Source organism: Bacillus sp. LB7 (assembly GCF_030449715.1).
In the GTDB taxonomy this organism is placed as follows: Bacteria; Bacillota; Bacilli; order Bacillales; family Bacillaceae; genus Bacillus; species Bacillus paralicheniformis.
Genome location: NZ_JASGCA010000013.1, coordinates 1 through 102,276, shown reverse-complemented (window position 1 = coordinate 102,276; position 102,276 = coordinate 1). Strand labels below are relative to the sequence as shown.

Here is a 102,276-nt window from a genome sequence, read left to right as displayed (position 1 = left end):
ACATGAATATGTATACGATGAATATTACGATGCTTATATTTGCCCTGACGATCATGTTCTGACATATCGCACAACTAACCGTGAAGGCTATCGTATTTATGCCTCAGATCCAAACCGATGTAAACACTGTCCTTTTCTGAAGCAATGTACGGAAAGCCGAAATCATCGAAAGATGATTCAACGGCATCTCTGGCAGGATCATTTAGATGAAGCTGATCATCTTCGCCACACGGATGAGAATAGGCGAATCTATGCTAAACGCAAAGAAACCATCGAACGGGTTTTTGCGGATTTAAAACACAAGCATGGCCTGCGCTGGACAACCCTACGGGGTAAGAAAAAATTGTCCATGCAGGCGATGCTTGTTTTCGCTGCCATGAATCTCAAAAAGCTGGCGAATTGGACTTGGAAAGGTCCTCATCGCCAGCTTTTTCGTCGGAAAAATAGAACAAAATGGACAAAAATAGGTCGGATCATAGAAATCCGACCTATTTTGTCAACGGTCTGAGGCATCCGAATAAACGGATGCCATTCTTTATTTCTCATCTTCCCTGTCACTTTTATTCCGTATCCGCTCAATCACCTCATGCAGTCCCTCTGGTTTATAAAATTCCACCGGAGAGCTGCCTTTTTCAAAGGAAATCGTCTCGGCTTCTATCAGCGCGACGTAGCGGCCGTTTACCTTGGCAAGGTGGATCGAGTCGCCGAATTCGGCCAGCAGTCCTTTAATCTCGGTTTCTCCCAGCTTCATTTTCAGCTCTGCCTCAGGCATGTGCTCAACGATCTGGGCGGATGCTTCGATGACTTGATGGGTGTCGAGGCGTTCCTGAATCTCCCGCTTTTCGCTCGCTTCCCAGATTTCGAGGTCGTGTTCAAACTGCTGGAGTTCTTCACTTTTGTCTTCAAATGCTTCGTACACATGCTCCTGCACCATGTTCATCACTTGGGACTTCATGATTTCCGGCATCGACTCGCCGTACTCGACGAATTTTAAGAAGTCTTCAAAGTAGCGGGCGTGCGAGGCCTGGTGGATTTTCACTTCGCTTTCCTCTGTCATGCCCTCTTCAGGCATATGCGGATACTGAATCGATTTCATGTTTTTCGTCGTGATCGCCATTTCGACCTTGCGGATCAACGATGATTCATCGGCGATCGAAGCGACCTTCGGTTCAAAGTCGCACTTCATGACAAAGACAAATGTATCATCGAAGTATTTGCGCGGTACGGCTGTCGCCACTAAAAAAACGCCTCCCCTGACGGCGCTCGTGTCGAGGTATGTGCGGACGAACTGTTCGCTCAGTTCATTGAATTCTTCCTTTGTCTCCGCCAGTTTTGTTTTGTGAAACAGATTGTAGTTCGGATTAGAATCAAGCTCATGCCCCGGCTCTGTGATGAAGCGGCCGATTTTCGTCGGCACCTGCTCTGATTTCGGGTGGCGTTCGGCTTTCCGCTTGACGATTTTTTTCAATTCCCCGTCTAAGAAATCCTTCAGCTCGCTGGTTTCAAATTCCTCTTTATCCAGCGTCTGAAAATGTTTATATTGCTTGTTGGCCTGCTCATCCTTGCCGTCGACCTGAATGACGTAAAAAGAAATATAGCGAATTTCAAATTCCATGACATGTTCACCCGTTTTCCTTGTTGTTTCAGTTCTTCAAGTATAGGTAAATGCCTGGAATCCGTCAATTTGCACCTTTATACGATATACTTGGTCAATTATAATACATCTTCCCGGTCAATTTTTCGGATCGACCAAAACGCAATAACAATCCCGATTACTGCCAATGAAACAGGAATATAAATAATAGAAGCAATTGAGAATCCAGGATTTTGCTGGCCGATCAGCGAGGTCAAAATACAGGATGTCACAATGGTGGCAGGAACTGATTGTTTGCGCATTCCAAAGTATAATGGAATAAAACTCAGTCCTGTCGAGGAAGCAGCATAAATGAGCATACTGCCAATCTCATTTCCTATAGCTTGCATTGTCAGTTTTTCCGGGCTGAATTGATAGACATCATTGAGCTGCGAGAAAATAACTGCAACAATCAATTCGGACACGATCATTGTCAAAAAGGTCAATCCGCCGGTGAGCAGCAGTTTTGCCGCGATCAGTTTTTTTCGGCTGACCGGATATGTAAACATGACCGTGATGGTTCTGTTTTTATACTCCCCGATGATCAGTTTGGCAATCAGCACGCCTGCAAAGACAATAAACACAGACCTCACAAAAGTTCCAAGAAGCAGCAGCGTGGATCCCGCGTCAGCCATCGCCATTTGGCCTTGAGTAAGGTTTTTTTCCTCCGACCCGATCAGGCATAAAAAACCGAGTATGCATAGATTTGCGATCACTGCACCTTTGTAATACCACCCCAGTTTCGTTTTTTTAAACTCCAATTTAATTAAATTCAGCATTGAACTTCAACTCCGTTAACATACATCTATTTTTTCGATCCGCCTTACTGCCAAAAAGGAAAAAAACAGACCGACAGCGGCCAAAGATAAAGGAATATAAACAATTGAAGAAATGGAAAAGCCCGGGCTTGTGGAACTGATCAGCATGCTGATCACGACAGACGAAATGATCGTTGCCGCAGTGGAGTGCTTCCGCATTCCGAAAAAGATGGGTACTAAACTCGTTCCTGCGGCGCCAAAAGCAAAAACAATCATTTTCAGAGCCTGCTGAGAAACCATATGAGCTGTTAATTCGCCGGGGATGACCCCATAGATTGAGTTCAGCAGAAAAAAACCAGCGGCAACGCATGCATTTGATATCAATATCGTAATGAAAGTGAGCCCGCCTGCGATCAGAAGTTTAGCGGCCAGCAGTTTTTTTCGGTTGATCGGGTACGTAAACATCACAAGTATTGTCTTGTTTTTAAACTCTGAAATCACCAATTTTGAGATCAATACAGCGCCGAAAACAATAAAAACCGCGCTGACGAAAGTGCCGATTACAAGAAATGTTTCATCAATCGTTTGGAACGTATCCTTGCCTTCTGTGAAGGTCACCATCCACAGAAAACCGAGAATGATCAAATTGGCTAAGACGGCTCCGCGTACATACCAGCCAAGCTTCATCTTTCTCATTTCGATTCTCATTAAATTCAGCAAGTTTCTCCGCCTCCTTACGCGCTGGCCGCATTGCCGTTGATTAAGCTGAGGAAGTAGTCCTCAAGCGAAGTATGATTTTTATTCATAGATTCAATTTCCACATCACTCAAGATCAAAGCTTTAGAAATAGCTGCTTGAGAAGCTTCCGCATCATAAATTCGGATCGTTTGCTCATTTAGTATTTTAAAATTAGCAATTTGAAGCTCATGTTCAAGCACAAAGCAAGCCTGCAATTGATTTGGCGTCACGAGTTCAATGTACTCTGTGTTCCGGCCTCTTACGCTTTCCATCGATACTTCTTCAACAAGCCTGCCGTCCCGAATCACTCCGATTGTGTCAGCGATTTGCTCTACTTCGTTCAGGATGTGGCTTGAGATGAGCAATGTCATTCCATATTCTTTGCTCAATACTTGGAATAAGTTTCTGATTTCTTTAATCCCGATGGGATCAAGCCCATTAATCGGTTCATCTAAGATAAGCAAGTCGGGTTTGGTAAGAATGGCACGCGCGATTCCAAGCCGCTGCTTCATACCAAGCGAGAATGTTTTGACAGGTTTGCTGTCGATATTTTTTAAATTCACCATGTCCAGCACTTCTTGAATCTTGGCTTTATTGTGATATCCCATATACTCACAGTGAAGATTTAAATTTTCATTGGCTGTCAGATTTTCATAAAAAATCGGGTATTCGATCATGCTGCCTACTTTGCCGAGAATTTCGAATGATCGATTTGTCAGCTTATGCCCGAGGATATTGATTTCGCCGCTTGTCGGTTTTATGAGGCTCGTCAGCATCTTCATGACGGTCGTTTTACCGGCTCCGTTCGGGCCGAGAAAACCGTATATTTCTCCCTTTCGTATATGCATGCTTACATTTGACACAACCTCTTGACCTTTGAATGTCTTGGTAAGCCCGCTTGTTTGTACGATGTAAGTCAACTCTGTCTCCCCTTTCCTGTCTCTGCTATGTGTCTATTGTAGCGATGGACGCTGTCTTTTTTATTTCTTATTTCTTAAGAAATTCTTACGTTTGCTAATAGGTCATTCGTTTTAGCGTAATGGAAAACGCCGTCCGTTCATACGGCTTGCTTTGGAGAGAGATGTCCCCTCCCATTTTCTCAATGAGCCTTTTTGTAATTGTTAAGCCGAGCCCGCTTCCCTGGAACGCTTTATTTCTCGATTCCTCAAGGGTGTACAGCCTTTCGAACACCCGCTGCTGATCATACTCGCCAATCCCTTTCCCACGGTCCCATACCGTAATGACAATCTGCGTGTCATCATATGTAAGGGACAATCCGATCAGCTTTCCATCTGCACCATATTGAATCGCGTTTGATAAAAGGTTTTGCAGAACCCGGTCAAGCGCTTCTTCATTTCCATGTGCATAAACCGGGGTATCCGGGATGTCGATGACAGCTTTAAAACCTTTTGCCTGAACGGCGTCATAGTGTTGGAGAATGTTTTTTCGGCATATTTCGTTGATATGTATTTTCGTGAGCAGTATTTGCTTATCTTCTGACTCAAGTTTGGCCAAGTCGAAGAAAGAATTAATCAGCTGAATGATTTCGCCTGTTTTTTGATAAAGCTTTTCCAGCAGCCTTTCACGCTCTTCTTCCGCCATGTCCGAGTCATTTTGAATCGCCTCGATATATCCGAGCACAACGGTCAGCGGGGTTTTCAGATCATGAGACATATTGGTCAGCATTCGTTTCATTGACTGCTCCGTTTTTGCAAAACGGGCTGTTATGCGCTGACGCTCCTCAACAAACAGGTTCATTTGCACGAGCAGATCCCGCAGTACTTTATCATCCGTTCCTAATAAAATTTGCTCAGCCGCCTGCTCATTTAGCATCACACTGAGCTTTTCCGTAATGTACTTCAAGTTTTGGTCCCGCTGTTTTTTCATTTTATATTGAACGATATTGAGAGACGCCAAAATCATCAGCATGCCAATCCATAACATTATCATCCTAAAACTCTCCTAATTTATAACCGATGCCCCAAAGCGTTTTAATATATTGCGGGGAGGAAGGATCATCCTCTATCTTTTCTCTCAAGCGCCTCATATGGACGTTAATAATATTTTGATCGCCAAAATAATCCTCATTCCAAACCGAACGATAGATTTGTTCTTTTGTGAATACTTTTTTAGGGTTTGTCACAAACAAGGTCAGCATCTTCCATTCCGTCGATGTCAGCTGAAGCGGTTCATCATTTTTTTGTACGGATACATTTTCTATATCAATCGTAAGCTCGTGAACACGTACTAGTTTTTGATTTGCCGGCTCACTGGCGGAATACTGCGTTGCGCGCCGAATGGCGGCTTTTATTCTTGCGGTCAGTTCGATCATCGAAAACGGCTTGGCAATATAATCATCCGCACCAAAGCCCAGCCCCAGCGCTTTATCGACATCCCCGTCTTTTGCAGAAATCATTAAAACCGGAACCTTGCTCTGTTCACGGATCAATTTCAGAAAATCCATCCCGTTCAGTTTAGGAAGCATGATGTCGAGCAGAATCACATCATAATTGCCCTGCTGAAACAAGCGAACGCCCTCTTCTCCGTCAAAAGCAAGCACGACCTCAAATCCTTCTTTTGTTAAATAATGATCGACCATTTCACTGATCGAATGATCATCTTCAATAAGCAATATGCGCTGCATCTTGTTCACCCATCCTTTTCAACATAAAAACACACGTGCAATTACACTCATTGTAATTGAAAAACGTGTGTTTTTTACAAAAATTAATTGATATTTCTAATTGAATCCTCTTATATCAGATCTTTTGACCGATACCAATCTACTTTCTCACTAACACGGATCAAGTCACAGGCGCGGGGTTGAACAAACACATGTCATCTTTTATTGATCAAGGGGCTTATTCTTTTTATAGTGAAGCGTTACGTTTTGCTTCCGCAAAGTTTCAATGATGTCATGATAACTGTTTGCAAACTGCTCGTTGTCTGATTTCATCCGGGTGATGACGGTTTTTCGGCTTTCACTTTTGTGATCCAATTCTTCTTTAATTTTCGTGATCATCATGCCTTTTTGCCCTTCGATTTCGCTTTTTAGCATTTTATCAAATTCTTTCAGTTCTTTTAAAACGCTTTTCAGCGGAGCGTTCAGCCGGGCCGCTGTATTCTTTGCTGAAATACTGCTTAAAAACATATATGTCGCTGAAACTGTTTCAGTTTCCTCCAATAACGGTTTTACCATCTTAATCTCCCTCCCCTATGCCTTAAAATCAAACAACGCCGAAATTTGCTCATCTTCATCGAACAATTTTTCAATGCTGGTGCGAATGCTTTTTACAAATTTCTTTTTGCTGGAGGTTTGTTTTTTTAATTCGCTGATGACGCCGTCGCACTGAGGAAGCGGGGCCGTGTGGTACGAGTCGTGGACGACGATTTTATTCAGCTTTCCGTTTGATCCGGCGAAGCCTGAGGCAAGCTTGAACTGAATGTCGAATTGGTAGCGGGAAGGATTGGCTTCCATGTCATGAATGGCTTTTGTCAACTCAGATTTTTTAGTTGCGAAATGATCGTGGATTTCATGGTGGAAAACACGTTGGTAGCGTTCAATTTCAGCCTCAATCTTTGAAATGGCGGCCATACCCGCCTGGTAAATCCTGATGGCAGATGACAGGTTTACCTTTATCTCTTTTCCGTCCTTGCCTTTCTTAGAAAAATAGATGTCTCCTCCTTTGTAGCTGATGCCTTTCTTTTTGGATAGGGCGTTGAGAAGCGGGGTGATGCTGTGGCCTTCGCCAATAAGATTGAGAAGGTCTTTTGTGTCTTGATCCAGTTTGCCCAAGGCTTCTTCCAATGCTTTATAAGTTGAATAAAATTCGATTAAATTTTTCATTAATGATTGAGAGAGTTGTCTATTATTTAGAGTAAATATGACAGTCTTCCAGTCGACAAGAAATTTGATCTTTTCATATAAAACGTCCAGCCTGCCAGTCAGTCGCTCTACTTCGGCAATGTCTTTTTGGATAGTCTTCTTTTTCGCTTCATCAATATAACCGTTTGCTTCAAGCTGATTGAGAACAGGGCCGCTGTAGGCCTTAACTTTCGCAAAAAATTCTTTGAACTCTGGCAGCTTTTTATCAAGTGCACCCACCATATTCAAGAGGCGGGCCGGATGTTTCAAGCAATATGCTATTTGCTGAGCTGTACCCTCTTCATTCATGATTCCGTTTAAAAAATCCATATCTACGCCGATTGCTTCCATAGCAAAACCCTGAATGCCGCCCTTTCGATAATCAGCCGCATATTTTTGAAAGTACCCTTTCAGTTTGCTCACATCTTCATCAGGAATATGATCAATGACACTTCGGAATCCTTTTATATCCGGGTGTGTGTTCGTCATCTTCACATCGCCGAATGTAATAAAGTCGGCCTTCCCGCTGACACCGTAGAGCGGATCGTCACTGGAAATGCGCTGGGTGATGTTGGCTGTAACGCCTTTGTCGTTGTAGTATTTGATGATGGCTTTTTTTAGATCATTTTTAGGAATTTCACTGATTTTTATTGTGTTGAATTTTCTTTTAAGGTAATTAGTAAGTTTATAGTCTGCTTTTAAAATATGATCAACACTGATTTGAGCTCCATTCACTCCATAAACTTCATCAAATTCACCATCAATCAACTGAACTAGCACTTGGTTATTATTTGCAAGAGAATGTCCCATTGCATAAGTGTTTAGACTTTTTACATCTTGTGTTTTTTTCTTTGTTTCTATGGTAAATTCCTTAGTTGCTTTGTATTGACTATCATCCATGCCCAGAAAAAGACCTAAAAAATTATATCCCCAGTCCTCATTATCAGCACTCCCCTGAGAAATTATTTGAAGCTGATTGGTGCCATGATTTTTATCTTGAATATATATCGCAGTCCCATCATAGCCTGAGCTTTTAACAGAAGAATCTTTATTCTGTAAAATCTCCTTTGAGGTATAAATTTCTATATCTTTGGGAAGTTCTTTATTTGTTTCTTCTTTATAGATTCTGCGTACATCAGCGACAAAGTCCTTTTTAGCTTTTTTTACTTCATCTGCATTTTCAGATGCAAATCTTTCTTTATAGCTGTATTCTAAATTTATTAAACGCAGTTTCACATTCTCATTCTCAAATAAATTTTTATTTCTCATTTTTCTCCCCTTCTGTACTGAAGGTGATTGAATTAACAAGTTTTTTTGCAGTTTTTCTCGCTGTTTCTTCTGAGAGTGAACATGGTTGATCTTCTTTATGGCATGCAAATGTAAAGTTATATTCAACACCTAAGTATTCCTTTTCTGTAGACTTTACATAACCAAAATAACTATATGAAAAATTGTATTTTCGATCTATATCATCAAAAACCTCTTTCATATGAGCAAAATATATATCTTTTCCAGACTGATCGATTTTTTCGTATTCTCCTTTGTATCCATTCTGTTCACTAATAATTTCAAGCATTGTTTTGGGTTTATTAACATATGATTGTTGAGAATAATACTTAACTTGAGCATTAAGAACAATATTTGATTTTTTATCGTAGCTATTAAAGGCGACGCTCTCTATGTTCTTTCCGTTATTTGAGGATAGCTCTGCTTCATACTCCCCATCCTCCGGAAACAACATCGTAAACCCTTTCAGTTTAGACTCAAGCAAATAATAGCCGGGCTCGACTTCCTTTGTTGATGCCATGTATTCTCTTGTTTTCTCATCCTGGAACGCCGGAACCTGCGGGAGGTCTTTCGGGTCCATATCTTTCGGCTTCACCGCTTCTTCTTGATTGCCGTTCTTGCCGTTTTGGCTGTCGTTCATACTGCATCCTCCTGTAAAGATTAGTATTATAGAAAAACACAATATCATCATCTTTTTCATTTTATTAAACCTCCAAGGGCTTTTAAGTTAAGCTGCAAGCACTTCATTTTAATGCGAATGACATGCTTGAAAATGATACTTTTTTATGTTACATCATGGAATAAATTAGATAAATAGGAAATAAGAATCACCTACCCTGCAAATCGTATGCCATCCCTCTGAAAAAACAGGCAGTATGGTTGATGCGCCAAGATTCCGAAAGGTACTGCGGTTTAGTTTACCAAAGAGGAAATATGAAAAAAGAACCACTTCTTACTTCTTGTTTCAATTAAAAAAGCACCTATATCAAGGTGCTTTTCGATCAAGTCACAGGCGCGGGGTTGAATAAACACAAGTCATTGGAGAGTCCCCAATGTTCCGCCCATGTTTTCCTTCCGCTTGCGACGGCAAGGATCGTCTTGAAAATTTCCCAGCCGACTTCTTCTATTGAAGCTTCACCTGTTGCGATCCGTCCAGCGTTAACGTCGATTAAATCGCGCCAATCTTCTGATAATGATTGCCGGGTTGCCACTTTCATAACCGGAGCCATTTCAAGGCCGTACGGCGTTCCCCTTCCGGTTGTAAATACTTGCAAATGCATGCCCGAAGCCAATTGCAGGGTGCCGCATACGAAATCGCTTGCAGGTGTCGCTGCAAAAGTGAGTCCCTTCTGTACAGCCCTTTCACCAGGCGCGAGTACGGCATTGATCGGGCTGCTTCCCGATTTCGCGATCGATCCGAGCGATTTCTCGACAACGTTTGCCAGCCCGCCCTTTTTGTTCCCTGGCGACGGATTGGCGCTTCGGTCTGATTCGCCTCTTTCCAGATAGCGGTCATACCAAGCCATTTCCCGAATCAAGGCGCGGCCGACTTCTTCATTGACAGCGCGCGGTGTTAGGAGATGAACGGCATCGCGAACTTCGGTGACTTCCGAAAATAAAACCGTCGCCCCTGCCCGGACGAGTAAGTCAGCCGCATATCCCGCCGCGGGGTTTGCGGTCACCCCTGAGAAAGCGTCGCTGCCACCGCACTGAAGGCCGATCACCAGGTCTGAAGCGGGACATGTCGTCCGCTTCCGTTCATTCAGCCTTTTTAAGCGCTCTTCGGCCATTTCCATAATCGATTGTATCATTTGCTGAAACCCTTGCCGTTCCTGCAATGAAAGAATGTTTTCAGCGTCTCCTTCCGGCTCTATCCTCGTCGGAAGGAGCTTCTCGCAGCCGAGTCCGATCACCATCGCTTCACCGCCGAAATTAGGGTGCCTGGCGATATTTTGAATCGTTCGGATCGGGATTTTGGCTTCCGGCGCATTAATCGCCACACCGCAGCCGTACTGATGATTTAATGCAGCGACACCGTCAACGTTCGGATATTTTGGGAGCAGTTCCTCTTTAATTCGTTTAACTGCGTAATCGAGAACGCCTGCGACGCATTGCACGCTTGTCATGATGCCCAGCACATTTCTCGTGCCGACGCTCCCGTCTTCATTCCGGTACCCTTCAAATGTGTACCCTTCAAGAGGGGGAGCGGGTTTTGGAACTTTGTTGGCGATGGGCAGTTCATCGAGCGGCGGAGCTTCCGGAAGCATGATATGCGACTCGGAAATCCACCCGCCTTTTTCGATTGGTTTGACGGCATAGCCGATAACTTCACCGTAGCGAATAACGGCTCCGCCCTGTGTAATGTTCGTTAAAGCCACTTTATGACCTTGAGGAATGCGCTCCTGCAGTTTAAGCCCGCAAGGAAACACCGTCCCTTTCGGCAGTCCGCCGGCATTTGCGATGATGGCGGCATTGTCTTTTTCGTTCACCTTAATGTACAACGGGGTTTCAGTTTGATTGACAAGCATAAGGATTGATCAACTCCCCTTTTCGATCAGCGCCTTTCCGCAGCCCTTCTCCCGCCGCGGTACATGTTAGAAAGCGCTGTCAAACAATTTAATGATTGTTTTTTTCATCACGAAGACCATTCAGTATTTTGTCACGTACAAATTTTAAATGCTCATACATATGGTGATAGGCTTGGTATGGGTTCCTTTGTTGAAGGGCTTTCAAAATATTCGTATGATATTCGACAGTCCGGTCCCTTTCCCTGTATGGAATCTGGCTGTCGATTTTCGCATGTGTGATCAAGAGTGATTGAATCATGCCTTCAAGCACCGGGTTGTTCGCACTCAAAGCAATGATCCGGTGAAATTCTTTATCCGCTTCTCCATAATGATTATCCGTGCTGTTTGCAATGATATCGATCGTTTCCTGCAGCCTTTCGAGCTGACTGTCATTGATCTTTTCTGCGGCGATCGTGACAAGCCCGAGTTCCAGCGCCATCCTCGCTTCAATAATGGCCGGCAAATTATCGACCGCCAAAGCCAGCATGACAGAAAACGGCTGGATGCCGATTTTATCATTAAAATACGTGCCGTCCCGGGTTTTTCTTTTAATAATTCCGAGCGTTTCGAGTGATATTAAAGCTTCGCGGAGAACGGGTCTGCTGACATTCAGCTTTTCCATGAGCTCGATCTCCGTCGGCAGTTTGTCCCCCGGTTTCAATTGGCCGCTTGATAATAAATGGACGATTCGTTCTACAACCTGTTTTGCCAATGTCTTGCGATTGACTGATTCAACCTGCAATGTTTCCATATCTTCTTCCACGACTGTGGGCCCCCTTTCAGTTGTTCATATTGTAAGACAAAATAACGCGTATGACAATGTCGGCTAGGGGCCTCTCAAACCGCTGTTTCCGCAATTATCGAACAAGACAAGGGCGTTTAGGGTCGAAACGCCAATTTTCAATTAAAAACTGCATGGCAACGGCATCATTCCGCTCGCCTGCTGTCATTTTCTCATACAGTTCATTTGCTTTTTCCACCTGTTCCATGTCGATTTCAATGCCGAGCCCCGGCTGATCAGGAACTTGGACATAGCCGTCAGCGATTGAAAAAGGCTGTTTTGTGAGGCGCTGTCCATCCTGCCATATCCAATGCGTATCAATCACCGTGATGTCGCCGGGAGCTGCTGCGGCAACGTGGGTGAACATGGACAGTGAGACGTCAAAATGGTTATTGGAGTGAGAACCCCACGTCAGCCCCCATTCATGGCACATTTGAGCAACGCGGACAGATCCCTGCATCGTCCAGAAATGCAGATCTGCCAGCGGTATATCAACTGCGTGCAGTTGTATCGCGTGCCCCATTTGCCGCCAGTCTGCCGCAATCATATTCGTCGCTGTCGGAATACCTGTCGCACGGCGGAATTCGGCCATGATTTCCCGACCCGAGTATCCGGCTTCCGCTCCGCAAGGGTCTTCCGCGTAGGCGAGCACATCCCGTTTTCCCTTACAAAGTGCAATCGCTTCTTCCAATGACCACGCGCCATTCGGGTCAAGGGTGATTCTCGCCTCGGGAAACCGCTTTGCCAAAGCGGATGCCGCCTCGATTTCTTCTTCTCCCGAAAGGACGTCGCCTTTTAATTTAAAATCGTGAAAACCGTATCGTTCTTGAGCTGCTTCAGCAAGACGGACGATCGCCCCGGGTGTCAACGCTTCTTCGCGGCGGAGGCGGAACCAGTCGTCACTTGCCTCTTGCTCACTCATATAGGGAAGCGTGGTCCGCTTTCGGTCGCCGATGTAAAACAAATAGCCGAGCATCTTTACTTTTTCCCGCTGCTGGCCTTCCCCCAAGAGCGCCGCCACGGGGACGCCGAGAAATTTTCCGAGCAAATCGAGCAAAGCCGCTTCCAATGCTGTCACTGCGTGTATCATCGTCCGCTGGTCAAAGGTCTGCACCCCGCGCCCTCCGGCATCCCGGTCTTTAAAACGACGCCTGACAGACTGCAAAATCGATTGAACAGCGCCAAGCGGCTGACCGATGACAAGCGGCTTCACCTGCTCCAGCGTCTGGCGGATCCGTTCGCCGCCCGGGACTTCGCCAACACCGAGAGCGCCTGATGAATCTTTTAAAATCACGATATTCCGTGTGAAAAAGGGGCCGTGAGCTCCGCTCAAATTCAAAAGCATGCTGTCGCACCCTGCCACGGGTATAACCCGCATGTCGGCAATGGAAGGTGTTTGCGATGCTTTCTCCTCTTTTTCATGCTGATGGATGTTTGTATTCATATCGATTGAGCCTCCTCCCTTTTATTAAAGCGCTTACATTTCATATGGATAAAGTGGTGTCCGCAGGATCATCCTCTTTCTGCAGTTCGATTCGCTTGATCGGCCCGACGAGAAACAGATAGCTTAATACCGCGGCAATCGCGTTGGCTCCGACAAACACAAGCGCTCCATTAAATGAACCTGTCGCATTCACGATATATCCGATGATGATCGGCGTCGTGATGGACGCAATATTTCCAAAGGTGTTGAAGATGCCGCCGCTCAAGCCGGCACACTCCTTTGGCGAGGTATCTGACACAACCGCCCAGCCCAGCGCGCCGAATCCTTTTCCGAAAAAGGCAAGCGACATGATGGAAACGACCAGCCAGGAGGAATCTGCATAGTTGCATATGATCATCGAGCAGGACATCAGCATGCCGAAGATGATCGGCGTTTTTCTGGCAACCGTTATCGAGCAGCCCTTTTTCAAAAGGAAGTCTGACACGAACCCGCCCAGCAATCCTCCTAAAAATCCGCAGATTGCAGGAAGCGATGCGACAAAACCCGCTTCAAGGATCGACATGCCGCGTGCCTGAACGAGATAGACCGGAAACCAGGTCAGAAAGAAATAGGTCAACGTTGTGATGCAGTATTGGGCGATATACACCCCGAGCAACATCCGGCTTCTTAAAAGCTGCTTAATGTAAGGCCATTGCGACTCCTTTTCCTTCTTTTCCGCGTTCTTTCCCTCATCAATCGAGACAAGCGCGCCGCCTTCTTCGATGTACGCCAGTTCGGCGGCATTGATTCTCGGGTGTTTTTTTGGTTCGTAAATCGTTTTCAGCCAAATAAACGACATCGCGATCCCCAGAGCACCCATAATGACAAAAACCGTATGCCAGCTGAATGAGTGGGCGAGCCACCCCATCAGCGGTGAAAAAATGACAAGTGCAAAGTACTGCGCCGAGTTGAAGATTGCCGATGCTGTTCCGCGTTCAGAGCTTGGAAACCAGGAAGCCACCACCCGTCCGTTGCCCGGAAAGGACGGCGCTTCTGACAGACCGACGAGAAACCGGAGCGCAAATAAAAGGATAACGGCCGTTCCCGCGGCGAAAAAGCCAAGCGTACGTAAACAATGACCAAAAGAAGATGCTGGCGGCGATGATGATTTTCGACCCAAAGCGGTCGAGCAGCCAGCCTCCGGGAATTTGGCCGACAACATACGCCCAGCCAAATGCGGAAAAGACATACCCCATCGCCACTGAACTCAGCCCAAGCTCATGCTGCACAGAATCGCCGACGATCGAGAGTGTCGCACGGTCGGCATAATTAATGGATGTAACGAGAAACAGCATAGACACGACAAACCAGCGGACAGAACTTCTTTTCCCCGCGGTATGGGGGGAGGCTGCACGATTTTTTTTCATAGCATCTTCTCCTTTATTCGTTTGTACCGAAACGATTGATTTACGGTTTGACAAATACGGTTTTCACGGCTGTAAAAAATTCTTTTGCTGCCTCCCCTTGTTCCCGTGAATGCGAGCTCGATTGTTTAACGCCTCCGAACGGCGCCTGCAGTTCGACACCGGCGCTTTCGGCGTTGACGCGAATGAGCCCCGCTTCGATTTCATCTATGAATGACAGCATTCGGCCGATGTTTCGCGTAAAAATCGAGGCGCTCAGGCCAAATTTGACGTCATTGGCCGTCTCCAAAGCTTCCTCAAGTGTATCCGCCTTGATTAAAGCGATGACCGGTCCGAAAATTTCTTCTTGGGCAATCGTCATGGCGGAAGTGACGTTGTCAAAAATGGCCGGCCTGATATAATAGCCGTTTTCGTATTTTCCATCTGCCAGCCTCTCGCCGCCGAAAATGAGGTCCGCGCCTTCTTGCTTTCCTTTTTCAATATAGGAGAGGCAGTTGTCAAGCTGCTGTTTGTTCGCAATCGGTCCCATCCAGACATCTTCTTTTAAGCTGTCGCCGATTGTAATTTCTTTTGTTTGTTGAAGCAGCTTTTCTTTAAACCGGTTATAAACACCGTTTAAGACGATGACGCGGCTTGTCGCCGTACACTTTTGACCCGTCGACCGGAACGCGCCGCTGATGACCGCTTCAACCGCAATATCAAGGTCGGCGTCATCTGCAATGATCACCGGGTTTTTGCCTCCCATCTCAAGCTGGTACTTCGCCCCTCGTTCAAACGCCGTCCGGCCGATGATTTTTCCGGTTTGGTTCGACCCTGTAAATGTAATTCCGTTCACATCCGGGTGTTCGGCAAGCCTTTGGCCGGCCGATGATCCCGGTCCTGTCACCGCATTGACCACGCCTGACGGAATCCCTGCTTCTTCAAAGCACGAGATAATTTTAAGGCAGGTGACTGCGGTTTCCGTAGCCGGCTTGATGACGACCGTGTTTCCATAGATGAGGGCAGGCGCCATTTTCCAAATCGGGATGGCAACGGGAAAATTCCACGGCGAGATGACGCCGACGACGCCGAGCGGCACCCTGTCGGTGTACATGAAAGCGGATGTGTCGGTCGAGGGAATCACATCGCCCGTTTTCCGCATCCCCTCTCCGGCATAGTATTTGAGAATCGCGATTCCCCGCGCTGTTTCTCCTTTTGCTTCAGGCAGTGTTTTCCCCATTTCACGCGTCGCACACTCGGCAATTTCATCGAGGCGCTGTTCCATGATATCAGCAGCCTTGTAAAGAAATTGACCGCGCTCCGCTCCCGACAGCTTTCTCCACGCCTTTTTGGCCTGCTTGGCCGCTTCAACCGCCCGGTCTACATCCGCAATCGAAGATTTTTGCACAAGCCCGACGATATCCCTTGTATCTGCCGGGTTCAAGCTCTGTTCCATCCCGCCCGATTCAGCCTTCACCCAGCGGCCGTTGATAAAGTTAAAATACGTTTTATTTTCAGCTGCAACAGACATCTTCAAATTCCTCCTTTTGTTTATAGGGCAGCGGTCGTTTTCGGATAACGCGCCATCGCGTTTTTCAGAATGTTTTCGAGCTGCCGGCAATGTTCTTTTTCAACCGGAACGATCGGCGGTCTCGCCGTGTTTTTCACATGAAGGCCCATGATTTCCATACCGGCTTTGATCAAAGACACGGCATAGCCCTTCCGAAGTTTGCGGATCTCGTTAATCGGCATGATGACATGCTCATAAATTTCTTTGACAAGCTGGTCGTTGCCGTTTAATAATGCCTCATAAAACATCCTTGAAATATGGGGAATATAATTGGATATCGCCGACGAATACGATGTAAAGCCAATCGGAGCATAGGCCGGCATCGTGACTTCAGCCATCGGCATTCCGTTGAGCCAGCCCAGCCTGTCTCCTATCGTATACGACAAACTGATATTCAACGCCATATCCCCTATGCCGTCTTTGAGTCCGACAAGCTGCTCGAGATCGGTCAGCCGCTGAATCTGTTCAAGCGTCAAAACCGCATTGTCTCGCTGATAAATGATGGCGTTTAAATCCGTGCTTTCAATGATTGTTTTCGTATACTGATAGAGGCCTTCCTGCTCTCCGTGTATCAAGTACGGCGGGAGAATCAGATAGCCGTCGGCCCCTTTTTCCTCGGAAATCCGCGCCCATTCCAAAGCGGTGCTCAAGTTGCCGCCCACTCCTGTGTAAACAGGCACCTTCCCGCCCGCCGCCGAGACGGCAATTTCGACCATTTGTTCATATTCCTTTGCGCTGAGAGACTGAAATTCTCCTGAGCCGCAAGCGATAAAAACCGCCTCAAGCCCTTCATCCAATAAAAAGCGGATGTTTTCGTAAAGTGCTTCTTCCTCCAGTTTTCCTTCCCTGTTGAAGGGTGCCACCGGGAAACCTAATATGCCTTCCGGCGCCTTCCGTAATTGACTCATCTCCGTCATCCCCCTGTCGTTCATTTCCTGAGAAAGCGTTATCATTCAGTTGAAATGCGATGTTTCTGTTTTAGAAAATCCCCCCATTCATCTTTTTGTTTAATTGTAAGACAAATAAACAAATTGTCAATATCATTATTTTCTGATTTTTTTCATCTCAAGCAAAAAAAAAGACTGAAGACACGGTCCGTCTTCAGCCTTGGGCCTCAGCCCCTTGTTGCGCAGCAGTTTTTTTTTCGGTAAATAAATGCCGATAAAGAGATGCTTAATTCGTATAATACAAGCAGCGGGACGATCACCAACACATCCGAGATAAAATCGGGCGGCGTGATCACAACTGATACGACGATCAGCGCAAAATAAGAAATTTTTCTCATTTTACTGAGCTTGGCCGGATTTAAAATCCCGAGGCTCGTTAAAAACATTACGATGAGGGGCATTTCAAACAAAAACCCGAATGGCAGTGTCAGGTTTATCATAAAGCGAAAATAATGCTCCGCGGTAAACATCGTTTGAAAATGGCCGGCGGATAATCCGATCAAAAACTGAAGAACGAGCGGAAAGAGCACAACATAACCGAATACAATCCCCAAAATAAAAAAAGTGAACAGCCCCGGAATATAAAATAATGCCGTCCTCCGTTCGCGGTCGGTCAGCGCAGGCACCACAAACCGCCATGTCTGAAAAGCGGCCACCGGTATGGTGGCTGCGACCGCCAGCACCCCCGCAATCATCATATAAACCCAAAGAATATCCCCCGGCCCCAGTACAGCAAGCTTTTCATCAAGGTCTCTGATCAGCCAGTCATAGATGTCCTGAACAAACAAAAAGCCGGTGATGAGAAACAGAATAAACGTAAGAAGCGTTTTAATGATTCGCTGGCGCAGCTCTTCAAGATGGGCAATCAAATGTGTTTCCCTTTTTTTCACCTTCGCCTTCCTCCCCTTCGCATGCTAAACAGAAAAAAGAACAGACGGGTTCACCCGCCCGCTCTATTGATCATCTATCTTGCCGATGAATCGCTTTGCTTTTTCACATCAGTCTCTTGTCCGATCTCATTGTCATCGGCAGATACTAAAGACTTTGTCGCGCTTTTGAATTCGGTCAGCGTTTTTCCAAAAGCCCGGCCGATTTCCGGAAGCTTTGAAGGCCCGAAAATGATCAGCGCAATCACCAGAACCAGGATGAGACCCGGAATACCGATATTTGAAAGCATTTTGCTGTCATCCTTTCATTGATTACTGGGTTACTTTTTTCCCCTTTTGCTTCTCTTGCTTCTGATGGGCTCTTGTATGTGCGAGGAAACGGTCTTCTTCGACTTCGTTTGACTTTTTCACGCCTCCAGGCACAATGTTGGAAGCGGTCCGTTTCAGCCCTGTGTAGTCTTTATGATAAACATAGGAAGCTCTTGTCGAAATCGCGGCACCCGGTTCTGTCACATATGGGACGACGCGGTAATCTGTCCGCCATTCTTCCGGTGTGACCGTACAGCGCACATAGCCGCGGTAATCATTGAAAAACTTGATATGAGGATTGTTCGATAAAATCTTATCCGTATCCGCTCTTTTATCAGCGCCGTTTCCTCCCGATGTAATCGACGTCCCGACAAATTCCACGCCGAAGATGTCCGATTTCGGATTGTCAAAATCTACGAGCAGATGATTTGCCCAGCTGGCATGCACATCACCGGTGAGGACGACGATGTTGTTCAGTTTTTGAGATTTGATAAAGTCGATCACCCGCTTGCGCTGAGCGGGATATCCGTCCCACGAATCCATGCTGTAAATCGGCGCCGCGCTTGTCCCAAAGTTCCATTGCGCAAAGAAAATCTGCTGTGCGATGATGTTCCATTGCGCCCCGGAACGACTAAGATTGTCAAACAGCCAAGCCTCCTGTTCGGCTCCAAGCAGCGTCCGCTTCGGATCATTCGATTCATCAGAAGGGGGCTTATTGCCATCTCCGTTGGCTTGGTCATCGCGATACTGACGGGTATCCAGTACGCTAATGTCCGCCAGATTGCCGTAGGAAAAATTCCGGTACAATTGCATATCAGGACCGTTCGGCAGGGATTTGCGGCGGAGCGGCATATGCTCGTAATAAGCTTGGTATGCGGCGGCGCGCCGTTTAATAAACGCTTCTACTGACTGGCCTTTTTCAGGGATGACATTCGCGTAGTTGTTCTCCACTTCATGATCGTCCCATGTGACAACCCACGGGAAGGCGGCATGCGCGGCTTTCAAGTTTGCATCTGAACGGTATTGGGCATGGCGGTTTCGGTAATCGAGCAGCGACATGATTTCAGGACCGCTGTGTGTTCTGACATTGCCTGTTTTTGAAACATATTCATTCGGACCGTACTCATAAATATAGTCGCCGAGATGAAACACAAGATCGAGCTTTTCCTTCGCCATATGCTGATAGGCGGTATAATAGCCGTGTTCGTACTGCTGGCATGAAGCAAAAGCAAATGTGAATGTAGCAACATCTGCCCCTGCCGCCGGAAGCGTCTTTGTCTTGCCGACAGGGCTCAGCTGGTTGCCGCATTTAAAACGGTAATAGTACACATGATTCGGTTTCAGTCCGGATACCTCGGCATGTACCGAATGTGCAAGGTGCGGTGTCGCTTTTTCGGTTCCCCGTTTGACGATACGGCGGAAGCGTTCGTCTTCTGCGAGCTCCCATTTCACGGATACAGCTTCATTTGGCATCCCGCCCCCGTTTAGCGGATCGGGTGCCAGCCTTGTCCACAATACGACGCTGTCAGAAAGCGGATCTCCCGATGCAACGCCAAGTGTAAACGGATATTCGGAGAATGTCGGTGCTGCATTGACTTCCATTGCCCCCATCGATTGCGCGATTGCAAGTCCGAGCGAAAGCCCGGCTATTTTGCCTGCCCCTTGAATAAAACGGCGGCGGTCAAACGTATTGTCCTTGAGGCTTTCCTCGCTCAGCTTTTTCATCCATTCCTCCAGCGGTCCTTCATGTGTCATTCGTATTACCCCTCTCTATACAAATGATTGATCGGGTTCTATTATAGGGAGAGTTTATTAACCAACTGTAAAGTATTGTAAATGAAAGAAGGGACGCGATAGATGGATCATCAAGTCGCACCGCCAATAGATGTGTCGAATTTTGTCACAATCCAACCCATTCGCCTATGATTTCGACAAAAACTCGGTCCTTTCCCGCAGACCGATTTTCCCGTTTTTCTTCACATGATCTTTAAAGAGAGAAAACAAAAAAAGCCCACACCATTGCCGGATAATGATATGGGCTTGTTCACCAAGTGACTTTATGTAAGATGATGTTTTGATTGAATTCATCGCAATGTTTTATTTGCTGTTCTTGTTTAAGGCTTTGATTACCACCTTTGTTGCTTCTTCAATAAGCTTATCATCATACTTGGCATCCTTTTTATCCCTGCTGGATAATACCGCAAGAACGACAGGATCTCCTTTTGGCGGCCAAATGATGGAAATGTCATTCCGGGTTCCATATGATCCCGCTCCAGTTTTATCAGCCACTTCCCAACCGTCCGGCACACCGGCGCGGATTAAGGCATCTCCAGTGGTATTTCGTTTCATCCAATCGATTAAAAGCTCGCGTTTCTCACTTGGAAGTTTATCTTCAAGAGCAAAAGCTCAAAGGCTTGTGGCAAGTGCTCTTGCTGTACTGGTATCCTGAGTTTCACCCGGATTCACTTCATTTAACGCCGGTTCGAATCGTTCGGGATTTGTAACCTCATCACCAATCTTCCTCAGTTCCTTTTTCAAACTTTCAGGTCCGCCAATTTGTTTAAGAATCAGATTCTGTGCGGTATTGTCACTGTATCGAAGCGAAGCATCCGCAAGCTCTTTAAGCGTCATTCCCGTATCAACGTGCTTTTCGGTAATCGGGTTGTAGTTTACAAGATCATCACGTGTATATGTTATTCTCTGGTTCAGATCTTCTATTGATTTCTGTTGTAAAAGCACCCCTACAGTTAAAGCCTTAATCGTCGAAGCAAAAGCAAAACGCTCATCCGGCTGATACGCTACCGTCCGGTTGGTACCTGTATCTAATGCAAAGATGCCGAGTTTTGCATCAAATTGTTCCTCAAGTTTTGCAAAATCATCTTTCATCTCCGTCTTTTCATTCTTCTCGGCAGGTTGCGAGGCATTCGATTGATTGTTAGCGCATCCTGCAAGCGCCACGCAAGAGAAAAGCAACACTGCTGCAGCCTTTTTCAGTTTTAAAGTACTGAACGATAATTTCATCAAAATCGTCTCCCTTCGATTGAATATTTGATTGACCGTAACCAGCGGCGCCCATTACACCTAAAACATAGACAAATGAAGCAGTCTTTCCGCCATGCCTGCTGTGTGATGGCTTGAATGAACACAAAAGAATCATTGGTACGTACGATCTTTCAGCCGACTCAAACATCAAATCTTACAAATGTAGTCTTTGAAAGTATTACACATGTAAGATTTAAATGCAACCGTTTTTTCGGAAGGAATAAAAATCGAAAAGGTCGCGGAATGATGACTTCATTTCCACCGGTGACAAATGAACGGACGGGAAGTGATGAAATGAAAAATGCAGAAACAGCATGTTCACTCCAGCTCAATTGACTTCTTAAAATGGCAAACCTATAATGAGAGTATTACATTTGTAAGTATAGGATGATTAAAATGAAAAAAATACCTCAAATCTCTGATGCGGAATTAGAAGTGATGAAAGTCATCTGGAAGCATTCTTCGATCAATACCAATGAGGTGATTAAAGAGTTATCCAAAACCAGTGAATGGAGCCCTAAAACCATCCAAACGATGCTGCTGCGCCTCATTAAAAAAGGAGCATTAAACCACCATAAAGAAGGACGGGTTTTCGTTTACACACCAAATATAGACAAAAGTGATTATATAGAGGTTAAGAGTCACAGTTTTTTAAACCGGTTTTACAATGGCACTCTCAATTCGATGGTATTAAACTTTTTGGAGAATGATCAGCTGTCAGGTGAAGAAATTAATGAGTTGTATCAAATATTAGAAGAACATAAGAACAGAAAGAAGGAATGAAATGGGCAGTTCTTTCTTTATTCCCTTTTTGGTTAGTCAAATTCTATTGTCTCTGTTTTTTTCTATCATCATACTCATTAAAAAACTGCTCAAAGCTCAAATCACTGTAGGCACCCACTATTATATTAGCGCGATTTCTCTTTTGGCATTGATCGCTCCTTTTATCCCCTTTCATTTTCTAAAAAGCCATCATTTTGCCTGGATTCTGAATTTAGGAGGAGCCCAATCGGCATTGTCCCAAACCCACTCCACAGATAAGACGACAGAAGCAATCGGCCAACATGTAAACTGGGTGCAGGACTTTTCGATGTCGATTGAACAATCGTCTTTCAAAATGATAGATTCAGCCTTTTTCGCGGTTTGGATATTGGGTATTGCTGTTATGCTTACAGCTACTCTTTATAGCAATCTAAAAATCGGCAAAATAAAAAAGAGCCTGCAAATTGTTAACAGCAAAGAGCTATTAACCCTTTTTCACACATGTAAAAAGGAAATGCGCTTTCACCAAAAAGTCATTTTGGCTCGTTCCCCATTGATAAAATCCCCCATTACATTTGGGGTCATTCGTCCATATATTATCTTGCCAAAAGATATTTCAATGTTTTCTGCCGACGAAATGAAATGTGTTTTGCTTCATGAACTGTACCATTGCAAACGAAAAGATATGCTCATCAACTATTTTCTTTGCCTGTTGAAAATCGTCTATTGGTTTAATCCTCTTGTGTGGTATTTATCAAAGGAAGCGAAAACGGAGATGGAGATTTCTTGCGACTTTGCCGTATTAAAAACGCTTGATAAAAAATTGCACATCAAATATGTCGAGGTGATTTTAAAATTCACTTCACTTAAGCAAAGAACATCGTCTTTGTTAGCCGCTTCTGAATTCAGCAGCTCATACAAACATATCAAAAGACGGATTGTTACAGTTGTCAACTTCCAGACGGCATCACCTTTGCTAAAGGCGAAAAGCGCCTTAGTGTTCACTCTTGTTCTTGGAGCCATATTAGCCGGTACTCCTTCTGTGTCTATATTGGCCATGCAAAAAGAAACGCGCTTTTTACCCGGCACCAATGTAGAATACGAAGATTACAGCACCTTTTTTGATAAATTCTCAGCCTCAGGTGGCTTTGTCCTGTTGGATTCTAATAGGAAAAAGTATACAATATACAATAGGAAAGAAAGCACCTCCAGATTCGCACCTGCTTCCACCTACAAGGTGTTTAGCGCATTGCTCGCACTGGAATCCGGAATCATCACGAAGAACGACTCTCACATGACTTGGGACGGGACTCAATATCCGTATAAAGAATGGAATCAAGATCAGGATTTATTCTCTGCGATGAGCAGCTCCGCAACATGGTATTTTCAAAAACTGGACCGGCAAATTGGGGAGGATCATTTACGTCATTATCTCAAATCCGTACATTATGGAAATGAGGATTTTTCAGACCCGGCTGATTATTGGCTGGATGGCTCTCTTCAAATTTCTCCACTTGAACAGGTCAATATATTAAAAAAGTTTTATGATAACGAATTTGATTTTAAACAGTCTAATATACAAACTGTGAAAGATTCGATACGTTTAGAAGAATCAAATGGCAGGGTTTTATCCGGTAAAACCGGAACCTCGGTTATCAACGGGGAACTCCATGCCGGTTGGTTTATCGGGTATGTAGAAGCTGCCAATAATACTTTTTTCTTTGCTGTTCATATTCAAGGTGAAAAACAGGCTGCCGGAAGCTCTGCCGCCGAAATTGCACTTTCCATTTTAGATCAAAAAGGAATTTACCCCTCCGTTTCCCGATAACAGTATACATTTTATTCTATGAACATAAATGATGCGCAGGTCGATAAATGGTCCTTTCACCTTCCTAAATAAAACGGAACTTGGAGGCAAGAACATGGAAACCCTTTATACAGAAAGATTGACTTTGAGAAAAATGGAATTGGAGGATGCAGATGTCCTCTGTCAATACTGGTCAGATCCGGAAGTCACAAAATATATGAATATCACACCTTTTACAGATGTCTCACAAGCGCGGGACATGATCCAAATGATCAATGATTTAAGCCTTGAAGGGCAGGCAAACCGCTTTTCGATCATTGTGAAAGAATCGAATGAAGTCATCGGGACGTGCGGCTTTAATATGATCGACCAGGAAAACGGCAGAGCTGAAATCGGCTATGACTTAGGGAGAAATCATTGGGGAAAAGGCTTTGCTTCCGAAGCTGTTCAAAAGCTGATCGATTACGGCTTTACAAGCTTGAACCTCAACCGGATCGAAGCGAAGGTAGAGCCCGAAAACACGCCTTCAATCAAACTCCTCAACTCGTTATCTTTTCAAAAGGAAGGACTGTTAAGAGATTACGAGAAAGCGAAAGGAAGACTGATTGACGTATACATGTTTTCGCTGCTGAAAAGAGAATACGCTGGGTAACCGGCATGCAGAAGAGCTTCCTCTAAGGTGAGGAAGCTCTTTTCAGCCCCTTTTTCCGGCGCTTTCGCTCAACCGCTTGGCTTCCAAAAAGAAAACCTGAATGAATTTCTTCGTGTTGACGCGGGCGGACGGCAAGGCGGCGGTAGAGTCTTTCTGCAGCTCTTTCATTTTTTTGCTGATGACGGTAAAGTCAAAAAAACGGGATGCATAGCTTTCAAACCGCGGATTTGAAAAGTCTGTTAAACCGAGTGATGCAAAATGGTTTAGCGAATGGCTGACCGCCCGCCGTATCCGCTGCTCGGACGCTTTAATCTCCCTGTTGATCTCTACGGGCGAAGCAGCCGGCCCGAGCTTTTGCTCGGCAACCTGATGAAAAATCTGTTTGAGCGGCGGAAAGTCCTTTTCATATAATGAGGTCTGTTCATCATCAAACAAATACTGAAGGATGGCGAGTAAATCCTGGGACCCGCTCTCCCCGACAATTCCGAGTTCAGAAAGGAGAAATTCGCCCGTTTCCTGAATGCTTTTTTCCCTAAAGCCGTTTTTTCGTCCGCCGCCGAGACTCACAAGCCGGTTCAGCGAAGATTGTATGTCATGGATCGACTTTTCCAGCTCGATACGCTCCTTGACTTTTTGAATGACGTTCAAGATTTCAATTCGGTTAATCGGTTTATGTATATAATATTCAATCCCCAAAGAATAGGCTTCACCGATCATTTCCTTCGATTCCACCTGGGAAATCATGATGATCTTTCCTGAGAAAGCGCCATGCAAATGACGAACTGTCTCAATTCCGTCGCGGAGCGGCATTAAAAGATCGACAAATAAAATATCAATTTGCTGCAAATTCAGGACGTGGCCTTCCAAATCGCAGCCGTCTTCCGCTTCTCCGGCCACTTCTCCCAAATCTTCGTCTTCAATGATTTGTTTTAAAATCGATCGCACAGCACGGTCATCATCTGCAATAAAAAAACGCACAGGCCTTCACCCTTTCTGAATCAATTGTTGGACCGGAAGTCTGATCGCAAACACAACACCGCTCGCATCACTCCGAAATCGAATGCTCCCCCCGAGCTCCTCGACAGTTTCCTTCACATAAGACAAACCGATTCCGGTTGAAGGGGTTCCGAATTCATCATATTTTGACGTGTATCCCGGCTCAAACACCACATCCCCGACTTTCTCAGGAATGCCCGGGCCGTCATCTTCCACGCGGCATTCCAGCATATCATCGGCGCGCCTATAGAGGCTGAGGCGGATGGAACCCTGTTTTTGAATCGCTTCCACCGCATTCGCCATAATATTATTAATCACGGATAATACGGTATACACGTGGTATTTCGGATGTTCTCCGCCTATCGAATAGTGAAAGTCAATGTCTTTTTCGAGCGATTCGGCATACTTTCGATTAATGCCGGTCACAAGCCGGACCAGATCTTCCGCCGCCATGTAGTCTCTGAAGCTTTCTTTCGAAATTAGTTTTGAAAGTCCGGCGAAAATGCGCTGGTTGTCTTTTTTGACCTCGTGGATTTCACCGGCGAGGCGCAGCACTTTCTGGCTGATCTGCCGGACGGAGGAATTGTTATCGCTCTGTCTATTTAAGAGCCTGTACAGCTGATAGGATTCGTTCGTAATCTCTTCAGTATTCTTCAACGTCTTTTTCAAATGAACGGTTTCTTCATATAAGTTTGAAACGATCATCAGCATGTGCTCATTTTGTTCGCGGATTTGCTTTTCCCGCGATTGCGTTTCATACAGCTTCATGACATTAAAAAAGCTCAGCACAATAAAGCTGTGGGAAAAAGCAATCGCCATCATGTCGCGGATCTTTCCCGGAGTGACGGTAGATTCGAACATCATATATTGAACGGCCAGTTCGGCTCCATCGGCAATCAGTTCGATTCCGAAGCCGATAAACCCGATGTAGAGCGGGCGAAATTGAAATCGTTTCACTTTTGCCAAGTAGAATAGAAACGCATATGTGAAATAAAAGAAAAAAGTCGGATAATGGTGATAAAAGGATGACAACCAATCGATCTGCCCTGGGCCGAATGCATCAAGCAGCACCCGAAATCCGACGACGGCCGCTCCCGTTAAAAAGCCGGACAGCACAGCCGGGACATTCCGCAGCAGCAGCAAAAGAAAGAAAAAAGTCGGAACGCCGAAGCTGACCCGAAAGGTCTCGTTCAACGGATAAAACTTCAGCTCTCCTGCGAGCGGCACCGTTAACATCATCACTGTTAAGATATAGCCGTCTTTCTTTACAAGCCGGGCTGCCTTTTTCATCACGCTTCCCCAATTTCCACCCATCATGCTGATCCTCCATTACAAACGTGTTGCTTTATTTTGACTTTAATCGCACGTTTTCCGCAACTCCCATTTTACCCACAGTCGATTTGATTTTTAAATCAATTGGCTTATTTTTTAAATATTTTTGTCGCTTTTTGTAGGTTTATGTAGGTTCCATTATAAATTGAATGTATATTTTCTCTATTTGAAAACGCTTATATTTTCCCGCAACTTACTCCCTTGTGCAACCCAAACCCCTTTTTCCCAGGAAAGAACAGGCTTTAAAACAACTTGTGCGGCGCAGGCTTATACCCCTTTGCCTTCTGCCGCCATGCCCAATTCACCGCTTTTTAGAGCCTCGTATTTTTTCAGCAAACCTGCAAGCTTTAACAGGTCAGATTGGAGGAATTTCGATGAATGAAGTATTGGAAGAACGCAATGACGCCCGCTTCTGGCAATCCCGCCTTGAAGATTTGGTCGAACATTACCGTCCTTTTTCCGCAAGCGGACGCAACGCCGAATACATTCCCGCTTTAGGAAAAATCGACTCTAACCAGCTCGGCATCTGTGTGATCGGTTCTGATCAAACGGTGATCAAAGCAGGAAATTGGGACGTATCATTCACACTCCAGAGCATCTCAAAGGTGATCAGCTTTATCGCAGCGTGTTTGACGAAAGGGATTTCTTACGTATTAGACCGTGTTGATGTAGAACCGACGGGAGACGCGTTCAATTCAATCATCCGCCTTGAAATGCACAAGCCGGGAAAGCCGTTTAACCCGATGATCAACGCCGGAGCGCTGACCGTTGCGTCGATCCTTCCAGGTGAATCGGCACTGGAAAAAATGGCGTCGCTTCATGAAGTCATTGAAAAAATGATTGGAAAACGGCTTGAAATCAATGAGGAAGTATTTTGGTCAGAGTGGCAAACCGCCCATCGGAACAGAGCATTAGCCCATTATTTAAAGGAAACCGGCTTCCTCGAAGCAGACGTCGAAGAAACGCTTGAAGTCTATTTGAAGCAATGCTCCATGGAAGGAAGCACTGAAGACATCGCCTTGATCGGCATGATTCTCGCAAATGACGGATATCACCCTCTCCGCCAAGAGCAAGTGATCCCGAAGGATGTCGCCAGGCTGACAAAAGCTTTAATGCTGACATGCGGAATGTACAATGCTTCAGGAAAATTCGCGGCCTTTGTCGGCATTCCGGCAAAAAGCGGCGTCTCCGGCGGAATCATGTGCGCGGTGCCTGCCAGCATGAAAAGAGAACAGCCTTTTCGGCATGGATGCGGCATCGGCATCTACGGTCCTGCGATTGATGATTACGGCAACAGCATGACGGGCGGAATGCTGTTAAAACATATAGCCCGTGAATGGGATCTCAGTATTTTTTAAAATCACAAAAAAAGAGGTGAAAGCATGCAGCAATTCCTTCAAGAAGTCATTGTTGTCACAAATGACTTTCTTTGGTCAAAACTATTGATTATTATGCTTCTGGCTTCGGGACTGTTTTTTACTTTTAAATCGAAGTTCTTTCAAGTTCGCTTGCTGAAAGACATGTTCCGGGTTTTAAAGGAAGGAGCGCCCGACAAAAACGGAATCTCACCTTTTCAAGCTTTTTGCATCAGCATGGCCGCGAGAGTAGGCACAGGAAATATTACGGGGATTGCGATCGCCATTGCCTTGGGCGGACCCGGCGCTATCTTTTGGATGTGGATCATCGCCATTATCGGTTCGGCGTCAAGCTTTGTCGAAAGCACGCTGGCGCAAATTTATAAAATAAAGGATAAAGACGGCTTCCGCGGCGGCCCTGCTTACTATATGGAAAAAGGTTTGAAAAAACGCTGGATGGGTGCGCTGTTTGCCGTCTTGATCACATTGTCCTTCGGAATCGTGTTTAACGCGGTCCAGTCCAATACGATAACGGTCGCTTTTGAAAACTCATTCGGCACAGACCGTCTTACACTGGGAATTATCATTACGATTGCTTTCGGTATCATTACCTTCGGCGGTATCAAACGGATCGCCAAGCTGTCCGAATATATTGTCGTATTTCTCGCCGTCTTATATATCGGCGTCGCCGTTTTTGTCATGCTGATGAACATTACGAAACTGCCGGACGTCATCTCTTTGATTGTCGGTCATGCGTTTGGCCTTGAACAAGCGGCAGGCGGAGCCATCGGCGCGGCGCTGATGAACGGAATCAAACGCGGCCTCTTCTCGAATGAAGCCGGGATGGGCAGCGCGCCGAATGCCGCAGCCGCAGCGACAACGAGCCATCCTGTCAAACAGGGCCTTGTCCAGGCTTTAGGGGTCTTTACGAGCACTTTGGTGATTTGTTCAAGCACGGCTTTTATCATATTGTTTTCCGATGCGTATCAAGAACCGGGGCTGAGCGGAATCGAGTTGACGCAAGCATCGCTCAGCACGCACATCGGAGCATGGGCCTCAGGCTTTCTCGCCATTATGGTGTTCCTGTTTTCTTTTAGCACCTTAATCGGAAACTACTACTATGGAGAGACGAATATCGAATTTCTGCACACGAACAAAGCATGGCTCTTCATTTACAGAATCTGTGTGCTTGCGATGGTTATCTTCGGATCGGTATCAAAAGTCCAGCTTGTGTGGGACCTCGCCGATTTGTTCATGGGCTTGATGGTCATCGTCAACTTAATCGCGATTTTCCTGCTGTCAAAAGTGGCATTTGCCGCCTTGAAAGACTATGTGAAACAGCGAAAAGCGGGCAAAGATCCGGTCTTTTATAAAGATGTTCTTGAAAACCATGAAGGCGTCGAATGCTGGGAACGCTCCGGCACCGAACAAAAAGCCGAAAGCAAAAATGCGATATAACACAAGCCGCCGGGTACGGCGGCTTTCAGATTGTTGACAAAATCGCAAAACAGCTTTTTGTTTTGCGATTTTGTCATTCCTTCAGCGTGATTGAAAACCCTTGCAGTCTAGGAAGGTCGAGCATCGGAGCGGAGCGAATGTTGTAATTCGTGAGCACCGACGCGCAGACCTGACAACGAATGCGAGGGTTTGTCGACACGCTGAAGCCGCCGGGTACGGCGGCTTTTTCGTTTATTTTATAAAACGTTTTTCCTCTTGTATCCATCATGTCTCCGAAGATTTACTTAACCTGCTTTGGCAGAAACGGGGTTCAGACATGAATATGAAAAGAAGCCGTATCCGCCGGCTTGCGCTGACGTTCGCAGCGATGGCGGCGGGGCTTGCTTCAAGAAAGACGGCCGATATGCTGCCGGACATCGTGAATGCCTATTTAGGGGATGCGCTGTGGGCGCTGATGATTTTCTTCGGCGCAGGCTTTCTGTTCAAAAACGCGAAGACAGCTTCAGTGGCGCTGATTGCGCTCGCGTTTTGTTTTTTAATCGAATGCAGCCAGCTGTATCACGCTCCTTGGATTGATGCTATCAGAGCCGTTCCGCTCGGCGGACTCATTCTCGGTTACGGATTTTTGTGGAGCGATTTATTGGCTTATGTGCTCGGCATTTCCGCAGGCGCCGCGGGCGAAATGCTGTTCCGTAAACGAATAAGACAGCCGTAACGCTGTCTTTAAAGGAATATTTACGCACTTTGATTTTGAGTCTTTTTACAGTTTAAAACAAACATAGCAAGTCCGATAATAAGAAAGATGGGTCCAATGAGTAAAGCACGGTACAGGCCGTTATTTCCTGTATTCGGCAGCGGGTTGCCTCCTGTTTTTTTTGACATGTCCAATGTCTCTATCCTTTTTGGCAGGAGGAGCTGCGGTATTTGTCTCTTCCTTATGATTTTCTACCGCATGCTTTACGATTTGCCCATCTTTTTTGAGTTTCAAATTCGAACGTCTCTTCATTTAAAATAGATCACTTCGGGGCAATCATTTCCGTGTGTTTGTCAAAGCGAACGATCCCGTTTTCATCGGGTTTTCTCCTTACAATTTCTGCGCAATTTTTCGCTATGACTGTGGCAATAATAAAAAACCGGCAGCAGAAGAGAAGCATTTCAGATGCACCGCTAATATTATTCGTTAAGCTGTATGATAACGGTTACTAATGCAGCCAACATCAAAAGAATGATAATGGCGAAATAAGTCCAAAGGATGGCAGTAAAGGGGTTGAGCGGCCTTGTTGTACTCTCATTCCACTTTACGTTTTTACGGTTATTGGATTTGAGCTGTGCCAGCTGAAATATATTTAAAAACACAGATATAACTAATGCAACTGCCAGAGATAGATTCAAAGTTTCAACCTCCCTTAAAATAGAGCTAGCCAAGGCAAACTGACCATGAATTTCCTCTGTTTCTTCAGAGCTGAAAATCGTCTTGAAAACCTATTCCATTGCTTTATTAGCCGTTATCTCCCCATATCCTCTTTTTTAGTTTCAGACCGCCGTCCATAAATATTATCCCGTTTTTTAGACAGACTACCTGAATAAAGGAGGCAGGTCATATGAAATTAAGCAACAAACTCATCCTTGGATTAACGGTTTCGTCACTGGCCGGGAAGTTTCTTGAAAAGCTGCTGATCCAAGACAATGTCAGCCCCAATATTACCGCGTCATTTAATCAAGAAGCAGATATTCCGGATATTGATGCGTCCTCATACATCCATCATTTCGCCTCGGTCATCGGCAGTGTGGTCATCGGGCGCAACGTCTTCATCGGGCCTTTCTCTTCGATCAGAGGAGACACAGGATTAAAAATCTTCATCAGTCATGATTGCAATATCCAGGACGGTGTTGTTTTGCACGGTATGAAAAACTATGAATACAACAACCCTGTTACTGAACATTCCGTTTTTAAAGATCGTGAATCGTACTCCATTTACATAGGCGAGAAAGTATCACTCGCCCCGCAATGTCAAATTCACGGCCCCGTACGAATTGACAACAATGTTTTTGTCGGAATGCAGAGCCTTGTTTTTGATGCCTATATCCAAGAGAATACGGTGATCGAACCGGGAGCAAAAGTAATCGGTGTTACAATTCCCCCAAAACGGTTTGTTTCGGCGGGTCGTGTGATTTCAAACCAGGAGGATGCCAACCGGCTTCCTGAAATAACCGATTCTTATCCATATCATGACCTCAACTCGAAAATGACGGCCGTCAACCTTGAATTGGCAAAAGGCTATAAAAAGGAAGAAAGAAAATGGAAACTGTGAAAGAAATTTTGGTTGTCTACGGGCGAATCTTCACCATCCTCCCGCTTTTATTAATTGTCACACTGTTTATGGGAAAACGCTCAATCGGGGAAATGCCTGTGTTTGATTTTTTAATCATTATTACATTGGGGGCTGTCGTCGGAGCGGACATAGCCGATCCGAGGATTGAACATTTGCATACCGCCGCTGCGGTGGCTGCGATTGCCCTATTGCAAAGACTCGCTTCAAAAATCATGATCAAAAACAGAACACTCGGACGTCTGATTACATTTGAACCGACCATCGTCATCAAAAACGGAACGTTTATCGTCGGAAATTTGAAACGAATCAGATATTCGGTGGATAATATTCTGCAAATGCTTCGGGAAAAAGACGTTTTCAATGTCAGCGATGTAGAAATGGCGTTTGTAGAGGCGAATGGAAATTTAACGGTATATAAAAAGCCAAATAAAATGGAAGTCACGGCTGAAGATATGGGAATTCAAAAAAGCAGCGGCGAATTTTCATATCCGGTCATCGTTGACGGGAAAGTGTACACATCTGTCCTTCACCAATTGAATGTAACGGAAAGCTGGCTCAAAAACCAGCTGAAAAAGAAAGGGCTTGAACGAATGGATGAAATCTTTTTCGCTTCGGTTAATCAAAACCATGAACTGCATGTTTCGCTCGATAATGAAACGACGAAAATTGAGCCGGAGCTTTTGCATTAAAAGCTCCGGCTGATTTTTTTCATCGGCCGTCTTCGGGACAGAAATCGTTGTGAATCATGTAATATTCGAACACCTGCTGCAGCCACGCTTCCTCTTCTTTTGTAAAAGGTGAAGAAAACTTCTCTGCCAGCTGCTGTGATTCGATTGTCTCCATCTGTCCTAAAGCCGACAGAACGTCCTCCCCGATAAATTCCAAACTCGTCTTCATATACCGGTCCGCCATTTCCTGCACCTCGGGGTCATCAACCGGTTTTCCCATGAGCCGCTTGGCTTCTTTAGATAAACGAATATACTCTTGATCCAATTTGGCCATCTCATCTTCTGATTTGCCGAATACATCATCGGCAAAACGTTTGGACACCTGCTGTTCAAGCCATATGCGCTGCTCCTTCTCAGTCTGGATGCTGTTCAGCAGGCTCATGAAAACAGAACTGTCGATTTCCTCTTCCTCCTCCAGAAGACCGATTGTCCTGTTTATCGCTTTCAGCCCTGTTTCAATATGCTCCTTTTTCTCCTCCAGCGCCTTTTTCTGCTTCTGCAGCGCCTCAATCAGACCGGCATCGAAGCATGCATCCTTCATGAAAGCGCGAATTTGTTCAAGACTGTACCCCAGAAACTTAAAACATGTGATTTTCTGCAAATCTCTCGCATCTCTGTCTGTGTAGAAACGGCGGCCTGTTCCCGGCTGTTTTTCAGGCTTTAACAGGCCGATTTCATCGTAATAATGGAGCGTCCGAACGGATGTCCCTGTCATTTCTGAAAAAACACCGATTGAATAATACCCATCTTTCTCCATGAAATCCCCTCCAACTGACGATTTATATCCATCATAAAGCCTCACGCTGCTGGAGGTGCAAGCTTATTTTTCGCAGATTCGAGATTTCCCCCAAAAGGTACGGAACAATCAACTCCAGTTTTTAATCCGGCGGAGTCTCCTCGATCAAGTTCTGCAAGTCTCTTTTCACATTCCCAGCATCCGTTCCGATCACAATCTGGATATGATGCCGGTCAATTTTGATCACACCGTGCGCTCCTAATTGCTTTAATTGCGCTTCATCCGCCAAGGACGTGTCTTTTAATTTCAGTCGCAAACGGGTTATACAGTTTTCGCAAGTCACGACATTCTCACGGCCGCCGATATGCTTAAGAATGCCTGCGGCCATCGACTGATGCAGCCGGTTTCCTTCAGGCGTTTCCTGTTCCCTTCCGATCACCGGAATGTTTCGCTTTATAATCACAAAGTAAAACGTAACATAATAGAGAGCAAAAAAGGCAAGGCCGACCGGTATGATCCATAATCCGCCGTCTGATAAATTAAGGTTCAGCAAATAATCGATGGCGCCCGCTCCCCATGAGAAGCCGTGACGAATCCCCAGCAAACAGAGCACCGCTCCGGCAAGCCCCGTATAGACCGAGTGAAGAAAGTACAATAAAGGCGAAGTAAATAAAAACGTGAATTCAACCAGTTCCGTAATCCCGGTGATCAGCGATGTGGCTGCTCCGGAAGACATGAGCGCTTTCGTTTCCTTTTTTCTCGTTCTGGACGCATGCGCGATTGCCAAAGCGATCGCCGGAATGCCGAACATCATCGTGATAAAAAAGCCGCCGAGAAAGTAGCCGGCTGTCGGGTCTCCATTCAAAAACCGCGTAATTTCCCCTGTCACCGCTTCTCCGGATGCCGTCTCATAGCGCCCAAGCCCAAAATAAATATACGTATTCATGACATGGTGAAGGCCGAACGGCAGCAAAAACCGATTCAGAAATCCGAACACAAACACCCCGAAAGCGCCAAGATCTACAAGCGACTGGCTAAAAGTGTCGATCGCCGCTTCTGCATAAGGCCAGACGATCGAAAAAAAGCCGGCCACCGGAATCGTCACCAATACGATCATTGTAATCGGAAACTTCTCTCCGCCAAAAAAAGAAAACATGCTTGGCAGTTTCGTATGTTGAAACCGGTTATAAATGAAAGCCGCCATCAGGCCGGCGAGCACCCCGCCAAAGACGCTCATATCAAGGTCGGGATTCAAGATGCCGAGCCCCTCTTTTAATACGGTAATCGCCAAATATCCTGTCAGCGCAGGAATCCCTTTATCTTTTGAACGGGCAAAGCCCATGGCGATGCCGATCGCGATCAGGACCTCCATATTGTTCAATATTATGCCTGACGCTTGAAAAAGCGGTATATTCAGCATATCTTCCGCAGAAAGCCGCAGCAGGAGGCCGGCGATCGGAAGAACGGTAATCGGAATCAGCAAAGACTTTCCCAGCAGCTGAAGAATATGTTTCATTCCGGCATTCTCCTTATGTCAAATTCCTAAATGATACGAGCTGAACATCGGCAAGCTTATTCAAACGGATGACAACGTCCGGATCGGTTAAAAATTCAAGTTCATCGACTCTCGGATAAGTATAAGAAGAGTTCGTCAAAAGCTCCTTATCGAGGTATGCCGGGTGGGTCATGACCTCCACGGTATCATGCTCTTCAAATAGTTCAGAGACGGCTTCTTCGTCCTTTAAAGCCGCTTCGAGGACAGGTGAAAAAGAGTCTGTTGTTTTCACTCCTTTTTCCGTGATCACGGTACTCTCCATATTGCGCCTGACAGGCAGACGATACTCTTGGGCGAGCGTCAAAAATGCGTCTGAGATGCCCGGGGAAGCGTTGATGTGATGGTGGCTGTCCAAATGATCGGGTTCCAAGCCCATGTTGATGCATGTTTCAATCTGCGCTTTCCACTCGCGGTATACTTCATCAGCATCAATTGTAAAAGCACCTTGATAAAATGCGAGATTGCGAAAATTCCCCTTTGCATCGACGATCGTCCTGTGGTCAGACAAAAGCGGCCTGCCGCAGGTCAGCACCAAATGTACGCCGATTCCGAGTCCGGGCGATTCGCGAGCCAGCCGGGCCGCATGACCTGCGCCAGGCATATTTGTCATGAACGTCGCTGATGTTAAAATCCCCAGCTTATAAGCATCAATAATTCCGTAGTTCACGCCTCTTGAATATCCAAAATCATCAGCATTGATAATCAGTTTTTTCATCCAGCCAATACCCCTTATCAGTCTTTTTTAAAAAATATGCGAAGACGGACCGTTTTACCATAAATAGAAAACGACAAAAGTGACTAGTAAAAATTAATTTTTGGTAGATTGACAAAAGCTACTGAAGTCTTTTAAACTATTTTTCATATATTTTTAAAAACTCTAAAAAAGGAGGCCGGGGTCTCGAACGACAGATCCTCAACAATGAGATGACAAATCCGATCCAATCGATTTTAGAACAATTTCCTATCATCACACTTGACGGCGCGATGGCCACCGAGCTTGAACGATACGGCTGTGATTTGAATGACAGCCTGTGGTCTGCGAAAATGCTCATCGAAAACCCAGAGCTTATCAAACAAGTGCATCTCGATTATTTCCGTGCGGGCGCCGATTGCGCGATTACAGCCAGCTATCAGTCGACGGTTGAGGGTTTCACAAAACGCGGCCTCAGTGAACAAGAAGCGCTCCACCTCATCCGGGAGTCTGTACGTCTTGCTGTAGAAGCACGCGATGAATTTTGGGCGGTGCCGGAAAACCGCGAAGGCCGGCCCAAACCGTTTGTAGCCGCTTCAGTAGGCCCTTACGGCGCTTTTTTAGCGGATGGTTCCGAATATCGTGGGGATTATGACGTCACAGAAGACGAATTGGCCGATTTTCACAGGCGGCGAATGGGCGCTTTAATCGATGCAGGCGCCGATATTTTGGCCTGTGAGACAATACCGTGCCTTTCAGAAGCAAAAGCAATCGTTCGCTTATTGAAAGAATTCCCTGACACACATGCGTGGATCAGTTTCAGCGCTAAAGACGGACGTCATATCAGCGACGGCACGAAAGCCGGCGAATGCGCGAAATGGCTCGATCAGCATGACCAGGTTGCGGCAGTAGGCGTAAACTGTACGCGGCTGGAGCATGTCTCTTCGCTCATCGGCGACATCAAAAAGCATACTGCTAAACCGATTATCGTCTATCCGAATTCCGGTGAACAGTATGATCCGGAGACAAAAACATGGCATGGTGCGGCATGCAAAGCTTCCTTCGGAGAAAGCGCCCGCAGCTGGTATAACCAAGGGGCACAGCTGATCGGCGGCTGCTGCAGAACAACACCTGAAGACATAAAAGCCGTCGCCGACTGGGCGAGAAAGCTGGAGGTATGATGGAACAGTCAAACAGCAATCGTCAGAACTTTCAAAGAAAAATGCAAACGAGACACCTGATCATGCTCTCCTTGGGAGGCGTTATCGGCACGGGCCTTTTCTTAAGTTCCGGTTATACGATCTCACAGGCGGGTCCTGCCGGAACGATTTTAGCCTACTTAGTCGGGGCTCTGATCGTCTACCTTGTCATGCTCTGCCTCGGCGAACTATCGGTCGCCATGCCTGTCACCGGATCGTTTCATATGTACGCCTCCAAATTCATCGGGCCGGGCACCGGATTCACCGTCGCCTGGCTTTACTGGCTGACCTGGGCTGTCGCGCTGGGTTCGGAATTTACCGCTGCCGGGTTATTAATGCAGCGCTGGTTCCCCGATACTTCGGTGTGGATGTGGAGCGCGATTTTCGCTGTACTGATTTTCGTGTTCAACGCTGTCTCAGTGAGATTTTTTGCCGAATCCGAATTTTGGTTTTCGAGCATTAAAGTGCTTGCCATTATATTGTTTATTATTTTAGGGGGAGCGGCGATATTCGGCATTATCCCGATACAAAATACAGACTCGGCACCGCTTCTTTCAAATTTTGCAGGAGAAGGCGGGCTCTTTCCGAACGGTTTCCTTCCAATTTTTATGGCGATGCTCTCCGTGAATTTTGCGTTTTCGGGTACGGAGCTGATCGGGATTGCCGCCGGAGAAAGCGCCGAACCGGAAAAGAACATTCCAAAAGCGATCAAGACAACACTCTGGAGACTGGTGCTCTTCTTCATCGGAACGATTTTCGTGCTCTCATGCCTCATTCCTGTCAACGAAGCCGGTGTGATCAAAAGCCCGTTTGTCGTCGTTTTTGACCGTATCGGTGTTCCATACGCGGCCGACATTATGAATTTTGTGATATTGACGGCTCTGCTTTCCGCGGCCAATTCAGGCTTGTATGCTTGCTCCCGGATGCTCTGGTCACTGTCAAAAGAAAAAACGTTACACCCCGTTTTTCAAAAGCTGACTTCACGGGGAATCCCGTTGAACGCGCTGATTTTCAGTATGATCGGCGGCATTCTGTCGCTGCTCTCCAGCGTTTTTGCGCCTGATTCCGTCTATATCGTTCTTGTGTCGATTTCAGGCTTTGCCGTTGTTGCCGTCTGGATGAGCATTGCAGCCTCGCAGTTCATGTTCCGCAGACGCTTTTTGGCTGAAGGAAACACCGCAGACGGCTTAAAATACCGGACACCGCTTTATCCGGCAGTACCGATTGCCGCTTTTCTACTATGTCTGGCATCCTGCATTGGCATTGCCTTTGATCCGAACCAAAGAATCGCCCTTTTTTGCGGCGTGCCATTTATGGCGTTATGCTATATCATCTACTATGCAAGAAACCGAAAGAATAGCGGAAATCCGTCTGAGCCCGTTAAAGAAGCAAGTTTTCATGTTTCGTTTTCTGAATACGAGGAAAAGAAAAACTAAAATCTCGTATAAAGGAGCGAATTGTTATGGAACATGTGAAAGCCCTTGCCATCAAAGGCATCATGACGATTGTGATTCTGTATCTTATTCTCGGGCTCGGGTTTAATTTCAGTTTTGAAAACACCCTCTTCATCACGATTGTTCTTGGCGCGGTATCCTATTTGCTGGGTGATTTGTTTATTTTGCCGAAGACCAATAACATCACGGCCACTTTAGCCGATTTAGGCGTCGCTTTTCTTGTCGTTTGGCTGATGGCTCTTGCGATGGGAACGGCTGCAAGCACCGCTGCATTGGCCGCGTTTTTTGCAGCAGCGCTATGGCAATCGGAGAATACATTTTCCATTTTTACTTGATGAATAAAGGCCTTGGCTCGCCCAACCGCAGAATGGAAACGAGAACGGAATAATATATAAAAAAAGCGTCCAGCAAACTGGACGTTTTTTAATCAAGAATAGAAATTTTCCCAATACGGCCGCACTCTTCTGCAAACCAGATCGATTGGGCTGGTCCGGCCGCTATCCCGTGCGGTTCAGAATCGGCCGTCGGGATTGGATATTCCGTAATATCTCCGTTGACTGTAATGCGGCCGATTTGACCCGCACCCCATTCCGTAAACCACAGGGTACCGTCACCGCCGGGGGTAATCGCGTGCGGTCGGGCATTGGCTGTCGGAAGCGGGTATTCGCTGATCTTACCTGAGACCGTTATTCGCCCAATTTGATTTCCGTTTATTTCTGTAAACCACAAAGCTCCGTCCGGGCCAGCAGTGATTCCAACCGGTCCGGATTGTTCTCCAGGAAGCGGATACTCGCTGATGTCTCCATCTGCCGTTATTCGTCCGATGGAACAGCTTTGATTTTGTGTAAACCAGAGGGCATCGTCTGCTCCCCTTGTAATAAATGACGGGAAGGCTCCCAATTTGGGCAGTTTATATTCCGTTATTTCGCCTGAAGATGACAGCCTGCCGATTTGATGTGCGGCCATATCGGTATACCATATGGCATCGTCACAGCCTACGGTGATCCCAAACGGGGCAGTACCTGGAGGAAGGGCATACTCGGTTATTTCCCCTTGAGGCGTCATTTTTCCGATTTTCCCCGCTTTATACTCCGTAAACCATAGCTCACCGCCAATCCCGGAAGTGATAATCGAGGCGCCTGCGCTCTTCGTCGGAATCGTATATTCGGTGAAACCCCCGGACTCTGTGAGCATACCGATCCGGTTTCCCTTTTGTTCAGTAAACCAAATGCGCCCGTTTGCACATACAGCGATCCCGTACGGACCCGATTCGGGGTCGGGAACGTGATATTCAGACATGCGAATCTGCATGAGCGATCCTCCCTTTATTCCATTTTCCTTGAGCATCTGATCTTTCAGAACGCTCCCAGGCTTTTCTCATTTTCATGTTACCTCAGGCAGAGCAGGCAGTGAAACAGAAAGTTCCATTAAATATAAACTGTACAGGCATGCTCTCGTATCATAAGATTGCCCCAAAGCATAAACTTATTTTTCTATATATGGTTCAATAAGGAATCATCTGCCGGATCTTATCATTTTGAAATATATTCATATTATCGCCCTATCAATTCATTGGCGACGGCATACTTTGGTGTATAAAGGCAACCGCTGTCTCAGGGCGGACCAAAACCAAGAAAGAAGTGGATGTGTTCTGCATGTTTGAAGATGAGAGACTGAATCGCTTGATTTACCTTTATACCCCTCTTTTTGCGAAAGATTTTCCTATTATTCTGTTCTGGATTCCAAAAAGCGGCTGCACGACGCTGAATCGCTGGTTCTTTTTCCAAAACGGGCTGCTTGAAGATGTTGGCCGAAGATGCGCGGGGGAGGTTCATCACTACAGAAATACGATCTATACGCAGCAGCCGGATTATGTGAAGGATCTTCTGGCAGAATTAAGAGAGGGAAAAAAGGACACTTACAAGCTTGTGCGCAACCCTTTCCGGAGAGCAGTCAGTTCCTTTCTGGCGGCGATTTGCTCCCCGAATTTTATCTGTCTGTTCAACAGTGACATGAATACAGGGCTGTCTTTCACCCAATTCTTGCATCATTTAAAAGATTTGGGGCCGGATATCAGCGCCATTGACCGGCACCTTGGTCTTCAGTATCTCGAAGGAGAAGAAGAGTTTGTCACCAATTATATTTACCTCGAGCAATTCAGCGCGCAAATCAGAGAGATTGAAAACAAATACAAATTATTGAAATCTCCGATAACCCAGCTGTCGAAATCACCGCACCATCTTTCCGATACTATGCTTAAAAAAGGAAAGTTCGCGGACACCGTATTCACCATGTCAACCTTCGACTGGGTGTTACCGACTTTTGAGAGCTTTTACAATGACGAAGCAAAAGAGTTGGTGCAGGAGATTTTTGCGAAGGACTTCGAAGTCTACGGCTTTGATTCGAAGCATATCAAGTAAACTGGAACTCGGCCATCACATTACGATCTCCTTTCAATTCGATTACATTTTGGAAAATTGATTCCAAATGGTTTCTTTTTCAGAGACGATCGTTTAGAATGCCCACTAAAGGTCATTTTAAGAATCACTTCTGTTTGAAGAAAGGAGATATATTATGAAAAAAGGCATATCATCTCTCATGATCGGATTATTGGCTGTCGTGTTGGGCGCCTGCGCTTCAAATCATGATGATCAGCAATCCCAGACAAAAGATCAAGCGAAAACAGCCCAAAGCGGGCAGCAGGATCAAGAAAAGCAAATGAAAGCCATGCAGAAAAAACTTGATCAGCAAAAGGTCGATGAAACAAAAACAGTGGCTGTCGTTAACGATGAAAAGATCACAGGCAAGGACTATAACAGCGTATTATCAACCGCACAAATGCAGTATCAGCAAACAGGACAGGATCCGACTTCAAAAGATGCGGCACAGCAAATCAAAAAGCAGGCGATCGACAGCCTTGTCGGACAGGCTTTAATTACCCAAGAAGCGGACAAAAAAGGCTACAAAGCATCTGAGAAAGAAATTGAAAAACAGCTGGACGAAAGCAAAAAGCAGTATAAAAACGATCAAGATTTTGAGGAAGCGGTCAGAAAAGCCGGCTTAAACATGAACACGCTGAAAAGCGACATTGCCGACAGTATCAAAACAGAAAAATATATTGACAAAGAACTGCCGGCAGATCAGGTCACAGACAAAGAAATCAAAGATTACTATGATCAATTTGCCGCACAGCAAAAAGACAGCGGACAGAAAAACACACCTGCGTTTGACGACGTCAAGAAGCAAATCCAAGACATGCTCAAACAGCAAAAAAGACAGGAAAAACTCGGACAGCAGGTTGAAAAACTGAAAAAAAGCGCCGATGTGAAAGTGGAAATTTAACAAAGTCAGCCATCCTGTAACGGATGGCTGACTTCGTTTTATTTATCAATATCTTTTTTGGACAGATGGCCGTCTTTGATCACAGTCTCATTGATATTGCCTTTTGTAACGGCATACGGCTCAAGTAAAATCGCCGGTACTTTGGCTTTGCCGTTTTCTACGGTTGTATCGGTTTGAATCGCTTCGCCTTTCGCCACTTGAACAGCCATTTCAGCGCCTTTTTTGGCGAGCGCGGGAATCGGTTTATAAACGGTCATCGTCTGGGTACCGTTCACAATTCTTTGGACGCCTTGAAGTTCCGCATCCTGTCCGGACACCGGAATTTTTCCGGCCAGGCCCGCCTCCTGCAGCGCCTCGATCACCCCGCCAGCCGTACCGTCATTGGCGGCGATGACGGCGTCGATATCCTTCGTCTTGTTCAATGCTTTTTTCATGTTCTTTTTCGCTTCTTCAGGAAGCCAGTCTTTCGTATATTCGTCAAGCACGACCTTGACTTTCCCCTGCTGCTTCAACTGTTCGAGCACTTTCATGGCGCCGTTTCGGAATAAGACCGCATTGTTGTCAAGAGACGACCCGCCGATATATACGAAGTTCCCTTTCTTCGCTTTTTTTACAATCGCTTCCGCCTGCAGTTCCCCGACCTTTTCGTTATCAAATGAAACGTAATAATCAACATCCGCGTTTCGAATCAGCCGGTCATACGAAATCACTTTTACACCGGCGCTGTGCGCCTTTTTCACGATTTCCGCCGCAGCATCCGCATTTGCCGGTACAACGACAAGCACGTCGACCCCTTCGCTGATCAAGAGCTCGGCCTGCTGAATCTGAACTTCTTTATTTCCGTTAGCGGCAAGCGTCTTGACTTCTCCGCCGAGGTTATTGACTTCTTTCTCGAACGCCTCTTTATCTTTGTACCAGCGCTCTTCCTTCAGCGTATCGATGGCAAAACCGACGTACAATTTGTCGGAGTCGGCAATCAGCTTTACTTTTTCTTCACGGTTGGCGCTTTTTTCAGCAGAATTGAATGAACACCCGGCAACAGCTGCGAGGAGACTAAACAGCGCAAGTGCCAACAACCCTCTTTTCACATATATCGACAACATTAAAACCCCCCATTCTGTTTAGAGTTTAAACCGCTTGATCATCACATTCATTCGTTCAACCATCTCTCCCAGAAGCCTTGCGCTTTCGTCCATCTTTTCAATCGAACCGCTTTGTTCATGCACGGACGCTGATATTTCTTCAGAACCGGCCGCGCTTTCTTCGGAAATCGCCGCAATATGCTCGACCGAGCCGTTAATCTCCTCACTTGAACGTCTGAAATGCGATAATGCCTCCGAAATGTCCGACACACGGTCAGTCATGTCCGTCACTTTATCTTTAATCTCTGAAAAATACCGGCCGGAAGTCTCAATCTGGGTTTTGCCTTTATGAACTTCGGAAAAACCGGTTTTTAAATCACCGGCCATGGAAGATGTTTCGGTTTGAATCGCCGTGACGATTTCGGTGATGCTGCCGACAGAGCTTTTCACTTCTTCGGCCAGTCTTTTCACCTCGCCGGCTACTACGGCAAACCCTTTTCCGGCGTCGCCGGCCCTTGCCGCTTCTATGGACGCGTTTAAGGCGAGCAAATTCGTTTGTTCGGCCATACCTGTTATCATTTCTACAAGCTTGTGGATCGACTGTGTCTGTTCCTCCAGAACACTGACTTTTTCTACGGATGCCTCCATTACATGATTGATGACATTCATTTGCTGCAATGACTGAGCCATCTGTTTGTCGCCGTCGACAGACACGTGAAGCACTTCTTTTGAAAACCGGGCCAGCGTTTCGCCGCTTTCATGAGCGTGCTGAATCTGCCCGGTGAGCTCCTGTGTCTGCTCAGAAATATTGGCCGCTTCATTTGCCTGATTCGTGGCGCCGTTTGCCAATTCTTCAACAGTGACAGTGACCTGTTCGCTTCCTTCTTTAACATCAGCCGAGACGCTCGTAAACGTGAGACATTGCTTATCGACTTCGGCTGCGATCCCGGATACTTCGACGATCATCTCACGCAGGCTTCCGCCCATATGATTCACCGCTTGCGAAAGCTGCCCGATTTCATCTTTTCCTTTGTAATCAAGGGCTTCAAAATTCAAATGACCCTTTGCAATTTCTTCGCTTGCTGCCACAACTCGCTTCAGATTTTTCTTGATCTGCCGGCTGACAATGATCAGGAGTCCTGCTGACACAATCGCCGAAATCAAGATTGAGACGCCTAAAATATAAATGGTTTTCGTCATATTGGATTGGGCTTGTCCAATCGAGTCAACATTGGATTTGACAGCGTTTTCTTTCAGATTTTCGCCTAACGTCATCGTCTCCTCTTTGAGCTTGTTCGCTTTTTTCTGAAGGGTTAAAAATTTCTCAGTGTTGATTTGCTGCACATTTGGGACAATTTCGCTGAAAAAGTACTCATCCAGTGAATGATTGTTTTCAATAATTTGATCAAACATGTCAAGCTGCTCATCTGAATGCAGCTCTTTTTTCAGCTTTTTGGCCGTATCGGCAAATTCCTGGCTGTACTTCATATAATCGGTCAATTTTTCATCCTGGGCATTTATGATGTACTCCGGAATGTGCAAATATTTATTTTGATATAGGGACATCAGCTTTGCCGACTGAACAGCCGTTTCATTTTTCGATTTCGTATCCTGAACCGTCTGGCTCGTATCATGTAACAGACCATATGTAATCAAAACGGATGTTAAAAACGCTGTTAACATCACACAGAAAATAATGCCGTATTTGCCGCCGATTGTGATATTGTTCCATCTCGGGCTTTTCACATTGCTCCCCCTTCTTTCAAGCAAAGTATTTTTTATTTATATCGGCAGCGGATGAAATTTTTTTACAAAAATATAGTGATAAAGACCCTGTTTACAAAAAAATAAAATACGCCTTTGAATAGTGCAAAGGCGTATAAACCCGGGTTTATTCGAGCGACTCTATAGCCGCCATCACATCAGCTTCATGAAAAGATCCCATCAAACATAAAGATTCATCCGGACGCACGGCATGGGCGGCGATGGTCCGTTTTGCCTCTTCAACGTTTTCTAAAATGCCTAAATCGCTAAGTCTTCTCGGAAAACCGAGCCCTTCATAAAAGGGAACGAGTTCGGCGATTTCATCTGTCCGCCCTTCTAAAGCAAGCTGCACGAGTATTCCGTAGGCTACCTTTTGGCCGTGCAGCACACGATGGGTTTCGGGGATGAACGTTAAGCCGTTGTGAATGGCATGGGCTCCGGCCATTCTGCCATAGCGGCCCGCATATCCGCCTACTGTGCCAGCCAGCGCGATGACCGCTTCGAGGACATTTGCGAAAGATGAGGAGGATTCGCCTTTTTCAAGACTTTCTATGGCTTTCAGGCTTTCTGTCAACAAAATATCCCGAATATAGACAGACTGCCTCAGCCCTGTCTGAACCATGATGGAAAGCGAATCGGCCGTATTTCTGATGATCGCTTCGGCCTCATACCATTTCGCAAGCGTATCACCGATACCGCTTTTCACATAAGCGACCGGCGAAGAGAGGATAAGCAGCGGATCGACCAGCGTCAAATAGCTGGAGCGCTTATGATATTGAACGCCCGAAAAGTTGCCGTCATCATCATAGATGACGCTTAACGGCGTGCTTGCCGCGCATGTTCCCGGGATCGTCGGAATCGTCATGACTTCAATGTCCAACAAATCGGCGGCTGCCTTCGCCGTATCTAAGACGGTTCCCCCGCCTATCCCAATGATGACATCTGCCGATTCTGCTTCTTCTGCTGCTTTTTTAATCTTATTTAGGGAACTGCAGCCCGTATGCTGAACGACTTTCCAATTGTTTGGAGGCGTCGTATAACTCGTAAAAGCTTTAAACGATTTGACTCCAGTAATGATGACGGGACGTTCGAATGCATTCGCAAATGACGGCAGTTCTTTTGCGATCCCCTCTCTGCAAACGTATTGGTTCGGACCGCTTCTGACAATATCTTCAGGCTGCATATTTCCCCACTCCTTCTATTATTTTCTAAAATTTATCATCTCACTTTCTAACAAGATGTCAAACGATATCACAAACCGCTCACCGGTTTCTTTCTCCTTTAAGCAAGACTCTCTTCCTTCCCATTCAAGCTCAAACAGCTGTTCCAAATGAAATATTCCGTGCGGAAAGCTTCCGGTATACAAAGCGGACGCGGCTGCAGCGGCTGTCTGTGCGGTAATGAATGATTCATTTTCGCCGAACAGCGCGATGCCTGTCCCGGCGCTCCGGCCGTTTTTCAACCCTTCAGCATCCACCTTTACCGCGTATTGCGCCGATCCGATGTTGAGCGCCCCCAGCAGACGGACCGCCAGATTTCGAATTCCCTTATTGTTTAAGAGCTTGACTGCGCCGATTTTTTGCATGGCGGCAATCAGCACGGTGGCGGGCCTTGAATCAAAACAAAGCCGAGTAGAAACAGAAGGGACGGCTAATGTGCCTGGCAATGTCACCTGATCTGAAAAAGGAAACCGGTACGCTGTCCGGCGCCCCAATCGTCCGCCGAAGTTTGTCCGCCGGCCGTCTGTAAAACTGCTGACTTCCATCAAGCGTCCATTTTCTTTCACATCATACACCGTATTCAGATGGTCAACTGTCCACTCGATCGCCGCTTTTCCGTGGCTGTCACCTAAACCGAGCATGATCGCAATATCAATCCGGCTCGTTTCATCGAGAGCTTGGGCGGCTTTCTGCGCAAGTAAATTGGTAAGCCCCGGAGCCAGGCCGACGCTTAATAGTCCTGTGCCGCGGCATGCTTCGTCATTCAGCTGTTCAAGCTGCGCCAAAAATGAACCGTTCGCCGTAATGTCGATATAATCCGCGCCGTTCGCCAGACAAGCCTCTGCCAACTCAGTGTTTTCCTGATCGATGCACACGATCACCAGCTTTGTCGTCTTGAGCCAATCCCACTCAGCCGGTGCATCTCTGCTGAAACGCATCGGCTTCACTTGGCCGCCCGTTTTCTGACTAAAACGCTCGGCGCGATCCAAGTTTCTTCCGGCAGCGTACACACGGCCCGGATATTTTTCTCCGAGCCTCCGGCAGATTTGGGCGCCGACATGACCGTACCCGCCGATCACGACAATATGTTTCTTCATTGTTTGCCGCCTCCCTTCACAGCAAACCAGCCGTCGATTACATAAGCGCTGAAAAATCTCGTTACGTTTGTAAAGCCTGCTTTGCCGAGCAGATCCTCCACCTCTGAAGCCGGCACCGGATGAGAGCGGCTGCCGATTGAAGCGGAAAAGCTCTCCCATCCCTGTTCAGAAATCCCGCCTGCAAGCATATGCTCCTTCCAGGCACACATCTGCCACTTGAATGTCTCTGACGTCATGTCGCCTTGAATGGCCGCCATGAAAAACGGAGCGCCATCCGCCAATCGTGAGGCGATCTGCTGCAAAAATTCAAGCTTATGGCGGACAAAGTGAAGCACAAGCATGCATGTCGCAGCATCATATTGAAATCCGCACTCAAGCTGCTGTACTTCTCCTTCAATTAGATCGGCTTGAAGCTGAATTCCGGCGAGCTCCAGCCTTTTTCTCGCCAAACCGAGCATGCTGGCAGACGGATCGACTCCTGTAAATGACCAATTCGGGTGCCTTTTTGCAAGCGTCACGAGCTCCTGCCCGCCCCCGGCCCCGACGACCATCACATTAGCCGCATCTTCAGAAATCCGGACCGTCAACAAGCGATCCATCATATCGTAGAGCATTTCATAGCACGGGATTTTTAAAGGGATTTTTTTTTCGTATTGATAGACATCAGGATGATTCCAGTCCATGTTCATGACAAGCCGTTCTCCTTTTAGTAAAATTAATTAAGAATTGTTCTCAATTATAAAGGAGTTTCAGCAAACCACCATCCCTTAAACTTGGGATTTTTAAAGAGGAGGACCGCCATGAACCGGCCGTTAAAAGACATACTGAACGAACTGCAGCGCACATCCCGTTCTTCGCCCCAATATATCGAAGCCATGCTGTCTGCATTAAAACAGGCGATCCCGTTTGACGCATCATGCTGCACAGCTGTAGACCCCAAGACCTTACTGTCCATCGGAGCCGTCACAGACGATCAAATTGAAGCGATCCATCCGCAATTATTCGAGCTTGAGTACACGGAGGAGGATGTGAATCAATTTGCAGCCTTAATTCAGACACGGCAGACAGCGGCTATATTAAGCGAATCGGTCAAAGGAGACTTCCGGCAAAGCAAGCGCTACAGCAACATTCTTGGGCCGGCAGGCTATGAAGATGAATTGCGCGCCGTTCTGCTCAGCAAGGGGGAGTGCTGGGGATACCTTACCCTGCTGAGGAAAAGAGGACAGCCGCTGTTTACAGAAAAGGTTGCTTCACTCGCACCGCTTATCGGCCGACACCTTCAGCAATTCAGACACCATCTGTCAAAAAAAGACGTGTTTCACATGAAACATGTCGGAGGCATTCTGATTTTGTCGGAAGACCTGCAGCCCTTGTCATGCAACCGAGCGGCCCTCCATTGGCTGAACATCTTGCGCGGCTGGGAAAGCATCGGCAGCGATGCCGTGCCGAGACCTGTCCGGGCAGTCTGCACGCGGGCAGCGGCCGAAACTGCCGATCCGGCAAAAACGGTCATCTCGATTCCGGGCCATTCCTGCCTATCCATTAAAGCGAGCCGTTTAGACGGCTTTGGCCCGTCAGGCCAGATCGCCGTTTCATTCGAGCCTGCCTCACCGGCAGAAACCATACCGCTGATAGCAGAAGCCTACAGCCTGTCCGACCGGGAAAAAGACATCGTTTACCGGGTCATCCGCGGACTTTCAACAAAAGCCATCGGAGACGAATTGCATATATCGGCTTACACCGTTCAAGACCACTTGAAATCGATTTTTTTGAAGACGGGCGCAGGAAACCGGAGGGAGCTGATGTGGAAGCTGCTTGATGATGTGCTGGAGTGAGAATAAGGCAGGTGGAAAACTGTTCTCACGTCCGATTCCGCAGACAAGCAACGAAGTGTTTTTCACTATGTCTTGTCTTGGAGGAATGAAAACCAGCAAATTCAAGAGGACTTAACTTTTTCTTCATTCCACCCCGTCCTGTTCATTTAACAGCTCGTCCAAACGCGCCACAGCATCCTGTTTTTCAAACGTGCTGAACCATAGGTCGTCATACGAATCCAAAATGCGGTAATGGTGAGAAATCAAGTTTTGCTGAAGGCGGAACTCTCCTTTTTTCTCAAAGTCCCGCCACCACACTTTTCCGCCAAGCGTCTTCCCTTTTGGTCTGTCGATGCTTCGATGAGCGACAGTTTCCACCACCTCGAGGGGCTCATCCCCGAGCACGGCCTGCAGCACTTCACTGTTCCGAAAAAGCGCGCATACCGCGACAACATGCGCCCACCCCGCTGCCGACCTGCCCTTTTCAATTTGCACGAGCGTTTTCTTCGACATCCCGAGCACGTTCGCCATTTTCTCCTGTGTATAGCCGCTTTCCGCACGGATTAATCTTAATTTAGAAGAAATAAGTTCGGTTATGTATTCTTTATCCATGGAGGAACCTCCAACGTTCTTTTTAGTGTAATATTACACTAAAAAGAACGTTGGATCAATTTTTATGACCCTGTAGTTGCTGTCAGTATAACCCTCTCCTTATGATCTTCACCATTCTGATTCCATTCCACGACAGCTTCAAATTGCTCATTCTTTTCAGGGGCATCACCCAGCCAGACAACATTGTCTGTATCAGAATGCGCTGCGCTTTCCTCTTGTTCATCCTGTTCGTAATGAACCATCTCTTTTCCATTCACAAAAAATACGACTCTCTTTAACTCCGCATCTTCACTCGTTTTCTTCGAAACATAGCCATTCCAATATTGCTCTTCCCTTTCTTTAGAATAAGAGACTTCCCATTCCCCGTTTGAAGTCACTCCACTCAGCTTGTTATGTTCAAAAAACAGACAGTAAATCGTGATGCCGATGCCCAGTATCATCGTGAAGGCAATTGATGCAATCCATTTCTTTTTCACTTTGGGTACCTCTTTTTTTCTTCCATTGTATCCTTTTTTTCATTAAGCAACATCATACAAGAAATCTCCCATAAACATGATAAACTTAAACATCATCACACCAAGGAGGCCCGACATGCGAAATGAAACCCGCACGCTTTTTCTGGACCCTGATCTGAATGTTGAAGCCTACCGCTTTAAAGGCATTATGCAGAAGTTTCCGAATCACTTTCACGAGTATTTTGTGATTGGTTTTATCGAGAAGGGGCAGCGCTATTTGCTTTGCAAGGGAGAAGAATACATCATTAATCAGGGCGATCTCGTGCTTTTCAATCCTTATGACACGCACAGTTGCGAGCAGATTGACGGAAAGGCGCTCGATTATCGCTGCATAAATGTGATGTCTGATGTTATGAGAAGATTTGTGAAGGAGATCACCGGGACCGACAGCCTCCCATATTTCACGGAAAATGTCTTGTTCCGTCATGAGCTGAACGCCAGCTTGAAGGAGCTTCACATTCAAATATTGCAGAAAGAAAAAGCCTTGAAAAAAGAGGAGCTTTTCCTCAACCTTCTCGAGGAGTTGATTCGAACGTATTCTGATGTCGCGTTTCTCGAAAATGCGCCTGAACCGTCCGACGAAGTCAAAGCGGTGTGCGGTTATTTGGAATCCCATTACCAGGAAAACATTACGCTTGAACATTTAAGCAAGCTGACAGGCTGGAGCAAGTATCACCTCCTGCGGTCGTTTACGAAGCAGAAAGGAATTTCTCCCTACAGCTACTTGGAAACCGTCCGTATCAATCATGCGAAAAAGCTGTTGGAAGAAGGCGTAAAACCAATCGATGCCGCTTTCCAAACAGGCTTCAGCGATCAGAGCCATATGACGAAATTTTTCAAGCGGCAGGTCGGGCTGACGCCGAAACAATATATGAAAATCTTTGAATATGACAGGCAGGAGATCAAAGGATGAAGACAAGACGCGAAACCGCCGGACACCTCGCAGCTGTCATCACGATCATCATCTGGGGTACCACTTTTGTCTCGACAAAGGTGCTGCTCGAGGATTTTGCGCCCGTAGATATATTGTTTTACCGGTTTCTCATCGGATTGATCGTACTGATTATGGTGCATCCGCATGTGCTGACATTCCGGAGCTGGAGGAAAGAAGCGCTGTTTGCGGGAGCAGGCTTATGCGGGGTGACGCTTTATTTTCTGTTGGAAAACATCGCGCTTACCCTTACCTACGCCTCAAACGCCGGCATGATCGTCGCGGTTATTCCGATGATCACCGCGGTATTGGCGCATTTTTTCCTTTCGGGCGAAAGGCTGGAGCCCCGCTTCTTCATTGGATTCGCCGCCGCTTTTACAGGACTTGCGCTCATTTTCTTTAACGGACAAATCATGCTCAAGCTGAATCCGCTCGGCGACATTCTTGCTGCTGCCTCCGCATTCGTCTGGGCGGCATATGCGATTTTGATGAAAAAAATCAGCACATTCGGTTATCATACAATCCAATGCACACAGCGGATCTTTCTGTACGGCTTGCTATTCATGGTTCCCGCTCTGTTTCTGTTTGATTTCCGCTTCGACGCAAGCCCTTTCGCCTCCCCCGCCAATTGGCTGAATATCCTGTTCTTAGGTGCGGGCGCATCTGCGCTTTGCTTTGTGACATGGAACTGGTCGGTCGGTGTGCTTGGGGCGGTAAAAACGAGCGCTTATATCTATATGGTACCCGTCATCACCATTGCCGCATCCGTCGTCATTCTGCAAGAAAAACTGACATGGGTTGCTTTTTGCGGAGGAGCGCTCACATTGGCCGGTCTTTATATTTCTGAAACAAAACCAAAACCGCAGCTGAAGGAGGAACAAATTTGATAGAAGAAACAAAATGCGCACTGATCATCGATGAAAGCCTGCCGCTCGGGTTAATTGCCAATACAGCTGCAATCCTGGGGGCTGCACTCGGCAAAAACAAACCCGGCCTGCTCGGAGAAAATGTGACGGACGGCTCGGGAATCGACCATTTGGGTATCGTCAAACTTCCAATCCCCATTTTAAAAGGCAACGCCGAGCTGCTTCATCAATTAAGACAAAAGTTGTTGACCGACGAATTCAACGATATTCTGACGGTCGATTTCACCGATGTCGCACAAGGCATTCATACATATGAAGCATATATTGAAACATTTCAAAGCACCGCAGCTTCCGATTACCGCTATTTTGGAATCGGCGTTTGCGGCGACAAGAAAAAAGTCGCGCGGCTGACAGGAAGCTTGGGGCTGTTGAGATAAATGAGATACGGAAATTGACTTCGCTAGTGAAGGAGTCAATTTCCGTATTTTTTTATGTCATACGTTTGCCACCTAATAGTGAAAGCATAATGAAAGGAAGAGGGATCATAAATGGATGAAATGGTGTTGAAAACGCAGGAATGGCTAAACAAAACCTACAGCGGGAAACACGGTTACAACAAGGTGGAAGAGAACGGAATACCGAATTGGAAGACGATTTACGGTTTAACGAGAGCATTGCAGATCGAGCTCGGAATCGCGGAGCCCGCTGATAATTTCGGACCGGCAACAGAGAGTAAGTTTATTCCGCTCAAACGACAGGCCAAAAATGAAAAGCCGACAAACCTCAATTACATTCTCCAAGGCGCTTTTTGGGTGAAAGGAAACGGGTTTAATCCCGGCGGATTAACAGGTCAATTCTTTGAAGGTACAGAGGAAGCCGTGAAAAAGTTTCAAAAAGCAGCGGGCCTGGCCAAACAAGATGGTGTTGTCACAGCACAGATCATGAAAGCATTGCTGAACATGAGCGCTTTTACATTGGTTTCAAACGGCGATACGAAAATCCGTCAAATTCAGCAAAATCTAAATCGGGATTACAACAATTATTTCGGACTAATGCCTTGTGACGGCGTTTATTCCCGAGAGACAAATAAGGCGCTCATTTATGCCTTGCAAAAAGAAGAAGGTATGAGTACAAGTGTGGCTAACGGCTTTTTTGGACCAGGTACAACAAGCAAATGCCCGACACTCTCACCCGGAGACTCCCGAACTAAGCTCGTGCTGATCCTTCAATACGCACTATATTGCAATGGCTATCCTTCTGGTGAATTTGACGGCATCTACGATGCTGAAGTAAAATCTGCCGTCTCACGTTTCCAAAGTTTCATGTGTTTGCCGGTAACAGGAATCGCCAATATGGCAACGATTAAAGCATTATTGGCAAGCTCCGGCGATACTTCACGTGCTGCGGCGGCATGCGATACTGCCACAATCTTAACATCGGATACTGCGAAAACTTTACGGATCAACGGATATAAAGTGGTCGGCAGATATTTGACTGGCAATGTGCGGACAAGCAGCGGGCTTAAATCAAAAGCGATGACTCCTGCCGAGCTTTCAATCATCTTTAATGAAGGTTTGAGAGTGTTTCCGATTTACCAAGACGGCGGCTATGAATCCTCGTATTTTGTAGAAAATCAAGGAACAACAGATGCGTATGCCGCAGTCAACGCAGCGCAAGGATTAGGCTTCCCATCAGGCACAACCATTTATTTTGCCGTTGATTTCGATGCGTATGATTATGAAGTAACAAATAAAATCATCCCGTATTTTAATGAAATCAGAGCAGCGTTTGACAAAATGCAAAGCATTCCGAATACCCCTAAATATAAAATCGGTGTATATGGCCCAAGAAACATTTGTATCAGAACAGCAGAAGCCGGATTAACGGAATACAGCTTCGTCGCCGACATGTCGACCGGCTTCAGCGGCAACCTCGGCTACACAATGCCCCAAAACTGGGCCTTTGACCAATTCTATGAATATTCAATCGGCACAGGCAGCGGCGCCATCGGCATTGATAAAGACGCTTATTCTGGCAGGGACAAAGGAACATCTAGTGTCACCCCGTCGTCCGATCCGGTCTATGACGCACGAGTAAGAACGTTGAGAAATATTTTAGCGAATATCCCGGCATTGAGCAGTATTTCTGAACTATTTACAACAATGTTTATTTTTGATAAAACTGAAACAGTTTACGAGTCTCTATACTTAGATATTACATTATCTACCTCACTGAGATTTAAAAAGCCAAGTGAAACATCACCGGGCACACTACAAGTTAAAAACGGAAAGGTCGGAGCATCCATTACCGAAGTATTAGGAAACTCAAAAACATCATTGAGTTCTTCACAAATTCATTCGTATGATGAGCTTTTAAAGAATATCGGCTTGTCGGTTCGTAACGGATATATCATGGTAAACGTTTCACCTTCTGTTGAATCTTTGGACCTTTCATTAACAATATTCAGCGATGAAATTCCGGTAGTCGATGGTACAAAAACTGAAATGTCGGCTACAATTACCTTTAAAATTAAGAATTTATATGTCTCACCTAGCAAACCAGTTGCAACTCCTGAAGAAGCGTTACCATTCGATTGGGAAACAATTGGGGTTACAGTTGGAGGAATTATCATCACAGCTGCGGTGGGTGTAGCAGCTGTTGTCATAGTGGGAAGTGCAGCACCTGAAATCGCTATTGGCACGGCAGTGTCCGCTGTGTTATTTGCAATATTTGGTGAAACGACTGATTAATTTGTTTATTTAATGAAAGCTGCATAAATAAATAATATAATGTATTTATGCAGCTTTTCCAAATCTTTAATATATAGAGTATCGTGGAGGTATCAACATTGAACACAGACAAACAAGTATTCATTGAAACGCAAAAAACAGCCAAAACCCTTAAAACTTACCGCGATAAGAGTGACGAAGAGTTATTAGCCTTTCTCGCTAAACAAGATTCATTAACCTTAAATCAACTGAAAGTCTATTACTCAGATCCTTCATTTGCGCTTCATTATTTCATCAGTGCAGCATTTTTCAGTATAATATTGGCTACCTTCATAACTGCAATTCTTTCTGGTCAAGCAGCTTCGATATTCCCTTTCGTTTCCGGGATCTCCATTCTAATATTAGCTGTCATATTTGCGGGGTGTATTTTTTGGGTGCTTAAACAGCTTGTCACTTTGAAAAAAAAGCCGATTCAATTTATTACACACTTTTCCAAGAAAGCCGAGTTTGCACGTAACGTAAAAATGATTGATAATGTTTTACAACAAAAATACAAAAAGGCATTGAAAAATATACCGCACCAATAAAATTCTCATGTTTTTTATGAAGTAGGAGTGACAATCCAATGATAAAAGAAAAACAATTATTTCAAAAAGCTGAACAAACAGCCAAGCTCCTTGAGTCTCACAAAAGTGACGAAGAGCTGCTTACATACCTTGCAAATCAAGATTCTGTTACATTAAATCAGCTAAAAATCTATTTTTCAAATCCAAGTTTTACATTAACGTATTTTATTAAGGGCATTTTTTTTAGCAGTATGACTGCAGTCATTATGGCGGCCTTTTTATCTGGTCAAGTCTCGTCCTTCAACCATGGTCTTTCAAGGCTATTTTCATTCTTCTTCATGTTCTATCTGATCTTCTCTTTTCTTTGGATCGTCAAGATGCTGATCTCCTCGCGAAAAGGACCAGTACAAACAATCCTGCATTTCCAAAAAAGAGCGGAATATTCCAGAATCACGGGTATGATTGATTTTATTTTAGATGAACGTTTTAAAAAAGAACTCAATTAGAAAGCAGAGGGACATTCACCTCCGCTTTGATTCTCTATCAATCTAATAAAAAAGAAGGGCAGATGACATGCAAACAGACAAACAATTATTCAAAGAAACAAAACAAACGGCTGAAACTCTATTGTTATCAAAAGCTGAAAACGATGAAGAGCTGATGGCATAGCTCGAAAAACAAGATTTATCCGCGTTAAACCGTTTGAAAGTTTATTTTTCGGATCCAACGCTAAAAATCAGCCACGTGATCAAAGCTTCGCTTTACAGCTCCTTCACCGCCAGCATTATAACTGCTATATTTTCTGGTCAAGTCGTTTCCATTTCATATGACATCGAGCATAATTTTTTTCCTTTGATATTAACAATATTACTTTTAGCCAGCTCCATCTGGGTGTTCGGCACGATCACTAAATCGCAAAGAAACAAAGACCAAAACTTCTTACACTTTAGAAAAAAATCGAACCATACAAAAATTATTGGAATGATTGACTTCGTTTTGGAAAACAAATATAAAAATATTTCAAATTAAAAAAGGCATCCCTAAAGATGCTTTTTTTATGCTTACTCACCACTCGACAAATTCTGTCTTCTCTCCTGCTCCGCAATGATTTCATTGTCCTCGGCGTTGTCTCTCGTCACTTTCTGCGTCAAAATCGCGCCGACCGCCACTAAAATCATCACAGCTATGTAATAGCCTTTTTCATTGAGCTGCAGGTTGTCGGCATTGTAAAGGCCGATACCGAACAAAAAGACTCCCGCGAAAAATGTGAAATATGACATAACCGTAAAGGCCGTTGTGTTTCTTCTTCTGTATTTCTGCATCTTAATACCTCCTAAAGAATAAAACTATTATACTTGATTCACGTCTCCAGAAGAAGAATGTTCTTCCTTTTTGCTCACAATTTAGTAAATATGTCACACCGTGATAAAAAAGGCCCACAAAATAAAAAAACCGGGATTGACTCCCGATTTTTAATGTTTTTCTTCGCCTAAAACAGCTTCTGCAATATTGACGGCATGGTCGCCGATCCTTTCCAGATTGCTGGTGATATCGACGAAGATCACGCCGGCTTGTCCGCTGCATAATCCGTCGTTTAAGCGAAGAATGTGCTTTTTGCGAAGCTTGCGTTCCATTTTATCGATTTGATTTTCTTTTTCGACTACACGTCTTGCGGCATCTTCGTTATTTTCTCCAAGAGCTGTGATAGACTCCTTAACGGTGGAAATGGTCAGATCAAGCATTTCTGTTAAGTCAGCCATTGCCGCTTCGGAAATTTTCACCCTGTTGGATTGCTGGTACTCGCCAAGCTCAACCAAGTTTTCAAAGTGATCGCCGATTCTTTCAATGTCTCTGACTGTGTCCATTAACATATGATGTTCTTCAGATTCTTGTTCAGAAAGCGTAGTGGCTGACAGTTCGATCAAGTAATCGGTAATCTTTCTGTCCAAATTGTTGATCGCATCTTCTATTTGAAAAGCGCTTTGCGCATGTTTTGCCTGTTTTGTATTAAAAAACTCTTTTGTTTCCTCAAGTCCCTTTACCGCAAATTCACCCATACGCAGTACTTCTTCTTTGGCCTGTCCCAGGGCAATTGAAGGCGACTGCTGAATGAACAGCGGGTCCAGATGTGTTGCTTTATAGTCCACAACCGAATCTTTGCCCGGAATCAGCTTCGTAACGATCAAAGCCAATATCCCGACAAACGGAAGCTGAATCAGCGTATTCGACGTATTAAAGATACCGTGGGCAAACGCAATCACCATCTTAGGGTCCAGCCCTAAAGAGGATTGAAGCATTAAAATCAAACTTGTGAACGGCTTCAGCAAGATCAGGAAGATTGCTGTTCCAATCAGGTTAAACAATACGTGAACGGCCGCAGCCCGTCTCGCTGCGACGGAGGCGCCAAGAGATGCCAGTACGGCGGTAATCGTCGTACCGATATTGTCTCCGAATAATACAGGAAGAGCGCCGTTAAGATCTATTAATGAATCGGCAAACAGCCCTTGCAGGATCCCGATGGTTGCACTTGAACTTTGGACGAGAACGGTGAAAAGCGTGCCGACAAGCACACCAAGAACAGGGTTCGTACTCATGCTGACGGTTAAATCATGAAAAGCTTCAACCGTTCGGAGCGGCTTCATTCCGCTGCTCATCAATTCCAAACCATAGAAAAGCGCACCAAATCCAAACAGAACTTGTCCGAGGTTCTGAAATTTTTTGCTCTTTAAGAAAAACAGCAAAAATGAACCAATGGCGAGGATCGGAAGCGCATATGCACCAACGTCAAAGCCGATAATAAATGCCGTGACTGTCGTTCCGATGTTCGCACCCATAATAACGCCGATCGCCTGGCGGAGGGTCATAAAGCCGGCGCTGACGAGACCGACAGTGATAACGGTCGTGCCGGAACTGCTTTGAATTAAAACCGTGACAATGATACCAGCCAAAACACCCATCAGAGGGTTGCTTGTAAAACGATCTAAAATGTCTCTCAGCTTATCTCCGGCTGATTTTTGGAGTCCTTCTCCCATAAACTTAATACCGAGAAGAAAGATCCCGAGACCTCCAATGAATTCAAAAAGCAATTTCTGCACATCTATTTCCAAAGTCTTGCCCCCCTAATTCGACATAAATCTACAAACCAAACACTATGATTATGATGGAGATTAAAGCCTATGTAAACGATTCAAATCGAAAATTTACAATAACTTAACATTGCCGGCCTGATGATTTACATTCCCTTAACATTGCCTGGACTCATCGCAAATATACCCCATTCCAACAGGCAAAAATCCCGAACTTTTTCATGGGGCAAACCGTATTTAAAACGAAGGAGGGGGCACATATGCCAAACAGAGCTGACGGTTCTCGCATCAAAATTGAAAAGACAAAAGGGGAACGGGTGTGGAACGCATTTGGTTATTTATTTTTCTTGGGGTCGATCATCTTGTTGATCGCTGTCTGGGGAGCGCTCCCCGAAAAGGTGCCTGCACATTACAACGCACTCGGTGAAGTCGATCGCTGGGGATCAAAATGGGAGCTTTTCATTTTGCCGGGAATCGGATTACTTATCCTTCTGTTCATGCAATTCTTAGAAAAGCACCCTGAGATTCACAACCATCCAAAGCGCCTGAATGAATCAAATGCTGAACACTTCTATCTGCTCAGCAGAAAAATGATCAACCGCTTAAAAAATGCATGCCTCATCATGTTTTCTCTCATATTAATGGAATCTGTGTCAATCGCTTTAGACTGGGGAAGCGGATTTGGCGGATGGTTTCTTCCGGTTGCCTTACTCGGCACCGTCATGCTGGTGGTTATAAGTGTAATACAGCAAAAAAAGATTAAATAACGATCAGGTGCATATTTGTAAAGATTCAAAATGGTCGTCCCCGACGGATTTTTATTGATAGTTTGAACGGAGGTATTCGACGTTCGAAGCATTATTCTATTTATTTTAGGGATCTCGGTTCTCGCAGCCGGTTTTTTATCGTTAAAAATGGAGCTGTCAATTGAGTCTGTTTCTACCACTGACGAAGCTAAATCCGAATTTAAATAAATGTTAGATGATGACGGCTGGTTTTACCTGACCGGTATCACCCTTTTCATGCAATTTATATTTCGCGGATTTCACTTTACATTTGAACACTTGTTTTATGCCTTCATCATTAGCTCTGGAATCCAGTCGATATTTTACTTATTTAATAAAAGGAACTTGGGCTATAGAATATGCGCAATAATTGTGGTGAATTTTTTCTTTAAAAAGAGAGTGATGAACACCGTAATCTTGTTCATCACTCTTTCGAATGCCGTTAATTATTTTGCTTCTGAGATTTTTGCAACGATTTGAGCCAATCCTTCTTTAATCGGAGTCAGCGGACGGCCGAGCACTTTTTCAAAATCATCGCTTTCGACTTCAAGTGTGCCTTCACGAATGCCTTTTTGGATATCGACAACCATCGGAATCAGAAAATCCGGCACACCCGCATTTTTCATGATCTCGCGATAGGCAGCATCGTCAACATGCTGGACGGGTACTTCTTTGCCCAATACTTCTCCAAGGGCTGAAGCGATTTCTTCCTGAGTTAATAGTTTGCCTGAAAGTTCGTAGACGGTGTTTTCATGGCCTTCGCCGGACAGAACCGCTGCCGCTGCATCCGCGTAATCCTGCTGCAGCGCCCAGCCCACCTTGCCGTTCTCTGCTGATGTCACCCAAGGGGCTCCCGCCAAAACACCTTGAATACTCGACATTTCATTTTCCAAGTACCAGTTATTGCGCAAGAAAGAGTATTGAATCCTCGTTTTCAAAATCGCTTCTTCAGTTGCTTTGTGAGTCGGAGCAAGGAAGTTTTTGCTTTCGCGGGCATTCGCAATACTCGTATAAGCGATAAACCGAACTCCCGCGCGTTCTGCGGCGGCTACCGCATTGCCGTGCTGACGGATTCTCGTCTCATTGTCTCCATCGGCTGAGATAATCAGCAGACGGTCAATGCCTTGAAATGCGGATGCCAATGTTTCCGGGCGGTCAAAATCCCCTTGACGCACATCGACTCCGCGCGCCCGCAACGCTTCCGCTTTTTCCGGATTGCGCACGCTGACCGCCAGCTGATCCGCCGGTACAGTTTCCAGCAGTTTTTTCACAACTTTCGATCCTAATTTTCCAGTTGCTCCTGTTACTAACATTTTCATACTCAAATTCCTCCTGATGTTTTAATGTCGAACTGTAACAAAAAACGTTACACTTGATGTAACTATCATAATTACAAACGGACTGATTGTCAACAGGAATGTCTTTCACTTGGCTAAAAAAATAAAAGTAGACGACATACGCCCTCCTGGCCGTCTTGTCAATGTGGAAATAATAGAGTAAGATGTTATCATTGATTTTGGTCGACCAGATACCGTCGACCCTAAGATGATGCGAAATCAGTTATTCATAAAGGAGAAGAAGCAACATGTTGATTATGTTGGTTATGTTTTTATTAGGTCTTGTGCTTGGCTTTGTCGGGGCCGGCGGAGCCGGATTCGTCATCGCTCTGTTAACGATAATGTTTCACATTCCGATTCATACAGCATTGGGAACGTCTCTGGCCGGTATGGCTTTTACGAGCTTATCAGGAACGTACAGCCACTTTCGCGAAGGAAATATTAAGCTGAAAATCGGCTTAACCGTCGGCTGTTTTGCTGCAATAGGATCCTTTGCAGGAGCTAAGCTGACTTCTCTGATACCTTCAAGTTCATTGCACTATATGACCGCAGGAATGTTATTCTTATCAGCCATTCTGATTTTAATCAGATTATTCTTTTTGCAAGAAAAAGAAGCTGACCAGGAAACGAACCTTGCTTTTTGGATCAAGGCCAGTTTATTGGGAATCGTGGCCGGCATCCTGTCCGGAACGTTCGGAATCGGCTCGGCGCCTTTTATCCAAATCGGGTTGATGATGATGCTGAACCTGTCAATTCGCCATTCCGTAGGAACGACGATGCTCGTCATTATTCCGCTCTCGTTAGGCGGTGGGGCGGGCTATATTTCAGAAGGATTCGTCGATTATGTTCTGTTGGTCAAAATCTTGATCGGTACGATGTGCGGCGCATATGTCGGGGCCAAATTCACCAATGTCCTGCCGAAAGTCGTCTTGAAATCGGGTTTATTTTTAACTCCCGCCGTTTCAGGGTTTATTCTCTTATTTTAATTCAATGCCCGGTTTGCGGCCGGGCATTTTGATTAACTTGGAGTGGTTATAGCGGGAGATCACGAAGGAACCTGTGGTAAAATACGAAATGAGAACGAATACGAGGATGAGAAGCGTGATTGAAAAACCAAAACCGTTTTATGAACAATCCTACCATGCGATTAAGCGAATGATATTTGAAGGGAAATTAAAGCCCGGTGAACGAATCGCCGAAGCGAAGTTAGCCAAGGAGCTCGGCGTCAGCAAAAGCCCTTTGAGAGAAGCGATCAGAGTTCTGGAAAAAGAGGGGCTCATCGTCATCGACTCAAGAGTGAAGGTCTATCAGCCGACAATAAAGGACGTTGAAGAAATCTATTTTTGCAGGACGGCGCTTGAATCATTCGCTGCGGGATTGACGGCAAGAATTGCAACGGCAGAGGAACTGAAAACGATTGAAGACGTTTTGCAAAAAACGGAGGAAGCCATCCTTCAATCCAAGGATCAAAACACAATTATCGAATTAAATGATACATTTCACGACTTAATTATCCAATATACACGAAACAGCCTATTGCGGAAGCAGCTCAACGATTTGGAAGGATTAATTTATTATTTCCGCATTTTGAATTTTGAAGGAGAAAAACGGGCTGAAGCCATTTTGGAGCAGCATCGGGAAATTCTCCGCTATATGAAACAAAGAGACGACGAGCAGGCATCAAAAGCGATGATTCGCCACCTTAAGCTTGATCTTGACCACTTAGTCGAAGTGCTGTCTCATCAATAAAAAGGGCAGCCTTTCTAACGGCTGCCCCCCATTTTTAATAAAAAGAAACAAATTCATTAACCGGCTTGCGATATCCTCTCAAGCGTCGGCTGCTTTCTTTTTCTTTGCCGATCGTAATCATGAGGACGATTTCATGTGTATCCGGGATCTCTAGCAACTCACGGACCTGATCGCTGTCAAATCCGATCATCGGGCATGTGTCCCACCCCCGGTTCTTGGCGGCAAGCATAAACATCATCGCAGAAAGAGAAGCATTGCGAATCGCCTCTTCCTTCATGAATGGCTCCCCGCGCGACTCGTAAAATTGGGTATTGTTTTCAACCATTTCCTGCAGCTCAAAGTCCTTAATAATTCCTAAATCCCTCATGCCTTCGTTGATTTTTTCCGTTTGCCGGTAGGCGTAGCGGTCTCCCGTCACTAAAATCACGGCAGAGGCTGAATGCACTTTATATTGGCCGCTCGCAGCTTCCCTGATTTTTTCTTTTAAATCCTTCTCCAATACCACTTTATACTCTGCGTGCTGCAAATTGAACGCCGAAGGTGCAAGCTTTATATCCTCAAAGATAGGCTCCAAATCTTTCACCGTAATTTGAACATCTTCCAGAAAATTATTTGCAGAGTGACGCGTTTCGATAAGCTCGTTAAATTCCATTCTCAAAAAACTCCATTCATCTATCCTTTTGCCTAAATATCCTTATTTATATGATCGGCGGTAAGCTACCTATTGTTTAGCGACGCTCACATGAATCAAAGAGAACGCGTTACAATCATCAGTTTTGGAGAGACCGCCGGCATGGTGTCGGGCTTCTGTCGATAAACATGCACAAATGCCTTGTCACCGGCGTCATAGCAGCTTCTGTCACCACATTATTTTTTCTTCGAACCTTGTATTATTCAGCAATCAACCATGATACGCCAAAATCAAAATGCTATAATTGAGAAAAAATGTGAAAGAAAGCAGCGTGTGAACTATGAAACTATCCTTTTTGCCCAGTACCATTTTTATCGATCCAAGTGGTCAGAGTATAGGGCATCCCGCATAACCTTGATGAAGCTCAATGGGATAACTGGAATCTCGAATTGCAGCAGTTTTTGTTGAATGAAGAAAACGTCTTCTTTTCATTGCCTGCATATAGGGGAAACCGCTGGGTCCGTGCCGTTTTGTTAAATCCTTTTCTCTTAAATACCCTTATTCAAAGGGTTTTTGAAAAAATTGATCAGTTTTATGATCAGGAGATATCGTGTTAGATGAATAAACAGAATTTGAAAAGGAGGAGAAATATGACAAGGAAAGTTGGCACAGAAGATGCCATTCAAAGATGGAACCGATTTGCCGATGCATATGCCGCCAATCATACCGAACTTGGAGACATCCACAAAGAAGTGTTTTTAAATCCTGCTATTTTTTCTCTCATTGATACGGTAAAGAATAAACGTGTGCTCGATGCCGGGTGCGGTGAAGGGTATTTCAGCAGGCTGCTGGCCAAGGCCGGAGCGAGTGTAACGGCTGTCGATTACTCCCCGAGAATGATCGACATTGCCAAGGAAAGAACGCCGGATGATTTGCCGATTAAGTATCGGCACGGCAACTGTGAAGACCTGAATATGTTCGAAGACAAAAGCTTTGATTTGATTATATCGAATATGGTCATGCAAGACCTTGCGGATTATGAAAAAGCGTTTCAAGAAATGCATCGGCTGCTGACAGACCGCGGATTTTTTATTTTTTCGATTTTGCACCCCTGCTTCATTACGCCGGAAAGCGGCTGGGAGAAAACAAAAGACGGAAAAAAACTGCATTGGAACGTTGATCGGTATTTTTATGAAGGTACATACGAACAAAAGCTTGGCGATCGGGAGAATATGCTGTTCTTCCATAGAACCTTAACGAGCTATATTAACACTTTGATGAAAACGGGCTTCATGCTGGAAGGCATAGTAGAACCAAAGCCATCAGAAGAAATCCTGAAAAAATATCCGTCATTTGAAGAAGATTTCAGATGTCCTGATTTTATCGTTTTTAAATTAAAAAAACGTTAAAAGCAAGCATTTGAAACAAGAACGATTAAAAGTAAAAAGTATTCATTTTTCTTTTGCAAACTTCAAAAACAAGAAAAATATAACGATGATTATACAATAATTCAATGGGTTTATAAAAATATTCATGTTTAACGATATTTGCAGTAAAATCCACAATATAAAAATTACAATTATAGAAGGTAATATTAACTTATTCATATGGAAACACCTTTATATATATCAGATTAAAATAACGAGGGATTTCTCTTTCCCTCGTTATTTTTTTCTTTTAACATTAATCAAAGCAAGATGCTGCAGCACCCGTCAATCCTCTACCGACGCCGCCAACAATAGTTCCTACAAGGCCAGCACTAACCGTTCCAACAATGGGTATCGTAACAGTACCAACAGCCGCTCCTGCTAATCCCCCTGTACCTGCGCCTGGAAATTAAAAACCTGTATTTTCCATTTTGCCACAACTCACCTTTCAACATGTCTTCTCAACATAGAAATTATTCTATTCAAATAAAAACTATGTACAAATAATATGGGGTTCAAAGACTCAACCCTATCGAAGATATACTTAACATACCCACAATCTTTTGACGGTCACCTTTAAGAGAAGAAGCGAAGCGAAGTGAATGTGCTTTGTGCATTTGCTATATGTCCTACCAATTTTCTTACGGGAAGCCCCCGTCTATATGATTGGATAGTTTGGTCTTCCTTTAAAATACAGTTATAGCACCGTTATTTGCTCTTCAACAAGATTATAGCAATCAAACTCAGTCGCAAATCGGTTCTTTTTTCACTCTTGAAACGGTCATCCCATCGCCGATCGGCATCAACAGGGATTCTAATTGAGGATGGGCGGCGACCGCTTGATTGAATTTCTTCATGGATTCGGTATGACGCTTCGGTGCAGCATCATCGTCTGCTACACTTCCCCCTGCAAGCACGTTATCGGCAACGATTATAGCGCCAGGTTCCGCCAATTTGATGCAATAAGCCAGGTAATGTTCATAATTTCCTTTGTCTGCATCGATAAAGAAAAAATCGAATCGCTTTTGATTGCTGGCTAATGTTTCAAGGCTTTCCAGAGCCGGTTCTGTCATATCCGGTACCTGGCTGCCGAATCCCGCTTTAGAGAGATTGCTGTGTGCCAGGCCGATGGAAGGAAGAATTTTTGAAATCGGACAATAATGTGATGGTGCACATTACAAAAATTAGAGAAAAAATAGAAGAAGACCCCAAACACCCTATATACATTAAAACTGGAACGGAATATAAAATATGAGGAAGTTTGGAATTAAGCTTGTTGCAAAGCTTCTTGGCGCGATTGCAATTAGTTTTCTTGGAAGTCACCATACATACATCAACACGCCCTCAACCCCGTCGACTGGTACCTTTGCCTTCGAAAAAGCGAAACGCGAGAACAAGCCTGTTCTCGTATCTGGTATAGCTTGATCGGGCATCTATACCCATATCCTAGGATAATCCACTCATGTAGAACTCCATTAAAAGATAACAGAAGCCATTTTAAACGATAATGCCATTTGTTCAAATAATACAGTTTACCTTTTATGTCATTCATTTTTTAAAACCTGTAATCCGTAACTATGCGGTAGCAGGTTTTTTTATTTACTTGACTTAGAGTTAACTCTAAGTTGTAAACTAACTTTAATCAAAAGAGAGGGATGATGTTTGTTGTATTCCATTAGTAAAGCTGCTGAGAAGACTAGTATTAGCTCGTATACATTAAGATATTACGAAAAGATCGGGTTACTTCCACCACCAAAACGAAAAAACAGTGGAAGGCGTTTTTATACAGAGACCGATATTCAGTTCATGACATTCCTTAAAAGTTTAAAGGAAACAGGTATGTCTTTGGAGGATATTCATGAGTTTGTCAAAGACGGCTGCATTTTGGAAAAAATCAATTCGGATGTTAAATCGGCACAACTCTCCCCGTCTATAAATAAACGTATTGAGATTTTAACCAAGCACTTAGAGAAAATGGAAATTAAAAAAAACGAGCTGGAAGAAGTAATTTCTACTACAAAAGGAAAACTGAATACATATTATTCAATTTTGAAAGAGGAAGTGGAAAACAAATGAAACATTTAAATATATACCTGATGTTACTTGGCTTCTCTATTTTTACAGGAGCTACTTTTAATCTTGCAAAATATACAGTTGGATATTTTTCTCCATCGTCTTCTGCGGCATGGCGTTTCGGTTTAGCTGCTGCGGTGATGCTCATCATTTTGATTTTTACTGAAGGTATAAACAAGAGTCAATTACGGAAAAACGCCGTTTCATACATTGTGCTTGGAATCATAGGTATCTTTGGATTTAATGCATTGTTTTTTGTTGGGTTGAAATATACATCTCCCGTTAACGGAGCATTAATAATGGGTCTGAATCCTTTATTAACAACAATTCTCGCTCGAATAATCTTAAAGGACAAAATTACAAAAAAACAAGCGCTCGGCATATTCTTTGCTTTCATCGGTGTATTGTTAGTTATTACACAAGGTTCTATCGAAACCATTAAAACCTTATCAATTTCAGGCGGAGACTTAATAATCTTTACAGGTAACATTTGTTGGGCACTTTATGGTGTACTTGGACGTCGGTTTGTAAAGGATGGAACTCCACTATCTACAACCACTTATACGATGGTTATCGGTGCTGTTAGTTTAATAGTAGTTTCCTTATTTACATCCAATCCTGTTTCTTTACCGAACATCCCGATTGGAGTTTGGGGAGCAATTGCCTTTATGGCTTTCTTTACAAGTGTTTTGGGTTACCTATGGTGGAATCAGGGGATTAAGGAGATTGGGGCAAGTAAAACATCTTTATTTTTCAACCTTGTTCCCGTTGTAACGATGATTATTTCATTTGCTGTTGGAACACCGATAAAGGTATTTCAAGTTATTGGGGCTGTGTTAGTTATATTAGGCGTTTTAACTGCTTCGGGGGTAATACGTATTCCTAAGTACACTACTAAAGAACAGTCAGCTGTATAAAGAAACAGGGATTATTTTTGAGAAAATGTGTTAAGTTAAATATAAACTAATTATAGGAAGAAGGTGATCCCATGCCAAATAAAAGTAAACCCAATAGATTAATCGCTGAGAAGTCTCCATACTTACTCCAACACTCCCACAACCCCGTCGACTGGTTCCCTTGGGGAGAAGAAGCATTTGACAAAGCAAAACGCGAAAACAAGCCGGTTCTGGTCAGCATCGGCTATTCGACTTGCCATTGGTGCCATGTCATGGCTCATGAAAGCTTCGAAGATGAAGAAGTCGCGAAGCTCCTGAATGAAAAATTTGTCTCTATTAAAGTGGACCGAGAGGAGCGGCCAGATGTGGATTCAATTTATATGACGATCTGCCAGATGATGACGGGGCAGGGCGGCTGGCCGCTGAATGTGTTTTTGACGCCTGATCAGAAGCCTTTTTATGCGGGTACATATTTTCCGAAGACAAGCCGGTTTAACCGGCCGGGGTTTGTTGAGGTGGTGAAGCAGCTTTCCGATACTTTTGCGAAAAACCGGGAACATGTTGAGGATATTGCCGAAAAAGCCGCCAACAACCTGAGAATCAAAGCGAAAAGCGATGCCGGCGATGCGCTCGGCGAAGACATGTTGAGGCGGACGTATCAACAGCTGATCAATAGCTTCGATGCGGCATACGGCGGTTTCGGAAGCGCACCGAAATTTCCGATCCCCCATATGCTGGCATTTCTGCTTCGCTATCATCAATACAGCGGCGAGGAAAACGCGCTGTACAGCGTGACGAAAACGTTGGACAGCATGGCGAACGGCGGCATTTACGACCATGTCGGCTACGGGTTCGCCCGCTATTCGACAGACGACGAATGGCTCGTTCCCCACTTTGAAAAAATGCTTTACGATAATGCTTTGTTGCTGATCGCATATACTGAAGCCTATCAAATCACGAAAAACGACCGGTATAAACAGATTTCCGAGCAGATCATCACATTTGTCCGCCGCGAAATGACCGATGATAAAGGCGCTTTTTATTCAGCGCTTGATGCCGACACGGAAGGCGTGGAAGGCAAATATTATGTGTGGTCAAAAGACGAAGTCCTCGAAACGCTCGGGGATGAACTCGGCGAATTGTATTGCGCTGCCTACAACATCACGCAAGAAGGGAATTTTGAAGACCGCAATATTCCAAACTTGATCTACACCAGGCTGGAAGACATTAAAGATGAATTCGTGCTGACAGATGAAGAGCTTCAGAACAAGCTTGAAGAAGCGAGAATAAAACTTTTTGAAAAACGGCAGGAAAGAACGTATCCGCATGTCGACGACAAAGTGCTGACATCTTGGAACGCTCTGATGATCGCGGGTCTTGCCAAAGCGGCGAAAGTCTACAATGCGCCCGAATACTTGGAGATGGCACGGGCGGCAGTCGAGTTTATCGAGAATAAATTGATTCAAGACGGACGCGTCATGGTCCGCTACCGTGACGGCGAGGTGAAACATAAAGGGTTTATCGATGACTACGCCTTCCTGCTGTGGGCCTATATCGAATTGTATGAAGCATCACTTGATTTAACCGATTTGCGAAAAGCCAAAAAGCTCGCCGCGGACATGACCGGGCTGTTCTGGGATGAAGAGCACGGCGGTTTTTATTTTACGGGAAGCGATGCCGAGGCTTTGATCGTGCGGGATAAAGAAGTATACGACGGCGCCCTCCCGTCCGGAAACGGCGTCCTGGCCGTGCAGCTGTCCCGGCTGGGTCGGCTGACCGGCGATTTATCGCTCCATGATCAAGCGGCAAAAATGTTTTCGGCATTCCATGGAGACGTCTCCGCTTATCCGAGCGGCCATACAAACTTTCTCCAAGGCCTGCTGAGCCATGTCATGCCGCAAAAAGAAATCGTTGTGTTCGGAAAGCGCCATGACCCGGACAGACAGAAGATCGTAAGCGCTTTGCAGCAGGCCTTCCAGCCGAACTATGCCGTCCTCGCCGCAGAATCGCCTGACGATTTCAAAGGGATTGCCGACTTTGCGGCCGAATACAAAGCAGCCGATAACAAAACGACTGTCTATATTTGTGAAAACTTCGCCTGCAGACAGCCGACGACGAATATAGACGAAGCGCTCGATCAGTTGGTTTAAACGGATGCCATCATGGGAATAACATCTGCAAACACCTAATCAGAAAGGGGTTATGACCATGAAGCAAAAGAATCTGATCTCAGGTCTCGCCGTTGTTGCCGGAGTCACCGCATATATTCTCAAAGACGAAACAAACAGACAAAAACTGAAATCGTACTTGCAAAACGTGAAAGAAAAGATCCCTTACTTTTCGGAAAAACACAACGTAGATTCATTCCCGGTTGAAAAAGCAGGCCATCCGTCTCCGCAAGATATCGAAGATAACAAAATGGTATCGGAAGGATCCATGTACCCTGTTCAATACTACGATGAAAAGAAAAAATAGCGATGCATGAGCTGTCATACTTAATGGCAGCTTTTCTGCTGCCGTTCTAAAAACTGCAAGCGGATTATAAATATAAAAATCCAAAAATAAAGCCGCCCGGTCGGCAGCCTCTTCAAACCTTATATTTTATTTTCATAGCAATAATGATTGACAAGCTCTTCAATTAAATCATGTTCTGGAAACTCTCCGTGAAACTCAAAGGGAATCTCCTCGACAAACCGGCCGCGCCGGTATACATGGATGGCGCCGTTTTGTCTGGTCACGCTGTATTCCGGTTCAAACGTGTATCCGTTCCGCTCTATTGCACCCATTGATCATGCCCGCCTTTCAAAACAACAGTTCATACACTTCGTTTAATTCTCTTGTTCGTTTATGGTCCTGTTCATTCAGCGCATATTTCATCTCATGTTCAAGCACTTGATTCAGAAATTCCATTTCCCGCTCCTCCAAGTGCTCGACAAACTCTTCCTCATTGGCATATCGCCCGGAAACGACTTTTCTGTAAATGTTTTGTCCTATGCCGTGTTCAAGGTGATTCGACAATGACTCACGGAGGTAGCCCAATGTTGTGTCCATGATTCAATCTCCTTTTTTACCTTATAGGTTGGGTGAATTCTTGATGATTCATGCATGAGCGGGCCAAATTTTCAATAAGAAAAAGGCAGTAAAAACTTTCTCCTCCCCACATGGTAGCGCCTAAAGCCGGCAAATGAATCCCAAGCGCTTTAAAGAAGAGAAAATTCAAAAGATCATAAACACTTCCAAATAAGCGAGAGCTTTCTTTATGATTTGATCCAGTCAAGCATCGCGTTCACGATCTCATCCTGCTGTTTAACAGCTGGGATCTTCGCGGGACGATCCCCCTTTTGTTCGCCATACATACCAAATTGCGCGTGGTTTCCCCCTTTGATTTCCTCAAACACTGTTGTATCAGGCAGGTTCTTTCTGGAGGCTGCTGTTTTTTCTTGAGTTGAAAGGCCATCGCGTTCACCAGATATAGAAAGAACACGGTACGGCGCATTTTTTATCGATTGCGAATCAGAAGGATAGGAGGCGAGAAAATAAAGCCCGTCAATCTTATCTGGATGCTTTTTAGCGTACATGGCTGCTGCCGTCCCTCCTAAAGAATGACCGCCGAGATACCAATGATCAATACTGCTGTTTTCTTTTATAATCCTTTCTGCTTGATCAGGATTGAAAATGGCCAAAGAAAAAGGCATGCGCGGGATAAAGACACTGTAACCATTTTGTTTAAGCTTTTCGCCGATGTAAGCATAAGCAAGCGGTTCAACTTTTGCCCCGGGATATAAAATGATCCCCGTATTTGCCCCATCCGCTTGAAATGTGTAAACACCGTTTTTACTTTCGACTTGATCAAGGTTGATCATCTTTTTGAGTTTGTTTGATGGTTCATATGTGAAACGGCTCCACACAAAAAACGCGCTGAATAACAGAACAAAAACTGCGATTAACGAATAAACCGCAGTTTTCAAAACCTTTCTTCGTTGCATGTTTCACCAGTCTTCCTCTGTTTGGTTTTAATTTAGCTTCTGGAAAACCCACCGCGGCTCACCCGTCGGAAGTGCGGCTTCTGCATCCTCCCAGTTGCAGTTTGCATAAAAAGGCAATGATCGCAGCACCATTAATGAAAAAACGATATACTCAGCAATCAGGCCGAAGGTATTTTTCCGTGATTTAAAATGTGCTGGAGTTCATTAAGCCTTTGAATTTGATAAGTCGGCTCAATGTCCGTATCATTCGCTAATATGCCCGGATTCATCCAGCATGTATCCAATCCGGCCAGCCGTCCCCCTTTTATGTCCGCTGTCAATGAATCCCCGATAATCAGCCCTTGATCGGCAGAAAAATGAGGAATCCGTGCAAAAACGTAATCAAAGTATTCTTTCATCGGCTTTTGAAAACCGGTGTCCTCTGAAACAAAAATCCCTTTAAACATCGGGTATAATCCTGAAGCATGCAGACGCTTATACTGCGTTTTTGAAATACCGTTCGTCACGATATATAATTCATATTGATCCTGGAGGCTTTCAATTAATTCAAGAGCGCCGTCCATCAACTGATGTCCTTCTTCAAGGAAGCTGCGATACTTCTCCTCAAGCAAAACGCCGTCAGCCTCTAGACCATATTCTTTGAATAAAAGGGAAAAACGCGTATTTACCACTTGGCCGCGGTCTATCTCCCCTTTTTCAAACGCCCTCCATAAACCTTGATTGATTCGTCTATAATTCGCTTCTATTTCAGCTGTTAAAGAAATTTGCCGCTCCTCAAAAAGCTTACGCAGTGCTGACTTTTCCGCCGCACCGAAGTCTAATAGTGTGTCATCCACATCAAAAAATAAAGTACGATAATTTTTCACAGATGTTCCTCCGTTTACTGTTTTGTTTAGTAGTTGAAATGGCCTCTATATCCCCGCCCCCGCCTGAATTGATAAAACCGGATCGCCATCGATTACTTGATAAGCAAGTGCAGTCCACCCGCCTTGCTCGGGAGAAATAGTCACCCTGTCGATTCCATAATGGTCCTTCAACATTTTTTCAAGACTGAACATTGCGTTCACCTCCGCAAAAAACACACTCCCGGCTCACTTGCCGGGAGTGCGGCCATCATCTGATTAGTCAATTTCCTTTGCATCAGGTTTCAGCTGCTGAACGCGCCTCATGTACTGTTTGACTTTCTCGGCTTCTCTGAAAAGGTATTGTTCATCAAGATGTTCAGCGACTGCTGCGGCTGTCTCTTCAAACAGATCCCCCATCTTAAACAAGCTGTGCCATACACGCTCATAATCAGCTGGCGGATACGTCTCCAAAAGCCTTTCCCACGTATTTCGATCAACATAGCGATCAAGAAACTTTGCATTCTTGCCTATGCTCAGCGAAAAGCCCGTTTCAAATCCGACCTTCCATTCGAGCATTTTCAGCAGCATGGCCCTGACAAGATTTAAGTGATCGAGTGCATAAAGGATTTCCTGCCGCCACAACCCTTTGGCCACATATGTCGATGTCCACCAAAATTCATTGCAGCAGTCGGCGAAGCATTGCGGGGACGGTTTTTGCACCCAATATTCCCGATCCGTCGGCGGCGGGATAGCGGGCAAATCCTGATCCTTATCAAGCAGGATCACGGTCAAACCGTCTTCCCGGCAGTATTCCAGCTTTTCTTCCAGCGGCACAAGAATCAAATCAATGCGGCTGCCGTCTGTAAATAACATTAAATACGAAAAGCGGTTGCCAAGCTCATTCGGAAACAGCTCCATCGCTTCCGGCGTCTGCATGATGATCCGCTCTCCAAAAACGTCCACCCAGCCCGGCTCATCGAGAAATGACTGCATATCTGTTACAACATAGACCATATCATAATCGCGAAAAGGGTCTTTCGGGACGTTCGGATTCGTCCGCGAACCGTTCATGCCGACCGCTCTGACACGGCTGTCCTCCCGTGCGACCTTCAGCACCAAATCGATGATTTCCTGCTCTGTACGCATGTATATAAACCTCCTTTTTTTAATGGTTATAGAAAAACGTGATGAGGAGGTCCGCGAATACGTGGTTATATGAAATGCTCTGGAAACGTCATCAATATATCCTCCCTCTTTTAGCGAATGGCTTTCAGATAGTCTTCAAGGCGATCAAGCTGTGAAGAAAAGCCTTCGGCCATCCCTTTATCCAGCAGCTGGTGAAGCTCTTCCGGAGAAGAGAAATGAGAGCGTGTGATCAGATTTGTCTGTTCCCCGTGCTCTTTGAAATAAACCTCAATTAAAATCTCCGGCATGCCGGGAATAACATTCCCTTCCTCATCTGTAAACATATCCGTGTACACGATCCTTTCCGGTGCCGAAATCTCTTGAAAAACAGCCTTGCCGCAAGATTTCCGGCCATAGAATTCGCCTTGGTTTTCATCTCTGCATTCCATACAATAAAGCCATACGCCACCTGGCTGAAACTCAAACCTGCTGTTGGCAGTCTGCCATCCTTTCGGCCCCCACCAGCTTTCCAAATGCGCTGACTCAGAAAAAGCCTTAAATACCAGTTCCCGCGGCGCCTCGAAACTCCGCTCCATGACCAGGGTTTTCCCCTCTGATTTCCCTTGAACGCTGTGTGCCTCTTTGTGATCGGACATCTCGATTCCTCCTTGATTGAATATCTAAATGAAACAGAAAAAACCCTGTGCCAGCAAGTGTTTTATTTGCGAATCTTGATCAGCTGCCGCTCCTCAAAATAAAACATGCCGGCAATTTCATCGATGTATTTCTTTTTATCCAGTTTGACATGCTTGCCCAGCTGAAGAGCCTTTATATCAATGAAAAAGTCTAAGCGGTCGTCTTTTTCTCTGTCCTCCTCACCGTCCCAGCAAGAGTAAACTTCAATATCTTCGCCATCGGCAATATTTGAATTGATATAGCTGAATAGCGCCCTTATGTCATTTCCGGGTCTATGCAAACAGCCGGTTGCCTCATACACAAACGGCTTGCTGAATTTTGTTTTGATCATTTCGTACCCTTGATCAAGCTCAGCGATGCTAATCAAACCTTCTTCTGTTTGATCCAGGAAACTCCCCAGCGGAAGCTCCTGATCGGCTGCAATAAAATGATGGAGTGTCAACTGTCTTCCCTCTTCTTTCCGGTATAAAAAAGAACCCTATTAAAGGGTTCTTCAAATCGCTCATTTTTCCTGCTCAGCAGTTATTTCCGTCAAGGTCGCACTGCAAGCCGGCTGCAGGCTTTTGTTTGCTTTCCTCTTCAATCACCTGTTCAAACACTTCCCTCGCAGCGGCCCCGGCGATCCGTTCATTGCCAATGATAAATGTCGGAACGGCCGTAATGCCTGCTTCTTCGTAAGCGTGTTGGAGCGCCTTCCGCTGCACGTCCTGATATGTTCTGGAGCTTAAAGCTTCTTTAAAAGCCTGCTCATCCAGTCCGGCTTCTTTAGCCAGCGCTGTTAATACGTCGATGTCGCCAATATTTTGATCTTCCTGGAAAAACGCTTGATAAATCCGGTCATTGTACGCTTTCGCTTTACCGTGTTCTTTCGCAAAGTGGTAGCCTTCATGAGCCAAATCTGTATAAGGATGCGGAGAGACGTTCGGGAGCTTCATGTGGACGCCCCAAGCCTCGATTCGCGGCTTAATAGCGCCGTCCCACATCGCCAATTTTGATGGATCATTTAACGGATCAAGCTGCTCAGATGGGCGCGGCCTCAGTTCGAATGGCAGCCACTCGACTTCCACATCTTTGCCTTCGATCGCTTTTTCGAATTGGTCTTTTCCGAGGAAACAGAATGGACAGACATAATCGGAATATACTTTAATATTTATCGTCATATTTTTCTTCCTTTCTTATCATTCAATCAACTGTATGTAACAATAATAGTTACAATTATCTCTCCTGTCAATCTTTTTAGCATGAAGTTAAAATCCGCAATGATCGGGAACTTTCTGCTGTTTATATCGTAATATGATGAGTTACAGCTTGCGCCATCCACTTCTTTGACAAATATCGAAAAGGAGTTTATCAAATGAAAATAGAAAACAACAATAGCATGAAACCGTTTTTCTCCATGATTCTCACATCCGGCGTACCCAGGCTGGCTTTAACCGTCGGTTTGACCGCAAGCCTCGTCACGACATTGGTCGGCCTGTCCATTCCGCTGTTGACAAGAGAAATGGTTGACGGCTTTTCTGCCCATTCGATCAATCTGGCCTTAGCGGGAATCCTTGCTCTCGTTTTTATCGTTCAAGCGGTCTGCGACGGGTTTTCGACCTATTTTCTTTCCTATGCCGGGCAAAAAGTGGTCGCTTCCCTGCGCGAGCGTATGTGGTTCAAGCTGCTGCGCCTTCCTGTCCGCTACTTTGACGAAAAGACGAGCGGTGAAACCGTCAGCCGTGTTGTTAATGACACCGGCATTGTTGAAAGCTTGATTTCCGACCATTTTCCGCAGTTTGTTTCCGGCATCATCACCATTGTGGGATCGGTAATCATTTTGCTGATCATGGATTGGAAAATGACACTGCTCATGCTGATCTCCGTTCCGATCACGACCTTCATCATGATCCCGCTCGGCATGAAAATGCAGCGTATCTCCAAAACGCTGCAGGATGAAACAGCTTCTTTCACCGGACATGTCCAGCAGACATTGAGCGAAATCAGATTGATGAAAGCATCAAACGCCGAGCATACAGAAAAAACGAACGGGTTATCAGGCATTTCGAAGCTCTTTCAATACGGCCTCAAGGAAGCCCGTATATTTGCGCTCGTCTCCCCGTTTATGCACCTTGTCATTATGATTGTGATCGTCGCCATCATCGGCTACGGCGGCATCCGCGTCTCTGAGGGAACGATGTCGGCAGGCTCGCTGATCGCCTTTTTGCTTTATCTGTTTCAAATTATCTTCCCGATCACGTCGTTCACAATGTTTTTCACTCAGCTGCAAAAAGCAAAAGGGGCAACAGAGCGGATCATCGAGATTTTGCATACTGAAGAGGAAGAGGGCCAGGAAGGACTTGAGATGGATATCTCCAATCTGCCGATACATGTCGAGAATGTATCTTTCTCTTACGGCGATGACGAGCCTGTCTTGCGGGAGGTATCTTTCGACGTCGATCCCGGGCAGATGATTGCATTTGTCGGTCCGAGCGGCGGCGGAAAAACGACGATGTTCGGCCTCTTGGAACGATTTTACGAACCGGACTCAGGGGCCATTAACATCGGGGAAACACCGATCAACAAGCTGTCGATGAAATCGTGGCGCAGCCAGATCGGCTACGTGTCTCAAGACAGCCCGATGATGTCCGGCACTATCCGTGAGAACTTGTGCTACGGCTTGGACCACGCCGACAGCATTGACGATCCAGAACTGTGGAAAGTCGCGGAAATGGCTTATGCCGACACATTTATTAAACAATTTCCAGAGCAGCTTGATACGGAAGTCGGCGAACGCGGCGTCAAGCTATCCGGCGGCCAGAGACAGCGGATCGCCATCGCCCGCGCCTTCCTGCGCGACCCGAAAATTTTAATGATGGACGAAGCGACAGCCAGCCTCGACAGCCAATCAGAAGCCATCGTCCAGCAGGCGCTCGCCCGCCTCATGGAAGGCCGCACCACCTTCGTCATCGCCCACCGGCTATCGACAATCGTGAACGCGGACCAAATTATATTTATCGAAAAAGGCGAGATCACAGGGCGGGGGCGGCACCACGAGCTGATTGCTTCGCATGCGCTGTATCGTGAGTTTGCGGAGCGGCAGTTGACGTGAACTTTTATGAAAGAGGAGGTCATTCACATGAACTTTCAACTCGAGGAAGCAATCGAAATCCTGGAGCGCACACCACAAACGCTGAGTCAGCTGCTGACCGGATTATCAAGTCCCTGGATCAGCTGCAATGAAGGCGCCGACACGTGGAACGCCTTTGATGTCGTCGGCCATCTCATTGAAGGAGAAAAAAACAATTGGTTGCCGCGAATCAAAATGATCGTGACAAAAGGAGCAACGGAACCTTTTCCGCCGTTCGACCGCTTCAGCCAGTTGAATCAAAACGACGGGAAAACGATGGAACAGCTGCTTAACGAATTTGCTGAAATCAGGCGGGCGAATCTGGAAGCATTACGGCAGATCATTGATCCTGAAACCGACTTCGAACAAACGGGAATGCACCCTGAGTTTGGAATCGTCAAGCTGAGAGAACAGATCTCGACATGGGTTGCCCACGACCTCACTCACATCTTGCAAATCGCAAGAGTGCTGGCGAAGCGGTATCAGGATGATGTCGGCCCTTGGAAGGCTTATTTGCGGATTTTAGCGGACTAAATAAAAAACATCCGCTCGTTTTACAACGGTCGGATGTTGGATTTTTCGACTCGTCATATCACAACCTGTCAGCACAGATAAGATATGAGGAATGAAACCATTGAATCTTCAACACCAATCAAGGCAACATATTATGAGCTGATTTCTTTTACAGGTCCTGCTTTCCGTTTGTAATGCGAACTGAAAGTCACCAAAACAGCGACAATCGCAATCGTAACCTCCAATGCCCCAAACCATGTAATAGAAGCCAGCGATATTTTTTCTACAAAAATCCCTCCGATTCCTGCACCTGCGGCCATGGCGAATTGCATCATCGATTGATTAATGCCGAGCAATACACCTGACAATTCCGGTTCGAGTGTCGCTAAGTGATATTGCTGCGTCGGGCCGGTAGACCATGCGGCAAACGACCATAATATGAGAATCAACAGTACTCCGACATAAGAATGGGTGACAAGCGACAGCAAAATCAGTGCGATGATATGCAGTGTCATCCCGCCAATGAGTGTAAAGGGAACGCCCCATTTATCGGTGCTATATCCGCCAAACTTCGATCCAACCAAGCTGGCGATTCCAAATATAAGCAAAAAGCCGCTAAGCAAATTGCCGCTTATCCCTGAAACGGTCAGAAGGTAAGGAGACAGATAAGTATATGCAACGGAATATCCTCCAAGCCAGAAAAAAGTGATTGATAACCCCATTGCTACTTTCCGGTTCTTTAAAAGAGAAAGCTGTTGAAGCAAAGGAACGGGCTTATCGCCTTCAGTATGCGGCAAGATCAAGAATATAACAATCATTGCGATGAATCCCAATAAAGCAATTCCTCCAAATACAGACTTCCAGCCTAATGCTTCTGCCGTCATTCTTCCGAGTGGAACACCTATGATTAAAGAAGCGGTAAACCCCATGACCACTGTAGCAATTGCACCGCCCTGCTTACCCGCCGGTGCGATTTTGGCGGCAATTGTTAATGCCGTGACCACAACCATGCCTGCCCCTAAGGCCATAATGACCCGCGCTGCAACAAACCAGCCATAGCCAGGCAGGGTAAAGGCCAGAATATTTCCTATTACAAACAAACCGAGAGCATACATCATTAACTTGCGCCTATCCATACTTGCCGTCAACGCCATGAGAACCGGTGTGAAAACTGCATACACAAGTGAAAAGATCGTAATCAGCTGACCCGCGGCAGCTAAAGTGATCCCGAGTGTATGGGCGATCTGATCCAAAATCCCGGAAATAATGTACTCTGAAGTCCCTACCAAAAAACTGATGATCGCTAAAATATAAATTTTCCAAGCACTAAACATCATCGTTCGCTCCTTCTTCGTTTTATATATTTACATATCACGAAATAACGATATGTAAATCGAAAAATAAACACATCGGAATATGTCGATATGTATGGTGTAAAAATAAACACCTCGAGACGATGTTTATTTTTTAAATGCTCATATCTCTGTTTTAAGAAAGTCAGCAAGCTTTCTAATGGCCTCTTCATCTCTTTTGTAGTACGTATACTTTCCAATTCGTTCCGCCTTAATCAAGCCGGCTCTTAAAAGAATGGCGAGATATTGGGAAGCCGTCGATTGCGTCATTTTCAATTTGTCTGTAATTTGGCTGACACACACCCCGATTGTGTTCATATCAATCCCTTCATGGGGTTCAAAATGACGATCAGGCTCCTTCAGCCATTGCAAAATTAGCAGCCTTGATTCATTTGATAAAGCTTTGAAAATTTCAATAGGTTCCATACCAATCATTATATCTTCATATCGCAAATTGTCAATATGTATGGTGCTCTTTTGACTGTCAGTTCACTCCCGTTATTTAAAGAGTACATAAAAAATCGTTGCCATATCGGTACTTACCCTATATGGATGTTCATGGCTTCTGTCAATTCGGATTTATAGAAATAAAGTGTTTTAAAAAGGATGGGACTTATTTCAATCATTGATACCGCTTCATGTTCATCCGCGGATAAAAAACTGCACCGTCACACTTTTCGTCAGGTTGTTACGGTGCAGCGTATGATGGCGATGATGCAGCTTCCTGAATTACAAAACTACCTTTCAACCGCCTCTTCCAGCACAATAAACGAATACTTTTCAGGGTCGGCTAATACATAAAACAGCGAGAAGAACATCTTCCACCCACGAACCGGACTTCCGCATCTAAACTTTAACGCTTCTCCTTCATCTAACGTAAACCTCAAAGCTTGGCTTACACACCAATCAATTTTCACTTGTATCTCATGTTCGCCAGGCTCCAAATCAATTCGCAGCCTCCCGCCATCTTTGATTTTTCCAGCCTCAACACCATCAATCAGCACTGAGAATTTTCTCATTTTATTCATAAGTTGCGATGTTCTGTTAACTTCAACGTACGCCTCATTGTTCATGGTTACACATCCCCATAGTCTAAAGTTATTATGTACGAGCATCCGCGAGCTTGCTGGCGAACGGGCTTCGCTTAAACACCGCGCCTTTTTTGTTTTCTTCTAGAGACTCGCAAACACAAAAATACCCCTCCAGATCATCCAATCCAAGAGGGGTACAAACTTTTATTTCAAACAACGACTCCTATTCCACCGTCACACTCTTCGCCAAGTTCCTCGGCTTATCAACATCACAGCCGCGGTGCAGCGCTGCATAGTATGCGATCAGCTGCAGCGGGATGACGGAGACGAGCGGAGAAAGCTCCGGATGCACTTCCGGCAGGACAAAGCGGTCGTCTGCTTCTTCCAGGCCTTTCAGCGAGATCACGCAAGGGTTGGCGCCGCGCGCTGTCACTTCCTTGACGTTTCCGCGGATGCTTAAGTTGACGTGCTCTTGTGTCGCAAGGGCAATGACCGGTGTGCCGTCTTCGATCAATGCGATTGTACCGTGCTTCAATTCGCCGCCGGCGAAGCCTTCAGCTTGAATGTAAGAAATCTCTTTCAGCTTCAGGGATCCTTCGAGGCAGACGAAATAGTCGAGACCGCGGCCGATGAAGAAAGCATTGCGTGTTACCGTCAAGTATTCACGTGCGATCATTTCCATTTCGTCTTTCTGGTCGCAAAGGGCTTCCATCGCGTTTCCGATGATGCCGAGCTCTTTAACAAGATCAAAGCCGAGTGCTTTTCCGCGGGTTTCCGCAGTCACAGCTGCCAAAATAGCGAGAACAGCGATTTGCGCCGTATATGCTTTTGTTGACGCTACCGCGATTTCCGGGCCGGCATTCAGTAAAAGCGTATAGTCCGCTTCACGGGAAAGCGTGGATCCCGGTACGTTGGTCAATGTCAGCGCTTTGTGTCCGAGCTTTTTCACCTGTACGAGAACCGCGCGGCTGTCAGCCGTTTCTCCGCTTTGAGAAATAAAGATAAACAGCGGCTTTTCAGAAAGCAATGGCATATTATAAGAGAATTCGCTTGCGACATGGACTTCAGCCGGAACTTTCGCCCATGTTTCGATAAATTGCTTGCCGACAAGGCCGGCATGATAGCTCGTTCCGCAGGCAATGATATAGACGCGATCCGCTTCTGCAACAGCATTTGCAATATCTCCAGGAATGGAAAGCTTGCCGTTTTCATCTTGGTACGTCTGAATGATTTTCCGCATGACAAGCGGCTGTTCATCGATTTCTTTTAACATGTAGTGAGGGTATGTGCCTTTTTCTATATCGCTCGCATCAAGCTCTGCAATATATGAGGCACGTGACATCAATTCTCCGTCAAGGTTTTTAATCACGACTTTTTTGTCTGTGACAATCACCATTTCTTTATCCATAAGCTCCACGTATTCGTTTGTCACTTGAAGCATCGCCATCGCGTCAGACGCGATCACATTGAAATGGTCTCCAAGGCCGACAAGAAGCGGGCTTTTATTTTTCGCAACATAGATTGTTTCTTTGTTTTCATGATCGAATAATGCAATCGCATAAGAGCCTTTGAGCAGCATGAGCGTTTGGCGGAACGCTTCTTCCGTGTCAAGGCCGTTATTGACGAATTGCTCGATCACTTGAACGACAACCTCTGTATCCGTATCGCTTTTAAGGGTTACATCTTGTAAATATTCGCGCGTCAGCTGAACATAGTTTTCGATGACGCCGTTATGAACAAGTGTAAATCGGCCTGATGCGCTTTGATGCGGGTGAGCGTTTAGACGGCTCGGTTCCCCGTGAGTCGCCCAGCGTGTGTGTCCGATTCCCGCTTGTGACTTTACGTTTGCATCAACGGCTAAGCGAAGATCGGCGATCCGTCCTTTTTCTTTAAACACGTGTACGCCGTCTTCGTTCGCTACAGCGATTCCAGCTGAATCGTAGCCGCGATACTCCAGCTTTTCCAAGCCTTTAAGTAAAATTTCCTTTGCATCAAGCTGGCCAATATAACCTACAATACCACACATAATTTTCTTCCTCCTAAAGTCGCAGGCAGGAGACGAAGAAAGTCTGCTTATCAGGCGGGGACATTCTTCGTCCCCTCCTACATGTTTTTTTATGGAAGATCATGCGATTTCCCTTTGTTCAAAGAGTCGCCTCTTTGGTTTGAGGAAATCCTTGCGGCTGTGATCTTGTGGTCAGCCGGGAGGCATCCGCCGAAAATTCGATAAACCTCCATCCTCGTCAACTAAGCTGTTTCATCCGTACGCTTAGTCCGGGCGCTATAACTATAAAAAATGGTTCTGCCCTGCCTTTCCTTTAAAATTAAAACAAGACAAGCTGATTTTACTATACGCTAAAGGAACCGTCAAACATTTTTCAAAATGGTTCACATTTTTTCCAAGATTGAACGGTTCCCTTTATCTTATGTCAAATCAGCATGTCTCGTTCGTCAGTCTTCTGCGGAAAATCACTCCGCTCCCATTTCAGCTTTCACGACATCTGCAATGCGGCCTACGTATTTCTCGCAAAGCTCCTTCGTTTTCGCCTCAGCCATGACACGCACAAGCGGCTCGGTGCCGGACGGGCGCACAAGGATGCGGCCGTCACCGTTCATTTCCTTCTCAACTTCTTCGATGACCGCTTTTACCTTTTCGTTCTCCGTCACTTTATGTTTATCGGTTACTTTCACGTTCAAAAGGAGCTGCGGAAACTTCTGCATCTCCGCCGCAAGCTCTGACAAAGACTTGCCTGTCATTTTGATCGTGTTCATCAGCATGATCGCAGAAAGCAGACCGTCGCCTGTCGTATTGTAATCAAGGAAAATCAGGTGTCCCGACTGTTCTCCGCCGAAAGTAAACCCGTCCTTTTTCATCGCTTCCACTACATAGCGGTCGCCGACCGCTGTCTGAACGCTTTTAATGCCTTCCGCTTCAAGCGCTTTGTAAAAGCCGAGGTTGCTCATCACTGTAGAGACAACTGTATTGTCCGCCAGGCGCCCCTCGCTCTTCAAGTACTTCGCGCATATGTACATGATTTGATCGCCGTCTACGATATTCCCCTTTTCGTCGACAGCGATCAAGCGGTCGCCATCCCCGTCAAACGCCATGCCGACGTCTGCTCCCTTTTCTTTCACAAATTCGGCCAGGGCTTCAGGGTGGGTTGAGCCGACTCCGTCATTGATGTTTAATCCGTTCGGAGAAGTCCCCATCGTCGATACATCTGCGTCAAGATCGGCAAACAGGTGGGTCGCCAGCGAAGATGTCGCTCCGTGCGCACAGTCAAGCGCGACATGAATGCCTGTGAAGTCTTCATCAGCAGATTGCTTAAGAAACTGCAAATATTTCTGTCCGCCTTCAAAGTAGTCGTTCACCATACCCAGATCAGCGCCTACAGGCCTTGGCAGGTGATCTTCAGGCTGATCCATCAGACGCTCGATTTCAAGCTCCTGCTCATCGGAAAGCTTAAATCCGTCGCCGCCGAAAAACTTAATTCCATTGTCCTCTACAGGGTTGTGGGAAGCTGAAATCATCACACCCGCTTCCGCGTCCATAGCCTTCGTCAAATATGCGACGCCGGGCGTCGAAATCACGCCGAGACGCATGACTTCTGCTCCTATCGAAAGAAGGCCTGCAACTAGGGCACCTTCCAGCATATGGCCGGAAATACGCGTATCACGGCCGATCAGCACCTTGGGGCGCTCCTTATCTTTTGTTAGGACATATCCGCCAAAGCGTCCGACTTTAAAGGCCAGCTCGGGTGTAAGTTCACTGTTTGCCACGCCTCTTACACCGTCTGTACCAAAATACTTGCCCATTAATATCGCTCCTTTTTGATTCATGAAGGTTGTGAATCCTTTTCAGAATGATTCTCTTCTTCTTCATCCTGACCATTATTTTTTTCGTTTTGGGTTGTTTGAGATGAGATTTTCACTCGAATGCTCTGCCGCGGCAGCGACCAAGTCATGTTCTGCGGTCCGTTTACTTCCAGCTTCACGTTATGCTCGCCGTCATCGAGATCCGCCACATTGACATAGAGCTCGACGTCGGAAGGCTGGAGTTTTTCGATCGCGGCTGTCGAGCCCTTTGCCGTGATATCCAGCTTGCCTGACTTCGGATCGAGAAATTCAAGATCTCGGCTGTCATTCAGCCCCGCGGTTTTAATTGAAACGTTCTGCAGTTTTTTCTCTTCTTCCTTGTCAACTTTCACCTTGATTTTCACTTTTTCGGGTGACACTTTTTTAGCGCCGTCCGGCACTTTAATGTTGGCTTCCAACTCAGTGTCATCTTTCATTTTACTTAAATCAACCTCATCGGCCTCGACAAATTCTAACGAATCAAGAACATTTTGCGGCCCGTAGACGGTTACCTCTCCCGGACTGATATCAAGGCTGGAAATGCTGATACCGTCAGGAAGGCTCCCTTTCCGGTCAACTTTGACGGGAATCTTTTTGCTGGGGCTTGTCACGGGAACGGTGATTTTAACGACGGATGGACTGATTTCAACCGGAAGAACATTTCCGTCCCTGTCGTACACTGTTAGCTTGGCTTCTTTTTCAACCGTCTGGTCGACGCCCTCTAAATTGATCGTCGCCTTAATGTTTTGGATTCTGTCGATCACGGCTTTTGAGCCGGTGACGCTGACGTTTTTCGGGTTGATAATCGGCAGCTCCGGCGTGTAGCCGTCTTTCATTTTGTTTTTATTATAAAAATCAACCTCGACCGGGAATTCCTTCGTCGTTTTTTCTTCGATGGTCACGGTTGTCACCGATGGATTGATGGTCAGAGTGAGGTCTTCGGCAACATTTCTGGCCTTCAGCTCGACTTTGTGCCTGCCTGTTTTCAGATGCTGCATATCGGCATAAATCTCAAAATCCTTCACTTGTCTGACCTTCTTGACGGTTCCTGTCGGGCCTTTAATCGTGACATTCACCGTCTGCGGCACGCCTGTTACGACGTAGTTTTCATCATCATAAAACGATTTGACCGGTATATCGGTGAGCGTCGCTTCGTCTGTCGTCGATGTCGGGAAAAACGATTCACCTGGTTTCTTCGGAGTCGGCGCTTGAGCGCTGTGGACCGCAAAGTAAAGAAGAAACGCGAACAATAATGCGACTACTTTGACAGCCCAGGGATTGTTTAAGAACTTATCCATTTTTCTTCGCCCTCCAATACCAGCGATTTGAGGAAGTTTCTCGCGAATTTTTCTTGAATTCCGCTTCAAGCATGTTTTTCAATGCCTCTTCCGATAAATCACGGTGAAGGTCTCCGTTTTTGGCGACGCTGATGCCGCCTGTTTCTTCGGATACGACAACTGTCAGACTGTCGGTCACTTCACTGATTCCCACTGCTGCTCTGTGCCTCGTCCCAAGCTCTTTTGATATAAAAGGGCTTTCTGAAAGCGGAAGGTAGCAGGCGGCTGCAGCAACCTCATCATTTTTCATAATTACGGCACCGTCATGAAGCGGTGTATTCGGAATAAAGATGTTGATCAATAGCTCAGAGCTGACCTTTGCATTTAAAGGGATCCCCGTTTCTATGTAATCGCCCATTCCCGTCTCCCGTTCAATCGTCAGAAGCGCGCCAATCCGGCGTTTCGCCATATATTTAATCGCTTTTGTAATCGCATCAATCGTTTTCTGCTGCTGCTCTTCCTCAGGTGTTCCGCTCCTCGAAAAAAAGCGCCCCCGCCCCAGCTGTTCCAGCGCTCTCCTCAATTCAGGCTGGAAGATGATAATGATCGCCAGGAACCCCCATGTGATCGCCTGGTCAACCAGCCACTGCAGGGTGCTTAATCCTAAATATTGACTGGCCAGCCTGACGAGAACAATGACCACGATTCCCTTTAAAAGCTGAACCGCTTTTGTTCCGCGGATGACCATCATTAATTTATATATTACGTACCAAACAAGGAGAATATCAACGGCATCGCCGAGGTACTGCAAGAAAGGGATATCCTCAAAAGCCATTTCCTCGTCCTCCAAGAATTCAGTCATTAGTAAGGTTAATATGTTTCAAAATGGTATGATCTATTATTTTTACATATACAGAGGCTATTATAGCACAAATTGATTTTCCAAGTGAAATGGCGGCCCCTCATAAAAAAAGAGCAAAGCTCATTCGCCCGCTTTGCTCTACTCTTTAGACTCCTTCACGCCAAAAACCGATTTTCCGGTCGATTTGATCTTATACCACATCCAGTCAAACACCTCGTTGATCTCATGGATCTGACCGGTGACTTGTCCTGCTGAAGCCGTATATTTTTCACCATTAACAATCGTGACATCGCCGTCGACTTTGCCCTCTATAATCAGCTTTCCGTTTTTCACGGTCACATCGCCTTTGACAACTTCGCCTTCAGGTACGATGACCGTGTTGTTTTTCACCACGAGATTGGGCTGGCTGGATACGCTGAAATCCTGATCATTTTTCCAGCTGGAGAAAAAGCTGCCGCCCATCAAAATTGCAAATAAAGCTGCCGCCACTAAAAACGGATGGGCTTTAAGCCACCTATTAATCGATACCGTCCGTTTTTCCTTCGGCAGGTTCGCCAGCACATCAGCTGTAAAGTTCGCCGGAGCTGTAAGATGCGACGTGCTCTGGACAAGAGCGATGGATTTTTCCATTTCATGAAGGTGCTTTTTGCAGCCTTCACATGATTGGAGGTGCTCTTTTAATTGCGATTCATCTTCCGGTAGTATGTCTCCGTCAAGGTATTTATGCATAAGCTGAACAATATGCTCCGGACAGCTCATTTCATCACCCCACTTAAAGATCCCTTAATTGTTTTCTGAGAGCCTCTCTGCCCCTGTGTATCCTCGTTTTCACCGTACCTACGGGAATATTGAGAATTTCACTGATCTCAATGAGTGAGAGCTCATCAATGTACTTTAATACGATGACCGTCCTGTATTTATCGGGAAGCCTTAAGATTTTTTCCTGGATGGTGCTGTGCAGCTCCAAAGAAACCACTTCATCCTCTGGAAGCGCAACATCCGCCGCAACCTGGGAATACATCGTCAGTCCTTCAGTCCCCGCCACCTCTGCATCCAAGTAATAGTCCGGCTTTTTTTTACGGATACGATCGATGGTCAAATTGGTTGCGATTCGATAAAGCCATGTGGAAAATTTCCGGTTGATATCAAAACTGTCGATATTCACGTATGCTCTGATAAACGCTTCCTGCGCAATATCTTCCGCCTCATGCGCATTGCCGAGCATACGGTAGCAAAGCTGATAAATTTTGTCTTTGTAAATATCCACGATGTCTGCAAATGCGTTACGATCGCCTTTTTTCACCTGTTTGATTCTTTTTTTAATCATTGTTTCCATATTTATCTAACCTCTGCCTTCACCGGTCTTTATGTATACGAATTGATTTTTATAAGGTTTCATTAAATTCATAAAAATAGTTTATCAAATTTTTGGCAGGGTGTAGATGCTTTGACAGGGATCATGCGCTTAATATTAGCTTAAAATTATTATACAACCTAAATATTATGAAGTTGAGACTTCTTCGTAAAAAAAAGCAGCCAGAGGCCGCTCTTCAACCGTATTTAAAGCAGCTTTTCGCCAAACAGCGATCCCATTAAGGCGACAGCCGCTTCCGCCGTCCTGTTTTTCTCATCCAATATCGGGTTGACTTCGACAAACTCAGCGGACGTAATCAACTTCGATTCCTCAAGCATTTCCATCGCCAGGTGGCTTTCCCTGTAGCTGATGCCTCCCGCCACCGGGGTGCCGACACCCGGCGCATCGTTCGGATCAAGCGCGTCTAAATCGAGTGACAGATGGACACCGTCCGTTCTGCCGCGCAAATAGTCTATCGTTTCTTCCATCACCCTCGTCATGCCGAGGCGGTCGATTTCATGCATTGTATACACTTTGATCCCTTTGTCGCGAATCAATTCTTTTTCCCCGTCATCAAGTGACCTTGCACCGATGATGACGATGTTCTCCGCTTTAATTTTCGTTTCTTTTCCATAGATGCCTGTCAGCCCTTCATGGCCGATCCCCAGGCTGATGGCGAGCGGCATACCGTGAATATTGCCTGAAGGAGACGTTTCTTTCGTATTTAAATCAGCATGGGCATCATACCAGATCACACCCAGGTTTTGATAATGCTTCACAAGGCCGGCCAGCGTTCCGATCGCAATGCTGTGGTCACCGCCCAGCACGAGCGGAAAAGCACCTGAAGCCACGATCTTATCAACGGTCTCAGCAAGTTTTGCACTCGCTTTTGTAATCGCTTTCAAGTTTCTCAGCTCTTCAGCTGCCGGCTCCCCGCCTTCTTTCTCATCTTCTCTTTGCCCGATCGTCATATCGCCGAGGTCTTCAATATCCTGACAAAGGCTTTCCAACCGTTCATTAACACCGGCACAGCGAATCGCGCTCGGTCCCATATCGACTCCCCGCCTCAGCTGACCGAGATCCATCGGTACGCCGATCATAGAAATCTGCTGTTTTAACATATGATATCCCCCTTTCAGACCTTCATTGTACCTTCCCATTCAGAATTGACTCAACAAGACATTTTTTTGAATAGTTATACAAAAAAGACAAAATAAAAAGGACATCCGAACAGGATGTCCAAAAACTGGGCTAGCTGGATTCGAACCAGCGCATGACGGAGTCAAAGTCCGTTGCCTTACCGCTTGGCTATAGCCCAAAAATGGTGGAGGGGGACGGATTCGAACCGCCGAACCCTGAGGGAGCGGATTTACAGTCCGCCGCGTTTAGCCACTTCGCTACCCCTCCACAAACAGTGCCGGCCAGAGGACTTGAACCCCCAACCTACTGATTACAAGTCAGTTGCTCTACCAATTGAGCTAGACCGGCATGATATGGTATCTTATGCAATTACCGGCACGGTTGTGACAATAACCGATCCGAAAAAAATGGTGGAGGATGACGGGATCGAACCGCCGACCCTCTGCTTGTAAGGCAGATGCTCTCCCAGCTGAGCTAATCCTCCGCAGTACAGGACGTACAAGTGCATGCGTTGCAACAGGACGTTGCGATCTTAGCATGCCTTCCTTGCCTTTAAAAGTACAGGTACACGTTGCAACAGGACGTTGCGCTTTTAGCATGACTTCCTTTAAAAAGCTTCGATGTAAACCTGATGCTTTTTAGCGTGCTGTCCAAAAAAATGGTGACCCGTACGGGATTCGAACCCGTGTTACCGCCGTGAAAGGGCGGTGTCTTAACCACTTGACCAACGGGCCATCAGCGTATTTCAAGCAGCTCTCGTAAAGCTGACAAAAGTTATTATATACAGGTTCCTCCCTATTTGTAAAGGGGTAAATTAAAATTTTTATTTTCAAATTTTTTATTCATAGACACTGAGAAAAACGCGGAAATTTTGTTTAAAATAGAGCTATCTGATGTGCAAGAGAGGGGACACGAAAAATGATACTGGTGAGTTCATGTCTGGCCGGGGTGGAATGCCGCTATAACGGATCGCACAGCTATGTCGGGAAAATCAATAAGCTTGTTGAAGAAAAAAGAGCGGTGATTGCTTGTCCCGAGCTGCTCGGCGGATTTCAAACGCCAAGGGAACCGGCCGAAGTTATAGGCGGGACGGGAGAAGACGTTTTAGACGGCAGGGCGGTGATCAAGACACAATCGGGAAAAGACGTAACAGACCTGTATATAAAAGGGGCTTACCTAACATTGGAGATGGCAAGGCAAATCAAGGCTGATACGATCGTGCTGAAGGAAAACAGCCCGTCTTGCGGCAGCGGCCATATATATGATGGAAGTTTCTCAAGCCAAAAAATAGCCGGCAACGGTGTGACGGCGGCGCTTCTGAAAAAAGAAGGCTTCCGCGTAATTTCCGAACACCAAATAGACGAGCTGTAATACCTGAACATAAGCGCAGTTCATCTGCGCTTTATTTTATTTCGGCAATCCGATGTTTAGAACTTCATTGAAATAAAATTTTAATATTTATCTTTTGTTATTGAAATAATATTCCATCCTTAATATACTGAAAATTAAGAAATATATGCACTTCATATTCAGGAGGAGTTGTCGATGGAAAACAGCCATTTAGGTTCCTTAACGACCGAACGCCGGAATGAAAGATCCAGTCGCATTCACCAGGCAAAGACGATTGATATTTTGAAAATCATCAATGATGAAGACAAAACGGTGGCCGAAGCTGTACAAGACGTCTTACCAGAAGTTAAGACCGCCGTTGACTTTGCCGTCGGGTCGTTAAAGAAAGGGGGACGGATCATCTACATCGGTGCCGGTACAAGCGGGAGGCTCGGCGTACTCGATGCAGCTGAATGCCCGCCGACGTTCAGCATATCTCCCGAGTCGGTCATTGGCATCATTGCAGGAGGAGAAAAAGCTTTGTACAAAGCCGTCGAAGGAGCTGAAGATCACGAGGCATTCGGCAGACGGGATTTAGAAGCCGTTAACCTCTCAAACAATGATACCGTCATCGGAATCGCCGCCAGCGGCCGGACTCCGTACGTTCTCGGCGCTTTAAAGTATGCCAGGGAAACAGGCGCCAAGACCGTCTCACTGACATGCAACGAAAACTCGGCGATCAGCCAGGCGTCAGAACACAGCATAGAAGTGGTCGTCGGCCCTGAAGTTATTGCCGGGTCGACGAGAATGAAAGCCGCAACCGCTCATAAAATGATTTTAAACATGATCTCAACGGCGGCTATGATCAAAATGGGAAAAGTCTATGAAAACCTCATGGTAGACGTAAAAGTAAGCAATGACAAATTAAAGGAGCGGGCGATTCGCATCATCCAAACGGTCACAGATGTTCCAAAAGAAACGGCGGCACTAGCGTTAGAAAAATCCCATAACCAGGTCAAAACCGCCATCCTCATGGTGAAAACAAACGAAGATGCGGCCGCTGTCGAAAAACTGCTGGAGAAATCAGAAGGCGATATCGAAAAGGCGCTATCCATTTATGAACAACAATCTTAAATAAGAAAGGAAGAAACAATGGCTGCAGGAGGATTGGAAATCATTCAAAATATGCTTCACAAATTGCCGCAATCTGAACGAAAACTTGCCGAATACATTTTGAAAAACCCACACGAGGTCGTAAACGGCACCATTCAAGAGGTGAGCTCTTCGGCAAAGACAAGCGGGGCGGCGGCAATACGGCTCTGCAAATCTCTGGGGCTGAAAGGCTTTCAAGATTTAAAAATGAGGGTCGCCGGCGATTTAATGAAACCGTCTGATCAAGGATACCGCGATATCGAACCGCAGGAGCCGCTCCATTCAATCGTTCAAAAAACAACCAGCAATTCGATTCAGGCGATTCGCGATACCTTTGAAAACATTGACCACGAAGATCTTCAAAAAGCGATTCAAATACTGATCAACGCAGAAACGGTTCATTTTTGCGGGATCGGGGCTTCAGGAATCGTCGCACAAGATGCCCAGCAGAAATTTTTGCGCATCAATAAAAAAGCCACCGCTTTTAGTGATATGCATCTTGTCGCGACATTAATCGCCAATGCCGGCGAGAATGACGTTCTGTTTGCCATATCCCATTCAGGAGAGACGCATGAAATCGCCAATGCAGTCAGACTTGCCAAAAAACATGGCATTAAAACCATTGGACTGACGCGGTTTGGACAGTCTGCTGTCTCTTCATTAAGCGATATCGCCCTGTATACGTCATGCTCAAATGAAGCGCCGTTTCGCAGCGCCGCCACCTCCTCTCGTTTAACTCAGCTTTACATGATTGACATTCTGTTTTTAGGCATAGCCGCGGAGCGCTACGAGGACATCATTCAATATATTGATCAAACAAAAGCGGCTATCCACATGATGGGAATGAGCGAATTGTAAATAAGGGGGATATAAAATGAGCGATGAGAAAAAATATGCCGGCCTTGCAAAATTGATTTTACAACACATCGGCGGCCCGTCTAACGTCGCGGATTATACCCATTGTATGACGCGCCTGCGCATCACGCCTGTCAACAGTCAAAAAACCGACATCGGCTCAATCAAAGCGCTTGAAGGCGTGATTGGCGTCGTTGAGGAGGAAACGCTTCAGATTATCCTAGGCACTGGCGTCGTACAGCACGTATCAGACGAGTTCGGGAAGCTGCTTCAATCCGCGGAACACGTTGACTTAAAACAATCCGCAGCCAAACATAAAGCGGAGGTTTCCAAGAAAAACGCGACGCCTTTTAAGTTGTTTCTTCGGCGGATCGCAAGCATTTTTATACCGCTGATCCCCGCTTTGGTTGCCTCAGGCTTGATTACCGGAATCACCAAAGCCGTTATCCAAGCCGGCTGGCTCGCTGAAACATCACAAACCGCCATTATTTTAACGGTAATAGGTTCAGGTTTATTTACGTATTTGGGCATCCTGGTCGGGGTCAATACGGCGAAAGAATTCGGCGGCTCCCCCGCACTCGGCGGATTAGCCGGTATTTTAATCATTAACCCGGCCGTTGGTGATATTTCGCTTTTCGGTGAAGCGCTTTTGCCGGGACGCGGCGGTTTAATTGGCATTTTATTCGCAGCCGCATTTATCGCTTTTCTCGAAAAACGGATCAGGCGCCTTGTACCTCATTCACTCGACATCATCATCACACCTACAATCTCCCTTCTCATCACAGGAATCGTCACTTACGTTGTCTTCATGCCTGTCGGCGGCTTGATATCCGACGCCATTACGTCAGGACTTCTCGCCATCTTAGATCTCGGCGGCATAATCGCCGGCTTTGTACTGGGGGCCACCTTCCTTCCGCTCGTCGTAACCGGACTGCACCAAGGATTGACACCGGTTCATATGGAATTAATCCATTCAATCGGCGATGACCCGCTGCTGCCGATTTTGGCCATGGGGGGCGCAGGTCAAGTAGGCGCCGCTTTTGCGATCTATTTCAAAACGAAAAAAGCAAAGCTCAAAAGAGCGATTGCCGGCGGACTGCCGTCAGGCCTGCTCGGAATCGGTGAACCGCTCATATTCGGTGTGACCCTTCCACTCGGACGTCCGTTTTTAACCGCGTGCCTCGGCGCCGGAGTAGGCGGAGCCTTTCAAGCGTATTTCAAAATCGCGACCGTATCGATAGGCGTATCAGGTCTCCCTTTGTCGTTTTTGGTCCATACCCACCAGGTTCTTTTGTATATTCTCGGTTTGTTTATTTCCTATGCTGCCGGGTTTGCCTTAACATATTTCTTTGGTTTTAAAGACGATATGGCAGTTGAATTTAATTAAACGTTTGTTTAAAATTCCCACTATACATTTTTTGACAGAAAGGAGTGAAGCAAGCTGAAAAAGTTTATGATCAGCGCTGCCGCATCGTCCCTATTGTTGCTGACATGCTTTTTCCCGCTTCCGTCATCAGCACAGACTGCCATTGCGAACGAGACAACAGAGCGGCTGACATATCCCGTATTAACGAAGGCGAAAACGCCTGAAGAAGCCGGTTTTTCTTCGGAAAAGCTTAAAGCTGTGGACCGTCTGATCGAACAGGATGTCAAAGCGGGCTTTCCCGGGGCTGCCCTGATTTTGATAAAAGACGGAAAAATCGTCAAAAAAGAAGCATACGGCTACAAGCTGAAATACGACGGCCTCTCGACGCTCAAACATCCAAAAAAAATGAAAACAAACACGATGTTCGACCTCGCCTCCAATACAAAAATGTATGCCGTCAATTTTGCCTTACAGCATTTAGTGAGCACCGGAAAGCTTGACTTGAACAAAAACATTTCACATTATCTTCCTGATTTCAAAGATCACCCGGAAGACGATGTAAAGGGAAAAAACCGGCTCCGCGTCATTGATTTGCTCCACCATAACGCAGGCTTCCCTGCAAGCTGGAACTATTACGACCCGAAAGCAGCCGGACACCTCTACTCTCAATCACGGAGCAAAACGCTTGAATATCTTGTCAAAACCCCCTTGTCATATGAACCCGGCACAAAACAAATTTACAGCGACATCGACTATATGCTCCTCGGGCTGATCATAGAAAAAGTCACAAACGAGCGTTTAGATACCTTTGTTGAAAATCAATTTTACCGGCCGCTCGGGTTGCGGCATACTTTGTTTAATCCGCTCCAAAAGGGCTTTAAACCATCGCATTTTGCAGCTACGGAACGAATGGGAAACACCAGAGACGGTATCATCTCGTTTCCAAATATCAGAACTTACACGCTTCAAGGGGAAGTCCACGATGAAAAGGCATTCTATTCAATGGAAGGCGTCTCTGGGCATGCCGGCCTGTTTTCCACCGTTGACGACGCAGCAGTGCTCCTTCAAGTCATGCTGAACGGCGGCGGTTACGGGAAACAGCATCTATTCAGCCGTTCGGTCATTTCACAATTTACTGAGCCGTCAAAAACAAATCCCACATATGGACTAGGATGGCGGCTTAACGGCAATACCGATATGGAGTGGATGTTCGGCAAGCACGCCAGCAACAAGGCATACGGCCATACCGGCTGGACGGGAACTGTTACTATTATCGATCCCGTGTATCAAATCGGCATTGTGTTGTTAACCAATAAAAAACACTCTCCTGTCATCGATCCTAAAGAAAACCCGAATCAATTCGAAGGTGATGCATTTGCAACCGGAAAGTACGGCAGCGTCATTACAGCTATTTACGAAGCGTTACATCACCAATAGGAGGCGACCCTTATATGAAAAGATTTCTTCAATGCGCGTTGATTGCATTGCTGTTATCGTCTCTCGCTTTGCAGCCCGCCGCTCGCGAAGCAGAAGCGAAACAGCAGCCGGAACAGCACCTCAAACAAATGGTCAGCAGCATGTCGCTTGAAGAGAAAATCGGACAAATGCTGATGCCTGACTTTAGAAACTGGAAGAAAAAAGGGGAAGCGAACGCCAAAGGATTAACAAAAATGAATGACGAAGTCGCGGGAATTATTGCAAAATACCGGCTCGGCGGCGTTATTCTTTTTGCTGAAAACGTCACAGGCACAGAGCAGACTGTACGGTTAACGGACGGCCTGCAAAAAGCCAGCCCTGACATTCCGCTCTTTATCACGATCGATCAGGAAGGCGGGATTGTCACCAGACTCGAATCAGGCACAAACCTGCCCGGCAATATGGCAGTCGGAGCGTCGAGAAGCAGCAAAAACGCCTTCAGATCAGGAAAAATCATCGGAAAAGAATTATCATCACTGGGCATTAACGTGAACTTCAGTCCTGTACTTGATGTTAACAACAATCCCGGCAACCCCGTCATCGGCGTTCGTTCTTTCAGTTCCAAGCCTGAGCTGACTTCAAAGCTCGGCATCCAGATGATGAAGGGCCTGCAGGACGAGCAAATGATCGCTACAGCAAAGCACTTTCCCGGACACGGCGATACAGCGGTTGACAGTCATTACGGATTGCCGCTTGTTCCGCATGATGAAAAAAGGCTGAGAAGTGTTGAACTTGCGCCATTTCAAAAAGCGATCGATGCCGGGATTGACATGATCATGACAGCGCATGTCCAGTTCCCCGCCTTTGACAATACAACCTATAAAAGTAAAAAAGACGGCGAGGACATCATGGTGCCTGCAACACTTTCCAAAAAAGTCATGACAGACCTTCTCCGCAAAGACCTCGGCTTTAAGGGCGTTGTCGTAACAGACGCTTTAAATATGAAAGCCATTTCTGATAATTTCGGACAGGAAGAAGCCGTCGTCATGGCTGTTAAAGCAGGAGTCGACATCGCCCTCATGCCCGCGCAAGTCACATCGCTTGAGACCGAAAAAAATCTGGCGCGTGTGTTCGAAGCTCTTCTGACAGCCGTTAAAAAAGGTGAGATCCCTATCGAACAGATCGATCAGTCGGTGGAGCGAATCCTTCAATTAAAAATAAACCGTGGTATCATCGATCACACCGGCTCCGAACCGCTTCAGAAAAAAATCAAATACGCCTTGAAAACGGTCGGCAGCAACAAACACGTGAAATCCGAAAGGAAAATGGCAAGAGAAAGCGTCACCATCCTTAAAAACGACAAAAGCACCTTGCCATTCAAACCGAAAAAAGGAGACACCGTCCTCATTCTCGCCCCATACGAAGAGCAAACAGCAGCAATCGCCAAAACCATCAGCAAAATAAAGAAAAACATTAAGGTGGTCGAATATCGATTTGCAGAAAAAACGTTTGATGAAGAGATTCAAAAGAAAATTGACGAAGCCGATTATGTCATCACAGGATCATACGTCATCAAAAACGATCCTGTTGTGAATGACGGTGTCATTGATGACAGCATTCAAGACTCAAGCAAGTGGGCAACTGCTTTTCCGCGCGCCGCCATGAAATACGCTCAGGCAAACGGGAAAAAATTTGTCTTAATGAGCTTGCGAAACCCTTATGACACGGCAAATTTTGAAGAAGCTTCTGCCGTGATCGCAGTATACGGCTTTAAAGGCTATGTAAACGGGCGCTTCAGGCAGCCGAATATCCCGGCCGGAGTGGAAGTTATCTTCGGAAAGGCAAAGCCTAAAGGAACATTGCCCGTAGACATTCCTTCGGTCACACGCCCCGGAGAAACCCTTTACCCGTTCGGCTACGGGTTGAATATTAAAAACGGCAAGCCGCTTCACAAAGGAGGGTCATGATGAGAAAAAAAGCGATCTGGCTGCTTGCGGGAATGTTTGTCTTCAGTACATTAACCGCAGCAGCGGCCTTTCCGGACAAAGAAAAGAGGGCAAAGGTCTCACCGGGTATTGAAGTGATCATGAAAAAGAAAAGCATATTAAAAGGAAAAAGGGTCGGTCTCATCACAAATCCAACCGGTGTCAATTCAGCATTAATAAGCAGCATCGATTTGCTTCACCAAGCCCCCGGTATTGAGCTGACCGCTCTCTATGGACCAGAGCACGGTGTAAGGGGAGACGCTCAAGCCGGCGATAAGGTTGACTCTTATATTGATGAAAAAACCGGTCTCCCCGTCTACAGCCTTTACGGAGATACGAGAAAACCGACACCGGAGATGTTGAAAAACGTTGACGTCCTGCTATTTGACATCCAGGATGTCGGAACTCGGTTTTACACTTACATTTACACAATGGCATATGCGATGGAGGCGGCAAAAGAAAACGGCATTCCATTCATAGTTCTTGACCGGCCAAACCCGCAAAACGGCTTAAAAATTGAAGGACCTGTCCTTGATCCGAATTATTCTTCATTTGTCGGAATGTATCCCATTCCTTTAAAGCACGGAATGACCGCAGGAGAACTGGCAAAGCTGTTTAATGATGAATTTAACATCGGCGCCGATTTAACCGTCATTAAGATGAAAGGCTGGAAGCGGCAGATGTTCTTTGAAGACACTGGTCTTCCTTTCGTCCTGCCGTCCCCGAACATGCCGACGCCGGATACGGGCATCGTCTACCCGGGCACAGGTTTAATTGAAGGAACCAATATGTCTGAAGGAAGGGGCACGACAAAGCCATTTGAATTAATTGGTGCGCCCTACATGAAAAGTACGGAGCTCGCTGAAAAATTAAACGGTCTGAAGCTTCCTGGCGTCCGATTCAGAGCCGCCTCGTTCACTCCGACATTTTCAAAGCATCAAAATAAACTGTGCCACGGGGTAGAACTTTACGTGACAAACAGGTCCGCTTTTAAGCCTGTAAATACCGGTATCGCGATCATCAAAACCGTCCATGACCTCTACCCGGACGACTTTGAGTTCCTCCCTTCAGGTAATTTCAACCGTCTGATCGGGAATGGATGGGTCAAAGCTATGATTGAACAAGGCGCTTCAATTGATGAAATCGTCAATAAATACGAAGCAGATCAAAAACGGTTTATGAATATCAGAAAGAAGTATTTGCTTTATTAGGAAGAGCGGGATCCGCTCTTCTTTATTTTTTTAGACTGTTCAATGATTCTCATCTCATGTAAGATATGTAAAACTGCCTTTAGGGCGGGAAGGTCATTTTAAAGGGGAGAGACATCAGATGGAATTTTACCTTGTGGATGTGTTTGCAGAAACAAAATATACAGGAAACCAGCTCGCTGTTTTTAAAACAGAAAAAAACCTATCAAGTGATGAAATGCAAAAAATAGCCAGGGAAATCAATTTTTCCGAGACAACATTTATATTAGGGAAACAGGAAAACAGCGGATATGATGTCCGAATCTTCACCCCGGAAAAAGAAATTCCTTTTGCAGGACATCCAACGCTGGGCACAGCGTTTATCATAAAGAATGAAATCGAAACTGAACCATCTTCAAGCGTCATTTTAAATGTTCGAGCAGGTGCAATACCGGTGACGTTTGACAAAGGTGAAGATCAGATCATTTGGATGAAGCAAAATCCGCCTGTATTTAATCGAACTTTTAATAAAGAAATGATGGCAGAAGTACTCGGAATCGACACATGCGATATGGATTCGAATTTCCCAATACAAGAGGTTTCCACAGGTCTGCCAGCAGTTATCATCCCGTTAAATTCACTAAGTGCAGTTAAAAAATGCAAAATCCACAAGGATCTGTTTGAAGCTTTTATGAAAGAAACAGAAGCCAGTCTGCTCGTTTTTTCTACGGAAACCTATCATGAACAAAATCACATCAATACACGAGTTTTTTGCGACTGTCTCAGCGTTCCCGAAGATCCGGCAACAGGCAGCGCAATCGGGGATCTCGCAGGATATTTACTGCATCACGGTTATTTTAATCAAAATGAGCTCAGCATAAGGGTTGAACAAGGGTTTGAAATAAACCGGCCTTCCCTCCTTTTTATTGAAGCGCACACAACGGAAAACAGCACAGAGATTCACGTCGGGGGCAACGTCCACCTGATCGCAAAAGGAACTTGGCGAACTTGAACACAACGCGGGAAAGCGGTTTTTAAATATTAAAAAGAAGCAACCGCTGACGGCCTGCGAAAAGCGGCGACTAACCAAATCACATTCACGATCGCTAACAGAATGCAATGGCCTGCGACGCCCAATAAAGCAGAAGCATATCCGCCAAAAGCGCCAATCAACATGACCACTGGAATCATGGTCAGCATGATGATTAATCCAATTACGCAAAGAACAGCCATTACAAACTTCATCGCATCAAACCCGGCCATATAAACAGCGAGGGGCAGGATATAAAAGAGTAAAACGGTTCCGATAGCCGCCCACATCCCCAAAGTGCCAAACTCATTAGCATGAGGGCCTGAATGAGCGAGCGGAGAAAGAGAAGCTGTCACTAATAAAGAACAAAACAAAAATGCGGAAATTAAAGTCCAAATCATCACACTTACTCTATTGGTTTTCATTGTTTTTCACTCCTGTAAGGTTTAAGTCTGCCAACTATGAGGGCAGACCCGTTTTTTTGTCCAAATGATACGTTTTTTTCAGCTCGCTTCTTGCAAGCAAATGCCCAAATAGCGCAGCCAGGATCTGCTGAAACAGCATGCCGATGACAACAGGAACCGCCACTTGCGGCGGAAAAAACCCGGTGGCCAACACAGCACCCGCGCTAATATTCCGCATTCCTCCGGTAAAAATTAAAGCCACGATTTCCTCCTGGGGCCGTTTCATCAGCCGACCGATCAGCCAAGCTGTCAGGTAGCCTGTAAATGCCACCAAAAAAACCGTAACGGCTATCGTTAAAAACTTTAAATCGACGTTTTTCAGGTAAGGAGCGACCACTGAGCTGTTAATCGCCACCACGGCGCCTAACCCGATTTTCGAAAATGGAGCGCAATTCGCGCTTAAACGCGCTGTCCGCTCCGGTATTGAAAATTGATTGACGAGCATTCCTAATAAAGAAGGAATCACAATCATTCCGACTAAACCTTTCATCATACCGATCACATCCATTTCAACATGCGCTCCGGCCAGAATGGAAAGACTGAACGGAACGATGAAAGGCGAAAGAATCGTGTCCACTAAAATAATCGATAGAGTTAAGCCGATGTTTCCTTTATACATGGCAGCCCAAATCATACTCGTAATCCCCGTCGGGATGACAACACCGAGGGTAAGACCCGTAATCGTCAATGAATCTCCGCTAAACACAAGATGCCCCGTGCTCCATGCCAGAACAGGCATAAATAAGTGTAAAACAAATAAAGCGAGAAGCATCGGCAAGGGATGAACCATCGCTGTTTTCAGCGACTGAAAATTTGCCCCAAGGCTGCCGGCAAACGTCATAAATGCAAAAATCCACGGCACAAGACCCGCCAGCCCATTTAAGTAATCCGCAAGCAACACCCCGCTGACAACACTTAAAGGCGTCAGTAAAGGCATAATCTTACCAAGTGTTTTATTGATCGTCTGAAGCATAGATGTAAAACGCCCGCTCTCTTTAAATCGAATTTACATTCATTATAACAAAAGATGGAATATCAAAACAGGAAGGGAATACAGAAGAAGACAGCAAGATGAAGAAGCAGCTTTTAGGCATAATGAGCTGAGCTTTTTTTATAGGGGAACACGGTTAAAATGGCCTCCATCTTAAATATTCTGATCTGCTGTTTTTGGAAGCAAAATGCTTTTACATAACCGTTTTTAATTTCTTTCACGAGAATCGCCCGTTTAGAAAAACTGCTTTCTTTCATGTAAATGATTTCTACCGGAAAACCGTCTTCCATTGAACGATACAACAGCTTATTCATCGTCTCACCTCTCATCTTTATTTTATACGAACGTTTGTTCTTGATCAAGTCTAAACGAAATGTAAATTTTGGCATTTTCCGAGTCCATGTATGAAAATATTAGCATTTTGAAGAAACTTTTTAAGGGGTTATTGCGTCAGTAAATACGTCACATATAAAAGAAGGAGTACCCGCCATGGCAAGAACATACAGAACGCGAATAAAGAAAAGAAAAAAGCAGAAAACAAAAAGAAGGCTCATCATATTTTCCTTTCTGCTTGTTTGTGGATTAATTTATCTTGCACTTCCAAGCGGTATGCGAGATCACCAAGAAAACCAACTGCAGGCAACTGAAAAAAAAGAACAGCCTGAAGTAAAGAAGAAGACAAATCAAAGTGAAACAAAAAAGAACCCTGTCATCACAAAAAATGATAATGCTCAATTGGATCAATATTTAAAAAGCATTGGATTCAGCGGCACAGCATTAATTGTAGAAGATGGAAAAGTTGTGACAAGCAAAGGGTATTTATATGCAAACCGCGAGGAAATGATCCCCAATACACCGGACACCGTCTTTTATGTAGGGTCATCACAAAAAGCAATTATTGCAACGGCAATTTTACAGCTTGAGGAAAAAGGATTGCTATCAGTAAATGACCCTGTTTCTAAGTATCTTCCTGACTTTCCAAACGGTTCAAAGATCACCCTTTATCATTTCTTGACACATACATCAGGGATTAGGGGACACAAAGAAGGTCACGGATATATTTCGCCGGAAGATTTAATTAAAGATATCGAAAAACGGGGCGTAAAATACCCAACTGGGAAATGGGATTATAGAGACTCCAATTACTCGGTTCTGGCATACATTGTTTCCATGGTAAGCGGTGAACCAGTCGACCAATACATCAAAAAGCATGTTTTTAAACCTGCGGGTATGAAACACGCAGGCTTTTATAAAACATTTGCTAAAGAGTCAAATCCGTCGACAGGGTATAAATTAAACCCGCAAAAAGAGCTTTATACGCCTGACATGCCGAATTTATCACAGCTTTACGGGGCCGGTGATATTTATATGACCGCTTATGATATGTATCTGTTTGATAAGGCGCTTTACGAAAGAAAAATCATTTCCAATGAAAGTTTTATGAAAATGTTTACGCCGAACAAAGCAACATACGGCATGGGATTTTATGTGTCACCGGGAAGCTATTCTAGTCACGGTGTCATGCCCGGCTACAACATATTAAACAGCTTCAGTCTGACAGGAAGCAGATACGTCATTCTATTTTCAAACATCCAAAACAACATTAAGTCTTTTGGCAGTGTGAATAATCGAATCTTCTCTATTTTAAATGGATTTTAAACATGTTCAAACAAGCTCTCTGACTCGGATGACAGAGGGCTTGTTTGAATAACAGAGAAAGTTTTTACAGCTAAAAGGGATCTTAATTATCAATGTAGAAGATAGATGATAAATGAATTTTCAATATAAAGGAAGGTCGTCATGTCATTATTAACGTTTAGCAAAATCTTGACCATTATAGGCGTTGCAGCATTATTTATATGGACTTTTAAAGACTCAAAACAGCATGAACCTGATACGTTAAAGTACGGGAGTTATATGTTGTCTCTTCTTGTCTTTGAAGTCACACTGAACGTTTTATGGGGATAAAAATAAAAGCAGGCATTTAGCCTGCTTTTATACATTCAATAAGTCTGAAGCAAAATATTGCAAAAACAAAAAAAGCTTTCTCCACCTTAGGAGAAACCTTGTCATATCAACGTATTCACTTAAGCTTCCAAGCGGGCTCGAACCGCTGACCTCTTCCTTACCATGGAAGTGCTCTACCTGCTGAGCTATGGAAGCATTGGCTCCGCAGGCAGGATTCGAACCTGCGACCGATCGGTTAACAGCCGATAGCTCTACCACTGAGCTACTGCGGAATAAAATAAGCTTCAATTCATGCAGGGTAAAGATATATAAACAGCTTGGCGGCGTCCTACTCTCACAGGGGGAAGCCCCCAACTACCATCGGCGCTGAAGAGCTTAACTTCCGTGTTCGGCATGGGAACGGGTGTGACCTCTTCGCTATCGCCACCAAACTATGCCTTCAGGACGAAGGTACTGGGCGTTCCTCACAGGATGTGAGGGGCTTTAGCCGAGTGTCCTTGCCTTTGGCTTTCTGAGAGGTGTTCTCTCAAAACTAGATAACGGTCAGACATTTCACAAACATTTAGGTTAAGTCCTCGATCGATTAGTATCTGTCAGC

The 102,276-nt window shown here is 45.5% G+C and carries 98 protein-coding genes, 7 tRNA genes, 1 rRNA gene and 7 pseudogenes; 42 read left to right on the top strand and 71 right to left on the bottom strand.

The genetic code is table 11. The features are described from left to right. Positions 1-508: transposase (locus QMZ64_RS16780; protein WP_301441484.1), on the top strand; the 508-nt coding region annotated here is incomplete at its 5' end. Positions 509-535: 27 nt separating this feature from the next. Here QMZ64_RS16780 and QMZ64_RS16775 read toward each other — a convergent pair. The 19 genes and pseudogenes from QMZ64_RS16775 to blaP form a co-directional block, all read right to left on the bottom strand. Next, positions 536-1,615, bottom strand: a complete 1,080-nt coding sequence (locus tag QMZ64_RS16775; protein ID WP_243943725.1) for a DUF3900 domain-containing protein — start codon at positions 1,613-1,615, stop codon at positions 536-538. A gap of 98 nt (positions 1,616-1,713) precedes the next feature. Beyond that, on the bottom strand, positions 1,714-2,412 hold the full coding sequence (locus QMZ64_RS16770; protein ID WP_265624951.1) for an ABC transporter permease: 699 nt from the start codon (positions 2,410-2,412) through the stop codon (positions 1,714-1,716). 15 nt (positions 2,413-2,427) lie between these two features. After that, positions 2,428-3,108 carry an ABC transporter permease gene (locus QMZ64_RS16765; RefSeq protein ID WP_301441487.1) on the bottom strand — a complete coding sequence of 227 codons (681 nt, stop codon included), beginning with the start codon at positions 3,106-3,108 and terminating at the stop codon, positions 2,428-2,430. Positions 3,109-3,125: 17 nt separating this feature from the next. Then, positions 3,126-4,049, bottom strand: a complete 924-nt coding sequence (locus tag QMZ64_RS16760; protein ID WP_265624952.1) for an ABC transporter ATP-binding protein — start codon at positions 4,047-4,049, stop codon at positions 3,126-3,128. Positions 4,050-4,143: 94 nt separating this feature from the next. Beyond that, complete coding sequence (locus tag QMZ64_RS16755; RefSeq protein ID WP_265624953.1) at positions 4,144-5,079, bottom strand: HAMP domain-containing histidine kinase; 936 nt, start codon at positions 5,077-5,079, stop codon at positions 4,144-4,146. A 1-nt stretch (position 5,080) separates the two neighbouring features. Further along, on the bottom strand, positions 5,081-5,761 hold the full coding sequence (locus tag QMZ64_RS16750) for a response regulator transcription factor (protein ID WP_265627869.1): 681 nt from the start codon (positions 5,759-5,761) through the stop codon (positions 5,081-5,083). Positions 5,762-5,974: 213 nt separating this feature from the next. After that, positions 5,975-6,328, bottom strand: coding sequence for a hypothetical protein (locus QMZ64_RS16745; RefSeq protein WP_243943734.1), 354 nt, complete (start codon positions 6,326-6,328; stop codon positions 5,975-5,977). Between the two features lie 15 nt (positions 6,329-6,343). Continuing rightward, on the bottom strand, positions 6,344-8,263 hold the full coding sequence (locus tag QMZ64_RS16740; RefSeq protein ID WP_301441483.1) for a DUF6792 domain-containing protein: 1,920 nt from the start codon (positions 8,261-8,263) through the stop codon (positions 6,344-6,346). Then, on the bottom strand, positions 8,253-8,981 hold the full coding sequence (locus tag QMZ64_RS16735) for a lipoprotein YvcA (RefSeq protein WP_265624954.1): 729 nt from the start codon (positions 8,979-8,981) through the stop codon (positions 8,253-8,255). The genes QMZ64_RS16740 and QMZ64_RS16735 overlap by 11 nt, the downstream gene beginning before the upstream one ends. Positions 8,982-9,282: 301 nt before the next feature. Then, positions 9,283-10,809, bottom strand: a complete 1,527-nt coding sequence (garD, locus tag QMZ64_RS16730) for a galactarate dehydratase (RefSeq protein WP_409365374.1) — start codon at positions 10,807-10,809, stop codon at positions 9,283-9,285. Between the two features lie 88 nt (positions 10,810-10,897). Next, the gene (locus tag QMZ64_RS16725) at positions 10,898-11,599 is read right to left on the bottom strand and encodes a FadR/GntR family transcriptional regulator (protein ID WP_409365419.1); all 702 of its coding nucleotides are present in this window, start codon (positions 11,597-11,599) and stop codon (positions 10,898-10,900) included. A gap of 106 nt (positions 11,600-11,705) precedes the next feature. Then, positions 11,706-13,073, bottom strand: a complete 1,368-nt coding sequence (gene gudD, locus QMZ64_RS16720; RefSeq protein WP_265624956.1) for a glucarate dehydratase — start codon at positions 13,071-13,073, stop codon at positions 11,706-11,708. A gap of 40 nt (positions 13,074-13,113) precedes the next feature. Next, a pseudogene (locus QMZ64_RS16715) lies at positions 13,114-14,479 on the bottom strand (MFS transporter). A gap of 40 nt (positions 14,480-14,519) precedes the next feature. Then, on the bottom strand, positions 14,520-15,986 hold the full coding sequence (gucD, locus tag QMZ64_RS16710; RefSeq protein ID WP_265624957.1) for an alpha-ketoglutaric semialdehyde dehydrogenase GucD: 1,467 nt from the start codon (positions 15,984-15,986) through the stop codon (positions 14,520-14,522). A 20-nt stretch (positions 15,987-16,006) separates the two neighbouring features. Next, on the bottom strand, positions 16,007-16,933 hold the full coding sequence (gene kdgD / locus QMZ64_RS16705; RefSeq protein WP_075753657.1) for a 5-dehydro-4-deoxyglucarate dehydratase: 927 nt from the start codon (positions 16,931-16,933) through the stop codon (positions 16,007-16,009). Positions 16,934-17,139: 206 nt separating this feature from the next. Next, the gene (tatC, locus tag QMZ64_RS16700) at positions 17,140-17,862 is read right to left on the bottom strand and encodes a twin-arginine translocase subunit TatC (RefSeq protein ID WP_301441482.1); all 723 of its coding nucleotides are present in this window, start codon (positions 17,860-17,862) and stop codon (positions 17,140-17,142) included. Positions 17,863-17,936: 74 nt separating this feature from the next. Continuing rightward, complete coding sequence (locus tag QMZ64_RS16695) at positions 17,937-18,149, bottom strand: twin-arginine translocase TatA/TatE family subunit (protein ID WP_265624958.1); 213 nt, start codon at positions 18,147-18,149, stop codon at positions 17,937-17,939. A gap of 22 nt (positions 18,150-18,171) precedes the next feature. Then, entirely contained in the window at positions 18,172-19,923 is a 1,752-nt protein-coding gene (locus QMZ64_RS16690; RefSeq protein WP_265624959.1) for an alkaline phosphatase D family protein, read from the bottom strand. A 342-nt stretch (positions 19,924-20,265) separates the two neighbouring features. Then, positions 20,266-21,189: pseudogene (gene blaP, locus QMZ64_RS16685) on the bottom strand (class A beta-lactamase BlaP). Between the two features lie 417 nt (positions 21,190-21,606). Here blaP and QMZ64_RS16680 point away from each other — a divergent pair. From QMZ64_RS16680 to QMZ64_RS16670, 3 genes are all read left to right on the top strand, one after another. Further along, positions 21,607-21,993 (top strand): BlaI/MecI/CopY family transcriptional regulator, encoded by a 387-nt coding sequence (locus tag QMZ64_RS16680; protein ID WP_243943745.1) that lies wholly within the window; start codon positions 21,607-21,609, stop codon positions 21,991-21,993. Position 21,994: 1 nt separating this feature from the next. Beyond that, positions 21,995-23,800: a BlaR1 family beta-lactam sensor/signal transducer gene (locus QMZ64_RS16675; protein ID WP_265624961.1), complete on the top strand. Its 1,806-nt coding sequence runs from the start codon at positions 21,995-21,997 to the stop codon at positions 23,798-23,800. Positions 23,801-23,894: 94 nt separating this feature from the next. Beyond that, positions 23,895-24,431 carry a GNAT family N-acetyltransferase gene (locus QMZ64_RS16670; RefSeq protein WP_243943747.1) on the top strand — a complete coding sequence of 179 codons (537 nt, stop codon included), beginning with the start codon at positions 23,895-23,897 and terminating at the stop codon, positions 24,429-24,431. A 42-nt stretch (positions 24,432-24,473) separates the two neighbouring features. Here QMZ64_RS16670 and QMZ64_RS16665 read toward each other — a convergent pair whose 3' ends face one another. Both QMZ64_RS16665 and QMZ64_RS16660 read right to left on the bottom strand, forming a co-directional pair. Next, positions 24,474-25,409: a response regulator gene (locus QMZ64_RS16665; protein WP_265624962.1), complete on the bottom strand. Its 936-nt coding sequence runs from the start codon at positions 25,407-25,409 to the stop codon at positions 24,474-24,476. A gap of 6 nt (positions 25,410-25,415) precedes the next feature. Then, on the bottom strand, positions 25,416-26,744 hold the full coding sequence (locus QMZ64_RS16660) for a sensor histidine kinase (RefSeq protein WP_279600134.1): 1,329 nt from the start codon (positions 26,742-26,744) through the stop codon (positions 25,416-25,418). 389 nt (positions 26,745-27,133) lie between these two features. Between QMZ64_RS16660 and QMZ64_RS16655 the strand changes: the two genes are divergently transcribed. Continuing rightward, entirely contained in the window at positions 27,134-28,117 is a 984-nt protein-coding gene (locus tag QMZ64_RS16655; RefSeq protein ID WP_265624963.1) for a glutaminase, read from the top strand. 24 nt (positions 28,118-28,141) lie between these two features. Next, the gene (locus tag QMZ64_RS16650) at positions 28,142-29,572 is read left to right on the top strand and encodes an alanine/glycine:cation symporter family protein (RefSeq protein WP_265624964.1); all 1,431 of its coding nucleotides are present in this window, start codon (positions 28,142-28,144) and stop codon (positions 29,570-29,572) included. 73 nt (positions 29,573-29,645) lie between these two features. On the opposite strand, the gene QMZ64_RS16645 is transcribed toward QMZ64_RS16650, so the two are convergent. Continuing rightward, a complete protein-coding gene (locus tag QMZ64_RS16645; protein ID WP_301441481.1) occupies positions 29,646-29,840 on the bottom strand; it encodes a hypothetical protein in 195 nt (64 codons plus the stop codon). A 48-nt stretch (positions 29,841-29,888) separates the two neighbouring features. On the opposite strand from QMZ64_RS16645, the gene QMZ64_RS16640 reads away from it, so the two are divergent. Then, positions 29,889-30,287, top strand: a complete 399-nt coding sequence (locus tag QMZ64_RS16640; RefSeq protein ID WP_243943755.1) for a ribosomal maturation YjgA family protein — start codon at positions 29,889-29,891, stop codon at positions 30,285-30,287. A 458-nt stretch (positions 30,288-30,745) separates the two neighbouring features. Here the strand turns inward: QMZ64_RS16640 and QMZ64_RS16635 are convergent, their stop codons facing one another. Next, complete coding sequence (locus QMZ64_RS16635; RefSeq protein ID WP_265624966.1) at positions 30,746-30,964, bottom strand: hypothetical protein; 219 nt, start codon at positions 30,962-30,964, stop codon at positions 30,746-30,748. A 209-nt stretch (positions 30,965-31,173) separates the two neighbouring features. Between QMZ64_RS16635 and QMZ64_RS16630 the strand changes: the two genes are divergently transcribed. Next, positions 31,174-31,884 (top strand): gamma carbonic anhydrase family protein, encoded by a 711-nt coding sequence (locus QMZ64_RS16630; RefSeq protein ID WP_265624967.1) that lies wholly within the window; start codon positions 31,174-31,176, stop codon positions 31,882-31,884. Further along, a complete protein-coding gene (locus tag QMZ64_RS16625; RefSeq protein WP_265624968.1) occupies positions 31,872-32,594 on the top strand; it encodes a DUF421 domain-containing protein in 723 nt (240 codons plus the stop codon). The genes QMZ64_RS16630 and QMZ64_RS16625 overlap by 13 nt, the downstream gene beginning before the upstream one ends. A gap of 19 nt (positions 32,595-32,613) precedes the next feature. Here QMZ64_RS16625 and QMZ64_RS16620 read toward each other — a convergent pair whose 3' ends face one another. The 3 genes from QMZ64_RS16620 to chbG all read right to left on the bottom strand — a co-directional run bounded on the left by QMZ64_RS16620 (position 32,614) and on the right by chbG (position 35,639). Beyond that, entirely contained in the window at positions 32,614-33,390 is a 777-nt protein-coding gene (locus QMZ64_RS16620) for a MerR family transcriptional regulator (protein WP_265624969.1), read from the bottom strand. Positions 33,391-33,511: 121 nt separating this feature from the next. After that, positions 33,512-34,885, bottom strand: coding sequence for a PTS transporter subunit EIIC (locus QMZ64_RS16615; protein WP_265624970.1), 1,374 nt, complete (start codon positions 34,883-34,885; stop codon positions 33,512-33,514). 13 nt (positions 34,886-34,898) lie between these two features. Then, positions 34,899-35,639, bottom strand: a complete 741-nt coding sequence (chbG, locus tag QMZ64_RS16610; RefSeq protein WP_265624971.1) for a chitin disaccharide deacetylase — start codon at positions 35,637-35,639, stop codon at positions 34,899-34,901. Positions 35,640-35,848: 209 nt separating this feature from the next. On the opposite strand from chbG, the gene mmuM reads away from it, so the two are divergent. From mmuM to QMZ64_RS16595, 3 genes and pseudogenes are all read left to right on the top strand, one after another. Then, the gene (gene mmuM / locus QMZ64_RS16605; RefSeq protein WP_265624972.1) at positions 35,849-36,796 is read left to right on the top strand and encodes a homocysteine S-methyltransferase; all 948 of its coding nucleotides are present in this window, start codon (positions 35,849-35,851) and stop codon (positions 36,794-36,796) included. Next, positions 36,796-38,250, top strand: a complete 1,455-nt coding sequence (mmuP, locus tag QMZ64_RS16600) for an S-methylmethionine permease (protein WP_265624973.1) — start codon at positions 36,796-36,798, stop codon at positions 38,248-38,250. Before mmuM ends, mmuP begins: the two co-directional genes overlap by 1 nt. Before the next feature lie 26 nt (positions 38,251-38,276). Beyond that, positions 38,277-38,656, top strand: a pseudogene (locus QMZ64_RS16595) (DUF2512 family protein). A gap of 35 nt (positions 38,657-38,691) precedes the next feature. Here QMZ64_RS16595 and QMZ64_RS16590 read toward each other — a convergent pair. Continuing rightward, entirely contained in the window at positions 38,692-39,579 is an 888-nt protein-coding gene (locus QMZ64_RS16590; RefSeq protein ID WP_265624974.1) for a Vgb family protein, read from the bottom strand. Positions 39,580-39,923: 344 nt separating this feature from the next. On the opposite strand from QMZ64_RS16590, the gene QMZ64_RS16585 reads away from it, so the two are divergent. Next, positions 39,924-40,688 (top strand): sulfotransferase family 2 domain-containing protein, encoded by a 765-nt coding sequence (locus tag QMZ64_RS16585; RefSeq protein WP_265624975.1) that lies wholly within the window; start codon positions 39,924-39,926, stop codon positions 40,686-40,688. Between the two features lie 154 nt (positions 40,689-40,842). Continuing rightward, positions 40,843-41,610, top strand: a complete 768-nt coding sequence (locus tag QMZ64_RS16580) for a SurA N-terminal domain-containing protein (protein ID WP_265624976.1) — start codon at positions 40,843-40,845, stop codon at positions 41,608-41,610. A 38-nt stretch (positions 41,611-41,648) separates the two neighbouring features. On the opposite strand, the gene QMZ64_RS16575 is transcribed toward QMZ64_RS16580, so the two are convergent. From QMZ64_RS16575 to QMZ64_RS16555, 5 genes are all read right to left on the bottom strand, one after another. Continuing rightward, on the bottom strand, positions 41,649-42,713 hold the full coding sequence (locus QMZ64_RS16575; RefSeq protein WP_265624977.1) for a sugar ABC transporter substrate-binding protein: 1,065 nt from the start codon (positions 42,711-42,713) through the stop codon (positions 41,649-41,651). Positions 42,714-42,731: 18 nt separating this feature from the next. Further along, on the bottom strand, positions 42,732-44,438 hold the full coding sequence (locus QMZ64_RS16570) for a methyl-accepting chemotaxis protein (RefSeq protein WP_301441480.1): 1,707 nt from the start codon (positions 44,436-44,438) through the stop codon (positions 42,732-42,734). A 145-nt stretch (positions 44,439-44,583) separates the two neighbouring features. Then, on the bottom strand, positions 44,584-45,639 hold the full coding sequence (locus tag QMZ64_RS16565) for an iron-containing alcohol dehydrogenase family protein (protein ID WP_301441479.1): 1,056 nt from the start codon (positions 45,637-45,639) through the stop codon (positions 44,584-44,586). Between the two features lie 18 nt (positions 45,640-45,657). After that, a complete protein-coding gene (locus tag QMZ64_RS16560) occupies positions 45,658-46,773 on the bottom strand; it encodes a saccharopine dehydrogenase family protein (protein ID WP_265624980.1) in 1,116 nt (371 codons plus the stop codon). After that, entirely contained in the window at positions 46,770-47,462 is a 693-nt protein-coding gene (locus QMZ64_RS16555; protein ID WP_265624981.1) for a class I SAM-dependent methyltransferase, read from the bottom strand. Before QMZ64_RS16555 ends, QMZ64_RS16560 begins: the two co-directional genes overlap by 4 nt. A gap of 111 nt (positions 47,463-47,573) precedes the next feature. Between QMZ64_RS16555 and QMZ64_RS16550 the strand changes: the two genes are divergently transcribed. Further along, complete coding sequence (locus QMZ64_RS16550; RefSeq protein WP_301441478.1) at positions 47,574-48,608, top strand: helix-turn-helix transcriptional regulator; 1,035 nt, start codon at positions 47,574-47,576, stop codon at positions 48,606-48,608. 123 nt (positions 48,609-48,731) lie between these two features. Here QMZ64_RS16550 and QMZ64_RS16545 read toward each other — a convergent pair whose 3' ends face one another. Together QMZ64_RS16545 and QMZ64_RS16540 are read right to left on the bottom strand one after the other, a co-directional pair. Beyond that, on the bottom strand, positions 48,732-49,199 hold the full coding sequence (locus tag QMZ64_RS16545; protein WP_265624983.1) for a helix-turn-helix transcriptional regulator: 468 nt from the start codon (positions 49,197-49,199) through the stop codon (positions 48,732-48,734). Between the two features lie 62 nt (positions 49,200-49,261). Further along, positions 49,262-49,675: a hypothetical protein gene (locus QMZ64_RS16540; RefSeq protein WP_301441477.1), complete on the bottom strand. Its 414-nt coding sequence runs from the start codon at positions 49,673-49,675 to the stop codon at positions 49,262-49,264. Between the two features lie 115 nt (positions 49,676-49,790). On the opposite strand from QMZ64_RS16540, the gene QMZ64_RS16535 reads away from it, so the two are divergent. From QMZ64_RS16535 to QMZ64_RS16510, 6 genes are all read left to right on the top strand, one after another. Continuing rightward, positions 49,791-50,627 (top strand): AraC family ligand binding domain-containing protein, encoded by an 837-nt coding sequence (locus QMZ64_RS16535; protein WP_265624986.1) that lies wholly within the window; start codon positions 49,791-49,793, stop codon positions 50,625-50,627. After that, positions 50,624-51,532 carry a DMT family transporter gene (locus QMZ64_RS16530; RefSeq protein WP_265624987.1) on the top strand — a complete coding sequence of 303 codons (909 nt, stop codon included), beginning with the start codon at positions 50,624-50,626 and terminating at the stop codon, positions 51,530-51,532. The genes QMZ64_RS16535 and QMZ64_RS16530 overlap by 4 nt, the downstream gene beginning before the upstream one ends. Next, positions 51,529-51,948 carry a DUF2000 domain-containing protein gene (locus QMZ64_RS16525; RefSeq protein ID WP_243943787.1) on the top strand — a complete coding sequence of 140 codons (420 nt, stop codon included), beginning with the start codon at positions 51,529-51,531 and terminating at the stop codon, positions 51,946-51,948. The genes QMZ64_RS16530 and QMZ64_RS16525 overlap by 4 nt, the downstream gene beginning before the upstream one ends. A gap of 111 nt (positions 51,949-52,059) precedes the next feature. After that, complete coding sequence (locus QMZ64_RS16520) at positions 52,060-54,261, top strand: glycoside hydrolase domain-containing protein (RefSeq protein ID WP_265624988.1); 2,202 nt, start codon at positions 52,060-52,062, stop codon at positions 54,259-54,261. 98 nt (positions 54,262-54,359) lie between these two features. Further along, the gene (locus tag QMZ64_RS16515) at positions 54,360-54,827 is read left to right on the top strand and encodes a hypothetical protein (protein ID WP_243943789.1); all 468 of its coding nucleotides are present in this window, start codon (positions 54,360-54,362) and stop codon (positions 54,825-54,827) included. A gap of 38 nt (positions 54,828-54,865) precedes the next feature. After that, a complete protein-coding gene (locus QMZ64_RS16510; protein ID WP_265624990.1) occupies positions 54,866-55,312 on the top strand; it encodes a hypothetical protein in 447 nt (148 codons plus the stop codon). A 555-nt stretch (positions 55,313-55,867) separates the two neighbouring features. On the opposite strand, the gene QMZ64_RS16505 is transcribed toward QMZ64_RS16510, so the two are convergent. Continuing rightward, the gene (locus QMZ64_RS16505) at positions 55,868-56,128 is read right to left on the bottom strand and encodes a YiaA/YiaB family inner membrane protein (RefSeq protein ID WP_043926066.1); all 261 of its coding nucleotides are present in this window, start codon (positions 56,126-56,128) and stop codon (positions 55,868-55,870) included. A 150-nt stretch (positions 56,129-56,278) separates the two neighbouring features. Further along, positions 56,279-57,913 carry a Na/Pi cotransporter family protein gene (locus QMZ64_RS16500; RefSeq protein ID WP_265624991.1) on the bottom strand — a complete coding sequence of 545 codons (1,635 nt, stop codon included), beginning with the start codon at positions 57,911-57,913 and terminating at the stop codon, positions 56,279-56,281. A 239-nt stretch (positions 57,914-58,152) separates the two neighbouring features. Here QMZ64_RS16500 and QMZ64_RS16495 point away from each other — a divergent pair, with 239 nt between their 5' ends. Continuing rightward, positions 58,153-58,659 carry a DUF1648 domain-containing protein gene (locus QMZ64_RS16495; RefSeq protein WP_265624992.1) on the top strand — a complete coding sequence of 169 codons (507 nt, stop codon included), beginning with the start codon at positions 58,153-58,155 and terminating at the stop codon, positions 58,657-58,659. 464 nt (positions 58,660-59,123) lie between these two features. On the opposite strand, the gene QMZ64_RS16490 is transcribed toward QMZ64_RS16495, so the two are convergent. Next, positions 59,124-59,996 (bottom strand): SDR family oxidoreductase, encoded by an 873-nt coding sequence (locus QMZ64_RS16490; RefSeq protein ID WP_265624993.1) that lies wholly within the window; start codon positions 59,994-59,996, stop codon positions 59,124-59,126. Between the two features lie 266 nt (positions 59,997-60,262). Between QMZ64_RS16490 and QMZ64_RS16485 the strand changes: the two genes are divergently transcribed. After that, positions 60,263-61,000 carry a sulfite exporter TauE/SafE family protein gene (locus QMZ64_RS16485; RefSeq protein WP_265624994.1) on the top strand — a complete coding sequence of 246 codons (738 nt, stop codon included), beginning with the start codon at positions 60,263-60,265 and terminating at the stop codon, positions 60,998-61,000. 106 nt (positions 61,001-61,106) lie between these two features. Then, positions 61,107-61,763 (top strand): GntR family transcriptional regulator, encoded by a 657-nt coding sequence (locus QMZ64_RS16480; RefSeq protein WP_265627871.1) that lies wholly within the window; start codon positions 61,107-61,109, stop codon positions 61,761-61,763. A gap of 34 nt (positions 61,764-61,797) precedes the next feature. Here QMZ64_RS16480 and QMZ64_RS16475 read toward each other — a convergent pair whose 3' ends face one another. Beyond that, a complete protein-coding gene (locus QMZ64_RS16475) occupies positions 61,798-62,415 on the bottom strand; it encodes a nitroreductase family protein (protein ID WP_265624995.1) in 618 nt (205 codons plus the stop codon). 629 nt (positions 62,416-63,044) lie between these two features. Here QMZ64_RS16475 and QMZ64_RS16470 point away from each other — a divergent pair. Further along, positions 63,045-63,803 (top strand): class I SAM-dependent methyltransferase, encoded by a 759-nt coding sequence (locus QMZ64_RS16470; protein ID WP_265624996.1) that lies wholly within the window; start codon positions 63,045-63,047, stop codon positions 63,801-63,803. A 42-nt stretch (positions 63,804-63,845) separates the two neighbouring features. Here QMZ64_RS16470 and QMZ64_RS16465 read toward each other — a convergent pair whose 3' ends face one another. The 3 genes and pseudogenes from QMZ64_RS16465 to QMZ64_RS16455 all read right to left on the bottom strand — a co-directional run. Beyond that, entirely contained in the window at positions 63,846-64,001 is a 156-nt protein-coding gene (locus tag QMZ64_RS16465; RefSeq protein WP_265624997.1) for a hypothetical protein, read from the bottom strand. Positions 64,002-64,077: 76 nt separating this feature from the next. Beyond that, positions 64,078-64,224 (bottom strand): annotated as a pseudogene (locus tag QMZ64_RS16460) (Pathogenicity island protein); the annotation flags it as partial. Between the two features lie 340 nt (positions 64,225-64,564). Continuing rightward, positions 64,565-64,945, bottom strand: a pseudogene (locus tag QMZ64_RS16455) (O-methyltransferase); the annotation flags it as partial. A gap of 5 nt (positions 64,946-64,950) precedes the next feature. On the opposite strand from QMZ64_RS16455, the pseudogene QMZ64_RS16450 reads away from it, so the two are divergent. The 6 genes and pseudogenes from QMZ64_RS16450 to QMZ64_RS16430 form a co-directional block, all read left to right on the top strand. Then, positions 64,951-65,076 (top strand): annotated as a pseudogene (locus QMZ64_RS16450) (winged helix-turn-helix domain-containing protein); the annotation flags it as partial. 73 nt (positions 65,077-65,149) lie between these two features. Next, positions 65,150-65,234: pseudogene (locus QMZ64_RS23355) on the top strand (DUF255 domain-containing protein); the annotation flags it as partial. Between the two features lie 249 nt (positions 65,235-65,483). After that, positions 65,484-65,897 (top strand): MerR family transcriptional regulator, encoded by a 414-nt coding sequence (locus QMZ64_RS16445; RefSeq protein WP_265624998.1) that lies wholly within the window; start codon positions 65,484-65,486, stop codon positions 65,895-65,897. Further along, positions 65,894-66,811, top strand: coding sequence for a DMT family transporter (locus QMZ64_RS16440; RefSeq protein ID WP_265624999.1), 918 nt, complete (start codon positions 65,894-65,896; stop codon positions 66,809-66,811). Before QMZ64_RS16445 ends, QMZ64_RS16440 begins: the two co-directional genes overlap by 4 nt. Positions 66,812-66,882: 71 nt before the next feature. After that, on the top strand, positions 66,883-68,940 hold the full coding sequence (locus QMZ64_RS16435; RefSeq protein ID WP_265625001.1) for a thioredoxin domain-containing protein: 2,058 nt from the start codon (positions 66,883-66,885) through the stop codon (positions 68,938-68,940). 58 nt (positions 68,941-68,998) lie between these two features. Further along, complete coding sequence (locus tag QMZ64_RS16430; protein ID WP_301441476.1) at positions 68,999-69,265, top strand: hypothetical protein; 267 nt, start codon at positions 68,999-69,001, stop codon at positions 69,263-69,265. 119 nt (positions 69,266-69,384) lie between these two features. Here the strand turns inward: QMZ64_RS16430 and QMZ64_RS16425 are convergent, their stop codons facing one another. The 9 genes from QMZ64_RS16425 to QMZ64_RS16385 form a co-directional block, all read right to left on the bottom strand. After that, the gene (locus tag QMZ64_RS16425) at positions 69,385-69,576 is read right to left on the bottom strand and encodes a YbxH family protein (RefSeq protein ID WP_003178500.1); all 192 of its coding nucleotides are present in this window, start codon (positions 69,574-69,576) and stop codon (positions 69,385-69,387) included. Positions 69,577-69,592: 16 nt separating this feature from the next. Further along, the gene (locus tag QMZ64_RS16420) at positions 69,593-69,841 is read right to left on the bottom strand and encodes a sporulation protein (protein ID WP_265625003.1); all 249 of its coding nucleotides are present in this window, start codon (positions 69,839-69,841) and stop codon (positions 69,593-69,595) included. Between the two features lie 206 nt (positions 69,842-70,047). Then, positions 70,048-70,776 (bottom strand): alpha/beta fold hydrolase, encoded by a 729-nt coding sequence (locus QMZ64_RS16415; protein ID WP_265625004.1) that lies wholly within the window; start codon positions 70,774-70,776, stop codon positions 70,048-70,050. A 158-nt stretch (positions 70,777-70,934) separates the two neighbouring features. After that, positions 70,935-71,642, bottom strand: a complete 708-nt coding sequence (locus QMZ64_RS16410; RefSeq protein WP_301441475.1) for a YjjG family noncanonical pyrimidine nucleotidase — start codon at positions 71,640-71,642, stop codon at positions 70,935-70,937. A gap of 45 nt (positions 71,643-71,687) precedes the next feature. Continuing rightward, positions 71,688-71,834 (bottom strand): hypothetical protein, encoded by a 147-nt coding sequence (locus tag QMZ64_RS16405; RefSeq protein ID WP_301441474.1) that lies wholly within the window; start codon positions 71,832-71,834, stop codon positions 71,688-71,690. 63 nt (positions 71,835-71,897) lie between these two features. Beyond that, positions 71,898-72,767: an aminoglycoside 6-adenylyltransferase gene (locus QMZ64_RS16400; protein WP_301441473.1), complete on the bottom strand. Its 870-nt coding sequence runs from the start codon at positions 72,765-72,767 to the stop codon at positions 71,898-71,900. A 110-nt stretch (positions 72,768-72,877) separates the two neighbouring features. Next, the gene (locus tag QMZ64_RS16395) at positions 72,878-73,402 is read right to left on the bottom strand and encodes an SRPBCC domain-containing protein (protein ID WP_301441472.1); all 525 of its coding nucleotides are present in this window, start codon (positions 73,400-73,402) and stop codon (positions 72,878-72,880) included. A gap of 62 nt (positions 73,403-73,464) precedes the next feature. Then, positions 73,465-73,884, bottom strand: a complete 420-nt coding sequence (locus QMZ64_RS16390) for a hypothetical protein (protein WP_301441471.1) — start codon at positions 73,882-73,884, stop codon at positions 73,465-73,467. Positions 73,885-73,957: 73 nt separating this feature from the next. Beyond that, positions 73,958-74,602 carry a DsbA family oxidoreductase gene (locus QMZ64_RS16385; RefSeq protein WP_301441470.1) on the bottom strand — a complete coding sequence of 215 codons (645 nt, stop codon included), beginning with the start codon at positions 74,600-74,602 and terminating at the stop codon, positions 73,958-73,960. 194 nt (positions 74,603-74,796) lie between these two features. On the opposite strand from QMZ64_RS16385, the gene QMZ64_RS16380 reads away from it, so the two are divergent. Both QMZ64_RS16380 and QMZ64_RS16375 read left to right on the top strand, forming a co-directional pair. Further along, complete coding sequence (locus tag QMZ64_RS16380) at positions 74,797-76,533, top strand: ABC transporter ATP-binding protein (protein ID WP_301441469.1); 1,737 nt, start codon at positions 74,797-74,799, stop codon at positions 76,531-76,533. A gap of 27 nt (positions 76,534-76,560) precedes the next feature. Then, on the top strand, positions 76,561-77,085 hold the full coding sequence (locus QMZ64_RS16375; protein ID WP_301441468.1) for a DinB family protein: 525 nt from the start codon (positions 76,561-76,563) through the stop codon (positions 77,083-77,085). A gap of 131 nt (positions 77,086-77,216) precedes the next feature. Here the strand turns inward: QMZ64_RS16375 and QMZ64_RS16370 are convergent, their stop codons facing one another. The 15 genes from QMZ64_RS16370 to QMZ64_RS16300 form a co-directional block, all read right to left on the bottom strand. Then, positions 77,217-78,398 carry an MFS transporter gene (locus QMZ64_RS16370; protein ID WP_301441486.1) on the bottom strand — a complete coding sequence of 394 codons (1,182 nt, stop codon included), beginning with the start codon at positions 78,396-78,398 and terminating at the stop codon, positions 77,217-77,219. Between the two features lie 141 nt (positions 78,399-78,539). Then, on the bottom strand, positions 78,540-78,842 hold the full coding sequence (locus QMZ64_RS16365; protein WP_265625015.1) for an ArsR/SmtB family transcription factor: 303 nt from the start codon (positions 78,840-78,842) through the stop codon (positions 78,540-78,542). A 311-nt stretch (positions 78,843-79,153) separates the two neighbouring features. Continuing rightward, positions 79,154-79,489, bottom strand: coding sequence for a hypothetical protein (locus QMZ64_RS16360; RefSeq protein ID WP_265625017.1), 336 nt, complete (start codon positions 79,487-79,489; stop codon positions 79,154-79,156). A gap of 181 nt (positions 79,490-79,670) precedes the next feature. Beyond that, entirely contained in the window at positions 79,671-81,473 is a 1,803-nt protein-coding gene (glmS, locus tag QMZ64_RS16355) for a glutamine--fructose-6-phosphate transaminase (isomerizing) (RefSeq protein WP_301441467.1), read from the bottom strand. A 443-nt stretch (positions 81,474-81,916) separates the two neighbouring features. After that, positions 81,917-83,263 (bottom strand): phosphoglucosamine mutase, encoded by a 1,347-nt coding sequence (gene glmM / locus QMZ64_RS16350; RefSeq protein ID WP_243943899.1) that lies wholly within the window; start codon positions 83,261-83,263, stop codon positions 81,917-81,919. Between the two features lie 20 nt (positions 83,264-83,283). Beyond that, on the bottom strand, positions 83,284-84,600 hold the full coding sequence (locus QMZ64_RS16345) for a CdaR family protein (protein WP_301441466.1): 1,317 nt from the start codon (positions 84,598-84,600) through the stop codon (positions 83,284-83,286). Then, the gene (gene cdaA / locus QMZ64_RS16340; protein WP_003178443.1) at positions 84,593-85,414 is read right to left on the bottom strand and encodes a diadenylate cyclase CdaA; all 822 of its coding nucleotides are present in this window, start codon (positions 85,412-85,414) and stop codon (positions 84,593-84,595) included. Before cdaA ends, QMZ64_RS16345 begins: the two co-directional genes overlap by 8 nt. A gap of 165 nt (positions 85,415-85,579) precedes the next feature. After that, complete coding sequence (gene rsiW, locus QMZ64_RS16335; protein ID WP_165425851.1) at positions 85,580-86,200, bottom strand: anti-sigma-W factor RsiW; 621 nt, start codon at positions 86,198-86,200, stop codon at positions 85,580-85,582. A gap of 13 nt (positions 86,201-86,213) precedes the next feature. Beyond that, the gene (sigW, locus tag QMZ64_RS16330) at positions 86,214-86,777 is read right to left on the bottom strand and encodes an RNA polymerase sigma factor SigW (RefSeq protein ID WP_003178438.1); all 564 of its coding nucleotides are present in this window, start codon (positions 86,775-86,777) and stop codon (positions 86,214-86,216) included. Between the two features lie 224 nt (positions 86,778-87,001). Continuing rightward, entirely contained in the window at positions 87,002-87,916 is a 915-nt protein-coding gene (gene rocF, locus QMZ64_RS16325) for an arginase (protein WP_020449919.1), read from the bottom strand. A gap of 125 nt (positions 87,917-88,041) precedes the next feature. Continuing rightward, positions 88,042-88,113 (bottom strand) — tRNA-Gln (locus QMZ64_RS16320). A gap of 4 nt (positions 88,114-88,117) precedes the next feature. Continuing rightward, a tRNA-Tyr gene (locus tag QMZ64_RS16315) sits at positions 88,118-88,202 on the bottom strand. A gap of 8 nt (positions 88,203-88,210) precedes the next feature. After that, positions 88,211-88,283: transfer RNA gene (locus QMZ64_RS16310), tRNA-Thr, on the bottom strand. Positions 88,284-88,343: 60 nt separating this feature from the next. Further along, positions 88,344-88,419 (bottom strand) — tRNA-Val (locus QMZ64_RS16305). A 175-nt stretch (positions 88,420-88,594) separates the two neighbouring features. Then, a tRNA-Glu gene (locus QMZ64_RS16300) sits at positions 88,595-88,669 on the bottom strand. Positions 88,670-88,853: 184 nt separating this feature from the next. On the opposite strand from QMZ64_RS16300, the gene QMZ64_RS16295 reads away from it, so the two are divergent. From QMZ64_RS16295 to QMZ64_RS16260, 8 genes are all read left to right on the top strand, one after another. After that, positions 88,854-89,306 carry a 2-thiouracil desulfurase family protein gene (locus QMZ64_RS16295; protein WP_265625020.1) on the top strand — a complete coding sequence of 151 codons (453 nt, stop codon included), beginning with the start codon at positions 88,854-88,856 and terminating at the stop codon, positions 89,304-89,306. Positions 89,307-89,480: 174 nt separating this feature from the next. Continuing rightward, a complete protein-coding gene (gene murQ / locus QMZ64_RS16290) occupies positions 89,481-90,398 on the top strand; it encodes an N-acetylmuramic acid 6-phosphate etherase (protein WP_265625021.1) in 918 nt (305 codons plus the stop codon). An 18-nt stretch (positions 90,399-90,416) separates the two neighbouring features. After that, positions 90,417-91,274, top strand: a complete 858-nt coding sequence (locus tag QMZ64_RS16285; RefSeq protein WP_265625022.1) for a MurR/RpiR family transcriptional regulator — start codon at positions 90,417-90,419, stop codon at positions 91,272-91,274. A gap of 16 nt (positions 91,275-91,290) precedes the next feature. Further along, positions 91,291-92,658, top strand: coding sequence for a PTS transporter subunit EIIC (locus QMZ64_RS16280; protein ID WP_265625024.1), 1,368 nt, complete (start codon positions 91,291-91,293; stop codon positions 92,656-92,658). Positions 92,659-92,724: 66 nt separating this feature from the next. Continuing rightward, entirely contained in the window at positions 92,725-94,074 is a 1,350-nt protein-coding gene (pbp4b, locus tag QMZ64_RS16275; RefSeq protein ID WP_265625025.1) for a penicillin binding protein PBP4B, read from the top strand. Between the two features lie 14 nt (positions 94,075-94,088). Next, the gene (locus QMZ64_RS16270) at positions 94,089-96,020 is read left to right on the top strand and encodes a glycoside hydrolase family 3 protein (protein ID WP_265625027.1); all 1,932 of its coding nucleotides are present in this window, start codon (positions 94,089-94,091) and stop codon (positions 96,018-96,020) included. Next, entirely contained in the window at positions 96,020-97,249 is a 1,230-nt protein-coding gene (locus QMZ64_RS16265; protein WP_301441485.1) for an exo-beta-N-acetylmuramidase NamZ family protein, read from the top strand. The genes QMZ64_RS16270 and QMZ64_RS16265 overlap by 1 nt, the downstream gene beginning before the upstream one ends. A 118-nt stretch (positions 97,250-97,367) precedes the next feature. Then, positions 97,368-98,237: a PhzF family phenazine biosynthesis protein gene (locus QMZ64_RS16260; protein WP_301441465.1), complete on the top strand. Its 870-nt coding sequence runs from the start codon at positions 97,368-97,370 to the stop codon at positions 98,235-98,237. Between the two features lie 29 nt (positions 98,238-98,266). Here the strand turns inward: QMZ64_RS16260 and QMZ64_RS16255 are convergent, their stop codons facing one another. From QMZ64_RS16255 to QMZ64_RS16245, 3 genes are all read right to left on the bottom strand, one after another. Further along, the gene (locus tag QMZ64_RS16255) at positions 98,267-98,680 is read right to left on the bottom strand and encodes a DUF5391 family protein (protein ID WP_265625030.1); all 414 of its coding nucleotides are present in this window, start codon (positions 98,678-98,680) and stop codon (positions 98,267-98,269) included. 34 nt (positions 98,681-98,714) lie between these two features. Next, positions 98,715-99,656: a bile acid:sodium symporter family protein gene (locus QMZ64_RS16250; protein WP_265627872.1), complete on the bottom strand. Its 942-nt coding sequence runs from the start codon at positions 99,654-99,656 to the stop codon at positions 98,715-98,717. Positions 99,657-99,805: 149 nt separating this feature from the next. Next, positions 99,806-100,024, bottom strand: a complete 219-nt coding sequence (locus QMZ64_RS16245; protein WP_265625031.1) for a hypothetical protein — start codon at positions 100,022-100,024, stop codon at positions 99,806-99,808. Between the two features lie 175 nt (positions 100,025-100,199). Here QMZ64_RS16245 and QMZ64_RS16240 point away from each other — a divergent pair, with 175 nt between their 5' ends. Next, positions 100,200-101,369 (top strand): serine hydrolase domain-containing protein, encoded by a 1,170-nt coding sequence (locus QMZ64_RS16240; RefSeq protein ID WP_265625032.1) that lies wholly within the window; start codon positions 100,200-100,202, stop codon positions 101,367-101,369. A gap of 431 nt (positions 101,370-101,800) precedes the next feature. On the opposite strand, the gene QMZ64_RS16235 is transcribed toward QMZ64_RS16240, so the two are convergent. The 3 genes from QMZ64_RS16235 to rrf all read right to left on the bottom strand — a co-directional run bounded on the left by QMZ64_RS16235 (position 101,801) and on the right by rrf (position 102,109). Continuing rightward, a tRNA-Thr gene (locus QMZ64_RS16235) sits at positions 101,801-101,873 on the bottom strand. Between the two features lie 2 nt (positions 101,874-101,875). Further along, positions 101,876-101,950 (bottom strand) — tRNA-Asn (locus QMZ64_RS16230). Positions 101,951-101,993: 43 nt separating this feature from the next. Continuing rightward, positions 101,994-102,109: ribosomal RNA gene (gene rrf, locus QMZ64_RS16225) — 5S ribosomal RNA — on the bottom strand. Positions 102,110-102,276 lie beyond the last annotated feature (167 nt).

Coding starts and splice junctions, on each gene's coding strand:
- QMZ64_RS16585 (WP_265624975.1), top strand. CDS start 39,924: ATGTTTGAAGATGAGAGACTGAATCGCTTGATTTACCTTTATACCCCT.
- QMZ64_RS16690 (WP_265624959.1), bottom strand. CDS start 19,923: ATGACACATGAAGGACCGCTGGAGGAATGGATGAAAAAGCTGAGCGAG.
- murQ (WP_265625021.1), top strand. CDS start 89,481: ATGGAAAACAGCCATTTAGGTTCCTTAACGACCGAACGCCGGAATGAA.
- QMZ64_RS16640 (WP_243943755.1), top strand. CDS start 29,889: ATGAATATGAAAAGAAGCCGTATCCGCCGGCTTGCGCTGACGTTCGCA.
- QMZ64_RS16580 (WP_265624976.1), top strand. CDS start 40,843: ATGAAAAAAGGCATATCATCTCTCATGATCGGATTATTGGCTGTCGTG.
- mmuM (WP_265624972.1), top strand. CDS start 35,849: ATGACAAATCCGATCCAATCGATTTTAGAACAATTTCCTATCATCACA.
- glmM (WP_243943899.1), bottom strand. CDS start 83,263: ATGGGCAAGTATTTTGGTACAGACGGTGTAAGAGGCGTGGCAAACAGT.
- QMZ64_RS16280 (WP_265625024.1), top strand. CDS start 91,291: ATGAGCGATGAGAAAAAATATGCCGGCCTTGCAAAATTGATTTTACAA.
- QMZ64_RS16485 (WP_265624994.1), top strand. CDS start 60,263: ATGTTGATTATGTTGGTTATGTTTTTATTAGGTCTTGTGCTTGGCTTT.
- QMZ64_RS16435 (WP_265625001.1), top strand. CDS start 66,883: ATGCCAAATAAAAGTAAACCCAATAGATTAATCGCTGAGAAGTCTCCA.
- QMZ64_RS16415 (WP_265625004.1), bottom strand. CDS start 70,776: ATGCAACGAAGAAAGGTTTTGAAAACTGCGGTTTATTCGTTAATCGCA.
- QMZ64_RS16430 (WP_301441476.1), top strand. CDS start 68,999: ATGAAGCAAAAGAATCTGATCTCAGGTCTCGCCGTTGTTGCCGGAGTC.
- QMZ64_RS16620 (WP_265624969.1), bottom strand. CDS start 33,390: ATGGAGAAAGATGGGTATTATTCAATCGGTGTTTTTTCAGAAATGACA.
- QMZ64_RS16245 (WP_265625031.1), bottom strand. CDS start 100,024: ATGAATAAGCTGTTGTATCGTTCAATGGAAGACGGTTTTCCGGTAGAA.
- QMZ64_RS16775 (WP_243943725.1), bottom strand. CDS start 1,615: ATGGAATTTGAAATTCGCTATATTTCTTTTTACGTCATTCAGGTCGAC.
- QMZ64_RS16650 (WP_265624964.1), top strand. CDS start 28,142: ATGCAGCAATTCCTTCAAGAAGTCATTGTTGTCACAAATGACTTTCTT.
- QMZ64_RS16365 (WP_265625015.1), bottom strand. CDS start 78,842: ATGGAACCTATTGAAATTTTCAAAGCTTTATCAAATGAATCAAGGCTG.
- QMZ64_RS16385 (WP_301441470.1), bottom strand. CDS start 74,602: ATGACGATAAATATTAAAGTATATTCCGATTATGTCTGTCCATTCTGT.
- QMZ64_RS16345 (WP_301441466.1), bottom strand. CDS start 84,600: ATGGATAAGTTCTTAAACAATCCCTGGGCTGTCAAAGTAGTCGCATTA.
- QMZ64_RS16400 (WP_301441473.1), bottom strand. CDS start 72,767: ATGCGTACAGAGCAGGAAATCATCGATTTGGTGCTGAAGGTCGCACGG.
- QMZ64_RS16735 (WP_265624954.1), bottom strand. CDS start 8,981: ATGAAAAAGATGATGATATTGTGTTTTTCTATAATACTAATCTTTACA.
- QMZ64_RS16745 (WP_243943734.1), bottom strand. CDS start 6,328: ATGGTAAAACCGTTATTGGAGGAAACTGAAACAGTTTCAGCGACATAT.
- QMZ64_RS16550 (WP_301441478.1), top strand. CDS start 47,574: ATGAACCGGCCGTTAAAAGACATACTGAACGAACTGCAGCGCACATCC.
- QMZ64_RS16625 (WP_265624968.1), top strand. CDS start 31,872: ATGGAAACTGTGAAAGAAATTTTGGTTGTCTACGGGCGAATCTTCACC.
- rocF (WP_020449919.1), bottom strand. CDS start 87,916: ATGTTAAAACAGCAGATTTCTATGATCGGCGTACCGATGGATCTCGGT.
- QMZ64_RS16655 (WP_265624963.1), top strand. CDS start 27,134: ATGAATGAAGTATTGGAAGAACGCAATGACGCCCGCTTCTGGCAATCC.
- QMZ64_RS16360 (WP_265625017.1), bottom strand. CDS start 79,489: ATGAACAATGAGGCGTACGTTGAAGTTAACAGAACATCGCAACTTATG.
- cdaA (WP_003178443.1), bottom strand. CDS start 85,414: ATGGCTTTTGAGGATATCCCTTTCTTGCAGTACCTCGGCGATGCCGTT.
- QMZ64_RS16530 (WP_265624987.1), top strand. CDS start 50,624: ATGAAGACAAGACGCGAAACCGCCGGACACCTCGCAGCTGTCATCACG.
- QMZ64_RS16535 (WP_265624986.1), top strand. CDS start 49,791: ATGCGAAATGAAACCCGCACGCTTTTTCTGGACCCTGATCTGAATGTT.
- QMZ64_RS16265 (WP_301441485.1), top strand. CDS start 96,020: ATGAGAAAAAAAGCGATCTGGCTGCTTGCGGGAATGTTTGTCTTCAGT.
- QMZ64_RS16395 (WP_301441472.1), bottom strand. CDS start 73,402: ATGTCCGATCACAAAGAGGCACACAGCGTTCAAGGGAAATCAGAGGGG.
- QMZ64_RS16695 (WP_265624958.1), bottom strand. CDS start 18,149: ATGCTTTCAAATATCGGTATTCCGGGTCTCATCCTGGTTCTGGTGATT.
- QMZ64_RS16755 (WP_265624953.1), bottom strand. CDS start 5,079: ATGATAATGTTATGGATTGGCATGCTGATGATTTTGGCGTCTCTCAAT.
- QMZ64_RS16255 (WP_265625030.1), bottom strand. CDS start 98,680: ATGAAAACCAATAGAGTAAGTGTGATGATTTGGACTTTAATTTCCGCA.
- QMZ64_RS16250 (WP_265627872.1), bottom strand. CDS start 99,656: ATGCCTTTACTGACGCCTTTAAGTGTTGTCAGCGGGGTGTTGCTTGCG.
- QMZ64_RS16555 (WP_265624981.1), bottom strand. CDS start 47,462: ATGAACATGGACTGGAATCATCCTGATGTCTATCAATACGAAAAAAAA.
- QMZ64_RS16660 (WP_279600134.1), bottom strand. CDS start 26,744: ATGATGGGTGGAAATTGGGGAAGCGTGATGAAAAAGGCAGCCCGGCTT.
- QMZ64_RS16440 (WP_265624999.1), top strand. CDS start 65,894: ATGAAACATTTAAATATATACCTGATGTTACTTGGCTTCTCTATTTTT.
- QMZ64_RS16670 (WP_243943747.1), top strand. CDS start 23,895: ATGGAAACCCTTTATACAGAAAGATTGACTTTGAGAAAAATGGAATTG.
- QMZ64_RS16615 (WP_265624970.1), bottom strand. CDS start 34,885: ATGAAACATATTCTTCAGCTGCTGGGAAAGTCTTTGCTGATTCCGATT.
- QMZ64_RS16375 (WP_301441468.1), top strand. CDS start 76,561: ATGAACTTTCAACTCGAGGAAGCAATCGAAATCCTGGAGCGCACACCA.
- QMZ64_RS16675 (WP_265624961.1), top strand. CDS start 21,995: ATGGGCAGTTCTTTCTTTATTCCCTTTTTGGTTAGTCAAATTCTATTG.
- garD (WP_409365374.1), bottom strand. CDS start 10,809: ATGCTTGTCAATCAAACTGAAACCCCGTTGTACATTAAGGTGAACGAA.
- rsiW (WP_165425851.1), bottom strand. CDS start 86,200: ATGAGCTGTCCGGAGCATATTGTTCAGCTTATGCATAAATACCTTGAC.
- QMZ64_RS16475 (WP_265624995.1), bottom strand. CDS start 62,415: ATGGAATTTAACGAGCTTATCGAAACGCGTCACTCTGCAAATAATTTT.
- QMZ64_RS16680 (WP_243943745.1), top strand. CDS start 21,607: ATGAAAAAAATACCTCAAATCTCTGATGCGGAATTAGAAGTGATGAAA.
- kdgD (WP_075753657.1), bottom strand. CDS start 16,933: ATGAGTCAATTACGGAAGGCGCCGGAAGGCATATTAGGTTTCCCGGTG.
- QMZ64_RS16510 (WP_265624990.1), top strand. CDS start 54,866: ATGATAAAAGAAAAACAATTATTTCAAAAAGCTGAACAAACAGCCAAG.
- QMZ64_RS16480 (WP_265627871.1), top strand. CDS start 61,107: ATGAGAAGCGTGATTGAAAAACCAAAACCGTTTTATGAACAATCCTAC.
- QMZ64_RS16260 (WP_301441465.1), top strand. CDS start 97,368: ATGGAATTTTACCTTGTGGATGTGTTTGCAGAAACAAAATATACAGGA.
- QMZ64_RS16490 (WP_265624993.1), bottom strand. CDS start 59,996: ATGAAAATGTTAGTAACAGGAGCAACTGGAAAATTAGGATCGAAAGTT.
- QMZ64_RS16495 (WP_265624992.1), top strand. CDS start 58,153: ATGCCAAACAGAGCTGACGGTTCTCGCATCAAAATTGAAAAGACAAAA.
- QMZ64_RS16545 (WP_265624983.1), bottom strand. CDS start 49,199: ATGGATAAAGAATACATAACCGAACTTATTTCTTCTAAATTAAGATTA.
- QMZ64_RS16725 (WP_409365419.1), bottom strand. CDS start 11,599: ATGGAAACATTGCAGGTTGAATCAGTCAATCGCAAGACATTGGCAAAA.
- QMZ64_RS16240 (WP_265625032.1), top strand. CDS start 100,200: ATGGCAAGAACATACAGAACGCGAATAAAGAAAAGAAAAAAGCAGAAA.
- QMZ64_RS16770 (WP_265624951.1), bottom strand. CDS start 2,412: ATGCTGAATTTAATTAAATTGGAGTTTAAAAAAACGAAACTGGGGTGG.
- QMZ64_RS16425 (WP_003178500.1), bottom strand. CDS start 69,576: ATGGGTGCAATAGAGCGGAACGGATACACGTTTGAACCGGAATACAGC.
- chbG (WP_265624971.1), bottom strand. CDS start 35,639: ATGAAAAAACTGATTATCAATGCTGATGATTTTGGATATTCAAGAGGC.
- gucD (WP_265624957.1), bottom strand. CDS start 15,986: ATGTCTGTTGCAGCTGAAAATAAAACGTATTTTAACTTTATCAACGGC.
- QMZ64_RS16565 (WP_301441479.1), bottom strand. CDS start 45,639: ATGCAGCCTGAAGATATTGTCAGAAGCGGTCCGAACCAATACGTTTGC.
- QMZ64_RS16590 (WP_265624974.1), bottom strand. CDS start 39,579: ATGCAGATTCGCATGTCTGAATATCACGTTCCCGACCCCGAATCGGGT.
- QMZ64_RS16505 (WP_043926066.1), bottom strand. CDS start 56,128: ATGCAGAAATACAGAAGAAGAAACACAACGGCCTTTACGGTTATGTCA.
- pbp4b (WP_265625025.1), top strand. CDS start 92,725: ATGATCAGCGCTGCCGCATCGTCCCTATTGTTGCTGACATGCTTTTTC.
- QMZ64_RS16270 (WP_265625027.1), top strand. CDS start 94,089: ATGAAAAGATTTCTTCAATGCGCGTTGATTGCATTGCTGTTATCGTCT.
- mmuP (WP_265624973.1), top strand. CDS start 36,796: ATGGAACAGTCAAACAGCAATCGTCAGAACTTTCAAAGAAAAATGCAA.
- QMZ64_RS16470 (WP_265624996.1), top strand. CDS start 63,045: ATGACAAGGAAAGTTGGCACAGAAGATGCCATTCAAAGATGGAACCGA.
- QMZ64_RS16370 (WP_301441486.1), bottom strand. CDS start 78,398: ATGTTTAGTGCTTGGAAAATTTATATTTTAGCGATCATCAGTTTTTTG.
- sigW (WP_003178438.1), bottom strand. CDS start 86,777: ATGGAAACAATGATTAAAAAAAGAATCAAACAGGTGAAAAAAGGCGAT.
- QMZ64_RS16285 (WP_265625022.1), top strand. CDS start 90,417: ATGGCTGCAGGAGGATTGGAAATCATTCAAAATATGCTTCACAAATTG.
- QMZ64_RS16740 (WP_301441483.1), bottom strand. CDS start 8,263: ATGAGAAATAAAAATTTATTTGAGAATGAGAATGTGAAACTGCGTTTA.
- QMZ64_RS16645 (WP_301441481.1), bottom strand. CDS start 29,840: ATGATGGATACAAGAGGAAAAACGTTTTATAAAATAAACGAAAAAGCC.
- QMZ64_RS16520 (WP_265624988.1), top strand. CDS start 52,060: ATGGATGAAATGGTGTTGAAAACGCAGGAATGGCTAAACAAAACCTAC.
- QMZ64_RS16295 (WP_265625020.1), top strand. CDS start 88,854: ATGATACTGGTGAGTTCATGTCTGGCCGGGGTGGAATGCCGCTATAAC.
- QMZ64_RS16560 (WP_265624980.1), bottom strand. CDS start 46,773: ATGAAGAAACATATTGTCGTGATCGGCGGGTACGGTCATGTCGGCGCC.
- glmS (WP_301441467.1), bottom strand. CDS start 81,473: ATGTGTGGTATTGTAGGTTATATTGGCCAGCTTGATGCAAAGGAAATT.
- QMZ64_RS16630 (WP_265624967.1), top strand. CDS start 31,174: ATGAAATTAAGCAACAAACTCATCCTTGGATTAACGGTTTCGTCACTG.
- QMZ64_RS16420 (WP_265625003.1), bottom strand. CDS start 69,841: ATGGACACAACATTGGGCTACCTCCGTGAGTCATTGTCGAATCACCTT.
- QMZ64_RS16465 (WP_265624997.1), bottom strand. CDS start 64,001: ATGAATAAGTTAATATTACCTTCTATAATTGTAATTTTTATATTGTGG.
- gudD (WP_265624956.1), bottom strand. CDS start 13,073: ATGAATACAAACATCCATCAGCATGAAAAAGAGGAGAAAGCATCGCAA.
- QMZ64_RS16575 (WP_265624977.1), bottom strand. CDS start 42,713: ATGTTGTCGATATATGTGAAAAGAGGGTTGTTGGCACTTGCGCTGTTT.
- QMZ64_RS16405 (WP_301441474.1), bottom strand. CDS start 71,834: ATGTTCAGTCTTGAAAAAATGTTGAAGGACCATTATGGAATCGACAGG.
- QMZ64_RS16380 (WP_301441469.1), top strand. CDS start 74,797: ATGAAAATAGAAAACAACAATAGCATGAAACCGTTTTTCTCCATGATT.